Source organism: Vibrio sp. 10N.286.48.F5, from assembly GCF_041469785.1.
Classification (GTDB): Bacteria; Pseudomonadota; Gammaproteobacteria; order Enterobacterales; family Vibrionaceae; genus Vibrio; species Vibrio crassostreae_C.
Genome location: NZ_JBFRLG010000008.1, coordinates 1 through 113935, shown reverse-complemented (window position 1 = coordinate 113935; position 113935 = coordinate 1). Strand labels below are relative to the sequence as shown.

Sequence of the window (113935 nt, the reverse complement as noted above, 5' to 3'; positions counted from 1 at the left end):
GTTTTTGTTTAATCTGTCTTAGCTATCTCAAAGAAAGCTAATACATTAAGCGATAAAAATCTGTGCCAGTGCGTAGCCTAAGCAACATGCGCCTACTACACCGATTAAACCCACCGACATGAATGAATGGTTGAAGTACCACTTACCAATCTTGGTGGTGCCAGAGACATCGAAGTTCACCGTTGCGATATCTGATGGGTAGTTCGGGATGAAGAAGTAGCCGTAAACTGCTGGCATTAAGCCGATCAACAAGGCTGGGTCTAGTCCTAAGCCAAGGCCAACAGGTAGCATCATACGCGCAGTAGCGGCTTGAGAGTTCACCACAACCGATACGATGAATAGCGCTAGTGCGAACGTCCATGGGTAGTTGGTCACCATTTCCACGATGCCAGACTTGAACTGAGGCATTGCGTATTGGAAGTAGGTATCCGACATCCAAGCGATACCGAAGATCGCAATCGCCGCCACCATTCCCGATTTGAATACCACACCGTTTGGCACATCTCGCGGGTCAGTTTTGGTCGCCAGCAAAATGATACCGCCGAAGCAGAGCATCATCATTTGGATGATCACCGACATCTTGATTGGCTTGTCGCCGTCAACGATGGTTCTGATTTCAGGCACCATCGCCACGATAACAATCACCACAATCGACAATAGGAAAATCAAAACCGCATTACGAGCCGAGGTTGGCAGCACTTCATCCAAAGACGTCGCAGTAGTGCTTTCGATACGCTTTTTCCACTCAGGATCTTTTAGACGAGCTTGGTATTCAGGATCGTCGTTCAGTTCTTTGCCGCGTTTCAGGCTGTACAAAGAAAGCAAAAACGTACCAAACAGCGTTGCAGGCACCGTCACCATCAAAATGGAAAGCAGTGTAATAGAGTGTTGAATATCAGAAAGCTGCGCGAGGTAGTACACCACAGCGGCTGAAATTGGTGATGCGGTAATAGCTAGTTGAGACGCGACAGACGCAGCTGCCATTGGACGCTCAGGACGAATCCCGTTCTTCAGTGCGACATCGCCAATGATCGGCATGATAGAGTAAACCGCGTGGCCAGTACCCAATAGGAAAGTCATCGAGTAAGTCACGAACGGAGCTATCAGGGTAACGCGTTTCGGGTTCTTTCTTAGCACCCTTTCCGCCACTTGCAGCATGTATTTCAAGCCACCTGCCGCTTCGAGAATCGAAGCACAAGTAACCACGGCGAGGATGATCAGCATTACGGTGACAGGTGGAGAGGTTGGTGGCATCTTGAAGACAAACACCTCGATAACCAAACCAATACCCGAAACAACACCTAAGCCAATACCGCCATACCGAGATCCGATATAAAGTACGACTAATAAAAATAGAAACTCAAAATACAACATAAGCAACCCTGCTAAAAATATGGACTAATGATATTTTGTCTCTAAGCTCAGCCATTTACTTATTGCTTGGTCACACTATCATTAAAGGCTACCGCAAATTGTTTTTTATAAGATTATGGTCACGCTAACAAGCCTGTAAGTTTATGAAATGTAATAAGAAGCCAGACGCACAAGCTAGATTTGTTATGTGGAATAATCATAATTGTTTCTGTTAGATCTGGATGGCCTATAAAATATCAGGCTCATAACTGAACGATATTATTTCAACCACAACCAATCACATTTAAAGTCATGCAGAAGCATATTGCCGAGCCGATTGGATATATTCTTACTGAACGTTGACTCGCCTATCACTAGACACTATGTCAAAATACCCGCCCTCACGATGACAACACATAAAGAACCACGGATATGAATTTTCAAGCTGCTATTTTTGATATGGATGGACTGCTGCTCGACACCGAGCGACTTTGTATGCAGGTATTTGAAGAAGCATGTCACGCGCAAGGTGTTCCGTTTTTGCAGGATGTTTACCTAGGCATCATTGGCTGTAACGCAAAAACCATCGAACAGATTTTTCGAAACGGTTACGGTGAAGGGCTAGATTACCCAGCGCTGAATAATGAATGGCGCACCCGCTACAGTGCAATTGTTAAAAACCAAGCAATCCCAGTAAAAGATGGCGTGATTGAACTGCTTGAATGGCTAAAATCGAATGACATTCCAATCGCGGTAGCGACCTCCACTCAGCTTGATATCGCAAAGAAGAAGCTCGAGCTGGCTGGCCTAGATTCGTACTTCACCTCACTAAGCACAGGCTGCGAAGTGACTCACGGCAAGCCTCACCCAGAGATCTACTTACTCGCGGCAGAACGCTTAGGTGTTGCACCTGAAACCTGCCTAGCGTTTGAAGACTCAAACAACGGTATTCGTGCATCAATGGCAGCGAACATGATCAGCTTCCAAATTCCAGATTTGGTTGAGCCTTGCGAAGAAGTTAAAGCGCTTGGTCACACGATCAGCCCGTCACTGCATCATGTATTGGCGCAGCTTCAACAAGCCACTGCATAAGCTCTGATTACCGTTAATAGCGCTTTAATCAACACAGAATAACCTTTCTATTAAGCCGACTCACTGAGTCGGTTTTTTTGTGGGTATTCCTTTTATAAAAGATAAAAAATCGCGCTAGAAACTGTTACAGTCGATGTGAAACGATGGAAATCGAGAAGCAATATTGATAATGGAGAAAGAGACGCGTGAAGGAAAAGTTTGAAGACCAACTGCTTGATTTTGCACAACGAGAAATGACACAAGATGCAGCACACGACATTAGCCACATTAAGCGCGTAGCCAAAACCGCTAAGGCTTTGTGTGCTCAAGAACAGGCTAAGCTTGAAGTCGTTTTACCCGCCGCTTACCTTCATGATTGTTTCACCTTTCCTAAGAACCATCCAGACAGAGCCAAAAGCTCGCAAATGGCAGCAGACAAGGCGATCTCTTTCCTCAAATCTATCGACTATCCCGCGTCCTATCTTGATGAGATCCATCATGCGATTGTCACTCACAGTTACAGCGCCAACATCACTCCAGAAACCTTGGAAGCTCAAATCGTCCAAGATGCTGATCGCCTAGACTCTCTCGGTGCGATTGGCATTGCACGCTGTCTGTACGTGGGGCAGAGCTTTAACGCAGAACTCTATAACCACGAAGACCCGTTCGCCAAGCAACGTGACTTGGATGATAAGCATTACAGCGTCGACCACTTCTACGTGAAGCTGTTTAAGCTCGCTGAAACCATGAATACAGAATCCGCTAAGTTAGAAGCCAACAAGCGCACCGACTACATGCGTGGCTTTCTTGAGCAGTTGGGCGCGGAAGTTTAGCGGTTTAGAGTTAGCAGCTTAGAAAAAGAGACTCGCGATAAGGAAGAGACAAGGATATGGAAATAAACCGCTTTAAAGCCTCCGATGCCAATGAGATCGTCACTTGGTTCACATCACTCGAAGACTATGTACTGTGGGGCGGACGAACCTTTGGTTGGCCGTTAGAAGCCGCCTCCATCATTGAACGTTCTCAAGAGCCCCATGTCGAGCTTTACACATTCTCCACATCTAGCACTAACTCGAATGCTAATGACTTGCTCGGTTTTATGGAGTTTCAACGTATGTCAGACAGTGAACTTCGTTTCTGCCGAGTTGCGATTCACCCAAACCAACGAGGCAAAGGGCTTGGGCAATCAATGATAGAAAGTGCATTAGACGCCGCGAAACAAATACCTGATGTCACCACCATCAGCTTAGCGGTATTTCAGCAGAATATCGGAGCAAAACGTTGCTACGACAAAGCTGGCTTTCAAGTGGTCGACAAAGAACCCAAGTTCAAAGAATTCAATGGCAAAACCTGGCCCTTGTATCAGATGGAATTAAAGCTCTGCTAGTTTGTTTTGATCAACAAACTGGTTTTAATTGCTAGATTCAACCCCATATCATTAAGCATTGGCTACACAGATGTAATTTGGAACCTTCAATGACCCAAGAAAAATTCGATACTATTTACCAACGTGCAGCTCACCGCAAAGGCGGAGCGGCCGAACTCGAAAAAATTATTCGTGCGCCCCTTTCACAAGCCGAGCTATCACAAATCACCGACGATCGTTGGCTAGCCGCCTTTACTGAAAAAGTATTCCAGTGTGGTATTTCATGGAATGTAGTGAGGAAGAAATGGCCGCAATTTGAAGAAGTGTTCTTTGAATTCAATATCGAAAAAATGCTGATGCTGCCGAATGAAATGTGGGAACAAAAAGCGCAAGACCCGCGCATTATTCGCCACCTCACTAAGGTGATGACCATCCCTGCCAATGCCACCATGATCCACAATGCTAAGCGTGAGGCGGATTCCTTCTCACAAATGGTTGCCGACTGGCCATCAGAACGTATCACTGAACTTTGGGATTATCTGAAGAAACACGGCAAGCGATTAGGTGGTAACACAGGTGCTTACACCTTGCGCCAAATGGGAAAAGACACGTTTATCTTATCTTCTGACGTTGAAGCGCACCTGCGCAGCACAGATGTGATTGATAGCGGTCGTAACACCAAACGAGCACAAGTCGCGGCAAGTAAGGCTTTCAACGAGTGGCAGCAGCAATCAGGTCGTACCCTGAGCGAAATAAGCCAGATCGTCGCCTACAGCTGTGGCGATAATCGCGTCTAGTTTTAGGGCGAATGACTTAAAGCTCAAGATTGCACACAGTTCCCTGCAAACTAAATGTTATAAGTCATTAACAAATAAGCGTACATCGCACTTTCAGCCAGTGGCATTGTATAGATAAGTGTATACAATGTAAGGTAACACTCACGAATCATGCTCAACCCACCCTACTCGACTAAACAAGGGCCCTTATCTCTATGACAGCTCTCAAAAACTCTGTCTCCAAAGGTATAAATACAAAAGTATCAGGCCAGACTCAAGACGATGTTGTTTACTGCCATATCTTCGACGCGATACTAGAACAAAGGCTGCCACCAGCCACCAAATTAAGCGAAGAAGCCCTCGCAGAAATCTTTGGCGTTAGCCGTACTATTATCCGTCGTGCCTTACTACGACTCTCTTTGGAGCAAGTTGTGGTGATCCGCCCTAACCGAGGAGCTGTGATTGCGGCTCCAACAGTAGACGAAGCCAAACAGATATTTAAAGCACGTGAAGTAATGGAAATTGCTATCACCGAGCTAGCCGTTAAAAACGCGACCAAAGCTCAAATCGAAGAGTGCAGAAAATTGGTCGCGAAAGAGAACAGTGCTTTCGACCAAGGTGATTACGGCTCTGGCTTACGTTTGTCTGGAGAGTTCCACATCAAACTGGCTGAAATGGCCGAAAACGCTCCACTGCTGGCTTTCCAACGCAGTTTAGTATCGCAAACCTCACTGCTGATCGCTCAATACGAAACGGGCAACCACTCAAACTGTTCTTTAGACGAACACTCCGGCTTACTGGATGCAATAGAGTCAGGCAACGAACAACAAGCCGTCGAGTTGATGCAAGAACATCTAAGCCATATTCGTTCTAAACTCAACCTAGACAGCAGCACAGCTTCTAGTGATCTACATGTGGTATTCTCCGATCTGCTTAAGAAGAAATCATAGTCCTTTAAACAACAATTTTTATAAATCGACAGAAGTGAACCAATTGTGTTCACTTCTCTTCTTTATACCTGAATCCCTCTTTTTACCTTATAAAATCAACGCAGCTTTGCCCGGAAATTTTGCTCTCTATTACCTCAACACTTGAGAAAAGTTGAATAGTAACGATACTTCACATCACAAAAACTCCTCTTAATTTGTATACATAGTCAAAATTCAACCTTCACCAAAAAACTTCTAAATAACCAGTCAAGTCCATATAAAACAAGTCACTACAATAGAAACTAAATTGTACACAATCCACCAAAGCGCCATATTGTTGCGTTTTTGTAAATAAATAGTTGACCCTTAGGTCAGGATGGATAATTATTGACCTAGAAGTCAAAAAGAATACACATGGAAATATGTCGATTTACAAGGAGGTCTCTTGATTACTTTTTTGCTCAATCAGGAAATAAGACGTGAAGATAATCTGTCGCCAAATATGACAGTGCTCAACTACCTTCGTACCAAAGTTAATAAAACGGGTACAAAAGAAGGTTGTGGGTCGGGTGACTGTGGTGCATGTACGGTAGTTCTGGGTGAAGTGGTTAATGGACAGCTGCAATACCGCTCGGTGAACTCTTGCCTAACTTTCGTTTCAGCGCTGCATGGCAAGCAACTGATCACAGTAGAAGATCTACAAAACCGAGATCGCTCTTTGCACCCAGTACAGAAGGCGGTGGTAGATTTTCACGGTTCACAGTGTGGTTACTGCACACCGGGCTTCATCATGTCGATGTTTGCACTAGGCAAGAACAAACCCGATGCAAGTAAAGAAGACGTCATGGAATCACTGGCGGGTAACTTATGTCGCTGTACTGGCTACCGACCAATTGTTGATGCTGCGATGTCACTTTCAACAGACCAGCCTTTGATCGACCAATTTGCTGAGCTTGAACGCAACACCATCAAGAAGCTAGAAAGTATTCAAGACACCGAAGCCAACTTACGCCTTGGTCACCTCACCGCTTTTTCCCCGAAAAGCACCGATGAACTGGCCAAGCTTTTTCAAGCGCATCCGAACGCTAAGCTGGTTGCTGGCGGTACGGATTTAGCACTGGAAGTGACGCAATTCCATCGCGAGATTGAAACACTGATCAGCGTGAACCTTGTTGAAGACATGAAGGTATGTGAAGAGACCGACACCGATTTAATCATTGGTGCCAACCTGCCTATCAGTGATTCTTACTCACTACTGAAAAAGCACTACCCAGATTTTGGTGAACTGTTGCATCGCTTTGCTTCACTGCAAGTACGCAACCAAGGCACCATCGGCGGCAATGTAGCCAATGCTTCACCTATCGGTGACACCCCTCCTCTGCTGATTGCCCTGAACGCGAAGATCAAACTTCGTTGCGGTGACGAGTCTCGCACAATGCCGATTGAAGATTACTTCATCAGCTACAAAGTGACAGCGCAGAAAGAGAGTGAGTTCATTGAACAGATCATCATTCCTAAAACAAGCAACGACAGCTTTCGAGCTTACAAACTGTCTAAACGTTTAGACGATGACATCTCTGCGGTGTGTGGTGCGTTTGATATTCAAATCGAAGATGGCAAGGTTTCTTACGCTCGTATCGCCTTCGGTGGTATGGCTGCAACACCTAAGCGCGCGGCGCGTTGTGAAAATACGTTATTAGGTAAACCGTGGACAGACGCTAATATTAAGTTAGCGATGCAGGAACTGTATAACGACTTTGAGCCGCTATCTGATTTCCGTGCCAGCCAAGAATACCGTTCATTGTCGGCGGCCAATATGTTGCGCCGTTACTTCATTGAACGACAGAACAAAAACAACCAAATCGAAACAAGGGTAACGTCTTATGTCTAAATCAAATTCCTCTGGTCACAAGAGCAATGCGATGACCCACGAAGAGATGGTTACCATTGCAAAACAAGACCTAAAAACTGGCGTAGGTAAAAGCGTTAAACACGACAGTGCAGCCAAGCAAGTCACAGGCGAAGCGGTGTACATTGATGATCGCCTAGAGTTCCCGAATCAGCTGCACGTATACGCACGCCTAAGCACGCAAGCGCACGCCAACATCACCAAAATAGACCTATCTCCGTGTTACGAATTCGAAGGCGTGGCGATTGCCATTCAAGCCAAGGACGTACCGGGTGAACTGGATATCGGTGCCATCCTACCGGGTGACCCACTGCTCGCTGATGGCAAAGTAGAATACTACGGCCAACCTGTGATTGCCGTGGCAGCCAACGATTTAGAGACGGCACGCAAAGCCGCACATGCAGCCATTATTGAATACGAAGAGCTACCCGCCATTCTTGATGTAAAAGAAGCGCTAGAGAAAGAGCACTTCGTAACAGAAAGCCACACTCAACAACGTGGTGACTCGAAAGCCGCGCTGGCAAAAGCGAAACATGTGATCTCAGGTGATCTAGAGATCGGCGGCCAAGAGCACTTCTACCTAGAAACTCAAATCAGTAGCGTGATGCCAACCGAAGATGGCGGCATGATCGTCTACACCTCGACCCAAAACCCGACAGAAGTTCAAAAACTGGTTGCGGAAGTGATTGGTGTACCAATGCACAAAGTCGTGATTGATATGCGTCGTATGGGTGGTGGTTTCGGTGGTAAAGAGACTCAAGCAGCCTCTCCAGCGTGTATGGCTGCGGTTATTGCTCACCTTACAGGCCGACCTACAAAAATGCGTTTGCTGCGCAGTGAAGACATGCAGCAAACCGGTAAACGCCACCCGTTCTACAATCAATATACGGTCGGTTTTGACGACAACGGTGTGATTCAAGGTGCCGACATTACCGTTGCAGGTAACTGTGGTTACTCACCAGACTTATCAAGTTCTATTGTCGACCGCGCGATGTTCCACTCAGACAACGCTTATTATCTAGGCGATGCAACTGTGGTCGGTCATCGATGCAAAACCAATACCGCATCGAACACCGCTTACCGTGGCTTTGGTGGCCCGCAAGGCATGATGACCATCGAGCACATCATGGACAAGATTGCGCGTTACCTGAAAAAAGATCCTTTGGAAGTACGTAAGGCGAACTACTACGGCGAAGAAGGCCGTAACGTGACCCATTACTACCAAACCGTTGAAGACAACTTTTTACCTGAGATAACCGAACAGCTTGAACGCAGCAGTGACTATCACGCACGTCGTAAAGAAATCGCTGAGTTCAACAGGCAGAGCCCTATCTTGAAGAAAGGCCTTGCTATCACACCAGTGAAATTCGGCATCTCGTTTACTGCGACTTTCTTGAACCAAGCAGGTGCGCTCATCCATATCTACACCGATGGCAGTATTCATTTGAATCACGGTGGTACGGAAATGGGGCAAGGCTTGAACATCAAAGTGGCACAAATCGTTGCACAGGAGTTCCAAGTCGATGTCGAACGTATCCAGATCACCGCTACAAACACAGACAAAGTTCCGAACACATCACCAACCGCAGCCTCATCGGGCGCCGACCTCAACGGTAAGGCCGCGCAAAACGCCGCAATAACCATTAAGCAGCGCCTGATCGACTTCGCTTCTTCGCACTTCAAAGTGTGGCCTGAAGAAGTGGTGTTTAAAAACGGCATGGTGCAGATCCGCGATGAGATCATGACCTTCAACTCATTTGTTGAACTGGCTTGGTTCAACCAAATCTCGCTATCAAGCACTGGCTTCTATCGCACTCCGAAGATCTATTACGATCACGAGAAGGCGCGTGGTCGTCCGTTCTACTACTACGCCTATGGTGCTTCTTGTTCAGAAGTCATCATCGATACCCTGACTGGCGAGAACAAGATTCTGCGTGTCGATATTCTGCATGACGTAGGCGCTTCATTGAACCCGGCGATTGATATCGGCCAAGTCGAAGGTGGCTTTGTACAAGGTGTCGGTTGGTTAACAACGGAAGAGTTGGTGTGGAACCAGCAAGGCCGCTTGATGACCAATGGCCCTGCAAGTTACAAGATCCCTGCGATTGCTGATATGCCAATTGATTTCAGAACGCACCTTTTAGAAAACCGTAACAACCCAGAAGACACCGTCTTCAACTCGAAAGCCGTGGGTGAACCGCCTTTCATGTTGGGTATGTCGGTATGGAGCGCACTGAAAGACGCCATTAGCTATGTCGCCGTCGATGGCGCGATTCCTAAGCTCAACACACCTGCAACGCCAGAGCGTATTTTGATGGCGATTCAGGAAGTCTCTGAAACAGCCCCGACTTCGGTCGATGCTCAATCAGAAACGGCTTAGAGCTGACAGATATGGCATAGGGCGTAATAAACAGCTTAGGAAGCACAGAAGGGATTTAGGAGGACATATGTTTAAGGATAATTGGATTCACGAACTGGCAAAGCTGGAAGAGAGCTACGAACCATGTGTCATGGTGACAGTGCTTGAAGACAGAGGCTCAGTGCCACGTGATGCGGGCACCAAGATGCTTGTCACTCGTGACCGAATCATCGCTACGATTGGTGGTGGTCACCTTGAACATGTGGCCACTAAAATGGCTCGAGAGATGCTGATTGCCAGTGAAAAGTCGCTCAAAGTGGAACGTTTTAACCTAGGCGCTCGTTTGGGCCAGTGTTGTGGCGGAATGGCAACATTAAGCTTTGAACCGATTGGCACTCAGCAAAACCACCTTGTGCTATTCGGCGCAGGCCATGTTGCCAAAGCGCTGCTGCACATTGTCGCAACCCTGCCCTTCCGTGTGACCTGGATTGATGAACGTGAAGAAGTATTCCCTGAAGCGCTGCCACACGGTGTGAAGAAGCTTGTCTCAGACGATCCGGTTGGCGAAGTGAAACACATGCAACCAAACAGTTATTACCTTGTGATGACGCACAACCACCAGCTCGATTTTGACCTAACCAAAGCCATTATTGACCGTGAAGACAGCCGTTACTTTGGCATGATCGGCTCGCTTACCAAGCGTAAGAAGTTCGACTTCCGCTTAGAGCAACGTGGCTACAGCCAAGAACAAATCGAAACCATGCTTTGCCCGATTGGCATTAGCGCCGTGAATGGCAAACATCCTGCCGAAATTGCGGTATCGGTTGCGGGTGAACTGATCGCACACTATCAAGGCCAAGCGCTTGAACAAAAGCGCCCAACCAAACAATATCGAAATCAGGGTTTGACCGATCAACACAGTCAACCAAGCGACGTAGGCGAACCACCATTGGAAGAGAAGATCGCCTAACACAAGTCGCAAAGCTTCAGTGGCCATAACGTCGCTGAAGTCATTAAAAGGAAGTAAACATGACAACGCAACGCAAAGCTTATCGCGCCAGTATTTTACACAGCGTCGCCGACCCAAAAGACGTCGGCATCGATGAGTCTTACGACTATTTTGAAGACGGTGTTTTAGTGGTTGAGAACGGCCATGTCGTCGACTTGGGCCATGTCGACGAGGTATTGGCTCGCCAACCTAAAACACTCGAAGTCAAAGAATACAAAGACAAGCTGATCACCTCTGGCTTTATTGATACGCACATCCACTACCCTCAAACAGGGATGATCGCGTCTTACGGTGAGCAACTTCTTGATTGGTTAGAGAACTACACCTTCCCAGAAGAAAAGCGCTTCAAAAACCCAGTCTACGCACACAAAGTGGCGAAGCTATTCCTAGACGAACTAGCAAGCAACGGCACAACCACGGCACTCGTGTTCGGCACGGTACACAAAGAGTCGGTTAACGTTTTCTTTGAAGAAGCTGAGAAGCGCAACCTACGTATGATTGCGGGTAAGGTTTTGATGGATCGCAATGCGCCTGATTACCTCACCGACACGCCAGAATCTGGCTACGCCGACTCCAAAGAACTGATTGAGAAATGGCACAACCGCAGCCGTTTGCTTTATGCCGTGACACCTCGTTTCGCGCCAACCAGTACACCAGAACAATTGGCTACCGTTGGTAAATTGCTAGAAGAGTACCCAGATGTGTATATGCACACGCACCTTTCTGAAAACGAGAAAGAGATTGAATGGGTAAAAGAACTGTTCCCAGAGCGCGACAGCTATTTGGATGTGTATGACCACTATGGCCTACTGCACAAACGTTCGGTTTTCGCCCATGGCATTCACTTGTCTGATTGCGAATGTAAGCGCCTAGCCGACACGGAATCTGCCATTGCTTTCTGCCCGACCTCTAACCTGTTCTTAGGCTCAGGTTTATTCCGATTACCAGAAATGGAAGAGCACGGCATTCGTGTTGGTATGGGGACTGATGTCGGCGCAGGCACTAGCTTCTCAATCCTACAAACCATGAGTGAAGCCTATAAGATCATGCAGCTTCAACATAAGAAATTGCACCCAGCTAAGTCGCTATTCTTAGCCACATTAGGTGGTGCACGTTCACTGCATTTAGAAGACAAGATTGGCAACTTGGAAGTAGGAAAAGAAGCCGATTTCGTGGTGTTGGACTTACACGCCACACAATTGATGCGCTTTAGAATGGAACAAGCGACCAAGCTTGAAGAGAAGCTATTTGTATTGATGAGCCTGGGTGACGACAGAACCGTCAGCGAGACTTACATCTACGGCGAGAAAGCCTACGATGTGAATTTCAAAGATTATCAAAAGCTCGTTAGCTAGACTGAAAACCGAGTAACAATCGCTAGACAGCGACAGCCGTCGTTAATTAAAAATCCGTCCAGATTTATCTAGCCTTGAAAGACCAGTTGCTGATGCCACTGGTCTTTTTTGTGCTTCATTCAAAGAAATATAAATTAACCGTTCACAAACAACGATCTTCGGTGACGCCAAGTCATTATATTGATAGGTTAATGTTTATACATATCGACTTCATACTTCACTTTAGCGTCTCTCTAAAACATTCGTTTCTCAGCTAAATGGAAGCACTCAATCTAGAAAGGAATTCTATGTTCGAACAGGTCGTCAGCATTCTGTTTCCCGTTTTTGCTTTAGCCAGTGCTGGCTTTGCGGTCGGTCGTTGGCTCAAGCCCGATTTCAAACCGATCAATCGCATCAACATGGATGTTTGTATTCCTGCTTTGGTTTTTGCATCGCTGACCACCATGCCCCTCGACACCGAACAACTGCCACTCATCACCGCCTCTTTGGTCGCGGTGTTGGTGCCCGCTTTATTGATGATACCAATCTGTAAGATCTTTAAGCTCAACTTCAAAGCTTGGGCGCCGCCACATATGTTCCGCAACAGTGGCAACCTGGCCATTCCCCTGTTCACCTATACCTTTGGTGAGAGTGCATTAGCCCCTGCGGTATTGCTGTTTGTGGTATCGGCATGCGTGCACATTAGTGTCGGTTTAGCGCTACTAAGCGAAGGTAATCCGATCAAACAGATCCTCAAGATGCCGATATTCTTAGCCGCAGCATTAGCGATGACGCTCAACCTATCTGGCATTGCAGTATGGAATCCAATCTACGAAGCCACTTCACTGCTTGGACAAGCTGCTGTCCCAATTATGCTGTTGTCGTTGGGTTCGCAAATGGTGAACTTGAAGCTAAGCGGACTCAAAGTTGGCTTGCTGTGTACGGCTCAATCGCTGTTTACTGGTGCCATCGCCTTCGCCATCATCTACTTCTTTATCCCGCTGCCAACGCTGCACCTACAAATGATGGTGCTGTTCACCATGCTGCCACCTGCCGTGATGAACTACCTGTTCGCTGAACGGTTCAATGTCGAGCCGCCTAAAGTCGCGTCTATGGTGTTGTTCGGCAACTTCCTAAGTGTGGTTACCTTGCCTATCTTGCTGTCGTTCGCGCTGTCTATGTCGAGTTAATTGTTTACGCACTTATCCAGTTTAAGCTCTGCCGTCACTTTAGTAAGGCGCAGAGCAATAGCGAAACAGACTAAGTAAGGACTCACATACCAGAAGAGGCTTTCTAATGGCTGCTTCACCTGCGCTTCTCTGGTTTTTATGTATTGGTTTTTCTGCATCTCATACTGACTCAGCATACCATCCACCCACACGGCATCACTTTCCACCAGCGATACACTAGGCGCAGGAACTGTAAAATCCGATGCGTTGGGTAACAAGGTGAAATCAACGTCTTTGAACGTGATCGCCGTATTCAAATACCACAAACACGCTTCATGGTGCTGAGCGTGATTATCCAAAGATGGTTGACCTGTGCAGGTATCACTTCGCAGCTTATCCAAAGAAAACTGCTGAACCGATTCTAAAATCGCCACCGCTCTGGTTTGTTCGGTTTCAACCCAATCGCCCGCTACTTTCGCACGAATCTCAGACACCGCACCCAGCATCCCGATACCCGCCAAGAACGGCCATAAATAATCCATGAGCTTCCATTTTCGTCGGCTCAAGTTGAACCCACACCAAATCGGAAGATGAAAAAGGAGCGTTAGCCCAAGCGATAGCAAAACGAAATTCAAAGAGCTAGAGAGCATGAGTTCGCTATCAAAGAAGTTCTTCATAATGAGAGACTTGCCTGTATAACAAAGAGAAATTTGATACTAGGTTCGATATTTGAAAAGAGTGTAAGAGGAAAGTAAAAACAGCATTAAGAATTGGCGTTAGTGCTGTTTATTTGAGCGTATAGCTACCGATGGCAAGGCTCAACCACTCATTACTCAGCGAATGCTCAGTTGTTCACGATAGACAAGATGCTAAAGGTTCTCACGCGCCAGACTTGAGATAGATACCGACTTCTCTTAGCTGTGCTTTAATGTCTAGCATTTGGACGTGAGACAATATTAATTGGATCAAATTAAATACTGCCACCGCAAACATCAAACCCGCGACGTAGCCAGACCATGCTTGGTGAGTAACTTGATACAGAGTATTGAACGAAAGAACGAAGAAGATGAGACTGGAAAAACCAATAGCATATTCATTACAGTTGTAGACGTATGAATTCGTCGCGTAGTCGTATTTAATTTTTACCTTTCCACCAGCTCTGCCTAGCTTAAGGTTAAGAACATTTCCGCTCACTTCATATTCCAACCCGTTAATCGAAGCAATATTCTGAACTTTCTCAAGCATGTCTTTTTTGTCCGTATTATTTTGAATACTATCCATGGCCACACTCTATTCCGTCGCCTAAAAACTATTGAACACACCAATTGCTAACAGAAACAATACGATGCTAATCGCCCCGACATAAGAAATTCTGGTTCGCTCTTTGTCGGTTGGAATCAATGGGGGAAAGCGCCCTAGTGTGAATACTTTACAGACTATCCAGCCAGCTCCGTAACCAATGAACTCAATCAAGATCGACTGAAACAGATACCTAAAGAATGAGCTCAATGCCCTAAAATACGCGACTATCAAGTCTTCCATTTTTTGTCCTAAGTAAAGTCAATTTGGACTAAAAATGCCATGGGTAGAGATTCATATCAAGAACCTTATACAGGACTGCGCACGCAATGAATCAGTTTAAACGTAAGTACTTACTATCGACATGCAATGATTCACAGAGTCTTCTTTCTCACCAACAGGCGCAACATAGTGAATTGCAGCTTCGGCATGTTAGACAGCTAACATCGAAGTGTTAGCTGTCACGCATCTGAATACTAGGCTTCAGTCTCGCCTTTTAAGTCCTTTAGAGACTGCAGGTTTTCATTAATTTTGAAGATAACTATCATCAATTCACACCAAATTCTCGCACCTATAGCGCCGCCTAATATCGTAAACGCACCAAGAATAAACTTCTCAAATGTTACGCCTCCATATCCTCCAAACATGGTTGCTAGTCCTGAAACTACAGCGATTAGCAACAACAACCAATATAGGCCAGTAACTAACTTAGGAGTTAACATTGAGTCGAACGAAAAAACTGATTTCATTACTATATTTCCTTATTTTTTATGAAATTTATACTTGGGTATCTAACTAGTTCTTTGTGAATATTCGCAATCAAAAGCTTTGAATTTCAACAAGCTTTCCTTTCAGAACATACACATACCAAACATACAGCCTAAATTTCATGACCAACAACAATTTATATGCAACTAAATATGTCATGTAACGCAAATATCGAACTCACGTCGGTGGGTTCATAAAACTATTAAGGATGCATACTAATAAAGTTTCTAATATGCCTTTGTCCAAAAACAACAAAAAGCCCCGGTTATAGGAACCGGGGAAACAGGGTGGGATGAGTTTGGCGCGTGCCCGTAAACCAAACTCTCCCCAAGCCTTACCTAAGACTCATGCTCTTAGGTAAAGGATTTACATCATTATTGAAGCGTAGCGCCTTGCTCTACCCAAGTGCCGATGAGTGCGCGTTCTTCGTCGGTCATTTGAGTCATGTTGCCGAGCGGCATCACCTTGGTTGTTACGGTTTGAGCAACAATCCTTGGGACGTTGGCTTTAATCTCTTCAGGGGTATCAAACATCACACCGGCTGGCGCAGCAGCAAAAGCGGCGTGGCTCGGGGTTGATGAATGACACACAGAACAGCGCTCTTGAATGACTTTGTTGATGGTTTCAAAGCTTACGCCTGCGCTAGCCGTTTGCATTGCGTGGTCTGCAGGTACAGCTTGAGAACTAGTCGTCGTTGACGCTGTGTCGTTTCCAGCAAGCTCTTCTGTCGCTGATTCAGTCGCGCTGACTTGCACTTCTTGAACCACAGGTGCTTGCACAACCGGAGTCATCTGTTTTTTCGCGTAAGGTGAGGTCACAAACGCAAGCGTGATCATACCCAATGCCGCGACTGGCACTGTCCATGCAAACTTCTGACTACCGTGACGGGTATTGAAGTAGTGGCGCACCAAGATACTGAAAATCGCTAGCCCAGCAAGGATCAGCCAGTTGTATTCCGAGCCATAAGTGCTTGGGAAGTGGTTACTGATCATGATGAACAGCACTGGCAGTGTCATGTAGTTGTTGTGACGAGAACGCAGTAAACCCTTTGCTGGCAATGCCGGATCCGGTTCGCGTTTCTCTTCAATCGCTTTCACCAAATTGCGCTGCGCAGGCATGATGACGCGGAATACGTTACCCACCATGATGGTACCGATAATGGCACCCACGTGGATGTAAGCACCACGACCACTGAACACTTGAGTTAGGCCATATGTCACAGCGACGAGCAGCACAAACAACACAACACCAAGTAACACGGGGGTTTTGCCTAATGGCGAATCACACAGTAGGTCATAGATAAACCAACCGGCAATAAGAGAACCAATACCAATCGCGATTGCCGTTGTTGAATCAAGGCCAGAGCCCGGTGCAATCAGGTAGATTTCTGCGTTGAGGTAGTAAACCACACCCAGTAAACACACACCTGTGATCCATGTGAAGTAAGCTTCCCACTTGAACCAGTGTAGGTGCTCTGGCATTTCCGGTGGCGCGAGTTTGTACTTCTCTAGGTGATAAATACCACCGCCGTGAATCGCCCATAAGTCGCCTGAAAGGCCCGTTTTAGGGTTAACTCGGTTAAGGTTGTTCTCTAACCAAACAAAGTAAAATGATGCGCCTATCCACGCAACACCAACAATCATGTGAATCCAGCGAATCGCTAAATTCAACCACTCTGTAATATGCGGATCCATAATAAACTCCTGTATCACAACGCTTTAGCTAAGCGTTGCTCTTCCTTGTTGTCTTCCGTTGGCATATCTTCCAAATGCAATGCCACTAGGTCGTTCTCAAAATAAACTTCGTCACAGTTATGCCCCTCGCCGCCTCTATCGACGATCAAGAACTGGTCTTGATCGGTGAGGGCGAGAACTGGGTGATGCCACACCCCTTTGTGATAGTTCACTCCTTGACGGCCGTTGCTCAAGAAAGCTCGGCTATTGGCTAATGTTGGATCGTCGCCTTTTGGCGCAACAACAATTAAATAGGGTTGACCAAGTAATGGAATGAATGCCTGAGAGCCAAGTGGATGACGCTCTAACATTTTGATGGTCAGTGGGTAGCTCAGCGGTGTGGCTTGGAAGATGCTGATGATGGCTTCTCCATCTTGGTCTTGCACATCCGTTGTCGCTAGTTTGTGGTAGCGACGTGTTGATCCACTGTTGATCATGAAGAAATCACTATTATCGGACTCGATAACATCGCCAAACTCTGCAAAAGCCTGCTTGGTTAACGGTTCGATGGATAAACGACGTATTCCATTACTCATACTCATTTCCTTACCTATTTCGCTTTCGTACCAAACAGACGCAAACGGCTGATACCACCATCTGGGAATATGTTTGCACGTACGTGGGTAATCGCACCAAGGTCGTTTACCTCAGAAATGAATTCGTGAATTTCGTGCGCTTGCAGCTTTTGTGCTGGCAACAGTTCACGCCAGAATAGGCTTTGTGTTTCTACTTGGTCGTCGGTACCGCCCTTCACATAAGCCGCTTGAATCGAGCAGCTATCTGGGTAGTTACCTTTGAAGTGGGCTGTATCAACAACGATGCGTTCGATGTTACCTGGGTGGCCTAGTGCCACGATAACCCAGTCGTTACCCGGTGTACGACGACGTGCTGTTTCCCAGCCATCACCCATGTTTTCACCACGGCCTGGGCCTAAGATGTTGGCTTTGTTGCCATAGTGCTCATCGCTACATGCGAGTGCTCGGCCACCGTGTTCAACGGCTGCTAAGTCAACTTGTTGCTGAGAATCTATTGCGTCCCAATCGACACTTGGTCGGCCATAAACACGTAAGCGCGCGACACCACCATCTGGATAGATGTTCAAACGTAGGTGCGTAAATACTTGGTCACTTTCGATGGCTTCAAGATGATGATGATCACCTTGTAGTGCCATTGAAGGCAGAATTTCTTGCCACTCTGTTGAGTCAGTTGGCTCACCTTGTGGTGAATAACACGCGTCAATTGATGCCGAAGGTGGGAAGTTACCTGTGAAGAATGAGGTATCAATATCAACGCCAGCAATGGTGCCAGCTAGGCCAAGGCGAACGACACAGTAGTCGTAACCTTCACCACGTTTACGTCTGCTTTCCCAACCGTCCATCCACTTGCCGTTATCGTCGTATAAGTCGTCTTTCCACTCTGCCGCTGCGTGGCTGAGTAGACGGCTTTTATCCGCGAAAAAATCGTCTGTTGCGAAGGTGGCTTCTGCACCGAGTTTTTCGTCTGCAAGGTTTATGTATTGTTCAAATGTTTGGGTCATGTCCGTGTAATCCTATCCAATTAATCAAGTAATAATAAAATGAGAACTCAGTGGCTTATGCTTTATTCAATAAGGCTTTGATAAATCAAGTTCTTAGCGCACTAAGACTGGGCTGAGATAGCTGTTAACTCCGTTAACTTACATATCCCAGAGACGAAACATCGCGATCTTGTTGATCTCTTGAATCGCCGTAGCAAACTCAGTTTCACTATCATTTCCTAATCGCATCTCGAACGACTCAAGAATTTGGTAACGATTGGCTCCCTTCACCGCCATGATAAAAGGGAAATTGAAGCGACTTTTGTAGCTGTTGTTGTAAGAAGTGAATTTTTCAAATTCTTCGGCGCTGCACTGGTCGATGCCCGCCCCCGCTTGTTCTTTGGTCGACGACTCGGTGAGTTCGCCGTTAACTGCTGCTCGACCGGCTAAATCCGGGTGAGCGTTGATCAAAGCCAACTGTTTGCCTTGGTCTGCACTTAACAAAGTCGATGCCATTTTCAGATGAAGATTCTCGATATGATCGTCTTCGGCATTCAAACCTTGGTCATACACCACTTCTGCAACCCATGGGCTGTGCTCGTAAACATCAGCGAAGTGAGCGACAAAGGTATCGCGGTCCATGGTTGTTGGTTGGCATGATCGAAATTCAGTCACGTTAAGCCTCCTTGCTTCACTGCTACTTCTGTTGTTGATGAACGTTGTTCGGTTGATAAGGGTGGTGCTGGTGCCAGTGGTTGGCAATATCGATTCGACGACATAACCACACGCTGTCGTGTTCTTTGACGTAATCTAAGAAGCGTCTTAATGCAGCAATACGACCGGGGCGACCAATCAGACGACAATGCAATCCAACCGACATCATTTTCGGGGCGGTTTCGCCTTCCATATAAAGGGTGTCAAACGTGTCTTTCAGATATTGGAAGAATTGCTCACCAGAGTTAAAACCTTGCGCCGTTGAAAAACGCATGTCGTTTACATCGAGTGTGTAAGGGATCACCAATTGCGGATGACCAGTTTCGGTGTGCCAATAAGGCAGGTCATCATCATAGGCATCGGAGTCGTAAAGAAAGCCGCCTTCTTCTGCCACTAAGCGACGAGTGTTCGGCCCAGTTCGACCTGTGTACCAACCTTGTGGGCGTTGACCCGTCACTTGTTGGATGATCTCAATCGCTTTGGTCATGTGGTCGCGCTCTTCAGACTCATCAATGTATTGATAGTCTATCCAGCGATAACCGTGACTACAGATTTCGTGGCCCGCTTCGACCATGGCTTTGGCAACATCTGGGTGACGCTCAATCGCCATTGCGACCGCAAAGACGGTCAGTGGGATTTCATATTCATCGAACAAGCGAAGAACACGCCATACACCCGCACGGCTACCATATTCATAGATGGATTCCATGCTCATGTGACGTTCGCCTTTGATCGGCTGTGCTGACGGGATCTCTGAAAGAAAAGCTTCAGACTCGTCGTCTCCATGTAACAAACAACGCTCACCACCCTCTTCATAGTTCAATACAAAAGAAACCGCGACGCGCGCATTACCTGGCCATTGAGGGTTTGGAGGGTTAGCTCCGTAACCGATCAAATTTCTTGAATAATCCTTATTCATCCAAGTACTCCTAACATAAGTGGTTGGCTTAGCCGCTCTTTCACTGGTTCATCAAAATGAATCAGTGAATGGATTTTCCAAAAACCGAGCAACCTTACCCCTGTACATTTATTGTATACAATTATTTATCTCAATGTAAAGATTTTGTTACTCAAGTTAATTTTCATCATACAAACCATTTAAAAACAGGATCTTAACGATGAATCTCTCGACCAAAAACCAATAACACACATCTTTAAAGGCAGAAAAAACGACTAAATAGTTAACATTTCTCCAACAATTTGCTTTACTAATTGTATACAGTTCGTACATAGTTAGTGATAACAAAGTGACCAGTTGCATTCTTTGCAGGGTCGAATTACACAGATAAACCACGGAACAGAGGAGCGCCAAAAGCGCTATTAAAGGACTATGGGAAGACTAACAACACACGTATTAGACACTACTCACGGCTTACCGGGTGCAGAGATCAAGGTCGAGCTTTATAAGGTCAACGAAGGCTCAACAGAAAAACTGGCGACGGTACTCACCAACTCCGATGGCCGAACCGATGCGCCGATTCTGGCAGGAAATGATTTCCGACCGGGGAAATACCAATTGGTGTTTTACGTCGCCGATTACTACAGAAGCAAAGGCGTGGAGCTGGATGGCGTACCCTTCCTAGATGATGTGGTTATTCGCTTTGGTCTAGATGATCCAGACGCGCACTACCACGTTCCTCTTCTCGTCTCGCCTTACAGTTTCTCAACCTATCGGGGCAGTTAGTCCCGTGACCTAGAACTTCGAACTAGGCTCAATCACCAAATATTAAACAGATTCACGTGTACACCCCAAAGGTGTGCACCCGCTAAACACGCTCATATAAAAATACTAACAACGTTATTAGTTAGAAGTTGATGACTAAACAACAGATAACTAAAGAAATAACGGCTAGGAAAAAACCTTAAAACTTAATATTGAAATCTCGCTGTATTCAATAAATGGATCACAACATAAAAGGACTTGCTGACATGAGTGAGAGTAAAACAGAAATACTCAACCAAGATGCGAACAACGGAATTTTAGAGAAGTTTTTTAAAATTAAGGCCCACGGAAGTAGCGTAAAAAATGAGTTAGTCGGTGGTGTCACTACCTTCGCAACCATGGCTTACATCATCTTCGTGAACCCACAAATCATGGCCGCTTCAGGCATGGATTCAGGCGCGGTATTCGTCGCGACCTGTATTGGTGCTGCGATCGGTTGTTTGTTAATGGGGCTATTTGCGAATTGGCCTGTCGGACTTGCGCCGGGCATGGGCTTGAACGCCTTCTTCTCGTTCACAGTAGTAAGCGAAATGGGCTACAGCTGGGAAGTGGCACTGGGTGCGGTGTTTATCTCCGGTATCTTGTTCGTCGGGATGAGCTTTTACAAAGTCCGCCAATGGATCATCGAGAGTATTCCAGAGAGCTTGCGCTATTCAATGACTGCAGGTGTTGGTTTGTTCTTAGGTCTAATTGGCTTAAAAACAGCGGGTATCGTCGTCGAAAACCCAGCAACTTTGGTTTCATTGGGTGACTTCACGAAGCCAGAAGCTCTGCTTGCTGCGATTGCATTCTTGATCATTGCGGTTCTGAGTGAGCGTAAAGTGTTTGGCGCGGTGCTTATCGGTATTTTGAGTGTAACGCTAGTCGGCATGATGCTTGGCCTAGTTCACTACGATGGCTTCTTCGCTGCACCACCAAGCTTAGCGCCTACCTTTATGGCAATGGATATCGCCGGTGCACTAAACGTATCGATGATCAGCGTTATCTTGGCTTTCCTTTTTGTAAACATGTTTGATACAGCTGGTACCTTGATGGGCGTAGCTGAGCGTGCAAACCTGACCAACCCTGAAACGGGCAAGATTGAAGGCCTAAGCAAAGCACTGAAAGCCGACAGTATTTCAAGCGTGGCAGGTGCGTGTGTAGGCTGTCCGCCAGTAACCAGTTATGTAGAGAGTGCAGCCGGTGTTGCAGCAGGCGCACGTACAGGTCTTTCAGCAATCGTGGTTGGTGTGTTGTTCTTAGCGGCAATTTTCCTATCACCGCTTGCAGGCATGATCCCCGCTTACGCTACCTCTGGCGCGTTAATTTACGTCGCATTCGTGATGATGAGCAGCATGCAGCACGTCGATTGGAAAGACTTCACTAACGGTGCTCCAGCCGCGATTACCGCACTAATGATGCCACTGACCTTCTCTATCGCGAACGGTATCGCATTGGGTTTCATTACCTACACAGTGCTTAAGTTGGCGACAGGTAAAACCAAAGATGTGTCTATGTCGATGTACTTCCTAGCGGCTATCTTCATCGCCAAGCTAGTGTTCATCGGTTAACCCTAAAGCTCCTGAGCAGTCATTTCTTGATTGCTCACAACGTTGCTTGGCTGGTTCGCAAGCCAAGCAACAACATGATTTTTAAGAAAGCTAATTGCATTGATGACGAGAGAGCAGAAACCCTACCGATTCAGTGCACTTTTTTATGACCCTACGCAGTTTGTAGAAGTCATTATTTGACCGCCAATCGCCTGTAAACGGAAACGCAGGCAGAGGAATATCAAATGAAACTTCTGTACACCCTAAATGAAAGACCGCCTCACGGCTTAACCTTCCTACTCGCATTACAGCACATGCTCGCCTCGATTGGTGGCATCGTCGCTGTTCCCCTTATTGTCGGCGCGTCAATTGGCTTGCCTAACACCGAGATCGTTTCGCTGATCAATGCTGCGCTGCTGGCGTCAGGTATTGTGACCGTCGCTCAATGTCTCGGCTTTGGCCCTGTAGGTATTCGACTGCCCGTGGTGATGGGTTCGAGCTTTGCTTTTTTAGGTGTGGCTATTTCGATCGGTAACGAAGGTGGTGTTGCCGCTATCATGGGCTCGGCGCTTATCGGCTCGTTTGTGGTCATTGGTGCCAGCTTCTATATGGACAAGGTTCGCAAGCTATTCCCGACCGTGGTAAGTGGTGTGGTGGTTACCTTAATCGGCTTAACCATTTTACCGGTTGCCATGAACTGGGTTGGCGATTCTCCTGCCAACACGGAACAATTCGCTACACTACCTAAACTGTTTCTAGCACTGGTCTCTTTGGGGATCGTGATTGGCGTATCGGTTTACTGTAAAGGCGCGGTTGCGGCCTCCGCTATCGTGATTGGCCTAGCAGGCGGTTACATTGTGGCGCTGTCACTCGGCATGGTCGACCTTGAACAAATTAGCTCTGCTGCTTGGGTCGGTGGCCCAGAACCTTTCAAATATGGCTTTACCTTTTCTGCGAGTGCCATCATCAGCATGAGCTTGGTGTACATCGTAGTTATCGCCGAAGCAACCGGTGACTTCATGGCGCTTGGTAACAACTGCCAAACCCAAGTCAGTGGTAAAGATCTAAAACGTGGACTGCTAGGCGATGGCCTTGGTAGCACCTTATCTTCGATTTTAACAGCGATGCCACTAGCATCATTTAGCCAAAACGTCGGCATTGTGGGTATCACTGGTGTAGCAAGTCGCTATGTAGTAGCTGCAACAGGTGGTTTGTTAATTTTAGGTGGTTTATTCCCGAAATTAGCCGCTATTGCCGTCACAATCCCTAAACCCGTTTTAGGCGGCGTGGGCTTTGTAATGTTCGGAATGATTGCTTACGCGGGTATCCGCATGTTGATCAAGGCCGCAGACACCAAGCGAAATGCCTTAGTAATCTGTGTAGGTTTAGCGTCTGGCTTAGCCGTCACCTTCGAACCAAGATTGCTTCAACATTTGCCACACGATTTGGCCAATTTCCTTCACTCTGGCATTACGACTGGCACCATCATGACGGTTGTTCTTAACCTTGTATTGCCTAAATCTTCACGCGCAGAAGAACAAGAAGCGTTAGCCGAAAGCCAAGCGCAAGTTGAGCTAGAAATGAAAGAACAAGCAGAAGAAGAACTACACTCAAACGAGCAATTAGAAATTCAACAAGCAACAACAGAAACTGAAGTTCAAACGGCATCAGATAACCCTGAGCCAAAAACGAACTAGATAAATCGCTAACGAGCGTAAAACCGATTTCCGTAGAATCACGGGCGTAACGATAACAGTGAATGTCTCATCGCCCTTGATTTGAATTTATCTTTCAACAACAAATACCAAATAAAGACCCTCTTCCCTGAAAAGGCTGAGATGGCTAAGGACTACTATGAATGGAAACCATCTGGATTAAGAATCCTCTCGCAATCTACACTGGCTCGCAGGCTGATGCAGAAGGCGGAATCGTCATAAAAGGTAATAAAATCATTGAACTGGTTGGCAAACACAAAGAGCCGACCTTACCCGTAGATTACAGCGTCGACGCCTCTCGTCATGTTGTGACTCCTGGGCTTATCAATGCGCACCACCACTTCTATCAAACCCTAACGCGAGCCTACCCCGGCGCACTCAATAAAGAACTCTTCCATTGGCTACAAAGCCTCTACCCAGTTTGGGCCAACCTCGATTCGGAGATGATGAGCCTCGCAACAGAGCTTGCTCTGGTTGAGCTGATGATGTCGGGCTGTACCACTGCTTCCGATCACCATTACTTGCTACCAGACGGGCTTGAGCACGCTATTGATTTGCAAGTCGAGGCCGCAGAGAAACTGGGCGTTAGAGCGATATTTACCCGAGGTTCCATGAGCCTAGGGGAAGATGAAGGTGGATTACCTCCACGACACACCATTCAAACCGAACAGACCATTATAGATGACAGCCAACGCTTGATTCGCGATTACCACCAGCGTGATGAAGGCGCGATGATTCAAATCGCACTCGCGCCTTGTTCGCCGTTCTCAGTCACTACCGACCTGATGAAAGAGACCGCCAAGATCAGTGAGCGTGAAAACGTGATGATGCACACGCACCTATGCGAAACGCTCGATGAAGAAGACTTCTGTATAGAGAAATTTGGCCTACGCCCTGTGGATTACCTAGAAGATGTGGGGTGGCTGAATGAACGCACTTGGCTTGCTCATGGTATTCACTTCAATCCAGAAGAGATCAAACGTTTGGGTAAAGCGGGCATTGGTATCAGCCATTGCCCGACGTCCAACATGATGCTGGCTTCCGGTATTTGTAAGAACAACGATCTTGAAGCAGCAGGCGTAAAAGTCGGGTTGGGTGTTGATGGTTCCGCCTCAAACGACGGTTCAAATATGATTGCCGAAGTGCGCATGGCAATGTATCTACAACGCCTGCAATATGGTTCCGCCAACGTTTCACACTTTGATGCATTGCGCTGGGCGACATCCGGTTCTGCCGCGGCAATGGGCAGAACCGACATTGGTACACTAGAGGTCGGTAAACAAGCCGACATCGCGATGTTCAAGCTCGATGACATTCGTTTCTCTGGCAGCCACGACCCACTGGCAGCACTACTACTCTGCGGCGCTCAACAAGCGGATAAAGTGATGGTAGCCGGAAAATGGCGAGTTAATGATGGCGCCGTTATTGGCGTAGACATGGAGCAACTAATGCACCGCCACCATGCAGCTGCAATGAAGCTAGGTAAACTGGCGATGAATAATTAAATACTCTCTAACTAGAAAAGCGAAAAAAGGCCGACGTGATGTCGGCCTTGTTCATTCAGTTCGATTTTTAGAAACCGATTTACATCTTAATCCATCAAGCTCTTCGACTTAATCGCCTTCTTAGACAGTTCTTTGGCAAACTCGGTAATGTCGGCTTCAAACTCATCGACGCTTTGGCGGATTTCATCCAGTTGAACGGTTTGCATTACACGGTTTTCCATTACGATTTGGCCGTTCACAATCGTCGTGTCGATGTTGCTTGGGTTCGCTTGGTAAACCAAGGTCGCGTAAGGGTCGTAATTTGGCATCATGTTCGCTGATGTTGTCTCTACAATCACGATGTCTGCCTTCTTACCCGCTTCAAGAGAACCGATTTGATCTTCCATGTGTAGGGCTTTCGCGCCACCTAATGTCGCCATCTCGATAACTTGCTCAGGAATCATGATAGTGCGGTCAGAATGCTTTAAACGTTGCATGTTCGCTGCGTAGCTTAATGTGCGCATGATATCGACTTGGTTAGAGCTCATTGGGCCATCTGTTCCTAAGCCTACTCGCATGTCAGCACGGTACATATCCCATGCTGGTGCGATGCCAGTTGCACCTTTAGCGTTCGCCATTGGGTTGTATGAGATCCCTGCGTCAGCTTGCTTTAGAAGCTTTTGATCGTTCTCCGAAAGATGGATACCGTGAGCAATGACTACGCGCTCGTCCAGCACACCAATTTCATCCATGTATTCGACTGGCGATGTTGCCTTAGTTTCATCTTTGATGCGTTTCTCTTCATTTGGGAATTCAGCAACGTGAATCAGCACCGGCACATCGTATTGAGCAGACAGCTTGTTGATTTCTTGCAGCTTATCTTTGCTCACGGTGTACACCGCATGTGGCGCATAAGCAGGCGTGATTAGCTCATCGTTTTTGTATTGTTCGATAAAGCCTTTGGCGTATTCAATGCCGCCGTAAGGTTCTTTGGCATCGACCACTGGGAACTTAATCACGGTTTCGCCGAGCACAGCGCGTAAGCCGACTTCTTTGGTCGCCTTGGCCATTTCATCCATGTGGTAATACATATCGGCATAAGTGGTTACACCGCTTTGTGCTAGTTCGATAGAGCCAAGCTTGGTTGCGTTGTAAATCAGTTCACGGCTTAGCTTTTCGGCTTCTAGAGGGAAGAAGTAAGCGAACAGACGATTCGAAATACCCTCTTCCCCTAAGCCACGAAACGCGATCATCGGTAAATGGTTGTGCGCGTTCACCATACCCGGCATGACGATTCCATCTTGAGCATCAATCACTTTTTCTGCGCGATATTGAGTCATTAAATCCTCGGTACCGACTGCGATGATCTGGTCGTTTTTCACTACAACAACACCATCTTCAATCACATCCATTTCTGAATTGATGGTGAGAACCTGTCCGTTGGTGATGATCAGATCAGCGTTGTATGTTTGCGTCGCGACCGTTGAACCGCAACCTGCAAGCAGAACTGCGCTGATGGTGCATGCCAAGCTTTTAAGCGTCATTGCTAAACCTTAATGTTGTGCGTGTAATATTGTTAGCGGCTTCATCTATAAGTTTCCAGCTTTTCGCTTTTCAGAAGAGTAAGTGCCGCCAATTTTCGCGATACTATAACCTGTCATTTAAATAAAATGGCATACCTAATCGAACCGAATTCAAGATAAATGAGTTATTGCACAACAGGTCACAAAAGAGGTTCTGTGCTTATAGTCACTCACACACCTAGATAAACGTTCAAACAACATTAGCTTTTCACACCACAGCCTTTAATCACTAACTGTGTGATGAACTCAGCGGCATCTTCATAGTCTTTATGATCGAGCTGGTCTTTCTGCATTACGCTGCAAATCTGCCAACCAAAATCGGCGTAGGTTTGGGTGGCTGCCCAGATGGTAAACATCAGGTGGTGTGCAGGGACGTCATCCATTAAGCCTTGTGCTGACCACGTTGAGAACTTATCAAGAATCATCTGGGATTGCTTATACAGCTCATCACCGATCTCTTTCGGCAGCACTTTCGCGCCCGACATCACTTCATTGGCAAATACTTTAGAGGCATGTGGATGGTCGCGAGAAATAATCAGTTTAGTTTGAATATATTGAGACAAGGCTTCAACAGGATCGCTCAGCTCTTCAATCGGACGAGATGCTTCTAGCAAGGGCTGAGTGACGGTTTCGAGTACAGCATTGTAGAGCTTATCTTTAGAGCTGAAATAATAGAATACGTTAGGTTTGGGAATGTCGGCCGCTTTTGCGATATCAGCCATTTTTGTTGCGGCATAACCATGAGTGGCGAATTGTTCACACGCGACTTCGATGATTAAATCTTGATTCTTTTGTCTGATCCTAGACATATTGCATCCTTTACAGCTCGTTACTAAATTCATAGTAATCAACGTGCTTCATTAGTCCAGAAGATAATCTCAGAACTCAAGGTCACCGCATTGATAACAATAAAATGGCCGCTCTATTTGTTAAGAAGCGACCATTCCATACCGTGTTTTTGAACTGTTCAAGTTAAAGAATCAATATTGCGCGGAAGTCATTCACATTAGTCAGCGTTGGCCCCGTGGTAAGAAGCACATCGACTTGCTTGAAGAAATCGTAGCTGTTGTTGGCATCGAGGTAGTCTTGCGCTTTAAGCGACAAGCTCGAACCTAGTTGCTATGTTTGAGGCGCGATCCATGCTCCCGCATTGTCTTCAACACCATCAATCCCGTCGGTATCAGCAGCCAATGCAAATATGTTGTCTTGGCCTTTAAGCTCGTTATATAGGCTCAACAAGAACTCACAGTTACGCCCACCGCGACCATTGCCTTTAACGGTTACTGTGGTTTCGCCACCGGAAAGTATCACGCAAGGCGTCTCAAATGGGTGCTTGCGATTGGCCACTTGCTTAGCCAACGCAGCGTGCACCTTCGCAACATCTCGCGCTTCTCCCTCTATACAATCACTCAACACATAAGCCGGAATGCCAAAACCTTCAGCTTCTGCAGCAGCGGATTCCAATGCCGACATTGGTGTCGCGATAATATGGTGCTCCGCGTTCTTCCAACAGGCATCATCTGGCTTAATGGTCTCTGACTCTGGATTATTTAGCCATTCAAATGCCGAGCGTGGTGTTTCTATTTGATAACGTTCTAAAATGGCCATCGCATCAAAACGCGTGGTGGTGTCGGGTACGGTTGGGCCCGATGCAATCACACTAATGTCATCGCCCGGCACATCAGAAATCGCCAGTGACACAACCCTTGCAGGATACGCCGCTTTAGCAAGTCGACCGCCTTTTATCGAAGATAGATGTTTGCGAACACAGTTCATCTCATCAATGGCGGCGCCTGATTTAAGCAACGCTTTATTGATTTGTTGCTTCTCTGCCAAGCTGATGTCGCCACCGGGCAGACTTAGCAAAGCAGAACCACCGCCAGACAATAGGCAAATAACCGTATCGTCAGCACTCAAACCACTCACTAATTCCAGCATACGTTGGCTCACTTCTAAGCCCATCGCATCTGGGACTGGGTGCGCCGCTTCAATCACCTCAATGTGTTCGCAAGGGGCGGTGTGCTCATAACGAGTCACCACCAAGCCTTCAAGGTCACGCAGTGCAAGGTCTTGCTGTTTCTTTGCCTGCCAAACCGCTTCCAGCTCGGCGGCCATCGACGCGGCTGCTTTACCTGCTCCTATAACGACAGTTCGCCCAGCTTGGTTAGCAGAGCGATAAAAAATGTCTTTAGGAAGAAAAGGTTCGATGTGATTTTTAGGTAGCGCCTGATTAACAGCACTTGAGAAAAGGGTTTGCAGAAACTGCTTAGCATCAATGTCCATCAGCCACTCCTTAGTTGACGGAGAAAAAAAGAACCCCGATACAAGGCCAAAGGGTGCCTGCTAAGATCAAGTTGGAAAGGAACAACTTCAACCTCTGCCTCGTATCAGGAACGCGTATAAAAGGAGACGAAACTACGCGATTTATAAACAAACTGTTGGGCTACGAATCGATAGCAGCCTTAATTAATTAGCGAATCGAGTGGTCAGAACGTTTCTCAATCGCTTGGATAAGCGCAGAGTGGTCCCAACCTTCACCGCCCATTTCGGCACACTCGCCAAACAGCTCTTGTGCATTTGCCGTGTTCGGTAGCGCAACCCCTAGCTCCTGTGCGCCCGTTAGCGCAAGATTCAGGTCTTTCTGGTGAAGCGAGATTCTAAATCCAGGATCAAATGTACCTTCAACCATGCGCTCGCCATGCACTTCCAAGATCTTAGAGTTAGCAAAGCCACCTAATAGCGCCTGACGTACGCGTGCTGGATCGGCACCGGCTTTCGAAGCAAATACGAGCGCCTCAGACACGGCTTCGATATTCAGAGCAACGATGATTTGATTTGCGACCTTACAGGTTTGACCCGCACCGTTGTCGCCTACTAGCGTAATGTTCTTACCCATGATTTCGAACAGAGGTCGTGCTTTATCAAAGGCTTCTTGCTCACCGCCAACCATGATAGTCAGCGCCGCATTAATCGCGCCTACTTCGCCACCTGATACCGGTGCATCGAGGTATGAAGCACCGCCTTCGTTGATTCGTGCTGCAATCGCTTTGGTTGCGATTGGTGAGATTGAACTCATATCGATAACCAGTTTTCCAGCAGCGCCACCGGCGTTAAGGCCTTGCTCGACGCCATTGTCACCAAACAGGACGTCTTCTACTTGAGGGGTATTCGGCACCATTAAGATAATGATACCTGCTGCTTCAGCCGCTTCCGCGGGTGAATGACAGACCGTTGCACCCGCTGCCACAAGATCGGCAGGTGCTGCATTAAAGTGATCCGACAGAATCAAATCGTGACCTGCTTTTTGAAGGTTACTCGCCATAGGTTTACCCATGATGCCAGTTCCGATAAATGCAATTTTAGACATGTTGTTCTCCTTAACGTTTGAGGGTTACCAGACGCAATTAACGGTACTGGTGTAGCCAACCAAGGCCTTCTGTCGTCGTTGTTTTTGGCTTGTATTCGCAGCCAACCCAGCCTTGATAACCAAGCTCATCAAGATAATTGAGCACGAATGGGTAATTGATTTCTCCAGTCCCCGGTTCGTGTCGACCTGGATTGTCAGCCAATTGCACGTGTGCGATTTGACCAATGTTCTGCTGCATGGTCGGCGTTAGATCGCCTTCCATAATTTGCATATGATAAATATCGTATTGGATAGAAAGGTTATCGCTCCCTACCTCTTTAATGATCGCTTTGGCTTGCTCTGTGGTATTTAGGAAGAAGCCCGGAATATCACGGGTATTGATCGCCTCTATCACTAAGCTAATGCCTTCTGCTGCTAGCGCGTTCGCCGCGTAATGCAGGTTAATCACAAACGCCGATTGCGCATCTTGTTGGGTCACACCTTGCGGAACAATCCCGGCCAAGCAATTCACTTGAGTACAACCGAGCGCTTTTGCGTAAGCGATAGCTTTAGGTACACCCGCTTGAAACTCTTCAACTCGTGCTGGGTCGACCGCGATACCACGGTCGCCAGCGTCCCAATCACCCGCAGGCAAGTTAAATAGCACTTGCTCTAGGTTATTAGCCTCGAGCTTTTGTTTAATCTCATCCGCATCAAAGGCATATGGGAAAAGGTATTCGACACCTTGAAAGCCCGCTTCTGCGGCAGCTTCAAAGCGATCCATAAAATCAACTTCCGTGAATAACATTGACAAGTTTGCTGCAAATTTTGCCATGACTCTGTCCTTATTCTTTATTTGGTGAAACTATGACTGTTTAGTGAAGCAACGGTTATTTGATGGAGCTACGGTTGCTTAGTAAGGCTCCGATTTCTTGGAGACTTTCCGTAGAGCTAAACCTCAGCTCTACGTATACACATGACTTAATGATTACTTGTACGCTAACGCTGTTGGGGCATCGCCGCGGCTTTCGGCAAGTGGCTCAAATTCGTTGATGGCATTGATCTCTACGCCCATCGCAATGTTGGTTACTCGCTCAAGAATCAGCTCAACGACCACTGGCACCTTGTGCTTGTTCATCAGCTCTTTGGCTTGCTCAAACGCTGCCGCAATTTGCTCTGGTTCACGAACTCGAATTGCCTTACAACCTAGGCCTTCAACAACGGCAACATGGTCAACACCGTAGCCTTCAAGCTCTGGTGCATTCTGGTTATCGAACGCCAGTTGTACACAATAGTCGATATCAAATTGGCGCTGTGCTTGGCGAATCAAACCTAGATACGAGTTGTTCACCAACACATGAATGTATGGCAGATTGAATTGCGCGCCGACGGCCAGTTCTTCAATCATGAATTGGAAATCATAGTCACCAGAGATAGCGACAATATCGCGATTTGGATCGGCCGCTCGTACACCCAATGCGGCTGGTGTTGTCCAACCCAATGGGCCAGCTTGACCACAGTTGATCCAGTTACGCGGCTTATAAACATGCAGGAACTGAGCGGCAGCAATTTGCGACAAACCAATGGTGCTCACATAACAAGTGTCACGACCAAATGCCTTGTTCATCTCTTCATAAACACGCATCGGTTTCATTGGCGCTTCATCGAAATTGGTTTTACGCAGCATGGTCGACTGGCGTTCCTGACACTCACTTGCCCAAGCATTTCGGTTCGGCAGTTTGCCAGCGTCACGCCACTCTTGTGCCACTTCAACCATTAGCTCTAGCGCTGCCTTGGCATCAGAGACTATGCCTAAATCAGGACAGAACACACGGCCTATTTGGGTTGGTTCAATGTCTACATGTACGAACTTTCGGCCTTCGGTGTAAACATCCACAGAACCGGTATGACGGTTAGCCCAGCGGTTACCAACACCAAACACAAAATCAGAATTAAGCATGGTTTCATTGCCATAACGGTGAGAAGTTTGTAGCCCTACCATACCCGCCATTAGCTCATGATCATCTGGGATTGAGCCCCATCCCATCAAGGTTGGAATCACTGGTACACCTGTGATTTCAGCAAACTGCTGCAACAGTTCAGATGCGCCTGCGTTGATCACACCACCACCGGATACAATCAAAGGTTTCTCCGATTGAGACATCATGGTTAATGCTTTCTCAACCTGAGCGCGGGTTGCTTGTGGCTTGTAAGGTTCAAGTGGCTCATAAGTATCAATATCGAACTCAATCTCAGCCAGCTGCACATCTAAAGGCAGATCGATCAGCACTGGGCCGGAACGTCCAGAACGCATCAAATGAAAGGCTTTTTGAAATGCGCGTGGCACTTGTGCAGGTTCCAGCACCGTGGTTGCCCACTTAGTGACTGGCTTGGCAATCGATTCGATGTCGACCGCTTGAAAGTCTTCTTTATGAAGGCGAGCACGCGGAGCCTGACCAGTGATACATAGGATAGGGATCGAGTCAGCGGAAGCAGAATAAAGACCCGTGATCATGTCCGTTCCTGCGGGGCCAGAAGTACCAATACACACACCAATATTATCCTGATTAGTACGTGTGTAGCCTTCAGCCATATGTGAGGCACCCTCTACATGTCGAGCTAAGACGTGGTCGATTCCTCCGAGCTTTTTCATAGCCGCATACATAGGGTTAATTGCTGCACCGGGAACACCAAATGCGATGTCTACACCTTCACGTTTAAGCACCTCTACCGCTGCTTCAATCGCTTTCATAATTGCCATTCGAACCTCCAGTTCAGATTGTATACAATTAAACTAACTTTTGTGTACTATGAACCATCCTCGCTATTTATCAACCCCAGAATGAAACAATTTTGTTACATCAACCCATCACATTAAGTACGCACTCATCCTGAAAAGCTTACAATTCATTGCTTTACATAAAATATCTTTACGTAAAAATAAATTACAAAAAGACCTAATGATAAATAAATGTTAAATACCGTTTGCTTGTTTACAATTTCTACAATATAAATATCCTTAAAAAGAGCATTTTGTATACAAAGTTACATCGTATTGTTCAAAGGAGACAACAATGATGAATGACGTAAAAGAGAGAGAAGAAGTACAGTGTATGCAGGTACTCGGGAATATGGACAACTCCGAGTACAAAGAGATCTTGTCTAAAGATGCATTAAAATTCTTAGAAGCTCTCGTCAATAAATTTGGAGATCGCCGTCATGCCCTGCTAAGTGACCGCGACACAAAACAAGCTCAATATGACGAGGGTGAGCTACCCAATTTCAGAAAAGACACCATTTCCATTCGTCAGAATAAAGAGTGGAAGGTAGCAACACCGCCGCCAGAGCTACTCGATCGCCGCGTAGAGATCACCGGCCCTATCGAAAGAAAGATGGTGATCAACGCGCTAAACTCAGGCGCGAAAGTCTTCATGTGTTGCTTTGAGGATGCGTCTTCCCCGACTTGGGCCAATATGGTCGAAGGGCAAATCAACCTAAGAGATGCCAACCTTGGAACCATTAGTTACTTCGATGAGAAAAAGCAGAAGAGTTACCAGTTAAACAACGATCCTGCACTGCTGATTGCCCGCCCACGAGGCATTCACTTGCCAGAGCAGTCCATTCAATTCAACAATCAGCCTATCGGCGGTTGCTTGATGGACTTCGCTTTGTACTTTTTCCATAACTATCAGTCACGTGCAAAACAAGGCTTAGGTGTTTACTACTACATTCCCAAGCTTGAGAGCATGGAAGAAGCACAGTGGTGGGACGATATTTTCAGCTTCACCGAAAACTATTTCCACGTACCCAAAGGCACCATTCGTGCGACCGTGTTGATTGAAACTCTGCCAGCCGTATTCCAAATGGAAGAGATCTTATACGCCATGCGTGATCATATCGTAGCGATGAACTGTGGCCGTTGGGATTACATCTTCAGCTACATCAAAACGCTGAAAAACCATAAAGACCGCATCTTGCCAGACCGCCACGGGATCGGCATGGATCAAGAATTCCTCAACGCCTATAGCCAACTGTTGGTGCGCACTTGTCACGCTCGTGGCGCATTAGCAATGGGTGGGATGTCAGCCTTTATTCCAGCAAAAGACCCGCAAGAAATGGCACGTGTAACCGCCAAGGTTATCGAAGATAAACAAAGAGAATCTCAGAACGGACACGACGGCACATGGGTCGCGCACCCTGCACTGGTTGATTTGGCAATGTCGATCTTTGATAAGCACTTAGATGGCAAAGTAAACCAAATGGATTTTCAAAGCCCGGAGCATGTGATCAATGCAGACTCGTTGCTAAAACCTTGTGAAGGCAGCCGCGACGAAGCCGGCGTGCGCAAGAATATCCGTATTGCGCTGTATTACATCGAAGCTTGGATTCAAGGCTACGGCTGTGTACCTATCTACGGCCTTATGGAAGATGCCGCCACCGCAGAGATCTCAAGAGCCAATATTTGGCAATGGATCCACCACGGCGTCACGCTTGATGACGGCCAAACCTTTACCAAACAATTGTTCCACTCTTGGCTTTACCAGGAGTTAGACACGATAAAACATGAAGTCGGTGACTCGCGCTATGCAGCAGGTCGATTTGAAGAGACAGCTGATCTTTTCTATCAACTTTCTACAGCCAAAGAGTTCGCTGCCTTCCTAACTTTACCCAGCTATGGGCTATTACAAGAGTCCAGTTAGGACTCTTGTACCGAGCTGAATCAGTCAATGATATTCACAACAAGCGTAATGATTGGCTGACTTAGCTTGGTACACGGCCCCTTGAAAAACTAGGAGATAACATGGGAAGTTTGACTCTACAACAAGCGTTAACCATCATTGATGGCACCTTAAAAGCAGGAAACAAGATCCACACAGAACCTTTGACGGTCGCCGTCTTAGACAGCGGTGGCAAGCTGATTTCTCTGCAACGTCAAGACGGCTCTAGCATGATGCGACCAGACATCGCGATTGCTAAAGCGTGGGGAGCACTCGCACTGGGTTGTTCCTCTAGAAAACTCGCCCAAGATGCTGATAATCGACCAGCATTTATCTCCGCCGTAAACGTACTCGCACACGGAAACATGGTGCCAGTGCCAGGGGGCCTACTGATTCGAGATAAGGATAAAACGGTACTTGGTGCGATTGGGGTCAGCGGTGACATCTCAGACATCGACGAAAGTTGCGCCATCAACGGCATTGGTTGTGCAGAACTGTTCAGTGACGAGATGCTGCAAGCTTAACTCGCCAATTCGCTGTACTTGAAGTTCTTAAACAAGCACAAAAAAACCGAAGCGATTAAGCTTCGGTTTTTTATTGAATCTAAAGGAAGATCAGAAAAACTACTCGTACGCGCTCAACCATGTTTTCAGAAGTTGGTTGGTGTTCTTCTTCTGACTCGCAGACAATGATTTAACCAGTTTTTTCTGCATTTCGACATGTTCAGTCATCATTTGGTCAATCAGAATAAGACCATCTTTAGTTAACTGGACACTCACGCTGCGTCTGTCTTCTTTGCTGTGTTCACGACTGATCAGCCCTTTGGCTTCTAGCTTATCAAGGCGATTGGTCATCGCGCCAGATGTCAGCATCATGGATCCAATCAGTTCAGATGGCGTCAGTCGGTAAGGCTTCCCAGAACGTCGCAACGTCGCCAGCACATCAAACTCACCCAGCTTCATGTCGTATTTTTTATGAAGCTCGGCAACTTGCGTCTCCATATACTTGGCAATACGCATAATCCGACCCATCATTGCCATAGGCTCAGTATCTAGTTCGGGCTTTTCCTTTGCCCATTGCTCTACTACGCGGTCGATAGCATCCATTTGCAATCTCGCTCCGTTGTTAGTCTGATTACTTCAAACTAGTTTAACATAAAGATACTTTACAACCACTAGTTCTCAGTATACAGTTCACACAATAGTTATCTTAACGTAAAGATATTTTAAATGAACATATTATTAGCAATGATCCCCGCGTTCTTTTGGGGAACAACCTATGCAGTGACGCAATTTACGCTACAGGAGTGGCCACCATTATTATTGGGTGCTTTGCGTGCGTTACCTGCTGGTTTGTTATTGCTAGCAGTAAAACCAACACTGCCTAAAAAAGGCGAGTGGCAAATCATTTTCACACTGGGCCTTATCAATATCGCGACCTTCTTTGGCTTGATCTTCGTGATGGCGCTAACGCTGCCTTCGGCAATCTCTGGCGTGGGTATGATCTCTGTGCCAGTGTTCGCGATGATCTTCCACTGGGTAGTGAAAAAACAGCGCCCGCATCTGATTCAGGCCCTTTCGGGTATTGGCTTGATCACCTTAGCGTGGATACTGTTTAACCCAAGCCAAATTGCTCTGAACCCAATCGGTTTAGGCGCAATGTTCGCCGCAATAATGTGTATTGTCATCGGCAGCAGCATTACCAAGTCACTGGGTAACCGCATGCACTGGTGGAAGGTATTAACGTGGCAGTTGATTCTGGGTGGTACGATTTTGTCTGTCGCGTCTGGCGTTCATGCATTCATCGACCCGCAGCCTTATGTTAATGCCGTGACTCATTTCGATACTCGTAATGCTATGGGACTCGTGTGGGTGATTGGCCTAAACACAGCGCTGGGTTACGGCATGTATGTGTGGTTGCTACAGCGTATGTCGGTGGTTGATTTCACCTTCGGTGGCATCGCAAACCCAGTAGCTGGCATCGTGACCGGTATGGTGTTGATGGGTGAATCATTCACTGCAGTACAATACTCACTAATGACCGGCATGATAGTGATGTCACTGCTACCACAACTTATCCTTGCGGTAAGACAATCCAAACAAGTCAAGCCTGTTACGCAGTAGACGCAGCCTCTTAAACGTATTGTTCAAAAACGCGCCTCATTGAGGGCGCGTTTTTTGTTGCTACGCTAACAGCAATAACCCAACAGCCATACTCGTTGAGTTGACCATTCCTTAAGTTAAATTAAACCTCACAAAGAACAATGACTTTACTTTAACTATCTAAAGCGAATTTATTTTCTATAAAATAATCATACTAGAGATTTAATTTCCACAAAAAACTCAAATTAGAGATAAAAAGACAAAACTTTTCTCCGACTACCTTTCTATACTGTGCCATGTCATTAAGGCGCTACAAGCCTATGATTTAAAATAATTATTAATGAGTAGTCACCATGAATTCGAAGTCGCTAACTATTTTGCTTTTTGTCTCTGTTTGCTTAATTTGGGGAACCACTTGGTTCGCTATGGAAGTAGCATTGCATTCTATCCCACCTATTTTTGCTACTGCGTTGCGCTTTTTACTTGCAGCACCTCTGCTTGCAGTATTGGCGAAAGTCTTCAACCAACCACTGCTGTTCCCTAAAGGTAAGCGCCAATGGCTGCTTATTGTTGCGTTGATGTATTTCGCGATTCCGTTTACGTTGATGATCTATGGCGAGCAATACATCTCTTCAGGTTTAGCGTCGATCATCTTCGCCAACATGCCTGTGGCTGTGATGTTGATGTCTGGCTTATTCTTAGGTCTACGACTAGCGAAGCACCAGATATTCGGGTTGATCGCTGCTGTTGTGAGCCTATGTGTAATCCTTGGTAATGAAATGCAGATGGGTGGCGATGACTACCTAATTGGCACGGTTTGCTTAGGCCTTGCTGTTGCGATTCACGCAGTGATGTATGTGCTGGTTCAAAAGCACTGCAAAGGTATTGAAGTACTGACCTACAACGCCGTACCAAGCCTAATTGCAGCTCTATTCTTATTTGCTGTATCAGCTATAGGTGAAAACGTGAATATTGAATCTTTCACTTGGGACTCAATCTCTGCTGTGGTTTACCTAGGCTTTGTGGCGAGTGTTGGCGGCATTGTGGCTTACTTTAAATTAGGTCAGGTTTCGACACCTTTCCAAGCGTCTATCTGCTTCCTAATCTTCCCAGTGGTTGCGCTGCTGATCTCTTGCTGCATCAATGGTGAGGTTCTATCTGAACAGTCACTTGTAATGATGATTCCTCTACTTTGCGGCATCTTACTGACCAAAGCACCAAAGGGAATCTTCAAGCTGCGTACCGAATTAAAAACCGTAAGAAACTGATCCTCGTGAAACCTATTTTGCGGATTAGATATACATATCCCACATAAACAAAAAGCTCCAATATCACTATTGGAGCTTTTTGCTTATTTCATAATATCGAGACCAACATTAACGCCAGCTAAACATTCGCACTTCATTACCTTCTTCAGGTGTCTTCGGAATGTTTAAAGACAACGCCAAAGAAACCGCCGCCATCGCAGCACCAATATAGAAAACCGTTGCAGGAGAAGACAACCAAATCACACCAAACACCACTGGAATAACGACCGCTGCAATATGATTGATGGTGAAAGAGACACCAGCAGTTGATGCCATGTCTGCCGGGTCTGCGATTTTCTGGAAGTAAGTTTTGATCGCCAGCGCCAATGCAAAGAACAGGTGATCGATCACGTAAAGTGCCGCCGCCCATTCCGCGCTTTGCACCAAACCATAACCGACAAACACACCAATCAAGCCAACATACTCGAAGATCAACGCTTTACGCTCACCCACCACACCGATAAATCGACCAATGCGCTTCGCAAACAAGAAGTTAAATAGGTAATTAACCAAGAACAACAATGTGACGTCGGCAGCCGAGTAACCAAACTTCTCTACCATCAAGAAGCCTGCAAACACAGTGAAGATTTGTCTTCTCGCACCGCTCATAAACGTTAGCGCGTAGTAGAGCCAGTAACGCTTCCGCAGTACCAACTTCTTATTCTGTGGCGTCTTGGTTTGAAACTCAGGGAAGCCAAAGGTCATCACCAAAACTAAAACAAAACCAATTCCGCCAGTGATGCCATACACCCAAGCAAAGTCGAGTTTGAGTTGCTCTAACATCACCCAAATAGAGCCATAAGTGATTAAAGATGCCAACGCGCCAACGGAGATCATCTTACCTAACATCTCTGGTGCTTCTTCTTTACTCAACCATTGCAGTGACAGAGACTGCTTCAGCGTTTCAAAATAGTGAAAACCCGTCGACATCAAAACCGTAGTCAGCAACAATCCAGTGAGTGAAGGGAATAAACCGGTTATCGCCGTGCCCACGGTCAGCATCGCCAGCGATATCAACATAAAGCGTTGCTCTCGAATGAAGGCTAAAACAAACACCACGGTAAACGCTAAGAAGCCTGGGATCTCACGAACACTTTGCAACAAACCAATATCGGCGCCATCAAAGTTCGCCTTCTCAATCACGAAGTTATTAAGCAGAGCCATCCAGCTCGAAAACGCGATCGGTACAACAATCGAAATCAGTAATAAAAAGTTTTGCGGCGTTTTCCAGCTCGCGGTTCTATCGAACATTGACGGACTCCTGTTCGTCTAATTGAGTGAGCACTCGTAAGGTCAACTGCTCAGTATAAGGGTTAATCTTCCAATGCTCTGGGCTCCAGCCTTTTACGAAACGTTGGAAATCGGCCCACGCCACGTAAAACATTGGTCGCCATGCTGCTTCTACCTCATCAAATGAAAGGTGTGGCTGATAGTACGCCAATGCCTCTTTCAAGTAGTGGAAGTAAGCATCTAGTACTTCTGATTCAAGCTCTGCGCAATCTTGTGGCCTAATCGCGCTGCTCATGAACAAGGCGACGTCTTTCATCGCACAGCCGTAACCCACATATTGGAAATCGACCGCAGCTGCTCGCTCGCTTTCAGAATCAAAACAAAAATTGGCGAGCTTGGCATCGCCATGGACTAAGGTTTGATATGGACACTCTTTGAGTAAACGGTCGATGTGCTTGGCTTGATTCTTCAATGGTAAATCAGCCAAGGCATTGAGCTCATCAGGACGTGTATCTAGATGCCAATAAGTACCGACTTGCCACAATGATGACAACTGCTCTTGATTGATATTGATATGCTTTGCGTGAAAGTTAGCGAGCCATTTAAGGCAAGCATCGCGTTGTTTTTGCTCTTCTCTTGTGTAACTAGATGCCTGATAGTCAGAAGCAGCAAGCACATCAAACTGAGAGATCAACGGGAAGCCAATATCCGCTAAGTCTTGCATCACTATCAGCCACTCATTCTCTTCTAGTTCACATTGCAGCCCAACAGGTACAGGGCAGCGCTCGTCCCATTGTTGGGTGAATGACTGATACCAAGCTGTTTCCACTTGGTAAGAGTGTACCTTTCGTTGGTGAGAGAGTTTGGTATTCCAACCCTTTGGGTGTTCAGCTTTATCTGGCAACGCGACATGTTTAACAATCACACTCTTGAGTTCCGCACTGCTTTCTTGAGAAAAGACTAAGCGAACTAACTCGCCATATCCACCCCATAGGCGTTGAATCACTTGGACATCAAACCCTTCATGACAACCCAGCGAGGTCGCTATTTTTTGATAAAGCTCATTTTGATAAAACTCTTGTTGATAAAGCTCTGGCTGATTTTGACTTGAACCCGCTTCAGGTTGAGCTCGATTATTCGACGATATTGATTGAGACATATTACTCGTTGTTATGCTTTATCGGATAGAAGGTGTGACCACTGTGGCTGCCTATTCATGTAGTGAGCCACATAGCTACAAACCGGCACAATTTTGAAGCCCGCTTGTTCAATTTCAGGCAATACCGACTCCATCATCACCTTACCAAAGCCCTTGCCTTGCAGTTCATCAGGAATGCGTGTCGACGTGATATGTAGTACATCTCCGTCCTTTTGATACTTAACGACCGCGAACTGGTTGGGTTCTAACTCTACCGTGATCTGGTTCACTTCTTGATCCCATTTTACTGCCTGCATTCTCAACTCCTGCAAATAATTGATACGACAAACAATAAAAGTTTGAAGTATGAGTTCCTTGTAATAGACTAGCGCAAGTGCATATAAATAAAACTAAGTACTTACAAACACAGCAAATAATTCAGTGCAATCGGCTTAATATAAAATCAGCAATGATAAAAGGCACTCTATAAATCTATGTGAGTACGTCCACTAAATCTAGCACGTAATAACCCCTTGTTAGCAAGTTACCAATATAACTAACAGACGCATGTTGGCGCATGGAGAACATATAATGAACGCACCCCTGAAGAAGCCTTTGGAGCATAATCAGGCACTTCAAGACCCTCGTAATCGCACCGTTTCCACTATCAATAGCACTGATGCACTGGCCATGATTGAGCACGGCAGTGAGCTGACATTAAATGTCTCGACTCCCGTTGGCACGAAGTTTCTCGCCACCACCAGGTTTATCGGAACGCACAGTGATAACTGTATTGTGGTTGAGGTTCCCGAGGTATCCAATGAAGATCTGAACTTTTTCTTTCAAGAAGGTTTTTGGATGACCGCTCGTGCGTATTCTCTACGAGGTGAAGGCGCGCTTATCCACTTTAGAAGCCAAATTCACCATAAGATTGGTGAACCCTTCCCTATTCTTGTACTTTCAACACCAAGCACGATGCAAGTGACTCAGCTGCGTAAAGAAACACGCTATGAAGTGAATCTGGCTTCAAGAATCATCTTCAACGACCAGCGAGCAAACTGTGAGATAAGAGACTTATCGAAAAGTGGTTGTCGTTTCGTTACCTCACCAACCTCTCGTGCGATTCAGATTGCCGATCGCGTGTCTATTGAGATAACCCCTGAGAACTACAACGGCCCACTGATTCCGCCATTGCGAGGCATCGTCTGCAATCTACAGAAATCGACACACTACGCTCGATACGGTGTCGAATTTGATGATATTGGCCGAGCTAACGCCAAACACTTGTTGGCAAAACTGAAGTTCGATGGCACCAAGCTTTGCTTACGAAATGGGTAACGCCTTTTAACACGCGACTTTCACCGAATACAGCAAGCTGACCAAATACAAATAGCTCACTGGTAAACCAAATCGTAACCAACAAAAAAGCCATCGACTCTAGAATCGATGGCTTTTGCGTTTTAGCTGTTTATCTGTTTGTTTATCTATCTATTTAGCTTAGCTATTAAACTGTGTATCTAGATATTCAAACTATTTGCGCAGTGCGTTCAGTTTAGCTTGGGCGATACCAAATATAGTATCAATTGGATAACTACCCTCATCACTCGCCTCACCTGCGGCTTTGCCTGTGAACAGTTCAATCGCTTCTGTTACATGGTCAATCGCCCAGATATTAAACTCGCCCTTTTCAACCGCTTTCACAATATCGCTACGCAGCATCAGGTTGTGAACATTTGAACGCGGGATGATCACCCCTTGTTCGTTTGAACGCCCTTTGATTTCACACACATCAAAGAAACCTTCAATTTTCTCGTTCACACCACCAATTGGCTGAGACTCACCAAACTGGTTCATCGAGCCTGTAATTGCGATATCTTGACGGTTTGGTTGCTTAGAGAACGCTGATACAACCGCACAGAACTCGGCCATACTCGCACTGTCACCATCGACGCCACCATACGATTGCTCGAAGGTGATGTTAGTGGTGAGCGGGACTTTGGCTGTCTTACCAAATACGGAAGAAAGGTAAGCCGACAAGATCATCACGCCTTTTGAGTGAATACTGCCACCTAGGTCTACGTTTCTTTCAATATCAATCACTTCACCATCACCGTAAGCGGTGGTTGCCGTGATTCGGTTCGGCGCACCAAACATATGATCCGTCGTGCTGAGTACAGACAGAGCATTCACTTGCCCAACCGCTTGACCATCAACATGGATTAGCGTTGTGCCGTTAGTGAAGGTTTCCATCACGCTGTCTTGCAGTCGTCCGACACGCATCTGTTGGTTAGATAACGCTTGGTCAACGTGCGTTGCACGAATCAGGTTCGATTTTGAGCCTCTCGCCACGTAGTTTGATTCACGAAGCAGATTAGCAATGTGAGCAGAGTGCAGAGACAATTTACCTTGGTCCCCCGCCTGACGAGAGCTGTGCTCAATGATGCGAGCGATCGCTTTACGGTCACAATGCAGCATGTTGTTGTCGTGCACGATGCTCGAAATAAAGCGCGCGTAATGCATTTCAGAATCGGGAGTACGCTTCATCTCATCTTCAAAATCGGCCGTTACACGGAACAGTTCACCAAACTCTGCATCGTAGTGTTGCAGCAGTTGGTAAGTTCGGTAATCGCCAAACAGGATGATCTTAACATCCAATGGAATCGGTTCTGGATCAAGCGATACCGCCCCCGTTAAGGTCACCTCTTTTTCTAATGAAGTGAAGCTCAATTGACGTGAACGCAGTGCTCGTTTCAAGCCTTCCCAAACGTACGGCTGCTCAAGTACCTTCACCGCATCCATCAGTAATACGCCACCGTTGGCTCTGTGTAAGCTACCTGCGCGAATCAATGAGAAGTCAGTAAAGACAGTACCCTTGAACGTCGCCGTTTCTACATAGCCAAACAGAGAGTGATAATTTGGATTCTCTTCCACCACGATCGGCAGAGTCTCCTCCTTTTGGCTCACAATCACATTAACCTTGTAGCGACGCGGCATTTTCTTATCCAAAGAGGCCGTTGCAACTTCTGCTTGCTCCGTGCTCTCTTCTAAGAAGATGTCAGCGTTGTCGACAATGTCTTTACGCAGTGCCGTTAGGTACTTTTTGATGTCTGGATATTGGCTGTAATCCTTCTTCAATTGCTTGATGAAGTGCGTGATCACATCTCGCGCCGTATCATCATTCAGCTTTTGAATTTTCTCAGTGTACGTCTCTTCAAGTTCCGTCAGTTCACGAGAGATGGTTCGTAGGCCGACTTCCAATCCATCAATGGTTTTATCGAATTGATCTTGCTCTTCCGGCGAAAGCAGATCAAAGCTCTCTTCGGTATGAAGATCATCGCCATTCATTGCCACAAACTGGTAATCACCCTGAGTGGTGATCGTCAGGTTAATGCCCTTGTCTTTCGCTTCTTGGCTAATGCTTTCTAACGCGGCTTGTTGCTTAGCTGCTAATTGGTTTTTAAGCCTGTCAGCACGGCTAAAGTACATCTCGTTATCAAACGCTAGAGGCATACCTTTCAGCAGTTTACGCATCAATTTTTCAATATCTTGCTTTAAGCTGCTGCCAACGCCACGCGGCAATTTCAGTACCTTAGGTGTACGAATATCTTCAAAGTTCGCGATATAACACCAATCAAAAAGCTCCTGCACTTCTTGAGGGTGACGGTTCAGATAGCGCAAGATCATGGTGCGTTTACCCAGACCATTTCGCCCTATCGCATAAATGTTGTAACCCTTTTCCTTGATTGACATCGCGAACTCAACGGCTTTTTGTGCCCGTTCCTGCCCGACGATTTCGTCAATTGGAGCCAGTTCTTTGGTCGACTTACATGGTAGCTTATCTAAATCCGCTACCTGATACAGCTGTTCTGTATTGAGTCTTTGCATCGCCATCGCCGCCTCCTTAGTCCTTCATTACTTGGGTGTAGATAAAATCAGTGTAGATGTAATTTCCTACAAATTTAGTGACTTACGCTACACAGCTGTTCAACTGAACAAATAACACACAATTTAAGCCATTTTTAGGAATAGCTCGTCATTTAATTCACCAACTTAACATGTGAATGATTTTAATTTGCAATTGATAATAAATATCATTAACATTTTCTGATATTATAAATTGAGGATGTGGATATGGAAATTGAACGATGCTGGATGCACTACCTAAAAGCTGAACAGTTAATGGAACAAGGTCACTGGCCAGAAGCACAACGCCTTTATGGTGATGTTCTAACCTCACTTCCTCATCACATCCAAGATGCAGCATACCAAAGCGATATCAAGCCTTGCCAATTTGCCTGCTTGCTTGCCGGGTTAAGAGACGCGAGCGTCGCTCAATCAGAGATACTCAACCGATTAGGTCAGCACCAACAAGCCTTCGATACCTTGAATCAATCTTACGCTCTGATGCAATTTATCTCTCTGGAGAACACTGAGCTGATTCAACGTACCTTTGGATTATTGGAAAAGCAGAGCGAAGGTTTGCTCAATCACCTGATCGCTTTTTGCAGCGCTCAGCGCAGTTCGTATTGGATGCTCGAACTAGAACAAATTCAACGTGCTCATCACCATTTTGGGCAACTTAAAACCACGTCAGAAGTGAAATCTTCACCTAATGTCTTAAATTGATAAGGATATATCATGTCGGACCGGGCCATTCTTAAAGTCAATAACCTCTCCGTTAGCTTCACAACCAATGATGGAATCATTGATGCGGTAAAAAAGGTTAACTTTACCCTTAATTCTAGCGAAACCTTGGCCATTGTTGGTGAATCAGGTTCAGGTAAATCAGTCTCTTCTAACGCACTGATGCGTTTGCTCCCTGATAACGCCATCATTGATGCTCAATCTGAAATAGAATTTGAGGGGCAATCAATACTTGGCAAGACTGAACGAGAAATGCAGTCGATTCGTGGCGACAGAATCGGCATGATCTTTCAGGAACCGATGACCTCTCTCAACCCATACCTGCGCGTGGGCACACAAGTGGCAGAAGCTATTATGTGGCATCGTAAAGTGTCAAAGTCTCAAGCCAAACAGCGAGTGATTGAGCTGTTTAATCTTGTGCACTTGCCAATGCCAGAAAAGTCGTACACCAAGTACCCTCACGAATTTTCGGGTGGTCAGCTGCAACGCATCATGATCGCAATGGCGCTGATTAATGAACCGGATATCCTGATTGCTGACGAGCCTACAACTGCATTAGATGTAACGGTTCAAGCTGAAGTGCTTGCTCTTATCAAAGAGATCCAAGGCAAGATGGGAATGGCAATTTTGTTCATCACCCATGACTTAGGTGTGGTGAAACACTTTGCAGACCGCGTGCTAGTGATGTGTAAAGGTGAGCTCGTAGAAGAAGGGATGACTCAATCTTTGTTCGATAGTCCTAAACATGATTACACAAGAATGCTGATTAACTCGATTCCGAAAGGCGCTAAGATTCCTGTCCATGAATCAGCCCAAGAATTGTTAAACGCTGAAGACATACGGGTCCAATTCTTGGTTAAATCGCACTTTATCAAAAGTAAGAGTCAGTACTTCGAAGCTGTAAAAGGCATCTCATTGACCCTTAAACAAGGTGAAACGTTAGGCATTGTGGGTGAATCTGGCTCAGGCAAGTCAACACTGGGACGAGCGTTAATCGGTTTACTACCAAGTACCGGACGCATTGTTTATAAAGGCCAAGATGTCAGTTTATTAACCGACAGAGAACGTCATAAGCTCAAGAAAGATGTACAGATGGTGTTCCAAGACCCTTATGGTTCTTTGTCACCACGCATGACAGTTGGAGAAATTATCACCGAAGGCTTAACGGTGCATCAACCTCATCTATCCAAGCAAGAACGTTTAGAAAGAGCGCGCAAAGCATTGATTGAAGTTCGCTTAGAGCCGAATTCAATAAACCGTTATCCACATGAGTTCTCTGGCGGGCAAAGACAACGTATCGCGATTGCTCGCGCACTGATTCTAGAGCCCTCTTTCATTTTGCTGGATGAACCGACTTCAGCACTCGATCGCTCAGTACAACTGACCGTGATTGACCTGCTGAAAGACATTCAAGCCAAGCACAATATCGGCTTCCTGTTCATCAGCCACGATCTCTCGGTAGTGAAAGTACTGTCGGATCGCGTACTGGTGATGCAGAAGGGCGAAGTAATGGAAGAAGGGTCTGCAGAAGAGATTTTCAATGCGCCGAAAAACAACTACACCAAGAAATTAATCGCTGCGTCATTCGACTTAGAAGATAAATCGAAAAAAAATGCCGCATAAAGGGAACTAATCAACATTAACAGCGTCTTATAATTACATTCTGAATAATCTCCTAATGGATTGAAATCTAGAATGGATATAGCAAAACTGGTTTGGCCGCCAAAAGAGAAATGTCGCATGGATGCGACATTTTTCGTTTCTGGCGTATATGAAAAATCAACTCAGTGATTCGCGCCAGTGATTCGAACCAGTGATTATGAAGGTTTGCTAAAATTAACGGACTTTAAACAGAGTTCGCTGGTAGTCGTCATAGTCGAAGAGCGGCTTAGTTCAACTCGTTTTTGGACAAAAGTGTTTTAGTAACATTGTTAACCTAGCAATCAATAAGTTAGCTAAAAAGCCACAAAGATGACTAAGTTCATCAATTGAATTCCTCTACTCTGGAGCACCTATCATTGTGTTGTTAAGTTGACGTTCTATTTTTCTGCACCTACGACGTCTTTTTACTTAACTCATCATCTACCGGGTTATAGAGTTCACCGGCCAACACTTTCTCACGTTCAGTCTTTTTTTATTCTTTGCTTTTATGAAAGCGCTCGAAGTCATAATATTAATGATTTTACTTTTTGGTCAAAAACGAGCTATTGACATTTTTTGCAATAGCTCGCTTGATTTTAAGCGGGGTATTTAAGGCTTTCCCCTCGACTCGCTATAATGTCCTTATACCAATGGAAAGAAGCTTTTTTCTTTCTGTCTAGGTTGTTTTGATGGTCTACATAAATGAAGCCATATTGCTTTTTATAGCCATTCAGCCAACTGAGTAAGTCAATTGCAGACCATGCATAATAACCTTGAATGTTCACACCTTCATCAATGGCTTTTTTTACAGCCACTAAATGGTCATTAATGAAGTTAATTCGAGGAATGTCGCATATCTCTCCCTCAATGATTGGGTCTTCATCACCGAGGCCATTTTCAGTGATGTACATAGTGACATCACCATAATAGTCTTTGAGTAGTCTCAAACCATCAACAAAGCCTTCCGGTGAAATCTCCCAACCCCACTTGGTGTAACGCTTATCTTTCATTGATACGCTGCGGTATTCACCATCAAAGCTTGGGTTGCCAGGAGCACCTGTGGCATTTTCTCGTGAATGCTCAACGTGTTCTGCTTGGCCTAGAATTCTTTCTACTCGTACGGGTTGATAGTAGTTCAAACCAATAAAATCGTTGAGTGGAGCAGCTTGGGTTAATGCGAGTCTTTCTTCCTCAAGTATTTCAGGCATCCAGCCACGCTCTTCAAGAATCTTCAAAACATAGTCAGGGTAGTGACCTTTCAAGATAGTGTCATAGTACCAGTTGATGCCGAATTGATTTGCGTGACGCTCTGCCCATTTGTTGTCGATGCTATCGTCCACTGAAAAAGCAGGAGAGAATACGTGGCTTAAGCCGATATCACCATATTGATTTAGCTCTTTGTATGCGAGTACTGCTTTCGCATGTGCTGAAAATACATTATGAGTGGCTTGAAAGTAGAGCTTAGGCTCATCCTTAATACCTGGTGGATGGGCGCCAGCAAGGTAACCATGACCACAGAAAACAACGGTTTCATTGAAGGTTATGAAGTGTTTAACACGGTCCCCAAATGCTTCAAAACAAACTTTGGCATAGTTAACAAACGCATCAATGGTTGCTTTATTCGTCCAGCCGCCTTGTTTCTCTAGCTCCAATGGTAAATCCCAATGGTAAATCCCAATGGTATAAAGTCACAAATGGTACAATGCCGTAATGTAAGCATTCATCAATAATGTTGTTGTAGAAATCGATGCCTTTTTGATTCACCTCACCAGTACCGTTAGGAATAATTCGAGGCCAAGCGATAGAAAAACGGTATGACTCTAGCCCCATTTCTGCCATGAGTCTAATGTCTTCTTTATAACGGTGGTAGTGATCTACAGCTAATTCACCCGTTGTATTTTCAAAGGTTTTGCCTGAGATTTTAACGAATTCATCCCAGTTACTCGGGCCCTTACCGTCTTTATCGATTGCGCCTTCTATTTGATAAGCGGCAGTGGCTGCGCCAAACAGAAAACTGTTGGAGAATTTCATAGTCTTTTCCTAGTTTAATTGAATGCTTGGAGCGTAGGCTCCAAGCATTCAGACTGGTTATGCAGTGTGTTTAGAGATAAGAGCGTTGTACCAATGGAAGCTTGCCTTTTTAGAACGTTTCATCTCTTTTAGGTCAAACTCTTCACGGTCAACATGAATAAAACCATAACGTTTAGCACAACCTTGGTGAGTACTGACTAGGTCAATTGCAGACCAAGGACTGTAACCGAAGACCTCAACACCATCAGTGATAGCAAGCTGAACTTGGTCAATATGTTGCTGTAGATATTCGATGCGGTAGCTATCATCAATTGAACCGTCAGCTTCGACGGTATCAAAAGCACCTAGACCGTTCTCAGTCACAATAAGAGGTAGAGCATAACGCTCGTAAATTTCACGCATTGTGGTACGGAAACCAACAGGGTCAATCTCCCAACCAAACTCGTTTTTCACTAGGTTCGGGTTCTCAGTACCACGGTAAGCACCGACTTCACCAATCGTGATTTGTTGGTCGCCCGTTGAGTTGATGTCGCTCTCATCACCAGTACTTTCAGCAACGGTTTGCGAGTTGTAGTAGTTAAAGGCGATAAAGTCAGGCTTAGCTTGAGCCATAATGTCCATATCGCCGTCTGCAATCTCTGGTGTTGCATCACGTTCTTTTAAGAATCGCATCGCTGTTGGGTTGTAGCGACCATAAACTGCCATATCTAGGTATAGCCAGTTACGAATTGCCGAGAACGTGTTCGCTGCAAGAACATCTTCTGGTTTTGAAGATGCAGGGTAAATCGTTGAAATATTTGGCGCAGGACCAATTTTAGCTTGAGGAAGCATATCGTGACAAAGTACCATTGCTTTGGCTTGTGCTAGCAACATGTGGTGGTTTTGTTGGTATAGATCTTTCACCGGGTTCTCACCGCTAACACTCTTGGTACCAATGGCATCACCGTGCAAGATCATCATATTTTGTTCATTAATTGTTAGCCAGTACTTAACACGGTCACCGTACAGCTCGAATAGTGTTTTAGAGTACAGTGCAAACGCATCAACAGTGTCACGATTTGACCACCCGCCTTTTTGTTGTAAAGCGTATGGTAAATCAAAGTGATAAATCGTTAGGATAGGCTCAATATTGTGCTTGATCAGTTCGTCGATTAAGTTGCTGTAAAACTCCACGCCTTTCTGGTTAATTTCACCGTCACCATTAGGGAAGATACGCGTCCAAGCCACAGAGAAGCGGTATGCTTTCAAGCCTAGCTCTGCAAATAGTGTTACGTCTTCTTTGTAGTGGTGGTAGTGGTCACTGGTAACTTTAAAATCTGTTGTACCCTCGACAATTGGAGCCATATCGATAACTGATGGTCCTTTACCGTCTTCGTTCCAAGCGCCTTCAACTTGGTAAGCTGAGGTTGACGCGCCCCAAAAGAAATCGGTAGGGAAAGGAGTTAGATTCTTAGGTTTCATGTTTATCTCTTTATTTTAATCTGTTGTTATTTTATTGAATTTTACGGTGTAGGTTGATTAGCTCTTCAATCAACTCACGAGCAAGCATTGCAGTCATAATGTGGTCTTGAGCGTGAACCATGATTAGGTTCACTGGCACTTTTCCTTCACCTTCATCCATTCCAATGAGCTCAGTTTGAACCTTGTGAGCACGCTTTGATGCCTCAGTAGATTGTGTTAGTAATGAGTCAACTTCTGCCCATTCACCTTTCTTTGCATTCTGTAGCGCTTGCATTGCTAGGCTTTTTGACTCGCCAGCATTGATGATCAATTCCATTACGGTTGATTCTAGTTCCATGTGGATATCCTCAATATTTTTGATGAATAGAGTGGTAGTACCCACTCTATTGAGTTGGATGAATGTTACGCGAAGCTTTGTTCACTAGATTTGTTATCTTGAGTAGAATTTGTGTCTTGAGGCTGCTCTTCTGCAAGCAACTGTTTTTCGTAAATTTTGAAGAATGGGTAGTAAACAACCAGATTTACACCAATTAGAATGAACACCAATACAGCATTGTTTAGCTGCCATCCAGCTCCCCAAGCTGCACCTATTGGTGCTGGTGCCGTCCAAGGAACCAGTGAAACCATTTTGCCAATCCAGTCCATACTCGTCGCGAAGTAAGCGATGATAGCGTTGATCATTGGAGCGCCGACAAATGGAATGAACATAATAGGGTTCATAACGATTGGTGAACCAAAGATTACAGGTTCATTGATGTTGAACATTGCAGGAACTACACCAAGACGACCGATTGTTTTAAGGTGAGCAGATTTACTTCTCAGGTAAAGTAGAACTAATGAGAATGTTGCACCAGAGCCGCCTAATACAATAAAGAACGACCAGAATGGTTCAATAAACACTTGAGGCAGTTCCATTCCTGCAGCAAGAGCTTCTTGGTTTACACCTAGGTTGTAAAGCCAGAAGGGTGCCATGATGCCAGAAACGATTGCTGAACCATGAATACCAGCAAACCATAGAGTATGTGCAACAAGTACAGCAAGTAAAATCGCCGGCAATGTGTCAGATGCTGATACCAATGGCTGGAATAGAGCCATAATTGCACCTGGAATTAGCATATCGAAATTGTTTTGAATTAGAAGGTTTAGTGGATAAATCGTAACTATCACGATCATTGTTGGGATCAGCAGGTTAAATGACTGACGAATTTTATCAGGCACCTGCTCCGGCATTTTAATGCCAATATTATGAACTTTTAAGAAACGAGTCAGTTCAGTAACAAAGATCGCAACAATGATTGCAGTAAAGATACCAGTGCCACCAAGGTACGTTGCAGACAGAGCACCATCTTTCATCGGTGCTGCTATCAAAAGAAATGACATCAATGAAAGCATTGCCGTTGGTAGGGCATCTAACTTGTAGCTATTTGCTAGGTTATACGCGATACAAGCAGAGATATAACATGACATAATCCCCATACTCATATTAAAAGGGGTCATGATTTCATCAAAATAGGTGGATGACATTGAAATCCACCATTGACCTAAGGCAAACGCGGTATCTTCCGAAAAAGGAGGAAAAGCAAACACAAGCAAGAAAGAACCCACGATCATGAAGGGCATTGCGCCAATGAAGCCGTCACGAATTGCACACACGTGCTTTTGAGTTGCCAGTCGGCCTGCTATCGGTGTTAAGGTGTTTTCTAGAAAATCGAATAATGCTTTCATCGTGATATCCCTCTTATTGATTTAGCATTGTGATTGCATCGTTAAGGATTTTTTCGCCTTTCATCATGCCGTAATCCATTTGATTCATTACAGAAATTGGTTTGTTAGCAGCATCAGCAATCTCTTTGAAATCATTGAGTTTGTATTTAATTTGTGGACCTAGTAAAACGCAATCGAAGTTTGGAAGGTTCGACTCGAATTCATCTAATCCCACAGCTTCAATATGCGCTTCAATCCCTTTCGCTGCCGCAGATTGCTTCATTTTGTTTACGACCATGCTAGTAGACATACCAGCAGCACAGCACAATAAAATGTTGATCATGATTTAGTTCCTTTTCTTATTAATTTATCACTTAATCTAGTAAGCGTTGTAGAGTACGAGAAAAATGTAACCGGTTACAGAAACCGGTTACAGAAACCGGTTTCACTTGTGTGAGAAATGTCATAAAATATCGTTACTCAATGCTACAATTGATGACGGGCATCACATTAGGTAAGAAATCGGGTTCGAATTTAGGGGTTACTATGTTCTAGTAGACAGTAAGATAACTTTATTTTTTGATAATTGGTCCATATAAACAATAACTTATAATAATATCCAAACGTAACGTGGGTAAGTGATGAAAGGAATAGAATGAGTACCATTGTTGATGTCAGCAAACTTGCTGGAGTCTCCAAAGCAACAGTCTCGCGTGTGATCAACGGCACAGGTCAGGTTAAACAATCGACAAAAGATAGTGTCTTCGCCGCGATGGAACAGTTGGGTTACCGTCCAAACCGGACCGCTCAAGCTTTAGCGACAAATAAAACTGATACAGTGGCATTGGTACTGTCTAACTATGACAGTACTAGGTGGGGTGTACTATTACAGCAAATCTCAATTCAACTTCAATCAGAAGGCAAAACACTAACAGTAATCGATGGTAAGAATGACCCTCAACATGAATATGAAGTAATTAGACAACTAGAAGGGCAATTTGATGCCATTTTGCTTTATAGCCGAACCCTATCTGATGAGCATATACAAACGTTAGAATCACAACTGTCCGTGCCTTTTGTTGTGTTAAACCGTGCCTCTATGGCAGGGAATTACCATTCAGTATCCATTGATCAATCTAGTCTTATCGTGACCGCAATGGAACATTTGATTTCATGCGGTCATAAGAGCATCGCATGCATAACTGGTCCAATAGACAACCCAACAGGAAAAGCTCGTATCGAAGGTTATAAGCGAGCTTTAGAATCATCTAGATTGCCTTATAATCCATCTTTAGTGTTATCCGGTGATTACCATATAAGAAGTGGATATGATCTGTGTACCAACCTCTTGAAGTTAAATGTGAAGTTTACGGCGATTCTCGCATTTAACGATAATATGGCTTTAGGAGCGATTAAAGCTTTGTCAGAAGAAGGGGTTCACGTTCCAAGTCAAGTATCTGTTATTGGTATAGATAATGATCCTTTTGGTGAGTTTTCAACCCCAGAATTAACGACCATAGACTTACCGATTGAACTCATGGCACAGAATGCTGTTAAGTTAGCGCTAAAGCTACGTGATGAAGCTGTTCCATATGAACCGAAAATCTTAAATGGAAATTTAATAAGTCGAAATTCAGTGACCCCATTCCATGCGAATAAGTCTTGGTTAAGTTTCTAAAACCCTGAGGTGTGTGATTCATACAAAGCTCTCCTCGGAAAACAGCCCCAAAACGAACCATTAAAGATGGCTGACTCGTCAGTCCTTTTTCCATTGTTGTAGCAAACTTTGGGGCAAAAGTGTTTTAGCTTACCTGCCCCGTATTGAACAATATGAACGCGCAAATATAAGCGGTGAGATCGATAGCTTTACTCAGCGGTATTCCTGCACCATGGTTCGCATTGACATCAGTACGAATCATCACAGGCGCACCACCTTGATGCTTGTCTTGAAATTAACGATACAAAGATTTGGTCGACTCTCTCACAATTAAATCAATCGGAGGCAACCTTGCTTCATGTCGCTCGCCAGATAACAAGTTCAAGATCGACTGAGCACACACTTCACCAATCTCTTCAATTGGCTGCCTTAATGTTGTTAACGCGGGTGTGAAATACTTCGACGTTGGTAAGTCATCAAACCCAATCACTGACACATCTTCTGGCACTTTATAACCGTGATCGTGTAGCGCCTTAATCGCCCCGTAAGCGGTTTGGTCGTTAGCAGTAAACAAGGCGGAGAAGTGAACCCTAGATTCTAACTCTTGGATTCGTTTTTCTAATGCTTCGATATTAGTATCAGCAGCAAAAGAAGAGAGTGAAGCAAGCGATGCCGCCACTGCGACCGTTATTGGCAAAAGCTTAAATTTTTGCATTGTATTTCCCTATTATTTTTTTGAGTTTTCATCGAACAGGGAAATATTAAGCAATGAAAGAGTTGAAAAGTTGGTCGCTGTTCACACTGATAAATCAGCTTAAATGCCATGAAACTTTTAGAAAATCCATGACGAAAACTACTGATTTCAGATCAACAGGTTATAGTAAAAAATGCGTAAAATATCAGCTTGAAATCGCTTTCATTTCATCAGTAATGGTGGCGGCTATCACGGAAAAGAGTGTCGAAAAGCAAAGAGAACGAGGTGTGAATTTGATTGGTTTTCATATATATGAAAAACCTCAAAATCTAAGGCAGATTTTGAGGCTTTTTGGTCTGAGTTAAATACCCAGTTATCTAAAATCAAGTATTCGCTACAATGAATCTAGAGACTCAATTCCCATATTGAACAGGGTAAATGCGTAGATATCAGCAGTGAGGTCGATAGCTTTACTCAGCGGCATACCTGCCCCATGCCCTGCATTAACATCAATACGAATCATCACAGGCGCGCCACCTTCATGCTTATCTTGCAGCTCTGAAATGAATTTATAAGAGTGAGCTGGCACCACACGGTCGTCGTGATCAGCGGTCGTAACCAGTGTTGCTGGGTAATCGACACCTCGTACGACGTTATGAACCGGGGAGTAACCCAGCAGGTATTCGAACATCTCTTTATTTTGCGCTGACGTGCCGTAATCGTACGCCCAGCCTTCGCCAGACGTGAAGGTGTGGTAACGCAACATGTCCAAAACCCCAACCGCAGGTAAAGCCACTTGGAACAGCTCAGGCCTTTGTGTCATGCAAGCGCCTACCAACAAACCGCCGTTAGAACCGCCGCGAATCGCTAACTTATCGCTGCACGTGTAGTTTTCTTCGATTAAGAACTCCGCAGCAGCAATGAAGTCATCAAATACATTCTGTTTTTGTTGTTGTGTACCCGCTTTGTGCCACGCCTTACCGTATTCGCCACCACCACGTAAGTTCGGCACTGCATATACGCCACCCAGTTCTAGCCAACTGCCAACCGTGCCCGAGAAGGAAGGGGTTAGGCTAACGTTAAAACCACCATAGGCGTACAACATGGTTGGAGTATTACCATCTAACACTAATCCCTTCTTATAAGAGATAAGCATCGGAACCTTGGTGCCATCCTTCGAGGTATAGAAGACTTGTTTAGACTCAAATTGATCCGACTCAAACGGAGACTCAGAGCGTTGGTAGATTTCAGAGCTTCCAGATTCAACATCAAAAGAGAAAATTGTTGGCGGCGTTACATAGTTGGTAAAGGTGTAATGAAGCTGGGTTTGCTCGTTTTTTCCACCTAAGCCGCTGGCCGTTCCGAGACCAGGTAAGTGGATTTCACGAACCAGATTGCCTTGGTAATCCAGCTGCTCAATCTTAGACACCACATCGACCATGTAGTGGGCAAACAAGTAACCACCACCCGTGCTGATATCTAACGGCTGTGGCTTTTCAGGAATGATATCGAGCCATTTCCTATCGCGAGTATCAAAGCTCACCACCTTGCCATTAGGCGCATCGAGATTGGTGTATAAAATGAAGACTTCATCTTGGTTATCGATGAGGTACGTATCGCTATCCACATGATCAATCAGCGTGTTCAGCGATTGTTCTGGTGAATTTAAATCGATATAGAACAGCCTGTTACCCGATGTCGACTCTCGCCCTAGAATGATCAAGTAACGGTCGTCTTCGGTGGTATAGCCTGATACATAGCGGTGCTGCTCAGCGTTGCTCTCACCAAAAACCACTTTGTCGCTAGCTTGTTCTGTACCCAACTCATGGAAGTAAAGTTTGTGCTGTTCGGTACGTGCAGAAAGCTGGCTACCGTCTGGCTTATCGTAACTAGAGTAATAAAAGCCACGATTACCCAACCAAGAAATGCCGGTAAATTTAGCGTCGGTGATTTCGGCTTCAAGCTGCTGTTTAGTCTCGGTATCGATAACAAAGATCTTACGCCAGTCGCTACCACCCTCTGAAATACTGTACGCCACTAGGCTGTAATCTTTCGAAAACGACACCGACCCCAGTGATGTGGTGCCATCTTCCGAGAAGGTATTCGGATCTAGGAATACTTCAATCGACTGACCTTCTTTCTGACGATAAAGAATACTGTGATTCTGCAGTCCATCGTTCTTGTAGAAGTAGGTGTAATCTCCTCGTACAAACGGCTGCGAGCTCTTTTTGTAGTCTTGCGCTTTTGCTAATCGCTCTCGCAGTTCTGCGCGATACGGGATTTGAGCAAGGTAATCGAACGTGACTTCATTTTGGCTCGCCACCCACTGCGCGGTTTCGTCGCTTCTGTCGTCTTCTAACCAGCGATAAGGGTCTTCAACTATGTGATCAAAATAGTCATCGCTGACGATCTGTTTGTTGGTGACTGGATATTGATACTCTTTTAAATAGCTCATCGTGATCCTTATTAAAAATAATGTGAAATCGTCAGGTAACGCGTTCTGATGTGTTCAATCAATAACTTAATCTTGTTCGGTGGCTGGCGCGTAAAGGGGTACACCGCATAAATACCGAGCTTCTTGCCGACTAAATCAGGGAAGATATCCACCAGCTGGCCGTTACGAATGTCGTGATAAACCAGACAGCGCGGCACATACGCGACCCCATGACCGCCCAACGCCGCCTTTCTTAATGCGGTCGCATTATCGGTAGAAAAAGAGCCCGAGACGCGCACTATGTATTTATCATTATCAGTAAAGCCATCTTTACTATGCAGAAATTGCCACTCACTGGCACCCGTTGTTTGATAAGCGTATTGCAGACAATTGTGCTCAACCAAATCCTTGGGCTGCATCGGCTTACCATTCTTGGCGATATAAGACGGAGAAGCACATACCACCCATTGAGAGTCCAAGATATGACGGGCAATTAAGCTGGAGTCTTCCAAGTAGCCGGTTCGAATCACTAAGTCGAGGCCATCATCAACCAGATCCACAAAGCGATTGTTAAGAGACATATCGACCGTTAAACCTGGGTGCATATTACAAAACTCGGCAACAGCGTCTGCGAGAATCAAATCTCCGGAGATAGTAGGCACTGACATTTTGATATGACCACTAACATTTTCACCAAAGCCTGAAACTGCGTCCATAGCCTCTTGAGCCGCCTGCTTCACATTTTTGGCTCCGTGTAACATTGCCTTACCCGCCTCGGTAAGCGTCAATTTACGCGTGGTTCGATATAATAGCTGCACGCCAATCTCTTCTTCCAAACGCGCAATTCTCTTACTAACTACCGAATTTGTAAGGTTATTTTGCTCTGCCACCTTACTAAAACTGCCCAGCTCTACTACCTGTGAAAACAGGATCAAATCGTCTGCTCGCATTTGATTATGCCAATTTCGGAATTAATTATTTTCATTATTTCCCTATATCAATAAAAAATAAAGGGGTAAATTCACGCCAAATTAACAAAACAATTACAAAAACAGCTTTTGCAATCACATCGGTTACAAATAAAGCGACTCTAATTACAACAATTGAATCCTCGAGATTCAGATTACACCTACAAAACTAATGACGTGTTATTCACTTCAAACATGAACGTTTGAAAACAAGTACGAGGAAGTACCCATGAGTGAAACTCTACTAGCATTATTGGCCTTTTCGCCAATAGTTGTTGCAGCGATTCTGCTGGTTGGCCTTAACTGGCCTGCAAAAAAAGCGATGCCAGTGGCATTTGCATTAACCGTTGCTATCGCCCTATTCGCATGGGATATGTCTAGCACTCGCGTGCTGGCTTCAGTATTCCAAGGCTTCGGCATTACCGTGTCGGTTCTCTGGATTGTGTTTGGCGCCATCTTCTTATTAAACACTTTGAAACACACCGGAGCTATCACCACCATCCGCAACGGATTTACTGACATATCAGCAGACCGTCGTGTACAAGCGATCATCATTGCTTGGTGTTTTGGTTCATTCATTGAGGGCGCATCTGGCTTCGGCACACCCGCTGCAATCGCCGCTCCCTTACTCGTTGCAATCGGCTTCCCAGCATTAGCTGCGGTACTGATGGGCATGATGATTCAATCTACGCCGGTATCGTTTGGCGCGGTTGGTACACCTATCATTGTTGGCGTAAACAAAGGTTTGGATACGCACAACATCGGTGAAAGCCTGATTGCCAATGGTTCAACATGGGATGCTTACCTACAACAGATCACATCAAGTGTTGCGATCATCCACGCCTGCGTTGGTGTGATGATTCCTGTATTGATGGCGATGATGCTGACTCGCTTCTTCGGTAAGAACAAAAGCTGGACTGAAGGTCTTGATATCCTGCCGTTCGCACTGTTCGCAGGTGCCGCTTTCACCATTCCTTACGCACTAACGGGTGTTTTCCTAGGTGCTGAGTTCCCATCACTGATTGGTGGTTTGGTTGGCCTTGCGATTGTTGTAACAGCAGCAAAACGCGGCTTCCTAGTACCTAAATCAAAATGGGATTTTGAGAGCGAAGACAAGTGGCCTGCAGAATGGCTAGGTTCTCTGAAAATCGACCTTGACGACAACAATCAAGGCCATAAGAAGATGAGCATGGCGATGGCATGGGCACCATACGTGCTGCTAGCGGTGACCTTGGTTGCGAGCCGCGTGAGCCCTGAATTCAAAGGCCTACTGAAGAGCGTTAGCCTATCGTTCAGCAACATCCTTGGTGAAACCGGTGTGAGCACTGCGATTCAGCCTCTGTATCTACCGGGCGGTATCTTGGTCTTCGTCGCGCTGGTTGCTGTTCTCATGCAATCTCGCAGCGCAACGCCACTGGCTAAAGCCTTCGGTGAATCGAGCAAGACTCTGATTGGCGCAGGCTTTGTGTTGGTGTTCACCATCCCAATGGTTCGTATCTTCATTAACTCTGGTGTGAACGGCGCAGATTTAGCAAGTATGCCCGTAACCACGGCAAACTTCGCAGCTGACCTCGTTGGTAGCGCATTCCCAGCATTGAGTGCAACGGTTGGTGCGTTAGGTGCCTTCATTGCAGGTTCGAACACAGTTTCAAACATGATGTTCAGCCAGTTCCAATTCGAAGTAGCGCAGACTCTGACTATCTCTAGTGCGGTGGTTGTTGCTCTACAAGCCGTTGGTGCAGCAGCAGGTAACATGATTGCGATTCACAACGTGGTAGCGGCATCAGCAACTGTTGGCTTGCTAGGACGCGAAGGTGCAACCCTACGTAAGACAATCATTCCAACGTTCTACTACTTGGTGATGACAGGCATCATCGGCCTAGTGGTTATCTACGGATTCAAAATGACCGACGCACTTATGTAAACCATAAGTCGTTCAAAAGCACTTGGCGTTAATACTCAATTCCCCGACAGCGACACCGTCTAATAAGACAGTTGATGAGTTCCGGGATGGATACTAGAGCACATCAACACCCATGGGTATTAACGCCATTTTCCCGAATTAAAGCAGCCCAAACCAAGCTCTCAAAGAAGAGCAACATCCCAAGAATTTAGGACTGAAATTATGATCATATCCGCATCGACTGATTACCGCGCCGCAGCAAAAGCGAAATTACCACCGTTTCTTTTCCACTACATTGATGGTGGCTCTTACGGAGAACATACCCTACGTCGCAACACGGCTGACCTAGCTGAGATTGCGCTAAAACAACGCGTACTCAACGACATGTCGGACCTAAATTTGGAAACCGAACTATTTGGCGAGAAGCTAGCGATGCCAATCGCACTGGCGCCTGTTGGTTTAACGGGTATGTACGCAAGACGCGGTGAAGTACAAGCAGCAAAAGCCGCCGACAACAAAGGCATCCCTTTTACCATGTCGACCGTGTCGGTATGTCCGATTGAAGAAGTTGCACCTAAGATTGAACGCCCAATGTGGTTCCAACTTTACGTGTTAAAAGACCGTGGCTTCATGAAGAACGTATTGGAGCGTGCAAAAGCGGCTGGCGTAACTACTCTGGTATTTACTGTAGACATGCCGGTACCTGGCGCTCGCTACCGTGACATGCACTCAGGAATGAGTGGCCCAAATGCAGCAATACGCCGCGTATTCCAATCTATGCGTCATCCTAGCTGGGCAGTTGATGTCGGCTTACTGGGTAAACCACACGACCTAGGCAACATCTCTACTTATCGTGGTTCTCCTACCAAGCTGGAAGACTACATCGGTTGGTTAGGTGATAACTTCGACCCGTCGATTTCATGGAAAGATCTAGAGTGGATTCGTGATTTCTGGGACGGTCCAATGGTCATCAAGGGCATTCTTGATGAAGAAGATGCAAAGGATGCGGTGAGATTTGGCGCAGACGGCATTGTGGTTTCAAACCACGGCGGCCGCCAGCTTGACGGCGTTCTATCAAGTTCCAAAGCGCTGCCTTCGATTGCTGATGCAGTTAAAGGCGACACCAAAATTCTGGTCGACTCTGGCATTCGTACTGGCTTGGATGTGGTTCGAATGATGGCATTGGGCGCAGACTGCACCTTGCTTGGCCGTTCTTTCGTTTACGCATTAGCAGCGCAAGGACAAGCCGGCGTTGAGAATCTACTCGACCTTTACGACAAAGAGATGCGCGTTGCGATGACATTAACAGGCGCGAGGACAATCAAAGACTTAACTCGTGAATCTTTGGTGGGGTTAGATTAAATCTCCACGATTCAGACTCATGCTTTGGTCTACTTAGGCTGAAGTTCAATCGGTGTCACAGCAATTCCACTACCGTTGTGACACCGTTTAAAAACAAATCAGTGCCAAATAAGAAGCACAAGGAAGCAAAGATGGAGACAAACACATCCCATGAGCGAGTAATAGACGCACAAGCTTATCAGCAGCTTGAAGCGATACTGGCTCAAAAAATAGAAACAGAACGCATTGTCACGCAAGAGGCAAAGCGATTGGCTTACGGCACCGATGCGAGTTTCTATCGCTTGGTGCCGAAAATGGTTCTAAGGCTCAAGAACTTAGACGAAGTCATATTCACCATTCAAAGCTGTCGCGAACTCGGTATTCATTTTACCTTTCGCGCCGCGGGCACCAGCCTTTCAGGGCAAGCGGTTTCAGACTCGGTACTCATCACACTGACCGACGACTGGCGTGGCCATGAAATTGTCGACAACGGCAATCAAATCATTCTTCAGCCCGGTGTAATTGGCGCAGATGCCAACAAATACCTCGCCCCTTTCCAACGTAAAATCGGCCCAGACCCAGCCTCTATCAACACCTGTAAAATTGGCGGTATTGCCGCGAACAACGCCAGCGGTATGTGTTGTGGTACTGCGCAAAACTCCTATCGCACCGTCGAGAGCATGAAAATCGTATTGAGTGATGGTTCCCTGCTTGATACGGCAGATAACGCCAGCGTTGAAGCTTTCAAGCAATCACACAAAACGTTGTTTGAAGGCATTATTGATTTACACAGACAGACTAGCTCAAATCAAGAACTGGCAGACAGAATCCGCCACAAGTACCGCCTCAAAAACACCACTGGCTACGCTCTGAATGCCTTGGTCGATTACCACGATCCAATTGAGATCATCAAACACCTGATGATTGGCTCAGAAGGCACGCTAGGCTTCATCGCAGAGATCACCTACAACACCGTTATCGAACACCCGAACAAAGCTTCGGCTCTGTTGGTGTTTGCTGACATCGAACAAGCAAGTAAAGCCGTTACTACGCTATCAAAAACACCAGTTGCTGCCGTTGAATTGATGGATGGCAGAGCACTGCGTTCAGTGGCTGATAAACCGGGTATGCCCGCCTTTATGCCTAGCTTGGATTTAGAAGCCGCGGCTATTTTGGTTGAATCACACGCCAGCTCCCAGCAGGACTTAGATTTACAATGTAAATCAATTTTGGATGCATTGACTGAATACACAATTGTTGAATCAGTCCCTTTCACGTCCGATCCGAAGACAGTCGCGACTCTGTGGGGCATCCGAAAAGGCATGTTCCCAGCAGTTGGAGCCGTTCGTGAAGTTGGCACAACCGTTATCATCGAAGACGTGGCTTTCCCTGTAGAAAACCTCGCTAACGGTATTCGAGAGCTACAAGAGCTGTTCGACAAATACGACTACAGCGAAGCGATCATTTTTGGTCACGCCCTCGAAGGCAACCTGCACTTTGTATTTACTCAAGGCTTCGACAGTCAAACAGAAATCGATCGCTACGGCGGTTTCATGGACGATGTTGCCGAGCTGGTTGCGGTGAAATACCAAGGTTCTCTAAAAGCAGAGCATGGTACTGGTCGTAACATGGCGCCTTATGTGGAATTGGAATGGGGCAAAGACGGCTATGCCTTGATGCAACAGATCAAAGCGCTGTTTGACCCAGAAAGGCTGCTCAACCCCGGCGTTATCATCAACGACAATCCAAATTCCCACATCACCGACCTAAAACCAATGCCTGCTGCCGACGACCTTGTTGACCGCTGTATTGAGTGTGGATTCTGTGAGCCTGTTTGCCCGTCTCGCACACTGACCTTGTCACCTCGCCAACGTATTGTGTTGTACCGAGAACTGCAACGCCGCCGAGAAGCAGGTGAAGAGATAGAAGCCAGTGAACTAGAGAAAACCTTCGAATACCAAGGCATTGATACCTGCGCGGCAACAGGCCTGTGTGCCGAACGTTGTCCAGTGGGAATCAACACCGGTGATTTGATTAAAAAGCTTCGTGTTGCCAAGTATGAGAAGTTCACACCAATCGCTAAGTGGACAGCGGATCATTTCTCGACCACCACTAAGCTGACCAAGGCTGGCCTCAAAACCAACCAAGTAGCGAGCAAAGTATTAGGCGCAAATACTGTCGGCAAGCTAACTAACGGCTTGCGCTCTATCACCAAAGGCGCGACGCCGGTTTGGATGCCTGAGATGCCGCAATCCAATAGTCACACGCTAGTCTCATCACCAGTGACGGCAGAAAACTCAAGCAATCATAAGAAAGTGGTTTACCTCCCTTCGTGTGCCAGTCGAACCATGGGGCAACAAAGTGATGCGGGCGACCAACGTCCTCTTACTGAAGTGACCATGTCTTTGCTCAACAAGGCAGGATTCGAGGTAATTCTACCGAAGAAGCTAGATGACCAATGCTGTGGTATGCCTTACGACAGCAAAGGAATGACCGACTTAGCACAGTCGAAGGCTCAGCAGTTGGAAGAAGTGCTATGGCAAGCCAGTCGTCAGGGTGAATACCCAATATTGATGGATACCAGCCCATGTGCTAAACGCAGTATTGAACAGTTCACCAAGCCATTAGAGGTGTTAGAGCCAACAGGGTTTGTGAATCAATATTTGCTTGAACATCTGACGCTTGAGCCGCTACAAGAAACCGTGATGCTGCATGTCACGTGTAGCTCTCGTCGAACGGGCTTAGAAGGCGCGATGTTAAACCTTGCTAAAGCGTGTACCGAAGAGGTGATTGTTCCAGAGCATATTCAATGTTGTGGTTGGGCAGGTGACAAAGGCTTCACTACACCAGAGCTGAATGAGGCGGCGGTACACCCACTCAAGGAACAAGTGCCGAGCAACTGCACTCGTGGCTTTAGTAACAGCCGAACCTGTGAGATCGGTTTATCACACCACAGTGGCATTCCGTATCAATCAATCTTGTACTTGGTGGACGAAGTGGCGCAGTAGATCCACTCATACTGCGAGCAACGTGCTCTAGCTTAAAACGAAAAATGGCAGCCCAATCAGGCTGCCATTTGTTTATTCGATTTAAAACGTATTACCGAGCTAGATATTGCTGAGCTAGCGGCTACTGAGCTAAGCGCACCAACTCTTCTGGCGAGTAGTGTTCTGCTTCTGCGCCTTTGGCGATTAAGTCGATCACTTGGAACTCGTTCATGTCACCAAACTCTTTGGTTAAGTAATCACGGAACGCTTTCTCGTTCGGCCATTTGCCTCGCACGATATAGCCATCTTCCTTATCGAAATCTTCCGTCTCAAAGAAAGAAAAGTCGGTCATACCAATATTGTGGCAATACAAAACGAGATACATGTTGAATCCTTTACACTTAACTAGGGCCTGTTTAACTTTCGAGCCGATCAAAAAGCGTCTCTAAAAAGCAGGGCTAAGGTTACAACATAAATGCTAAATCGAATACCCAATCGGATCGTCAATTTAGAAACCTCAGCGACCGGATCTTTACGTTAGTCATCAAACATCAAGTTAATGGCTGCACCCAACAAGATCAGCCCAACAATTGGCCCCATGACTGCTAATGGCGCGCGCTCAATGTATGGAAGGTTCTCTGCGATCATCAAACCCCATTCAGGTGTTGGTGGCTTTGCCCCTAATCCGATGAAGCTCAGCGAGGTCAGACTTAGAGTGATAACCGGTAGCCTCAACATCGCGTGTCTTAACAACGGTGGCAACACATACGGAAGCAAGTAGAAACGGAAGATTCTAAGCTTACTGGTGCCCCATAGTGGCGCGAGGTGTGTATAAGGTTGAGCCTTGGCTTCTACGATCAAGCTTGAGCAGTGTGCAGCTAGCGGCGCCCACGACACCAATACAATCGCGATTAATGCGCTGTTCGGATTCATCCCCGTTAAGCCTGCAACAAGCAAGCCTGCAATGATGTATGGGATACCCTTAGTGATCTCGATAAGGCCTTGGCTAAAGCGGGTGTTGAAACCCATGATGATGCCCGTCACCAAGCTCAAGAACGTTGCCAATATGCCGGCTTGGAAGGTCGCAATCATACCAGAACCAATTCTCGCCAGTAGGTCTCGACCAATGCCATCTGCGCCCAAAGGTGCTTGCCAACTCGGTGATGCCAAGCGTGCGAATTGGCTAGTGTATGGGTCTCGGAATGCAGCCCATACAACGATAGCAATTAGGAAAGAGAAGATCGCAAAAGCAGTGACACGCTTTGCGCGGTTCTGGGTAAAACGAAACGAAGAGTGGCTACTGATGAGCTTGCCGCTTTTCAGGCTGTGGCCAAGAATCAATTGCTGAACAAACAAGCTCATGCTGCTCACGGCAATTGAAAATAGCAGCAACACCAATAAGCCGCCTTGCAGCGTTGGTAAGTCTTGCGCCTTGGCTGCACCAAGAATCATGCGCCCGATACCAGGGATCGAGAAGATAAGCTCAACCGCGACTGCGCCACCAGTTAAGCCAATCACGATCATCGCGATTTGCGGGATCAGACTGCTCAGCGCTCTTTTCAGCGCAAAGCGAATAATTTGATTGGAATGAACGTTGGCACTGAGCCAAGTGATCACCCAAGGTTCATTGAGAACGCGTTGTAAACTGTCTCTGAGTAGGCGACTAAACAGGCCACTGGCAGGCAATGCAAGCGCTAAGCTCGGTAGCCAGATGTCTTGCCAACCTTGCCAACCATACGGCGGCAGCCAACCTAACCAGATAGAGAACACCAGTATTAATACCGAGGCCACTACGTACTCTGGCAACGATATTAATACCGTACTTAAACTGCTGTAGCTCTGCCCCAGCTTGCCCTTCTTCCAACTGCGTAAGGTGGCAAGCAGGCCTGCACCACACAGTACGAAAGTCATCACCAGTGCGCTAGACATCAAAAACAGAGATGTAGACGCTGTTTTTTGAATACCTAGTGCAACCGAAGAACCATCAATCCATGATTCACCTAGATCACCTGAAAAAGCACTTCCTACCCAGTCGAGCAGGCGCTCAATGGCTGAACGGTCAAGCTGAAGATCAGCGCGTACCGCCGCTAAAGCTTCAGGCGTAAGCAGGTGTTGTTGCCCCGCCCTAGCCCGCAGAATAGATTGGCTTGGATCGATGCCTGCAATGTCAGGCATCAAACCAACAAGAATCACCACCACAATCAGTGAGGCGATTCTTGATAGCCAAGGCGTCAAGATAAATAGAGTTCGACGCAGAGTCTCAGCAGATAACATTTATTTAGTTAGCCTGTGTTGCCGGGTTAACTTGTGTCGCTTTTTTGACCTGTGTAGTTTGGTCAACCAAGCGACGTTCACTTGGGTCACGAACGACATTGCTTACACGCTCACTTTCACCTTGAATCACACGTTCGTGAAGCAGCGGGATAGCCGCGAAATCGTTAAGGATTTTTTGCTCAGCTTCGATGATCGCTTGCTGACGCAGTGCACCTAATGGTTGCAGATCAGCGTGAGTCAGAGCTTGGTCTACCTCTTGAGAACAGAACTGGCCAAGGTTGAATGAACCCTTACAACCAAAGTCACTCATCATGTAAGCCACTGGGTCACCAGAATCTAGAACCGTTGCACGAGAAAGGATGAACGCATCGAACTTGCCTGATAACGCATCGTTCTCGATCTGAGCGTACTCACGGATATCCAGCTCAACGTTAAAGCCAGCCGCTTCAAGTTGCTGTTTAAGTAGTGCAGCCACTTCTGGAAGCTCAGCACGGTCGGTAAAGGTACCGATAACAATGCTTTCACCGTTTGCTTTTAGAGTCTTTTCGATTGCCTGACCTTCAGGTCGAATTGGTTCAGCCCAAGCAAGAGCAGGACCTAATAGACCTTGTGCAATATCCGCGTGGTTTTCATAAACGGTATTCACGATTTGCTCACGGTCTACCGCAGCAGCCGCTACCTTACGCAAGTTAATATCGCTGAATACGCCTGACTTGTTGTTTAGGTAAAGCGTATTGGTACGAGGCATTGCCACTTCATAAAGTAGGTTCAGATCAATGGTCGCGATTTGTGAAACGGGCACTGCTTCAACGATGTCTGCCGTGCCTGTTCTTAGAGCCGCAGCGCGCGCAAAACCGTTCGGAACGTATTCTGCAATCACAGATTCAACCTGTGCTTTTTGACCCCAGTAGCCATCAAAACGTTTCAGTTTCGCACTGGTTGTACCGTTAATTTCAGTCAACTCAAACGGGCCCGTACCAGCACCCATTGGGCTAACACGGCCATCTTCTTGGTAAGCACTTGCTGCAAGAATCGCTAATTGAGGGCTTGATAAACGGCTTGGTAAAAGAGGGTCATCAAAGCTGGTCTTGATCTCTACGCGGTAGTTGTCCATCGCTTTCACTTCGAGATCGACACCATCTAGAATGCGTGGTTTAGGTGCAGCCTCAAGCGCTTTCTGCAAAGAGTTCACTACGGATTCTGCGGTTAATGTAGAGCCATCGTGGAATTTAACGCCTTGGCGAATCGTGAACTGCCAAGTCAGAGGATCAAGATGTTTCCAATCAGTCGCTAGCATCGGTTCTGCTTCTGAGGTTGGGCTCAGGTTCACTAACGTTTCAGCCGTGCTCCAACGTGATAGTTTGAACGCATCATCAGAAAGTGGCGATAGGCCCGTTCTTGGTGGCTGCATCATCGCAACACGAATTTCAGATTTGACCGCCGCATCGCTCGACTCTGGTTGAGAGTCAAAACAGCCCGTCAAAGGCAGAGCCAACGCAAGCGCGCAAGCCAGTTTGATTGAATTAAAACGCATAGTTATTTTTCTCTGTAAGCAGTGTTGTGTTAATAAGCAGTATTTCGTTAATAAGCAGTATTTCGCAATAAATAAGGTTGTGTTTAACAAGTAGATTTCGAAAGTGGCTGAGATTCGATCAGCAACTGAGTCGCAGGGTGAGCAGGTGTGCTCGTCACTTGAGGTGTCGGTCCATGCTCCACCATCTCGCCATGGTCAAGAACCAGAATTTCTTCACAAAGCGCCTTTGCCGCACCGAGATCATGCGTCACCAAAACGATTCGCATGTCGCGCTTATTTTTCAGTGAGTTAAGTAAATTCAGCAACCTTTGACGGTTCACAGGGTCAAGGCTGGCAGTCGGCTCATCGGCCACCAACACTGCGGGTCTAACGACAAGAGCCCGAGCGATAGCCACACGTTGAGCTTGGCCAGTAGAAAGCTGACTAGGTTTCAATGAGAGCAAACTGGCAGGTAAGCCCACGTCCAATAGCGTCTCTTCAATAATGCTTTCATGATTACCAGAAACATCTAAGTTGCTTAGCGGTTCGGCTAAGACCTGTCGAACGGTATAGTAAGGATTGAGGCTTGTGTGCGGTTCTTGTGGCACTAACTGGATCAAGCGACACACCGTTGCTTGCGTTTTGCTATTGCGAATCGGCAGCGAATGGCCAAATAGGCTGATCCGACCAACAGTCGATGACTTTAGGCCAAATAACAGCTCAATCAGTGTCGATTTTCCGGCACCAGAACGGCCAACAATGGCTAAGCTTTTGTCTTCAACATTGAGGTCGATGTTCTGTAGCGCTTGGAACGCCTTACCACCCAGCCAACTTGGCACTGAGTAATAATGAACTCCGACATTCTCGAACTTAATCTCGATCGGTGTTTGTGTTTCTGAATCTATCACTGGCATTAACGGCGAGACTTCTGAATTTAGTGGTAAGGTCGGGCTCATTCGATTAAGTCTCTCAATGAACAACAGAAAGCGTGAGAGCTTGATTCAAGCGCATGTTTTGGTGCGCCGTAAGCCACCACTCCACCATCATCGATGACCAACAACTTGTCACACGCTAATGCGCTGTGCAGGTCATGAGTAATCAACAAGCCACCGATTTGTCGCTGTTTAACATTGTCTCGAATCAACTTAAGTATCTCTTGCTCTGTCACCGGATCTAACGCGCTGGTTGGTTCATCGGCGATGATGAGATCGGCGTTACTCAGCAAGCCAATCGCAATACAAATCCGTTGACGTTGCCCTCCCGAAATTTGGCTCGGATATAACGGCAAGATGGTTTCAGGGTTAGGAAATCCAAGCTGCACTAACAATTCAGTGAGTTTGATCTTGTCTTGTGATTTAAGCTTAGTGCGCGTCCCCGTCAATGCCAAACTGAGTTGACCTTCAATGGAAACCAGAGGATTTAATGCTTGAAGCGCATCTTGAAAGATAACTGCGGGGCGCTGTGCTGCGGTTCTTTGCAACATAGGCAAGCCACACACGGCATCGCCAGAAAGAGAAATATGACCTTCAACCTCAACCGTATCTGGCAGAAAACCCGCAATCGCGCGTGAAAGCATCGACTTACCAATGCCTGATGGACCCATGATCGCCAACAGCTCACCTCGATATACATCGAAATGAATATCTTGAAAAAGTGTTCTCGAAGAGGTTTTGATCGTTAATTGGTCAACAGACAGAAGTGAGGCGTTCACGCAGATACTCACAGACAGATGTTATAACATAACAACATTATCATTTAGCTGAGGCGATGAAAAGCGGACATTGAACTGTATCGCGTTTTACTTACAATTTTATTGACCATTTATAGTGAGTCATTACATACAAAAAAGCGCTCACCAAATTTATCGTATAAAAATAGTAAAGCGCTTTCATAAAATATTAATAATGTATTAAAGATGGCAAGTAGACAGCTTAGTTAATGGCACCCTGTACTGCATCTTTGACTGGGTAACACTTCTGCTTAACTTGTGCGATGAACGGATACAGGAACGCAATACGCCCAAGATAGAACAGAGTAAACGCAAGCCACAAACCATGATTGCCCCAAATATCGATGGTGAATGCCTGTACTGCTAAGAATACCAACAAAGTAGCTATGCTAGAGTCCCTAACTGGACGCGTGGTACCCGTTCCGGTAAAGATGCCGTAAACCGTTAAGCCAAAGCCAGACACCAGCGGGAACACAATCAACCACGGAGCCATCTCTTGATATAGAGCGACAAGCGTTGGGATATCGGTAAACAAGAAGACAATGCTGTCTTTGAATACCAAGGTGAGGAAGGTCAGTACGGCAATAAAGCTCGCCGTCCATTGGAAGTTAAGTCTTAATACACGATCCAACATTGAAGGGTTTTTCTGACCTACCGCTTTACCCGCGAACACACTCGATGCATTGGCAATGCCGTCAAACATGTAACTGACAATGAAGGTCACCTGCATCAAGATCGCGTTGGCAGCCAGAACATCGGCACCCAGTTTAGAACCAGTACGCGCCATCATGTTGAAGAAAACTAAAATACAGATGGTACGAAGTAAGAGATCGGTATTTGAAGAGATGATTGTCGATAGGTCTTTCTTAGTCATCTTCGAACCTTGTAGGAACTCAGAGATCGAGATATGGCTGGTCTTAATCACCAGTGTCATACCAATAGCGAAAGTAGTGACTTGTGCAATCAAACTTGCGTAGGCCACACCCGCAACACCCAAGTCGAAATAAAGTACAAACACCGCATCCAATACAATATTCAACACGTTACCAAACACTTGTGTGTAAAGAACTTCTTTGGCTTTCGCCTGCCCCATTAACCAACCAATAATGGTGTAGTTGAGCAGTACAAAAGGTGCACCATAAATCAAAATACTGAAGTAGATATGCGCGTGCTCGGCTACATTGGCTTCAGGCTCTATCACCCACATTGCGCCTTGCCAGATGAGTGGTTGTATCAAGATAAAGATCAAACCCACTAAACCAGACAGCACAAACGGACGCATCAAGCTACCCGCCAAATCAGTGCGGTTTCCCTTACCCAGTGCCATCGCACTTTGGCCCGTGGTACTGACACGGAAAAAACCAAACAACCAATACATGGTGTTCATAATGATGGTGCCGATCGCTACGCCACCAATCAATTCAGCAATACCAAGTTGGCCAATAACAGCGGTATCCACAGCACCTAACAGAGGTTGTGTCACCGTTGAGATGATGAAAGGGAAAGCGATTTTCAGATAATCTTTGTGGGTAATGGTCATATTCTATCGAGTGATATTAAGAACTATTTGCAATTAGAACGAAATGCTATCGTTTAATCCGTACGTTGTCATCATTTACTTAGAGTAGATTATCAACAAAGCATCTTTATCTTAGGCCAACTGCATAAAATCGTTAGCTGCTATTGGTTGTGCTAATTTGTCTCAACAAAAGATCAAAGTCTGGTTCAACAAAACAGCACAACCATCGATTAGTAAAAGCTCACGGGAAGGTAGAAATCGAGTTCGAACACTTCATCGGTGTTGAGAAAATGATTCTGATGATAATGCACATACGCGGGAGTCGAGCGCTGTTTGAAACCAGATGTGGGTAGCCACTTTTCTAACACCATACTGATCTGTGGTAGCAGTTCTCCATAGCGGCCATTTAGTCGAAACACAGCGTGTAAGCCGCCCGGAATCACCATCTGATTAACTACGCTACGATACTTAATCGGCTCATCAATCGCGATACACGCGACATAACGACACTGATCCATTTCAACCCAAGCAGGGTTTGAGTGATGCAAACCAAATTGGCTCGAAAAATCACGCTGTTCGGAATTCGCCCACGCTTTCAATATCAACCACGCATTGCGAATAGAGCGGTTATAACCCGTATGTCGAACATAGGCCGCCATGCGTTCAGGCACTTCAACGATCTTGGGTTCGGGCAATACTCGCTGCGCCACATTCAAATAGCCCGCCGCCACTTCGGGATCTTTCAAATAGGGTTTTTCTGCTACTTGTAAATCGTGTTTACGCCACTCGCCCGGAGACATATTAAAGGTCGCTTTAAATGCTCGACTAAACGAAGACACCGAGCTAAAGCCACATTTATGGGTGATCTCGACCACTGACGAGCTGGTATCAAACATCAATTGGTTGGCTGCATACTCCATTCGAGTGCGTCGGATATATTGATGCAACGACTCCCCGACCACGCTTTTAAAGGTGCGATGAAAGTGCTGTTCTGAATAGGCCGCTATCTCAGATAACTCTTTGGCAGACAAAGGCTGACTGATGTCTTGGTGAATATGGAACAGGACATCATTGATTCGCGATATGTGTTGACGTGACATCGTTTAAATAGCATAAATGGACATGTTTAAGAGCATAAACGGACACGCTAGTTTTTACAATTGCCGTGTAATATCAAGCGATAGAATAAAAACGATAAACGACGAGACACAACACATGGAAATCGCACAGTCATTACAACAGATTCAATCTTCATACATTCGAGAGATCCTCGCAGCCGCAAGTGATCCAAATGTCATCTCATTGGCCGGCGGTTTACCGGACGAGAAAACATTCCCAATCGATTTAATGAAGCCAACGCTAGAAAACCTAGCGAACATGCCTGAAGTTTTCCAATACGGCTCTACTGCCGGTTACGGCCCGTTGCTTGACCACCTAACACAAAGCTACCAATTGCCAGAGTCACACACGGTAATGATTTGTACTGGCTCTCAGCAAGGTTTGGATTTGATTGCGCGTGCGTATGTCGATCCAGGTGATGTGGTTGTGATGGAAGCGCCAAGCTACTTAGGTGCGATGCAGGTGTTTGGCCTAGTTCAAGCAAACATTGCGACCGTGTCTCAAACCGAATTTGGGCCGAATCTAGATGAATTGGAAACATGCTTTGCACAGCAAGCGCCAAAAATGTTCTACGCGGTGCCTGATTTTCACAACCCAACCGGTGTGTGCTGGGCAACAGAAACTCGTCAAAAAGTGGCTGAGCTGTGTATCAAATACAACGTGGCATTCATTGAAGATGCGCCATACCGTGAGCTGCGTTTCACAGGTACAGAACTGCCGTTGGTTTCTTCGTTCTGCCCTGATAACTCTATCGTTCTTCGTTCATTCTCTAAGATTGCATCGCCAGGTCTACGTATTGGCGCGGTAACAGGTAAACGCAGCTACCTTGAACCACTGATCAAAGTGAAGCAAGGCGCTGACTTACACTCAAGTGTACCCATGCAAGCACTGCTTGTTGGTCTTCTAAAACATGAAGACTTTGGCGTACACATGGAGAACATTCGCACCCTGTACAAGTCTCGTTATGAAGTGCTGTTCTCAGAGCTAGAGAAACAACTGCCTGCAGATTGCGTGTTAAAAGCCGTCGATGGCGGGATGTTCATTTGGGTTGAGATCCCAGAGCGCGACACCTTCGAATTGGCTAAAACTCTATTATCGAATGGTGTGGCGGTTGTACCAAGCCCAGTATTTTATCCAAAGGCTGATGAAGCAAAAGCTGCACTGCGCTTAAACTTCACTAACGCTAAACCAGAAGAGCTGACTGAAGCGGTGAAACGCTTAGCGGAAGTACTTAACCAAGCGTAATCGCTGATTAAGTAAGACAGATTCAACACCAAGCCCTGCTGTATTTGTACAGCAGGGCTTTTTCGTTCCTCAATCCATAAATCCACAATAAAAAAGGCGTTATATAGCCCTACGTTTGGTTGGTTTTTGTCCCGCACCGCCTTGGTTATACTGCGCCTGATTTTAATAAGCCAACAAGACAGAACTAAGTTGAAATACTCAGTTCTGATCAAAACAGGCAACCGCTCTGGATTTACGTTCCAGCTCGCAGAAAGGAAAAACCATGTCTCAATATGTTGTATGTGCTCTGTATAAATTCGTAGCACTTGATGATTACCAAGAAATTCGCCAGCCACTAACCGACGTGTTAGAAGCCAACCAAATCCGCGGTACTTTGTTACTTGCGAGTGAAGGCATCAACGGTACCGTTGCAGGTAAGCGCGAATCTATCGACGCCCTTCTTCAATGGTTCAAACAAGATTCTCGCTTGGCTGATGTTGTTTACAAAGAGTCGTTCAACGAAGAACAACCATTCAACCGCACCAAGGTTAAGCTTAAGAAAGAGATCGTAACCATGGGCGTTGAGGGCATCGACCCACGCCACGTTGTCGGCACTTACGTGAAACCAAACGAATGGAACGCATTGATCTCTGATCCTGATGTGATTCTGGTTGATACTCGTAACGACTACGAAGTGGACATCGGCACCTTCAAAAATGCTGTAAACCCAAACACAGAAACCTTCCGTGAATTCCCTCAATACGTTGAAGACAACCTTGATCCTAAGAAGCACAAGAAAGTTGCGATGTTCTGTACTGGCGGTATTCGTTGCGAAAAATCAACAGCCTACATGAAAGAGCAAGGCTTTGATGAGGTTTACCACCTTGAAGGCGGCATTCTTAAGTACCTAGAGGAAGTACCAGAAGAAGAGAGCATGTGGGAAGGCGACTGCTACGTATTTGATGGTCGTGTTGCAGTAAACCACCAGCTAGAAAAGAGCGGTTACGATGTGTGTAACGCGTGTCGCCTGCCAATCACTGACGAAGACAAAGCCTCTAAACACTTCGAGAAAGGCGTAAGCTGCCCTAAGTGTATTGATAAGCACAGCGACGAGCAGAAAGCCCGTTTCCGTGAACGTGAAAAGCAAGTTCAACTGTCGAATGCTCGTGGCGAAACCCACGTAGGCGGCGAAGCTGCTCACCTTATCGAGCAACGCAAAAAAGAGAAGCTTGCACACAAAGAGCAGCAACGCTCTGGTAAGAAAGCAAAGTAAACTTTCTGCTTTAAACTCTTATAGTTCTAAACATATAACTATAAATAGTTAGCTATATACATACAAAAGGGCGCAATTTCGAGGATAATCCCACGAGTTTGCGCCCTTTTTTGATCGCTTTACGGCTTTGTGTTTTGAACCACATTTCTTTCGAAAAATTACTTCTATACTGTTAATAATTCGACTAGAGAGGAAGTGCCAATGCTCAATGAAAACCATGCCTTTATCTTAGATTTCCCAGATCTTAAATTAGACATTGTTCAGCTCAACCACGACGACGAAAAATTCAAAGCAGACATGCAGAAATACCACCAACTCGACTACGACATCCGCCAACTAGAAATCTCTGGCAGCCCAATCGAAGACGACAGCATGCACAACCTCAAAGTAGAACGCATGGCATTAAAAGACTCGCTACATAAGCAACTTACTCGACATCACGCGCTTAAGATCGTATAGAAAAATCAATCCAAGACTTTATTCTTAGCCATGCATCACGCATGGCTTTTTGGTTTCATCACTTCGCAAATCTAAGCTAATTCGGCTTCTTCAATTATGTTACTGTTTGCTTATTCAAAGGCGTTTGATAAGGAAGCGGTAAAAGTGGCAATGAAAGAAGAGAACATACAACTCCAACTCGCTTCAAATTCTGAATTCGATGAACTGTTTGCGTGTGTTAAACAAGGTATCTTCATACACGTAGATAGCGTTTTCGGCTGGGATGACGACTTTCAACGTCAACGACTTTTAAACGAATACCATCCATCTTGGTTTCATTGGGTATATCGCGAAAATAAAAGAGTGGGGCTCGCCTGCTTTAAACCTTATGACAACGCATACCATATTCATTTGCTGATCATTTTCCCCCAGTACCAAGGTCGTTCGCTTGGCAAGCAAGTCATGACTCTCATACATAAAAAAGCTATGGCAGAGCAACTTAGTCAAGTCACTCTATCGAGTTTTAAAAGTAATGCTCGTGCTATTAACTTTTATCAATCGCTTGGCTATCACGTTGTTGATGAAGGAGATGATGATTTTGTGGGGATGGAGCTCAATCTATACCACAAACACCATCTCTAATTAAACGCCCTAGCCACTCGCCCATTACTGCTCAGTACATAATGACCAATATAAGCTGGGATAAATACCGATTGCCCTTTGGTGAGTGTTAGGTGTTCACCTTTCTGACTCATTAACGTTAAATCATCATCTATCGCCATTAAAATTTCAGCACCGCTTGTGATGACTTCTTCTTGCTTTGGGCGATGAAAAATATTGAAATCAAAGTCACTAACTGGGATATCATAGCGATCACATTGACCTAACTTTGAAGGTGCTAACAACAAGCGTTCGAACGGGATTGGTGTAAACTCTGTGCAGGCAACCAACTCAGCGACATCAATGTGTTTTGGCGTTAATCCAGCTCGCAGCACATTGTCTGAATTGGCCATAATCTCGAGCCCAGTCCCCTTGATGTATGCGTGCGGAGTGTTTGCATTCAAATACATCGCTTCACCCGGCCGTAGTGTGATCAAGTTAAGCAGCAGAACGCAAAACAAACCGATATCATTCGGGTACTGGTGGCTAAGCTCAGTAACCAAAGCAAACTCAGATTGACCTTGGTGAGCGGCTGCGTAAGCCAGAAGTTGCTCTAATGCTCGGTGTTTACGTTGGTCGTCCAGAGTTAATAAATCACGGAAAAACGCCTCTAAACCTAGAGAATCAAGGTGGTTGCCAAACTCTTCAACTAAACCAGCCAGCTCGCTCGAATTCAACTTTCTGAACAACCCTAATATTTCATCGAATTCTCGAAAGCCATTCATTGCTTGATATTCAGTGATCGCGTAAACCAATTCAGGTTTGTGGTTAGAGTCTTTGTAATTACGATGTCCTGCAGTCAGAGGGATTCCTGCTTGCTCCTCTCTTGCAAAGCCAACCTCTGCTTGGCGCTTGTTTGGGTGAACCTGAACAGACAACGCTTTTTCTGCTGCCAAGATCTTAAACAAGAACGGCAGCTCACCAAACTCCTGCGCAATATCGCTTGATAGATAGGCCGGTTTATTCTTGTTAATCAGCTCAGAGAGAGGCACCAAGTGCTGGTCAAGCTTAACCATTGAGCAACCTTTTGGATGCGCTCCCATCCAAACTTCCGCTTGCGGCTCTTGTGACTCATTCTGAAAGCCAAACAGTTCACGTATCGAAGAAATGCTCCCCCATGCATAATTTTGGATGGTGTTTTCCATTGGGAAAAATGAGTGTTCTGAGAGGTGGCTGAGTGACATGGCGTTTTCCGTAGTGAGCCCTTTGAACACAATTCAGAGAGCTGATTTCTAATAACGTAAATAATTAGAAAGACTACAGAGCTCGGCTAGAACCCACATGAGATGAGGTCTTAGACGCAATAGGAAAAATTCTTAGAAACAGGTGAGACCGATGAAAAGCGTGAAAATAGTCACATTTGAATATCACGAGTAGAAAGCGCTGAGAATAAGATAGCGGCTTGTATCGCACTGATTACAGCAGCGATACAAGCATCTGAATACAAACACTAGTGACTATCTTGTTATCGTTCCTTAAAAACCAGAGCGAGCTTCTGCACTTTTCTGAGGCGATTGAGCTTGTAGGAAAGGCAGTAACAGCAAGCCAATAACGGCCGCACAAGTAGAGATGGTAATGAAGAACCCACTCCAGCCGTAAGCTTCTAGAACGAGCGCTAATGGGTAACCAGAAAGTGCTGCTCCCATATAAGCAAACAAGCCAACAAAACCTGTCGCCGCCCCGGCAGAGTCTTTATGTGAACATTCCGCCGCCGCCATGCCAATAAGCATTTGAGGGCCAAAAACAAAAAAGCCAACGCAGAATAGCCCAGCCGCTTGAAACACAAAGTTGGTTAAAGGCATAAGCCATAAAGCCGAAACCGAAAGGAAGATGCCAATTGCAAACAGGATGTTCATCGGGCCACGGTTACCACCAAACAGCCTATCCGATCCCCACCCAGCAACAAGTGAACCAACGAAACCACCAATCTCAAACAGAGACAACGCAGCGTTGGCGTTGATCAAACTGTAATTGTGTTCTTCGGTGAGATATAAGTTGCCCCAGTCGTTAACTGCCGTTCTTACGATGTAAACCAACACATAGCTAAAGGCGAGCAACCAAATGTACTTATTGCTGAACACATAGGTTTTCAGGATCTCTCGATAGCTTAACCCTTGCCCATGGCTCTCTTGCGCTAATTCCAGGTGATCATTACGCCACTTCCCTACCGTCGGAAGTCCCATGGTGGTGGGCTTGTCACGTAAGCGCCAGCAGACAATAAGACCGATAAATACACCAATCACACCCGGCCAGATAAACCCAGCTCGCCAACTGAACTGTAGCGTTAGATAACCCACAAGAATAGGGATAAGCGCTCCACCCACGTTGTGCGCTGTATTCCAAATTGCCCAACGAAAGCCTCTTTCGGAGCGAGAATACCAAGTCGTCAATAACTTGGAACACGATGGCCAGCCCCAACCTTGGAACCATGCATTCAGTACCCACAGCGAGATGAAAGCTGCTAACGAACTCGAAAAGCCAAACGCGATGTTTATCAGACCAGTCGCGATTAGGCCAAGCCCCATGAAATAACGAGGGTTCGACCGATCCGATATCGTACCTGAGATAAATTTCGATAAGCCATAAGAAAGATAAAAGAGCGTGCCAATTAAGCCGATATCGCCTTTGTCCAAACCAAGATCGGTGATCATTGCAGGCGCGGCGTAATTAAAGGTTTTACGAGTGAAGTAAAAACCCGCATAGCCGACATACATACCTATCATGATGTGAAGACGCCAGTAGCGATAACTCTGATTAACTTCATCATCGGTTAAAGCATCACTCTTTGACGTTGTTGAGCGCAGAAATCCAAACATATTCGTTCTCACACTTTAGGTAATGTAACGCTGATATTGGTACCCGAAGATGAGCCATTAGCGTTGATTGTCATCTTGCCGCCGAGCGCCTGAACACGCTCTTGCATACCACGAACACCCATTCCTTTGAGAAGATCTTGCGCTGTAAAACCAATGCCATTATCTGTGATCTGAAGGTAAGCCTGGTCACCTAAAATCAGTTCAATTCTGATCTCGCTCGCGTTGGCGTATTTAGAGGCATTATTTAGAGACTCTTGGCACAGCCTGAAGATAGTGACCTTAAGCGTGTCACTCAAACACGAGTAATCTCCTTGCCAATTTAACTGGATATCAACGCCGTGATCCGAGAACTCCATCTCTCGAATAAGCTGTTCCACGGAATCTTTTAAGTCCAGATCGTCCAACATCTTAGGTCTTAGTTTTGTAAGTAGACGTTTGGTGGTGTCATAAACATTCAAAGATAATGATTCAATGATACCCGCACAGCGAACGCTCATCTCAGCCGCGTCGACGCGTTTAATAATGCTTGCCTGAGTACGAATTGCCGTGATGTTTTGGCCGATTTCATCATGCAACTCACGCGCAATATCACGACGAACTGACTCTTCAGCGGTAACTAACTGACGTGAAAGGTTTTGATTTCTGGAAAGCTCACTGCGTAATTTCGAATTGAGATCTTTCTGCTTTTGAACCGCTAAACCAAGCAATATACCAGTGATGGTTTGAGCAGATAGAGACAAGAGCAAATCGGTAATTTCGAGTTTGGACGTTCCACTATGAGCAGCAATCAGCGCGACACTATTTAGCATTGTTGCAAGCAGAGCGCCTTGCCATCCGTAACGAACGGCCAGCAAGATAATAGGGATCGCCATACAGAATGGGGCAAAGCGCCTTAGCTCATCAGGCAAACTGGTTTGTATCAAAATACTGGCGACCAACAAGACGCTATATAAAGCGATGTGACGGATTTTGAACTCTACAACATTATGGATTAAGTAAGAGCCCAGTGGTGACCACTTGTTTTGGAATAGATAGTTCCAGACTAGATAACACATCGGCACCAGCATCAGTCCGCCAGTAATACTCACCAACCACACCATGTAAACAGCCGGAACATGAGAACCCACAACGGCAACATTAATGAATGCTGTGACCATGATTAAGCTCGCCATCACTAACAAGTGACGATTCTGGTCACCAGAATAATAACGCTTGGCAATTAGCGTGACAGGAATACTCAATCCACTGGCGATGAGTATCGTCAGCCATTGAGGTTCATCAAGTAGCAGAGCTAAAGCGATCGCAAGCCCCCACTCGGCAATATAGATAGCAGGCCAATAGTGAGTGCGAGTGTGCAGCGTCATTCCCAATCGAAGTGAAAACGGGAAAAGCAGAATGGCTAACTCAGGGTCATTAATAAAATAGAAGGCAATAACCCACAAACAGAACCATGCACAACCAGCCATAAAAACCCCACACAGGGAGGTGGCTAGGTAAGAACGCATTAATACTGGTCTTGTGTAAACAGTTTCGCTAACTCGACGTTGTTCTTAACATTGAGTTTGTCCATCGCATTGGCTCGATGTACATGCACCGTTTTATGGCTAACCCCTAGCTCTACGGCGATAGATTTTACATCGAGCCCTGTTGCCAATAACTGGCACACTTCGCTTTCTCTGCGGGTGAGCTGATTTAAAGTGGCTTTGTTCTTCATGGGTGTCGCAAGCTTTATGGCGATATCGGGCGTGAGATAACAGCCACCATTTGCGCTCGTGTGTACGGCTTGAATTAACTCATCAGGGCTACAGCGCTTGCTGAGATAACCTTTGGCTCCTAACTCTAATGACTTCTCAACCATCGCCGGAGAGTCATGAACGCTCAACATGATGCTGGCAATGCCAGATGGAATCTCTTCCAATAAGCTCAGGCCACTTTCATCTTGCATTGAGATATCCAAGATCACGACATCAGGGTGACAGCTTGGCAATCCTAGGCGCGCTTCTGCCGCAGAGTTAAATTCACCCACGACCGTAATATCAGTTTCAAGACTGAGTAATTGAGCAAAGCCCGAACGAACAATGACGTGGTCATCAACAAGCGCAACATTAATCATGATATTAACCAAAATTAAGAGTAAGAAAGAAAAATAGCCCCAACAGGAGCTATCTAAAATTAAGTTTATTAATAGAGATGATACTGAATCGAACTAACGATTGGTATGATCTCACGTGCTTTAAACCAATAAAGCACGTGAGACTCGCTACGCGTTTTGAGACGCTAAGTGTATTTTCTTAGCGTGGCGAATCTTCTTCTCTTCCGCAACCGCAACGAATAGCAGTAACACGATACAAATGGCAGCTGACGTATCAAGCGCTGCGAACGTGCCTTTCCAACCCGTTAAGCCAAAAATAGGTGTGCCGTCTGCAATCATACCTAGGCCAAGTTTGGCAAAGCTGTCACCAATTAAGTAAGCAAATGTACCTTTCACGCCATCCGCAACGCTGATTGCTTTCTTAGGCACGAAACCTACTGCAGCAACACCAATCAGCAACTGAGGACCAAATACTAGGAAACCAAGCACAAACAGTGATGCTAGGTACATGAACTCACTGGTTGCATGCTGGTAGAACTCTAGCGAAACGATAATCAGGCCAAGCGATACACAAGCAACCAAAGCACGGCGTCCGTTCGCAAGGTCTGACAGATAACCCCACATTAACGTACCGACCAGTGCACCAACCTCAAACAGAGTGAAGCCTGAAATCGCGGTTTCTTTTGATAGACCTAGCTCTTGATACGCATAAACGGTAGACCATTGATCGATACCGATACGAACAATGTATAAGAAGATATTCGCGAAGCAGAGCAACCAGATCACTTTGTTTTTCAGGATGTATTCAACAAAGATCTCTTTCTTAGTCATTTGATTTTCTTCAGCAGCCGTATCTTCTTCGCTGACTTCTTCATCAAACAACTCTTCAACCGTACCTAGACCATAGGCTTCTGGAGAGTCATTACCAAAGCGCATACCAATAAAGCCAACCACAATCGCAATGATTGATGGGAACACGAACATACCGATCACGTTGCCATCAAAAAGGTAGTTAGCACCGAACAGAGCAACACCAGCGGCACCTGCGCCACCCACGTTGTGCGACATATTCCAAAGGCCTAAATAAGAACCACGCTTGTTACGAGGCGTCCATTTAGTGATGGTCGAGTAGCTTGAAGGACCGCCGGTACTTTGGAAGAAACCACTCAACGCATAGAAGGCAACCATCAAGAATAAGCTAGCACTGCCACCGCCCATACTGAAGCTGAAGCCCAACATAGCGATACCAGAAAGGACAAGCATGAATGGCAGGAACTGCTTGGTGTTTTTACCATCGGCATAATAGGAAACGACGGTTTTACCGATACCGTAAGTGATAGAGAAACCCAGACCGATAAGACCTAGATCCGTCATCGATAATCCATAAGTAGAAATCATGTCGTTTTGCGCGACATTGAAGTTCTTACGGATCAAATACATGGTTAGATAACCAATGAACACGACGAGGTAAGATTGTAGGAATGGTTTAAACCACATTTTTCTTCTAGTTTCGACCGGAAGATCCAGCGTCGGTTTTCGAACCTGATCTAGGAACTTTAACATTGTGAACTCTCTTATTTTTTGTGAGGTCTGCACGGCATAATTGCGGCCATACATTGTTTGTTAGTTGACCGTGAAATAATAAGGAGTCTAAAAATCGACCGCATGAGAGAGGGTCTTAGAATAACTAGGAAAAATTCTTAGTTCAGAATTGGGAGTCAAGAAAGCGTGAACAGCATCACTTTGTTTACGGTCTGTTATGGATTGATATTACGATAACAAAAGTCACTCATTTCAAGGCTGATGAACTTTGTAAACGAACAGACACAAGCGAAACACTTCGCATAAAAAAGCGCCAGTGTCGATTCATCACCATCAAACTCCATGACATGATCAATACTGGCTCAACATTCATTCCTATTAAAATAGATTCGATAGGCTTGTTACGTTTTGCGCGAATCGAACTACAGTCGTTTACCGCTGCCGTCTTCCCACATTACTTCGCACTCTTCTGTGATAGCGGCTTTCAACAGTTCAACCAACGGAAAAGCTCGGCTACCGATATTGACAGGCGCTTCAACAACTTCTTCTTCATTATCGTCATCAGCATTCTCTTGCTCGATTGGTTTGCTCTGCTCTGCGGCTATCGCAGTACGTAAATTATCCAGAGCTTGAGGAACGTCTGGAGCATCAATGGCTCCTGGAATAGCGCCACTATGTCCAAGCATCTTAATGAACTGAAGACCTACCTCACCAAACATCGTGACGCTAGCATGAGCCTTGCAACTAAAGGTAATTAACATAATGAGCCTCTATCAAATTTAGGTATCTATAAACATTTAGCTATATACAAACTATGTTGAGTAAATCATTGGAAAGCAAGTAGATAATAACTAAATCGCTTTTGCCAAATCGAACCTTGATTATCCTCACGCTCGGACAAGCTTGCGCCGTCAGTGATACACATCACTATTTATTATTGGTTGATTACTTTTTAATATAAAACCTTGATAACAATCACACTAAATAGCCCTCTAAATCTCCGCGTAGCTTATTATCTAATCTACTATTAACTCCATTATCAAAATCTTTGGCACAAATCACATGAAAAGGCTGGTCGGCAGACACCTAGAAGAAATGGCGGACATACGGTCCACCCGCAAGCAAAAAATTGTCCACTCCTTTTCACTGACTGCCGCTGCGTTATTCATTTTCTACACTTGGGCTTACTTCCAAGGCCAACATTACACACTGTCGGTTTTCGAATTGTGTTTTGCACTGATCGCTATCTCCAATGCATTTTACGTAAGAAAAGTCATTAACCCTGAATATTCAGAATTGATTCTGAGTGGTGTTCTTCTGGTACAAGGGGTTATCCTATTCTTGTACAGTCACGCTATTCCCGACCGGATACTTTGGCTCTACCCTATTCTGGCAGCCGTCATTTTCATTAACGATTTCAGAATTGGCATTATCTTCAGCACCTCATTTTGCATATTTATCAGCACCTTGATTACAGCAATGCCCAACAATTTTTCTTTACCATTTAACAGCACACATCGGTTTATTCTTAGCCTGTTTACCATGAGCTTGGTGTGTCACACATCCGCCTATTACTACACAAAAGCCGTCAGTTATATTCAACGCCTGTATAAAGAAGGCATTGAAGATCTCGCTTACAGAGATCAGTTAACCGGCTTGGCAAACCGTTGGAGCTTTGAACGCTGGGCGACAGAAAAACTAGCCACCGTGGATAGTGAGCGATCACTTACGGCATTGGTCTTTTTGGATATAGATGACTTTAAAGGCATTAACGACAGCTACGGGCACGATGTGGGAGACAGTGTCTTACAGCATTTTGCCAATCGCTTGAGCAACAACATTCGAACCAGAGACAGAAAAAGCCATGAATACGATTATTCCATCGCGCGCTTTGCTGGAGACGAGTTTGTTCTGATGCTCTACGATGTGCCAACTCGTAAAGATCTAGACGGCATTCTAGATAGGATCTGCGGGCTGTTCGAAAGCGGCTGCCAAACAAACGAGAGAATCAAGGAATTGACGTTAAGTGTTGGGGTTGCTTTGTATCCGCAAGATGCCCAAGAATTACATGAGCTGACGAGATGTGCTGATAAAGCGATGTATGTTGCCAAGCATTCAGGAAAAAACCGATATGCTTATTATCACGACAACCCAGTATCGACCCTGATAGAAGAACTACCAACGAGCCTTGTTAGCTCAGCACCGGATTCATCTGAACTTGAAGATTGCTTTGAAGCGAAGATCGAAGGGAACAATGTTACGCTATTAAAAACGCGCCAACGCTAGCCATTCCTATAACGGAGCGGCGCTGCTAACCTGCAAGGTACATAAGCCAAAGACTCACTAACCCGATCATAATAATCCATATGACTTGACGTGTTCGGTTTGGGTTATTCCCTTTAGGTCGCCTCACCACGGTTTTAAAAGCGGCTTGCTTAGCTGACTGAATAAACGGCGCTTCTATCTCACGTTTTTTCACGCGGCGTTTAACTGCGCTGTTTGCAACCTCTGTAAAGCGCTGGCTTTGCTCCGTTGTAAAGTCGTTATCAAAACCTATCCGACCATGCCTTTCGCCATGTTTTTGCTGAACTGCCATAGCGGCCTCCTTGGCGATATACTCTCTATTGAGTATAGACATAATTTCATATTGTTACCTGTTCAAGATTTTCGAATAAGTCACTCAACGCTGTGCCATCTTCTTTTTAAATCAAATTACATAAACTACAGTTATTCAAGTTTATGAGGGTTTCAAAATGACGAATGTAAGAGCAGTAGATCATGTGATTACAGCACATGCCACCTCAGATGGTGATGGCGTCAAAATCCAACGACTCGCAGGTTTTAATAACGCACGTTTCTCTCCATTTTTAATGATTGATGAACTGAAGTCGGATGAAAGCAAAGACTATGTTGGCGGCTTTCCTCCACATCCTCACCGTGGGATAGAAACGCTCACTTACATGCTCCAAGGTCACTTCCAACACAAAGACCATATGGGGAATGTTGGAGAGCTACGCAGCGGTGGCGCTCAATGGATGGCCGCAGGCCGTGGTGTCATTCACAGCGAAATGCCAATGATGGAAGAAGGTGCGCTGCATGGTTTTCAGATTTGGATAAACCAACCTGCGACACACAAAATGCAGCCAGCTCAGTATCACGATTTCCAAAGTGAAAGCATCGCGGAGCATCAAAGTGAACAAAGTGGTTTGTTAAGAGTGATTGCCGGAGGGTTTGAACTGCACAACCAAACTGACAAGGATTCAGAGGCTTTACGAGCGCAGGGTCCATTACAGAAAACAGGTGTGCCATTAAGCGTTGCGGATTGGCGCTCTCATTCTGGGCAAAAAGTCACGTTAGGGACTAATGTTAATCACAATGCCATAACTTATGTGTACCGAGGCAGTATTAAGATCGGCGACAAAGTGATCAACCAAAGTCAACTTGCCCTGCTCACCAAAGCTGAATTGTTGTCTTTAGAAAGCCTAGAAGATTCAGGTGTACTGATTTTTTCTGGTCAGCCGATTAATGAACCTGTCGTGCACTATGGTCCGTTTGTCATGAACTCGATGGAAGAGATTGAACATACAATTCAAGACTACAACAACGGTGTGTTTGAGACTTACTGATGTCTTGGCTTTGAGCTTTGAGCTTTGAGCTTTGAAGATTGAAGATTGAAGAGATTTTGCAACGAACAACGATTTGGTCATCCATTTGATGACTACAAAAACAAGTGACACTATCCACTGCCGGTTACTATCACTTATTTAACCACGCTCCTAGAGCGTGGTTTTTTTCTATTAAATCAGAGACAAACGATGCCTGATTGAACAAATTTAGACCTGATTACAAGTACTCACATAGGTAAGCAGTCGCTTCTTTTACCTGTAGGTCGAATGAAGAGTCACCCGCTACGTCAAAAGACTCACCAGATTGGTATGTCGTCCAGTCATCATCACCAACACGCTTTACAATCAAAGCACCTTTAACAACGGTCATCTTTTCTGGAGCCGCAGTACCGAACGTGTACTCACCAGCCGCCATTACACCAACACTCACATCAGCACCAGACTGGTTAAACGCTAACGACTTAACGCCACCTTCAAAGTATGTGTTTTCTTTAATCATTGTACTTCCTTGTTATCTTCAAATTGCAATTATTGAGCTCACCGAGTAAGCCTATGCGTAAATTTAGGTGATAATTGTTTTAACCAATTCGAGACTTTCCTACAAGAAATAAATACGCATAGCTTAAGCATTTCTGGAGTTCGCTTTCATTGATAGCGTAAATACTGAGGAGCAAGGCTAAAAACCACTAACGCAACCACATTTATTAGAACATTCGATCCTGCTTCTAACTCTTAGAACAATTTTTGCAAACTAAGGTTTTAATTAATAGAATCTAAAACAATATCAGTCGAAAAATGAAGAGATAATGGCAAAAAAGCCGACTAAAAGCAGAGATCTATTTGCCAACTCGTTACTCTACGGCTTCCTATTAGCTGGCTTTATGGTTGCCCTCACCGCCGGCTATTTTGCTTACCAAGCCCACCAGCAATCTGTCAGCCCAAGCAACGTCTATGGCACATGGATAGAGATTGCGGCGCCACCTTACAACACCGACATCCTGACACTTTCAGAAAACGGTGTGATGATGAATCATCGTCTTATCACTACCTCATTCGATTTTGACGGGAAGATCGTCACGATCAACACTGGCTCTGGAACCACCGTTTACACCATCAGTGGTACTTACGATTCGCCTCGCTTAAAGCGATTAGAGCCAAGCGTACCATCTCAGCAATTTATTAAAGAAGGCTACGAAGATACTGCGACTGGTGATACCCATAGTGTCATGCAACAACGACGCGCTTCCTTAGCTGAGCAATTCAAAAGATAACCCTCTTATCCATACTGCCATAAGCATTCGTCTTCAAGTTTACCCGTCGATCGACCCCGCTCGCTCAACATACTTCACTTTGTGATTCAGCTTCAATCCACAGTATTTTCTTATAGTTTGTCGCACCTTTTCATAACTTCATGTCGTGAATTTTCACTTGTGAGATTTTCCTACTGAAGGATGTTTTATTTTATAAAACATGGACTCAGCCTCTCATTCATTAAGCAACAGAATTGTAACAAGATACAATTTTTTAGTTGTCCATCGAAAACGGATTTATTTTCAGTTATGAAATTAAAACTCCCTCAAATACTGACTGGGAAGCTCCTTCAAAACTGATTGGAGCCGTTTATGGGGCCATTGGGTTCTCGTAATCTTCAAGGAATGAGAGAAATAGTATGATTCGTATAAATACCTGTGCTGCAAGCATTGCTCTAGCGCTATCTGGTACAGCATTAGCTGCTCCAACAGCACCTAGCATCGACATGTACGGTTCCAACAACCTGCAATTTTCTAAAATTGAACTCGCGATGGAAACCACCTCTGGCTACAACCAGATGGTGAAATATCACGACCAAGCGAAGGTCGACGTTAAGTTCAACCAATGGAGCGGAACGTCAGGAAACACGTACAACATCTACTTTGATGGCGTTAAAGTGGCCACCGGCCCAATCACTGGCAGCCAAACCACAGCTTCATTCGAATATGGCCAAGGCGGCTTATTTGAGATGGAAATCGAAGCGTGTGATGAAACAGGTTGTAGCAAGAGCGCACCTGCTCAAATCACGATCGCTGATACCGATGGCTCACACTTAGCGCCACTTGCGATGAATGTGGATCCGAACAACAAGTCATACAACACAGATCCAAATACGGTAGTCGGTACTTACTTTGTAGAGTGGGGTATTTACGGCCGTGATTACACCGTTGATAACCTACCCGCTGACAACTTAACCCATATCCTTTATGGCTTCATCCCAATTTGTGGTCCGAACGAATCAGTTAAATCAGTAGGCGGTAACAGCTACAACGCACTCATGACAGCTTGTCAGGGTGTTAACGATTACGAAGTGGTGATTCATGACCCTTGGGCGGCTTTCCAGAAAAGCTTCCCTCAAGCGGGACACGAATACAGCTCACCGATCAAGGGTAACTACGCAATGATGATGGCGCTCAAACAGCGTAATCCTGATTTGAAGATCATCCCATCGATTGGTGGCTGGACGCTGTCTGACCCGTTCTTTGATTTCACAACTAAAGCCAACCGTGACACCTTTGTAGCGTCTGTTAAGAAATTCCTTAACACATGGAAATTCTACGACGGTGTGGATATCGATTGGGAATTCCCTGGTGGTGGCGGTGCTGCTCCAGACCTTGGTGATCCTGTAAATGACGGCCCAGCTTACATTGCACTGATGGCAGAACTTCGCGTGATGCTAGATGAGCTAGAAGCGGAAAACGGTCGTACTTACGAGCTCACTTCTGCGATCGGTGTTGGTCACGATAAGATTGAAGACGTGAACTACGGCGATGCTATCCAATACATGGATTACATCTTCGCAATGACTTACGACTTCTACGGCGGTTGGAACAACGTGTTAGGTCACCAAACAGCACTAAACTGCGGTAACTTCATGCGTCCTGGTCAATGTGATGGCACAGGCCTTGATGAAAATGGCGAACAATACACAGGCCCAGCTTACACCACAGACAACGGCATCCAACTGTTGCTTGAGCAAGGTGTTCCAGCGAACAAGCTTGTGGTTGGTACAGCGATGTACGGTCGTGGTTGGGAAGGCGTATTACCATCATCACTCACCGATCCGAGCGACCCTATGACAGGCGTTGGTAACGGCAAACTGAAAGGCAGCTCTGCGCAAGGCGTATGGGAAGATGGCGTTATTGATTACAAAGGCATTAAAGCAAACATGCTTGGCGCGAATAACCAAGGCATCAACGGCTTCGAATATGGCTATGACGAAATGGCAGAAGCGCCTTACGTTTGGAACCGCACTTCAGGTCAGCTAATCACATTTGATGATGATCGCTCTGTAAAAGCAAAAGGCGCGTACGTTCGTAGCCTTGGCCTTGCGGGTCTATTCTCTTGGGAAATTGATGCAGATAACGGCGACATCCTCAACGCAATGCATGAAGGCCTAGCGGGCGGAACAACAGATCCTGTAAACCGTAAACCAACCGCAGCAGCGGGCGCAGACCAATCGGTTGAAGGCCCAGCTTCTGTTTCTCTAGACGGTAGCGCTTCAAAAGACAGCGACGGCACGATTGCGAGCTACGCTTGGTCACAAGTAAGCGGTACGGCAGTAACGCTGGCCAACTCGAATGCAGCAGTTGCAAGCTTCGATGTGGTTGAAGTTGCTCAACAAGAAGTACTCACGTTCAGCCTAACGGTAACTGACAACGAAGGTGCTACTGCAACTGACACAGTGGTTGTAACAGTAAGCCCTAAAGACACAGGTCCAGTAAACACAGCTCCGGTCGCGGTTGTTTCGGCTCCGGCTGAAGTAAGTGCGGGTGATGTTGTCGTGGTTGATGCTTCGGCTTCGAGCGATGCTGACCAAGACACATTGATCTTCACATGGGATGTACCTGCTGGTATTGATGCAACGATTCAAGGTTCTTCAGTGAGCTTTGTCGCGGCGGAATACACGCAAGATACAACGCTGAACTTCTCTGTAACGGTCAGCGATGGCACTGATACATCGGTTGCGGCTACTTCAGTGAAAGTTCTAAAGAAAACCACAGGCGGCGGTACGTGTACTAACGCTTGGGATTCAGGCGCGGTTTACACTGGTGGCGACCAAGTGACTCAAGGCGGTAAGATTTGGGAAGCGAAATGGTGGACAACCGGTGAAGATCCAACAACGACAGGCCAATGGGGCGTGTGGAAAGAGATTGGTCCTGCAAGCTGTTAACTAAAAATAGGGTTGAGCTAAACACCAACTAAGCATCAACTAAATCCCTAAAACAAAGGCCAACCAGATAATGTCTGGTTGGCCTTTTTAGTGTTTGTTTTCTTAACCTGCGTTCTACTGGCTTGATTAGTTAAAGTTAACCAATCAAGTTATCAAAGCTCTCAAATACTTGTGGGCACTTCATTACTCGCCCGTGGCCCTGTCCTTGAGTCGCAATTAAAGTAACGCGACCCATTTCATTAGCAGCACGCTGAGACACATCAAACTTAGTAAACTTGTCTTGCTCATCATGAACGATGATCGTCTGAGACTCACGAAGCGCTAGCTTTCCATAGGGATCAACAGACTGAATCGGGTAGTTAAACTGCTCTTCGACTTCTCCAACTACCGCCTCGAACAGTTTCATTGAGTAGCCAGAACGCGCAACGCTGCCAAATAGGTTTTCTAGATAATCCAGTACAGGTGCAATCAGCAATAATGGCTTGTTTTCCAATTTAACGTGCTTACATTCCAACGCAGAAGCCGTGCCCATACTGTGACCGACCAAACCTGCTACCTCACCCACCGAATCGAGAATCGCTTCAAGGCCGTTCACAAACGCAGGAATATGACCATGTACACCATCACTGCCACCATGAGCAGGGTGATCATAAGCCAGAGCCGTAAAACCTTTAGCGGCGATATGTTCCATCAGAGGGAAAAACTGACTCGCGGTGCCAGACCAACCATGAGTCAGCACCCAAACAGGCCCCGTACCCAAAGAATAGGTTTTTAAAACGCCATCACGACCTTTGATTTCACTCTTGATAAGCCCTTGGGGATCAGCATTTTTCTGCTCAGTACGCATTGGCGTGAGCAGCAACTTACGTGCGGTTTTCTTCGCATGACTCGGCGCTAGGATGTAATGAAGATTGGTTGTTGCGCCAATTAAGCTGCGCTTGAAGCTGAATTTGTTCGATGTATTAAAGTAGATTTTGTCACTCATGACCGGTCCTTGTATCGCCATCATCATTGGCGGATCGAGCTCGGCCCTGAAAATCGAACGACCGTGCTATTTGTTAGTATAAAAAATGACGATAGCGCTGTTTATGATTGCTTGCCGCCACTTCTGTTAAAATCTTTTGCAAACCTTAGTTAAGCAAAGTCACATGATTTGCGAGTTAACCTGCTGTATGTATTAAACCGCTCTCCAACTGGCTACCAAGCGCTCGACACCACTCCAAAAATGGGTGTGGCTCGCTTGTTGGCCTCGTAACGAGTAGAACAAGTTCGCACTCAAATAAAGACCGTATAACTCGAAGGTTGCCTGTTTCGGGTCTAAATCGGCTCTGAACTGTTTGCTCTCAACCGCTTTTGCTACCTGAATCGTCAAGTAATCAATCCACACTGAAATGGTTTTCTGCAGTGCTTTCTGAATCACAGACCTTTCACTGCCCGCATCTTTCCATGCATCAATAAACATGCAACTGCCTTGGAATGAATGGTTCCAGCCCAACCAATTGTCGAGCAGCTGTTTCAATTTCGCTTCAATATCACCATCTCCCAGCTCTCTTGCGGGAATGATGACTCTTTCGGTGAATATGGCGTTGGAATACTCGAGTACAGAGAGTTGCAGGTTTTCTTTAGAGTTGAAGTGTGCAAACAAGCCACTCTTAGACATGCCACACTGCTTGGCTAACTCGCCAATCGTCAAACTCTCAAGCCCATTCTCACTTGCAAGCGCGAATGCATGGCTCAAAATATACTCTTTGGTTATCTTTCCCTTACTCATTATTCACCAATAATAAATCTGATACATTATTTTTAGCACGTTCGTTCTTTTTTTCAAGATTTTTTACTTAACCCTAGGTATTCATTTTGTCTTATCAAAGAACTGTGGAAAAATGCGACAGTATTCAAAGGAAATTGAAATCGACTAACAAAGGAAAAACAATGAACACACTTTGGGAACAGTTTGCGTTTTCGGCGTCAGTAACAGGCCCTATCTGTTTAATGCTGTTTCTTGGTGTGATGCTCAAACGAATCGGCTTAATCAATGACAATTTCATTGATGTCGCATCTAAGGTGGTATTTCAAGTCACCCTGCCCGCGATGCTATTTCTGAGTATTGTTCAATCGAATCACAACTTTTCAGCCAGTAGCGCGTTAGTTGCGTTTGGCGTCATCGCTAACTTTGTCTTTTTCTTGTTCACGATTTTCTCAACCAAATTAGTATTTAAAGGTTCGAAAGATCAAGGTGTGATTGTCCAAGGTGGATTCCGCGCCAATACCGCGATCATCGGCCTCGCCTATGTGGCTAATATCTATGGCAACCAAGGCGTGGCATTGGCGGCTATCTATGTCGCATCTCTAACCGTGTTGTATAACATTCAAGCCGTGATTGCACTGACACCCAAAGGCGAAGACACTGGTGCGAAAGCGATTAAAGTGATCGCTAAGTCGATTACCAAGAACCCATTGATCATCGCTATTTTCTTAGCGGTCGTCTTCTATGCGCTTTCGATTCCTATCCCAAAAATGGTCACTGATGCTGGTCAGTACTTTGCCAACATGACGTTACCTTTGGCACTGCTGTGTACCGGTGGGTCGCTGGACATCAGCTCGCTCAAACAAGAAAAGTTATCGACGTGGTTCGCCTCTAGCTACAAGTTAATTGCCTCACCGTTACTGATTACACTGGCGGCTGGGTACTTAGGATTTGAAGGGCTCGATCTCGGGCTTATCTTCTTGATGAGCGCAGCACCAACAGCAGCGGCAAGCTACGTTATGGCTCGTGCGATGGGAGGAAACTCAACACTGGCGGCTAACATCATCGCGCTTACTACTGTTGTTTCTCTTATCACTTGTACTCTCGGTATTTTTGTACTTACTGCAATGGATTTAATATAGCTGCGACAGGCTTCAAAAAACCGACACTAGCCTTGAAACAAAGGTCATAAGCCTTGATTTAGGACTAACTGGTTGGGCATAAAGACTGCTAGATTTCGTAAAAATTTTACTAAGAGATCTGATATGTCTTCCGTTCAACATACGCCTTCACAACACATCGCCAGTATTGAGTTGGGTCGAGTGATTGCTATCTTGGCGATCATTGGTTTACACGGTCAAATGGCACTCACTTATTGGCAAATAGATGAAGTGCCTTGGATCGGTTATGTACTCAACCAAACCGCTCGTTTTGCGGTACCTCTGTTTTTCCTAATTTCCGGTTATCTTATTCAGCCCAAGCTGACTGCCTCCCCGTGGCAAACCGTCATTAATTACTCTAAACCACTGCTTAAGGTTTGGTTAGCATGGAGCATCATTTGCTTAGTGATGCCATTCAACCTCGCGAAGGTAGAAGAGTTTGGTTACCTAGGTGAGCGCCAAGGCTATTGGGGTTTCTTAATGAACACGCCACTTAACTCTTTCTTAGAGGGTGGATTGGTTCATTTATGGTTTATTCCCGCTCTCGTATGTGCAGTTTTGATCATTGCTTTGATAGTCGAAATGAAACTCGACAAACTGCTATTACCAGCGGCCATTGTACTTTACGTTTATGGTGTTTTAGCGGGCAGCTACGCAACGCTAACCGGGTTAGAAGCACCTTTCTTCACGCGTAATGGCCCGTTCTTTAGCACGTTAATGGTGACCTTAGGTTTCCTTATTCGTCAGAATCAATGGAAGGTGTCATCAACTAAAGCGTTGGGGTTATTAGCGTTAGGCATGTTGATTCACTTTGCTGAGGCGGCATGGCTCACCACGTTCGACGTCGGATTCAACATGAATGATTTCTTGTTTGGCACGGCGCTATGGGGGATGGGCGTGTTCATGTGGCTTTTGGCTAATCCAAACATGGGTAACTACGCTTGGGTGCGTGCCATTTCAAATCGCATGCTGGGTATCTACGTCAGTCATCTACTGATCATTATCGTGTTGTTCAATGTCTGTGGAGTTTTAGGCATTACGGAACTGGCAAAAGACGTTACGGTATTTTTTGGCACCGTATTGTTGAGCTTCGGGTTGGTTGTTGGAATCGAAAAAACACCACTGCGACGCGTGCTGCTTCGTTAGTGTTTGTGCCTAACATCATCAGCTAAATCAGTTTTAAAGAGTCACAAAAAGTAAAGGCAAGATAACGGATTATCTTGCCTTTATTTCATCATGTCAGTAATGAGACTGTGTCACTCGTTGAAGTGTTATCGGAACGCCATTGCGCCCTTGCCAACACCTTCATAAGCGACGATTTGTAGTGATTGGTTCTCTGCTAGGCTCGGTTCAACTTGATCCGCGATATAGCCAGCAAGTAATTCCACCGTGGTATCTGTCGGTAAAATTTCCGTCTCACTCTTAGCAATCGCTAGCTCAAATTCGCCTTGTGGCGCGGTGTAGCGGAAGCCATAGTGACTTTCATCATTAACACTGTTCGCGTTTTCACTCAGGTTAAGTGATGAAACTGAAACTTGGTCTTCTTTAGAACCTAAATAAATGTCTTCCCAACGCTGAGCAAATGCTTGTTCACGTTGCCCGTCACGCTGACCATCGACCACGATTTCTACTGGAGAACGGTGACCATGCGCGATGCGCTGGCAGTTACCATCATGCTTTTTCAAACCGTGAGTATAGTGGTAGAACGCACCATTAATGTTTTCATGGCGAAGGGTAATCTCTAACCCTGTGACGTTACTTGGAAGGTTGTCGCGAAGAATATCATAAACATGAGCGGTCACACTCTCGATGGTGATCGCTTCAGCGTCAATCAGACAGTAAGCTTCATCAGGGCAGTGCAGGTGCAGGCTCTTGTCACCGCGCAACACATCTACCTTAGAGTAACCGGCTTTGCTTGCTTGATGCACGATTGCAGAGTTTTTCATTGGCAGCAGTAAGCGGTGGTCAACATGTTGATCAACCAACTGTTTGATCTGCTTTTTGACCTTACTAAAATCCAGCACCATGCTCATTTCATTAAGTTCACCAGACATAGTGACATCCAAAATCCAACTATCTCCTACGACCCCTCTGTGTTCACAGATGTATGAAGAATCGATAACGGTAAGGTCTCTTACAAATAGGTTCAAGTTGAACTCCTTAATACTTTAATGAGATACGGGAGGCTGAATAATGCTCAGCAGGCACTTCGTCTCATTGATGTCTGATAAAATAGGACGGGCAGGATGTTACAACGAGCTAATAAAGTCCACCTTTTTACACCGTCATTCGAGAAATGAACAAACTACGCTCAATTTCCGCTAAAACATAGGCCAGCCTGATGCCAATAGCCATATTGCAGGTAGGGATGGCCAGCGCTTTACGACACATTTTGCTTTAGCCATAAACGTGGCGACATTCCCGCGACATGCTGAAAAGCACGCGAGAATCCAGAATAACTGTTGTACCCCACTTCGTCCGCCACCCAATTGATGGGCTTGTTTTGTAACAGCAAAGACTGAGCCACAGACACACGCCACTTTTGGACATAATCACCCGGAGTTTCGCCCACCTCGCGCTTGAATGCTTCAATAAACTGAGTGCGAGACATCGCGGCCAGTGACGCCATTTCGGCAAATAAACAATGCAAGGCTGCGACAAATGCCTGTGTTCCGTGTGATCGCTAGACAAGCTCAACTCCCCCGCGCTCAATACATGAAGGTGGCCCTCTTTACCTTGTTGCGCGTTAAATGACGATACTCCACACAGGTTTCCAGAATAGAAAACGCCAGTGCGTATCGAGAAGTGTTCCATTAGTTGTGAAAGCAGATCCATGCATCCTCCGAACGATTCGCTTAGTTTTTAGTTCTTTTGTCCCTCTATAGACCGGACGAGTGGGCTAAATTATTTCAAACAAGATAACCAACACTGACAAGGAACTTGATATGTCACACATGAAATCGACCAGTCAAAAAATCACTCTAATGGCCGCGTTACTAGGCACCAGCTTTTCGTTAATGGCAGCAGACCTTGATATGAGTGTCGACAGCAATAACCTCGCAATTAAAGGCTATGATCCTGTCGCTTACTTTGCCAATGAAGGTCCAGTAAAAGGCACATCTGAGTTCACAGCGACCTATAAGAATGCGATCTATAACTTTGCGAGCAGTGAAAACAGAGATGAATTTCGAGCCAATCCAGAAGCCTATGCCCCTCAATATGGCGGTTACTGCGCGTTTGGAGTAGCCATGGGTAAGAAGTTTGAAACCGACCCTCTCGCTTGGAAGGTGGAAGATGGAAAGTTGTATCTGAACTTAGACAAATCGGTTCAGAAACGCTGGCTGGAGAATACACAAGAGTTCATCCAAGACGCCAACAGCAACTGGACAACCATCAAAACCGTAGAAGCCTATAAGCTCTAGCCTACAGCGCTTATCCATTGCCCAAGAATAAAACGGAAGCGACCGAACGCTTCCGTTTTCATTGGGATTTTCCCCAAAGAGGCCAACCCAAAGCGATTGGCAACACCTACTAAGTCCATTTCTATTCTATACTCCTAGCAGATAAGCTTTTCTTTTTATGGAAGAATAATGACATTACCTAAGATTTTGGTACTCGGCCTCTGCGCCCTATCGACACTGACTTATGCCAACCCATGGCAGTTCGTCAAAAGTGAAGATGGCATCATGATTGATAAAAGGCCACACAGCGAAGGCTTGGTCGAAATACGAGCACAGATGCAAACGCCCACCACTTACTCCGGTTTTTTACTGTTATTGGAAGACAGCGAGAACGTGCCAAACTGGATAGACAATGTGTCGCAAAGCCGTGTCTTGATGCAGATATCTGAGGCAGAAAACATCGTCTATACCCAATTCAAAGCGCCTTGGCCTGCTAGAGATCGCGATATGGTGACCTACTCAAAGTACAGCATCGAGGATGGGCAGTTTGTCTTGTCGATAAAGGATGCGTCTAACTATTTGGCGAAAGAATCGGGGTATATTCGAATTTACGATGTGGACGCACTTTGGACGCTGCAACCGCTCACTAATGGCAATACTTACATCACCTACACCGCATATGCGAACGCAGGTGGCAACTTGCCCAATTGGTTGATGAATAAGTTATCGATAGGCAGTGCGCTGAGCACGTTTAAGGGGCTGAAAGAACAGCTACCAAAATACCAAGGCCAGCAGCACCCCAACCTGCCAAGTGAGTCTCGTTAGCGGTACAAGTAAATAGGTAAATAAGGTTAAAGACTAAGGTCTTCTTGCTAGGTCGCGAGCTAAGATAAGCGCTAAACCAAACACCTGAAGAAACAGGGCGATGTTCTTATAGAAAGCCATTTTCTCATCAAGCTTTTGGATCAACTCAACCAAAGTTAGATTATCCAAATAGTAGTCATCAATTCGTGATCGTTGCGATTCTTGGGCATTGTTTATCAGCATCATAAGCTTAGGTAAATTAGCCAACGAGATGGCCGGCACCTCGTCACTCACCCAACTCCGAAGTTGTCCGCGAAGCGCTTCATCAAGAACTGTGGCAGGTTGAGCGATTTCTGGGGATAGCTTATCAAGGTGAATCAGAATCGCTTCACGCTTACGCTCTAAGGTTTCGATCGTATTCCAGGACAGTTGTATAGAGTACACATTACCGTATTTACGATCGTTGTATTCCGATTTCTCCGCTTCAATTTTGTCCAACACCAAGCTCGACATGACAATCGCCATGATGTTGAGTATTAGCCCTGCAAGGACAATCGCCCAAGCAGGAGGAAGGCGCAATGCCATAATGCTCCCTAGAACATTTTATCAAAAGGTAGGTAAGCTAAGTTTAGGACAATCAAAGAGATCATGCAGATAAGCGTTAACACCATACCCACTTTTCTGCCTTTGAAATTCTTCGCTAAGATCCCTTTAGCGTGAATCACTCGCCCCAGAATAAACGCCACACCAATGACATGAATAAGCCACACACCAGCCCCATTCATCTCTAGCAACCCCATCAAAATCACCGTGATTGGGATGTAATCCATCGCGTTACTTTGTGCCGAACGTGCTATCTGTAACGACTCAACACCGCCATCGGCATGAGCAACAAGATTGATTCGTCTTTGCTTAATAACTTCAATCGCCAACCAAATCATTACTACCGTCAGCAGAGCTGCGTAAAGTGCTGTAACCATCATATTTCCCTATTTTTTTGTCTTAACTCAGTGTTCTTTTCTATCTTTTCGACATTAACCGCCAAGATAAAATGAAAATCGCACCCGAGTACTTGTAAGAGATCTCTCACACCGAACGTAAGAGATCACAATCAAGCTTCGCAGAAAATTCCTAAAATACAAACCCAAGCCCTTGTTTTGTATGAATCCACGCATATTTCTTTCGATCAGTGGGTACATTTATTTCTTAGGGTGGATTGTGAGCAAAGCCTCTGCAGTGTTTAATACACATGTCGACAGGGAGTTGGCAGGAACAGGAAAAAGCCTAACGGATTAGGTATCTTCAGGATGAAGATTTGATGGCTTAGGATGAGTTATCAGCAAGGAAGTTATGCTCTAGGATAGAGTCGCTTATCAGGATGATGAGTTTGCAAGGACACCGCTAGGACAGCGATGAATTGGATAGGTTAAAGGATTTAGCCACGTCAAGGAACGATGCAGGGAGCACCAGTTACCTATTGAAAGATAAGTAACGCGCAGTAGCAGGATGGCTACGAAAAGAATAGACCCCGTTTGGTGAAAGCCAAACGGGGTTTCCTTTTTTGTAACGTCTGAAAGCTGTTCGCAGCTAACCGTTCAAAGTCACGTTACAAAATAATGTTCATCAAGAACATTGCACCAAACGCATTCAATACCGAAATCGCGATCATCACCGGGATGTAGCGACCTTCAGTACCAATTGGTCCCATAATACGTCCCATGTATTGCACCAACAAACTTGAAGATAAATATCACAGCAACCGCTAGGCCAATTGACGAAGTTACCGCCAAAGAACCATCCATAACTGGAAGGGTGAACAGTACTGTACCTGAAGAGAAGAAGTTAACGATCGCCCCGCGCCAGCATCAGTACTTTGAAGCGACGCAATCAATGCTAAGCCTGAGTTGCCAGGAGTATCCATCAAAGCTAATACTTTCGCCACCGTCTTTCTTTTTCACTATAATCTATTGAATTATTAAGATATCTATCACACTGCACATGGTTATTTAGGTCTACTCTTTTACCCGTGTTAATAACTTATTAACTTCGGAGCGTAATCCATGTTAGGTATCCAGCTTTCTGCTGTTCTCTCTTTGTTACTCTTTTCTTCGGTAGCAGGTGCTGCCACTTCTCAGTTGGGAGAACCACTCAAGCTCACCAACTCATTCGCTGGCTACCTATCCCTGACCATTTTCGTTGTCGCCTACATCGTGGTGATGATGGAAGAGTACCTAAAGCTCCGAAAATCTAAGCCAGTGTTACTTGCAGCAGGACTGATCTGGATAATCATTGGTTTTATCTACCAAGAACACAACCTTGTTGAAGTCGCTAAGCAAGCACTCGAACACAACTTACTGGAATACGCTGAGCTGTTACTTTTCCTACTCGTCGCCATGACCTACATCAGCGCCATGGAAGAGAGAAGACTGTTTGATGCGCTGCAAGCGTGGATGGTGGGCAAAGGCTTTAATTTCCGCTCTCTGTTCTGGCTAACCGGTATTCTGGCCTTCTTTATCTCACCGATCGCCGACAACCTCACCACAGCTCTATTGATGTGCGCCGTGGTTCTGAAAGTCGCAGGATCTAACCCTAAATTCGTTAACCTAGCCTGTGTGAATATCGTGATAGCCGCTAACGCTGGCGGCGCGTTCAGCCCATTCGGTGACATCACAACGTTGATGGTGTGGCAGGCTGGTTATGTGAGCTTCAGTGAATTCATTCCCTTATTTATTCCTTCAGTGATGAATTACCTCGTCCCTGCAATGATCATGTCTTACTTTGTTCCCACAACCCAACCCGACACGGTGCATCAGCACGTTGAATTAAAACGCGGTGCAAGACGCATCGTGTTGTTGTTCATCATGACCATCGGCACTGCGGTTGCTTTCCATGCCGTACTCCACTTCCCTCCAGTAATGGGCATGATGATGGGGCTGGCGTATCTACAGTTCTTTGGTTATTTCTTGCGTAAGACCTTACCAAATTCACTGGCGAAGAAAAAAGCGGTGGCGATTGCCAACAATGATGGGGGGGCATTGAAGCGACTCGGTTCAGTCGTGCCCTTTGATGTATTTCGAAGAGTGTCCCATGCCGAATGGGACACTCTGCTGTTCTTCTACGGCGTGGTAATGTGTGTAGGTGGCTTGAGTCTACTGGGATACTTGGAGCTTGCCTCTGGCGTGATGTATAGCCAATGGGATCCAATTTGGGCCAACATCATGGTGGGGATCTTATCTGCGATTGTCGATAACATTCCGGTGATGTTTGCCGTGTTATCGATGGAACCTCAAATGTCGATGGGTAACTGGCTACTGATCACCTTAACCGCAGGCGTTGGCGGCAGCTTGTTATCTATTGGTAGTGCGGCAGGTGTGGCGTTAATGGGCGCGGCGCATGGCAAATACACCTTCTTTGGCCACTTGAAATGGATGCCAGTGATCATGATTGGCTATGCCGTCAGTATCGCTGCACACCTATGGCTTAATGGCGATCTTTTCTAGTTCGAACTGTCTTTCACAGGCTTATCTACAAGTGTCCAGACGTTACTCAATTGTATCGCTGGACATTGGTTGCAAGTTAGCATCTCGCCCTGTTGTTGAATGCGCATCACTAGTCTAGAGTCAGTTCGACTGCTTCCAGAATTGAACTCAATGGTGATCAAGTCATCATCAACACGATAGGTTCGAGTAACGGAATTATCCGTTGTTTGATAAGTCACTTGCCCGGATTCAAAAAGTAGATAACTGTCATTATCTGCGTTCTCATACATACCTTTGAACAGAGCAAGTTGTGGTACTTCGAAGGGTCGACTGGTGTCGGTTAAACAGCCCGTCAGCAATAGTGCGCTACTGCAGCAGAGTATAAGTGAATGATGGCTATTCATTTGGGCATCCTTGCCTAGAGAACATGGTTAAAGGATATGCAACCAAATCGATATTTCCCAGAAAGCGTTGATTTTAATGCAAAGTCATATTTTAAGAACCACTCGCCTTCACCATTAAGTAGTACGAGATATTCAGCCAGCATCTCGACAGGCTCATGGCTAAATCGCTTGCTAGTCTTGCTCTCTTCCCTCTATCACCAATAAGTGCTGTTTACGTTCTACGCCACCTGCATAACCCGTCAGTTTGCCGTTTTTACCAATCACACGGTGACACGGCACAATCACTGAAACCGGATTTTTGCCATTCGCCAAACCCACAGCACGAACGGCTTTCGGATTGCCTATCGCATCGGCCAGTTGTGCATAGCTCCAAGTCTCTCCATAAGGAATGGTCGTCAGCGCCTGCCAAACCGACTGCTGAAATGGCGTGCCCTTGGCTGCAATCGGCACAGAAAACTGAATAGCTTCGCCCGAGAAATAGCGATTAAGCTGCTCGATAGCCAATGCAAAGATCGGAAAGCTATCATCTTGAACACCCAACGGTTCCGGCTTGGTGGTATGTGTCTCGAACCAAAGGCCGAGCAAGCCTTCATCGTTCGCCTGTAACGTCACGGTTCCCAATGGGCTCTCATAGTAAGTAAAACGGTTGTCCATGATATCTCCTAGCTTAGTATTCCGATTAAGACTGATTCCAACAGTGGAACGTGGCGTAACTACCCCAAGGCGAAACACTCTCTGTATTAATCGTAGAGCGATGCTCAATGAACTTCTTCACCACCAAATCGCTAATCAACAGGTGGTTAGGCTCACTTAGCCCTCTGAGCAGCGCGTACTGAATCGTCCAAGGCCCAATGCCCTTTAGGTCAATCCACTTAGAAGGGTGTTCGGCTTCGTTGTCGACCATGTATTCGGCAAAACGCTTTAAAGTTTCCTTACGACTTCCCGGCATTCTTAAAAAGCTCACATCAGCATCAGCTATTTGTTTAGGTGTTGGGAAATACGCTTTCTCAGATGCATAAGCAATTTGTTGTAATTCAGAGCACTCTTGGGAATTAGCCAACTCTTGTAAAACAGAAGCTTGATGCGTACCAGAAATCTCTCGCACCAGTAAGTTGAGTTGGCCGATCGCTGCTGTTACTGAGACTTGCTGCCCTAGAATCGCTCTTACACCAGCCTCCCAAGCACTCCAAACGCCAGGAATACGGATACCACTCTTGGCAACCAAGTTAGGATCAATGGTCATAAAAAAAGCCTCAACCTTGGCAATATCGACATCAAGGTCGAACATACGTCGAATGTTAGCAATCAAACTTCTTAATTGGCTTATATCGTCCAACTCAAATTCAATATCTAAGCGGTTTTCTTTTACTAAGGTGGCCTTGAACCAGCCTTTAGAACCATTCACATTTACCGTGCGCTTATAATAATCTTCGCCAACGCCTTCTAAGCCCTCAATCATTCTTCGTCGATAAAACCTCAACAAGTGGTTCCAATCTAAGGGTCCATGAAAACCAAGCTGAATATGATTACTCTGAGTGTCACTTGGCTTCGCTCGCCTAATTTGGCTTGGCGAAAGCTGCAGCTCTTTTTGAAAGGCATCATTAAAACGGCGCGTACTATTGAAGCCACTAGCAAAGCCGACATCAGTAATGCTCATGCTACTGGTGTGCAGCAACTGCTTGGCAAACATCAATTGACTGTACAGACTATATTGCTTGGGTGACACGCCGATGTAATTGTCGAATAAGGTTCGTAAATAACGATCTGAAATACCTAACCGCGTTGCAAGGTCGACGATAGATCCTGAATTCAGAGCGCCATTATCAATCAACTGCATCGCACGTAAGAAAGTGGTTTCGACGCCCTTCCAAGCCGGCGAAAAAGGTGCGCTGTCTGGTCGACAACGTAAACAAGGACGATATCCCGCTTTCAATGCTTGAGCTTGATGGGAAAAATATTCGACATTTTCTTCTTTGGGTGGTGTGGCTGGGCAAATCGGGCGACAAAAAATTCCTGTCGTTTTCACCGCTGTAAAAAACATCCCATCAAAGCGAGCATCTCGTGCATATCGAGCCAAATGGCACTGCTCACTGGTTAAGCTGCTGTTGTGATTGATCTTTTTCGACATGCCGTACTCTTCCCACTTACCATAGCGTTTGATCCGATACCTAAAAGTTTACCGTGAACCACCATTGTCGCTAGCCACTTTCGGAAGCGAAGGTCAGATAAATCACAAAAAAGGGTTTTAATTTTATTCAATTCGACTAAATTTAACCTAGAGAGGACATTCTTCTCACAACGTCAACGATCGGTACTTAGCACGCCAAGATGCAGAGACCTATCGAATATAAAAAGGAAAAGGCTATGGTTCTACACACATGTCGTATTGTTTTATCAAATCAACAGGTTCTCACCAGTCAATCAGTCGAGCAGTCTCTAAGCTTTCTTGAAGACAAAGCGGACAACGGGATTTCTATGATCGAGATTGACGCAACGGATGGCAATCAAATCCATTCGTACATGTCACACTCTCTTGAAGAGTCTATTGAGAATCTTATGAACCTATAGGGCTTTTAATAAAGGCTACACATACCAGGCTTAAACGATATTTATGGAATTAGAAACGATCTCTAGTTCCGAAAAGAAGTACATTTCTGGTTTAAAACAAAAATGGCTCCCAACTATACAATTAGTTGGGAGCCATTTTTTATTGAATCTAATCAGCAAAGCCACTGCTTACCGCGAATGCCGTTACTCAGGTGCTTGTTCAGCGGCTTGCTGCAATGTGTAAGCCGTCGATGGGTCAATCTCATTAACCAACTTCTCAACCTGCATGATCGCATCAACCGAGGTACTGCTTTTACGGTAGCTCAGATAAATTGGGAGATACCAGTCTTCAACCCCTTTCACCTTGTGCAGCTGACCCGAATCGATAAAAGGTTCGACTAGAGACACCGGAAGATACGCACTGCCGCCTTTCTCTAAAATGAAATCGAGGGCGATACGGGCTGTAGAGGTACGTAGGTACGGTGCTGGCACTTTAGGGTGACGTTCTGCGTGTTCAGAACCAAAACGCGTTCCCCAATCCACATAAACATACTTATGTTGAAATACAGATTCCAGATCATCTTGCTGCGTTGATACCAACACCAAAACCAAGTCAGCGACTTTTTTACAGTTCAGCTCTTCTGCTTTGATCTGATCGAACGCGAAAGCCATATCTAAGGTTCGTTCTAACAAATTACGGTTCAGTTGCTCGCGCCCCATCACCTCTGCCATAAAGCCGTAACCACCAAAAGAGTCGGTTACCACACTTAAACAGTTTTGCAGATACGCATCCCAAATATTCGGCGTGCCGCCCAGCGTTAACTGCAAGGCTTTACCACTCTCTAACGACAGCTCAAATTTGGCTTGTTGTAGGGTGGACACCATCACTTCGGCATAACCAATCAAACGTTCACCGGAAGATGTGAGTTTGATGTTATTGCGGTCACGAATGAAGAGCTGAGTATCAAAATAGCCTTCAAGCTGTTTGATCCGCGCACTCACCGCCGCTTGTGTTAAATACAAGTTTTCAGCTGCACGCCCAAAATGGCGCACCCTTGCAACCTCAAGAAAGGTTCTAAATACTTTCACATCCATCAAATACATCTCTGTAATAAATCTGCTAACTAGCCGATCTAGGATTGTTTATCGTAAAGGCAAAAACATTTTGTTTCCTATTTTAGCCTTTTAACAATATTTTCGCGTGAGCAATAAACACTAATTTCTATCTAACCACATTACTGAGGCTGATATGTCTGAGACCGAATTCCGACACGGAAAAAAACGTTTTTATGACACCATTAAATTCCCGAGAGGGTTCGCTAAGTCGGGTGATTTTACTCTTTCAGAAGAGGAAATCCTAACCTTGTTTGGTGACACTATGCTTGCACTTGAAACTGGTGAACTAGCACCAATCAATGCAGAAGAAAAACACTTCATTAAAGTGTTGTCTCACCCTCATAAGGCAAAGTCCAAGTTAGAGCGTGTTTGGTTGAAGTACATTCAACTGGCTCGTGGACGCCGTCGCTTTCACACCCTAAACGGCTGCAAACGCGGCGACGTATCTAGGGAAGAATACGAAAGTGAGTTAGTGTTAGAAGATTAGTAAAATCGCTCAAAGTGATACCTCATCACTTTGGGCTTTTTTTTGCCTTCAAACACACATCTTCTTTGTAATTGGTAAGTTTAGCCAACCTATCCATTTTTACCAATATTTATATACAATTCATAGCGATAGCGTGACTAAAACACAGCTCTCGTTCAATCTTATGGGTATTCATCCCACTGAGATTCATCGTTCTTCATCCTGCCCTGTCTTTTATCACGATAGCGCTCCATTGCCATCATTATTTTTCTAGTTTCAACTATACGCTCAACGCTTGTTTATACTCGAAACACGTTAATGCACCAAAATTCGTCAATGGTTCGAGCGATGCCATTATTGCAATAATCGTATCAAGGCATAGAAACACACCAACCCTTTCAGGTGCTGAATTAGATCAACATTGCTGTATATGACAAACGTATTAATCTTGTTTAACGCCACCAAATATCCATACAATAATTGTGCAATTTTGAGAGTTCCAGTCACAGTTACGACGAAAAAAGCAAAAACTTGACCTAAAACAATAGCGGAACTGGATAACTTATTTTATAATGCGAATTAATGTTTCAGAACACTATAAAATTTTATTTCTAGGGGCAAAATCAATGAGACTTATTCCATTAAGCAACAAAGCTAAAGTAGGTAAATGGGCTGCTCGTCATATCGCAGATTCAATCAACAAGTTCGCTCCAACGGCTGAGCGTCCATTTGTACTAGGTCTTCCTACTGGTAGCACACCTCTAACTACTTACGCTGAGCTAATTGAACTTTACAAAGCTGGCGAAGTTAGCTTCAAGCACGTTGTAACATTCAACATGGATGAGTACGTTGGCATCGACCCTAACCACCCAGAGTCTTACCGCACATTCATGCACGAGAACTTCTTCAACCACGTTGATATCCAAGCAGAAAACATCAACCTGCTAGACGGCAAAGCTGAAGATATCGATGCTCACTGTGCAGCATACGAAGAGAAAATCCGTTCATACGGCAAAATCAACCTGTTCATGGGCGGCGTAGGCATCGACGGTCACATCGCATTCAACGAACCAGGTTCTTCTCTATCTTCACGCACTCGTATCAAAACGTTGACTGAAGACACTCGTATCGCGAACTCTCGTTTCTTCGATGGCGACATCAACCAAGTTCCTAAATACGCACTAACTATCGGTGTTGCGACTCTTCTAGATGCAGAAGAAGTGATGATCCTTTCTCTAGGCCACAACAAAGCTCAAGCGCTTCAAATGGCTATCGAAGGTTCTGTAAACCACATGTGGACTGTTACAGCTCTACAGATGCACCGTAAAGCTATCATCGTTGCTGATGAGCCAGCTCAACAAGAGCTAAAAGTTAAGACTCTACGCTACTTCCAAGAGCTAGAAGCTGAGAACATCCAAGACCTATAATTCCTATAGTCTTGAATAGCAGGGCGTTTTTATAAAGAGAGCGTCTTGAATAGAAAAAGCCACTGAATGTGGCTTTTTTTGTGCCTGCTGCTTTTGTATTTAATGGGAAGATATTTCGGATATTTTTTAGAAGCACAAAAACAAAAAAGCGATTTCTCAAACAAGAGAAACCGCAATGACGGTATATTCTAAGATGGATAAAACGAATTAAAGCTAGATAAGCTAAATAAACACTTTAGGTGTAAGCTCAAGCGAAAGCTTCAAGCTATGAACTCAATAGCAAAAACTAAGAACTCAGCGCGTTATCTCGGCACAAGGTGTTAATGATGTCTGTAATAGCCAAAACGATCGTGGATTTCACTTTCTGGTTATGTCGACCCAAGAACATTTCTAACATTGGACCAGACATGGTTTTCACCATCTCAGGGTCGTATTCAATAGGCATAATACGCTGAATAGCATGTACTTTGTTTAGCTCAAAGATGATATCCACTTCAGTAAAACTGGTGTCATCACCCTGTATTTTCGCCCATTCTTTTAAGGTCACGAAAATCTCTAAGTCGTCATAAAGCTCTTTACTGATCACGCCAAGCCCCAGAAGCAACTTTCCGCGTATCATTATTTCCCCTAGCGGCCCGCCACTATTGAGAAGAGGTTCTACAACGAACTTAATCGCAGTATCGTCTTTCTTGAAAATATTTTTTAAAACCGAATCTACCGTATCATCCAATGCATCATAAGCGGCCATCAGGCAAGCGCCAGCACTCTCAGCCTCGGAAAGTGCTTCGAGTAATTCTGTTTCATGATTAGTTTGTATTGGCATAACGGCTCGGCAATAAGAAAGTGCCACAGGAGTGGCACTTTGGTGGTTTATCATTTCAATGCTAGATAAGCTTGTTCCGCTAGTTTAACAACTTCTGAGTCACTATTCAGCTCAGAATAATATGCTAATGTCTCTGCAAAGCCTTTTTCTGCAAACATTGCTTGAAGTTCAACCGCTTGTGGGTCGTCTTCGTTCTTGTAATGGAACGCAGCAGCGATTGCTTTTACTAGGTGAGCATTCGGTAGGCCGTACTCTAATGTACCGTTTAGAGGCTTAACTAGGCGGTCTTGCGGGCTCAGTTTACGAATTGGCTGACGACCAACGCGGTCTACTTCATCACGTAAGAACGGGTTAGCAAAACGACCTAGAATCTTTTGGATGTAGGCAGCGTGTGCTTCTGGATCAAAGCCGTAACGCTTAATCAGAACCGCACCACTCTCTTCCATCGTCGCTGTTACTTCAGCGCGGATTACGTCATCTTCGATAGAGTCTTTAATAGTCTCATGACCTGCAAGCACACCAAGGTATGCCGTTACCAAGTGACCTGTGTTTAGCGTGAACAGTTTACGCTCAACGAAAGCCATTAGGTTATCAGTGCATTCCATTCCTGGGATGTTTGGAATCTCACCTTTGAATTGTGTTTGATCTACGATCCACTCGCTGAACGTTTCAACCGTTACCGCTAGAGGATCTGTTTCGCCCGCTTCTGCCGGTGGAACAATACGGTCAACCGCAGAATCAACAAAGCCAATGTGCTCTTCAGTGAACGCTTTCATTTCATCAGAAAGGTGCTCTAACACGGCTGCTTTTAATTGGCTAGTACCGCGAACCATGTTCTCTGCCGCGATGATGTTCATTGGTGCAGTGTTGTTTGCTGCTGCACGCTTTTCAATGCCTTGAGCGATAGACTTAGAGATGATTTTAAGAACCGTAGGGCCCACTGCAGTCGTCACAAGATCAGACTCAGCAATGCAATCTACTACTGCGCTTGTCGCTGAGTTTACTGCTGTCACGTTCTTAACAACTTCGACAACACACTCTTCGCCAACAATCTTAACTGGGTATTCTTGGCGTTCAATTAACGCATTTACAACCGTTTCATTTACGTCAGCAAACGTAACCTTCATACCAGCATCAGAAAGAAGCTTACCAATGAAACCACGACCGATATTACCTGCACCAAAATGTAACGCTTTCATAATTTTGACCTTATAAATATTTGAATCTAGATAGCTAACTGCTCAACAACATGCCTTGACGATGTGCCCTAGGCATTAAGCAGTAAGCTATTCAGACTGAATCTTGTTAGAAAGATTAAGACCGAAAATGAGGCCAGTAGGGGGATACCGGCCTCCTTCACTCAGGAGCTTGACTAGAGCTTTTTAGTTTCCGTTGAGAATACGTAGAACATCAGCAGGGTTTGTTGTGTTCTGTAGGCATTCCACAGCTTCTTCATCATCGAGTGAATTGGTAATCGCCATCAGCACCATGTTGTGCTCATCGCCTTGTGCGGCAATACCGATAACCATCTTCGCGATATCATCTTCATCTTCGCCCCACTGAATACCTTCAGGGTACTGACAGAAAACGATGCCGGTTTTTTGTACGTACTGTTTCGCTTCGATTGTGCCGTGTGGTACTGCGATAGACTCACCTAGGTAAGTAGACACAAGCTCTTCACGAGCAAACATGCCGTCTACGTATTCCGGTGATACGTTGCCAAGTTTTACTAATTGTTCGCCAGCAAACTTGATTGCGTCTTCTTTTTGAGTCGCTTTAAGGCCAAGGAAGATGCTGTCGTCTGTCAGTGCAAGCTTGTTGCCTTCTTGTGCTGGAGCTGCTGCAGGAGCCGGAGCTTCTACTTTCGCTTCACCACTTTGAGCGTCGACAAGTTCAGCAACTAGTTGGTCGTATACGCCGCCGTCTAGGAAGTTGCTTAGAGACATATGCATCGCACCTGGCACAGTGCTACGAGCACGGTCTGTTAGGTCTTTATGCGTAATAACGATTTGCGAATCAGCCGGTAGGTTGTTGATTGCGTAGTTGGTTACTTCAATGTCTAGGCCAGCTGTTGCTACTTTCTTACGTAGTAGACCTGCACCCATTGCACTTGAACCCATACCCGCATCACACGCTACATAAACTGCTTTTACATCCGCTAGGTTTACGTTTGCTTCTGCTGCTGCACCTTTAGAAGACGCTTTCATGTCTTTCATTTGTGCAGAAGCTTTCTCTAGTGAATCTTCCTCATCATCTTGCGCTGATGTTTTAAGAAGGATTGACGCTACAACAAACGATACTGCCGTTGCTGCGATAACAGATAGAATCACGCCGATGTAAGAGCCTTTTGGCGTCATCAGTAAGACTGCGAAGATAGAACCTGGAGATGCTGGAGAGATAAGGCCAGAATCGAACATTACGTTAGTGAATACACCCGCCATACCACCTGCGATTACCGCCAGAATTAGACGTGGGTTCATTAGAACGTAAGGGAAGTAAATTTCGTGGATACCCCCTAGGAAGTGGATGATAGATGCACCAGCAGCAGATTGCTTCGCGCTACCTTTACCAAACACCATGTAAGCAAGTAGAAGACCAAAACCAGGACCTGGGTTTGCTTCGATTAGGAAGAAGATAGAGCGACCCATCTCTTCAGATTGCTGGATACCTAGTGGAGAGAAGATACCGTGGTTGATTGCGTTATTTAGGAATAGGATTTTCGCAGGTTCAACAAAGATAGATGCTAGAGGTAGTGCACCCGCTTCTACCATTGCGTTTACGCCAGCCGCAAGTCCGCCAGACAGAATCTTAACCGCAGGACCAATCACGATGAACGCGATGATCGCACAGATCATGCCGATGATACCCGCAGAGAAGTTGTTCACTAGCATTTCGAAACCACTCTTCACTTTACCGTGAACAGCTTCATCGAATTTCTTAATTGCGATACCACCTAGTGGACCTACAATCATTGCACCCATGAACATTGGGATATCAGTACCAACGATAACACCCATTGTTGTGATAGCGCCCACTACCGCACCGCGGTCACCACCAACCATTTTACCACCGGTGTAACCAATCAATAGTGGCAGTAGGTATGTAATCATAGGACCAACCATTGATGCTAACGTTTCGTTAGGCCACCAACCCGTTGGGATGAATAGTGCAGTAATGAAACCCCACGCAATAAATGCGCCGATGTTTGGCATTACCATATTGGATAAGAAACGACCAAAGTTTTGAACCTTAATCTTTGCTTCTGGTGATAACATAGGTAGAACCCCGTAATGTATTGGTTGGTCAAATGACCGAAAGTGTGTACTCAAAAGTCGATTAAAATGTATCACAACATTTCCAAAATGCACCTTAGCCCAACTTTCGTGATAGCCATCACACACGAAAAACACTTTCGGGTTAACAAGCACACCTTAGATCACAAAAACACCATGAATTTAAATTACAAAGCCAAATTAATGAGAATAGATATCATCAACACACAATCTAGATCACATTTTATTTTGTAATACTTAAAAATAAATAGTGATTAAAATCACATTTAATAAAATATAGCATCTAAGATCTATATAACCCGTATAAAAGAACATCGTGTCACGTATATAAAATATGCACCCAGATGAGCAAAATCGCGATACCTGTAATTTAATTACAGGTTGAGCTACATTTTGCTAAACATACAAAACGAGACCTAACGCTCTACTAAAAACATAGACCACTGAACTGCAGTTAGCATTGATAGATGTGATATGGTATTTACCAACGCTATCGCATCATATATATCTCCAACACCCATCAGCTGATCACTCCGCTATTTGAGAAAAGACTATGTCAGACAAAATTTCCACATCCGCACTCGCTAAACAAAAAGGCATAGAAGCTAAAGCTTTATTTAGCGATCTAAAAACAGCGGGCTATATAGTGCGTTCACAAGAGCGTTGGATTCTCACAGAACGGGGAGAAAGCTTTGGTGGGGAATATGTCGAACACAAGAAGTTTGGTGTCTTTATTGTCTGGCCAGAGAAACTGCTTATCGATTTGGACTCATTCTCAGGAAAAACACTCACCGCCACCCAGCTTGGCAGTGCCTTTCAACTCAGCGCAAAGAAAATCAACTTACTGCTCAACGAGCTTGGTTGGATAACAAAAGAAGAAGACGGTTGGCATGTCACCTCTACAGGCTTAAAAGCCGGAGGTGAACAAAGAGAAGACAAAGCGACTCAAAACTTATTCGTGGTATGGCACGACTCATTGGTTCGCAATAAACGTTTAAAGCAGTCTGTTGTTGAATTCCTAGGGCATGATGCTGAAAGCCACTCGACCGATGTGTCATTCTCCAGTTTTCGTCAGAAATTTGAGGCGAAGCACCGAAGCTTAGACGGGCATTATGTTCGATCAAAGGGAGAGCTGATCATTGATAACTGGCTTTATATGGCAGGAGTGGTCCATGCGTACGAGCGTCCGCTTCCGATATCAAAAGAAGTGATCAGCGATTTTTATCTACCAAGTGGCAAAGTATACATCCAGTTCTGGGGAACTGATTCTGCGCCAATCGCCGAAAATAAACGTGAAGCGACGAGAAAAATCTATGAAGAGCATGGTTTTGGTTTAATCGAAATCACGCCAGAAGATATCCCCAACCTAGACAGCGTACTTCCGCCATTATTGCGCCAATATGGTATCAAAGCGTACTAAGCTACTGAATCTAGAGATTTCACCTCCATTAAGATCACACTTATTGAATCATTATGGACATTAATAACCATAGTGATTTGATATGTTCGCTATTTTTCCCGAGTCATTCTTCTATTATCTTACACCCATCGACTTGAGCTACCGCAGATACTCGATTTATTGGGGCATGTTCGATAACTATTTAGACGTTCAATCTATTGAGATTCGTTTAAATTGGTTATCCGTTTATTGTTGACGTAACTGAACATAAAACCCTACAACATTTATTATTGATAGATATTAGGATTCAACATGACTCATCCAATCATTACTGATCTAAACACTCGTTACACAGCTAAAAAATACGATGCAGAAAAGCGCATCTCTGCGGAAGACATGGAAGTAATCAAAGAAGCACTTCGCTTGTCAGCTTCTTCTATCAACTCTCAGCCTTGGAAATTCATCATCATTGAGAGTGACGCAGCAAAACAACGCTTCCACAATACTTTCGAAAACATGTTCCAGTTTAACCAACCACATGCGAAAGAAGCGTCACACACGATCCTGTTTGCTCACGATCCTAAGTACACTAAAGAGAAATTCGCGAAGCGTGCTGATACAGAAGTAAGCTCTGGTCACTTACCAGCTGAAATGTACGAGCAATTCTTAGGTGCTTACGCATTCGCAGAAATGAACACAGACGAAACAGGTTTCAACGGTAACTGGACTAAGTCTCAAGTTTACATCGCACTAGGTAACACACTGCACACACTAGCTCGTCTAGGTATCGCTTCAACACCTATGGAAGGTGTAGATGCAGCTATGATCAGCGAAGAGTTTGCTGACGAACTAGAAGGTCACGTTGTTGATGTAGCTCTAGCTATCGGCTACCACAAAGACGGCGAAGACTACAACTACGGCAAACCAAAAGCGCGCCTAACTCTTGATGAAGTCGTTACAACACTTTAGGGCGTGTTGACCTTTCGTGGTTAAATTTTGTTCGGATGGGGACGCCTAGTCAAAAGCGTTTTAATCGCGGTGAGGGAGAAGTAGCCTAGTCATTCTAAGCAAACCTCCCTCAACAAAGAGTAAAACGCTTTTTGCGGGGGCGCCCAGCTCGAAAGATCAACACGCCCTAGTTATTGATGTGACAGAGCCCTAACCGCAGGGGTATCATACCAATTAAAGTAAAAAT

The 113935-nt window shown here is 45.5% G+C and carries 101 protein-coding genes and 4 pseudogenes; 44 read left to right on the top strand and 61 right to left on the bottom strand.

The genetic code is table 11. The annotated features are described in order from the left end of the window. Nucleotides 1-45: 45 nt before the first annotated feature. The gene (locus AB4185_RS08335; protein WP_010432780.1) at nucleotides 46-1374 is read right to left on the bottom strand and encodes an anaerobic C4-dicarboxylate transporter; all 1329 of its coding nucleotides are present in this window, start codon (nucleotides 1372-1374) and stop codon (nucleotides 46-48) included. A 411-nt stretch (nucleotides 1375-1785) separates the two neighbouring features. Here AB4185_RS08335 and AB4185_RS08330 point away from each other — a divergent pair, with 411 nt between their 5' ends. The 10 genes from AB4185_RS08330 (at nucleotide 1786) to AB4185_RS08285 (ending at nucleotide 13296) form a co-directional block, all read left to right on the top strand. Next, complete coding sequence (locus tag AB4185_RS08330) at nucleotides 1786-2445, top strand: HAD family phosphatase (RefSeq protein WP_017064987.1); 660 nt, start codon at nucleotides 1786-1788, stop codon at nucleotides 2443-2445. A 185-nt stretch (nucleotides 2446-2630) separates the two neighbouring features. Beyond that, the gene (locus tag AB4185_RS08325; protein WP_372135324.1) at nucleotides 2631-3257 is read left to right on the top strand and encodes an HD domain-containing protein; all 627 of its coding nucleotides are present in this window, start codon (nucleotides 2631-2633) and stop codon (nucleotides 3255-3257) included. Between the two features lie 56 nt (nucleotides 3258-3313). Continuing rightward, nucleotides 3314-3811: a GNAT family N-acetyltransferase gene (locus AB4185_RS08320; protein WP_372135323.1), complete on the top strand. Its 498-nt coding sequence runs from the start codon at nucleotides 3314-3316 to the stop codon at nucleotides 3809-3811. Between the two features lie 89 nt (nucleotides 3812-3900). Then, nucleotides 3901-4587, top strand: coding sequence for a DNA-3-methyladenine glycosylase I (locus AB4185_RS08315; RefSeq protein ID WP_372135322.1), 687 nt, complete (start codon nucleotides 3901-3903; stop codon nucleotides 4585-4587). A 194-nt stretch (nucleotides 4588-4781) separates the two neighbouring features. Continuing rightward, complete coding sequence (locus tag AB4185_RS08310) at nucleotides 4782-5516, top strand: GntR family transcriptional regulator (protein WP_065106896.1); 735 nt, start codon at nucleotides 4782-4784, stop codon at nucleotides 5514-5516. Nucleotides 5517-5940: 424 nt separating this feature from the next. Further along, nucleotides 5941-7386, top strand: a complete 1446-nt coding sequence (gene xdhA, locus AB4185_RS08305) for a xanthine dehydrogenase small subunit (protein ID WP_032544988.1) — start codon at nucleotides 5941-5943, stop codon at nucleotides 7384-7386. Continuing rightward, nucleotides 7379-9784, top strand: a complete 2406-nt coding sequence (gene xdhB, locus AB4185_RS08300; RefSeq protein ID WP_372135321.1) for a xanthine dehydrogenase molybdopterin binding subunit — start codon at nucleotides 7379-7381, stop codon at nucleotides 9782-9784. Before xdhA ends, xdhB begins: the two co-directional genes overlap by 8 nt. Before the next feature lie 67 nt (nucleotides 9785-9851). Then, on the top strand, nucleotides 9852-10733 hold the full coding sequence (gene xdhC, locus AB4185_RS08295) for a xanthine dehydrogenase accessory protein XdhC (RefSeq protein WP_372100804.1): 882 nt from the start codon (nucleotides 9852-9854) through the stop codon (nucleotides 10731-10733). Nucleotides 10734-10792: 59 nt separating this feature from the next. Next, the gene (guaD, locus tag AB4185_RS08290) at nucleotides 10793-12127 is read left to right on the top strand and encodes a guanine deaminase (RefSeq protein ID WP_108180033.1); all 1335 of its coding nucleotides are present in this window, start codon (nucleotides 10793-10795) and stop codon (nucleotides 12125-12127) included. 287 nt (nucleotides 12128-12414) lie between these two features. Beyond that, on the top strand, nucleotides 12415-13296 hold the full coding sequence (locus AB4185_RS08285) for an AEC family transporter (RefSeq protein ID WP_004732869.1): 882 nt from the start codon (nucleotides 12415-12417) through the stop codon (nucleotides 13294-13296). Here AB4185_RS08285 and AB4185_RS08280 read toward each other — a convergent pair. From AB4185_RS08280 to puuE, 10 genes and pseudogenes are all read right to left on the bottom strand, one after another. Then, complete coding sequence (locus tag AB4185_RS08280) at nucleotides 13293-13817, bottom strand: hypothetical protein (protein ID WP_102320850.1); 525 nt, start codon at nucleotides 13815-13817, stop codon at nucleotides 13293-13295. The two genes, AB4185_RS08285 and AB4185_RS08280, sit on opposite strands and share 4 nt — an antisense overlap. Nucleotides 13818-14154: 337 nt before the next feature. Further along, nucleotides 14155-14556 (bottom strand): hypothetical protein, encoded by a 402-nt coding sequence (locus AB4185_RS08275; protein ID WP_017067014.1) that lies wholly within the window; start codon nucleotides 14554-14556, stop codon nucleotides 14155-14157. A 21-nt stretch (nucleotides 14557-14577) separates the two neighbouring features. Then, nucleotides 14578-14817, bottom strand: a complete 240-nt coding sequence (locus AB4185_RS08270; RefSeq protein WP_372135320.1) for a hypothetical protein — start codon at nucleotides 14815-14817, stop codon at nucleotides 14578-14580. 96 nt (nucleotides 14818-14913) lie between these two features. Next, nucleotides 14914-15003, bottom strand: a pseudogene (locus AB4185_RS08265) (AraC family transcriptional regulator); the annotation flags it as partial. A gap of 47 nt (nucleotides 15004-15050) precedes the next feature. Beyond that, nucleotides 15051-15323 (bottom strand): DUF4282 domain-containing protein, encoded by a 273-nt coding sequence (locus AB4185_RS08260; protein ID WP_017064999.1) that lies wholly within the window; start codon nucleotides 15321-15323, stop codon nucleotides 15051-15053. 393 nt (nucleotides 15324-15716) lie between these two features. Further along, nucleotides 15717-17036, bottom strand: coding sequence for a urate hydroxylase PuuD (locus AB4185_RS08255; protein WP_372135319.1), 1320 nt, complete (start codon nucleotides 17034-17036; stop codon nucleotides 15717-15719). A gap of 14 nt (nucleotides 17037-17050) precedes the next feature. Then, nucleotides 17051-17611 carry an ureidoglycolate lyase gene (locus tag AB4185_RS08250; RefSeq protein ID WP_017061598.1) on the bottom strand — a complete coding sequence of 187 codons (561 nt, stop codon included), beginning with the start codon at nucleotides 17609-17611 and terminating at the stop codon, nucleotides 17051-17053. 14 nt (nucleotides 17612-17625) lie between these two features. Continuing rightward, a complete protein-coding gene (gene alc / locus AB4185_RS08245) occupies nucleotides 17626-18612 on the bottom strand; it encodes an allantoicase (RefSeq protein ID WP_372116716.1) in 987 nt (328 codons plus the stop codon). Between the two features lie 138 nt (nucleotides 18613-18750). Next, nucleotides 18751-19266, bottom strand: a complete 516-nt coding sequence (gene uraD / locus AB4185_RS08240) for a 2-oxo-4-hydroxy-4-carboxy-5-ureidoimidazoline decarboxylase (RefSeq protein WP_048613965.1) — start codon at nucleotides 19264-19266, stop codon at nucleotides 18751-18753. A 22-nt stretch (nucleotides 19267-19288) separates the two neighbouring features. Continuing rightward, the gene (gene puuE / locus AB4185_RS08235; protein WP_048611817.1) at nucleotides 19289-20224 is read right to left on the bottom strand and encodes an allantoinase PuuE; all 936 of its coding nucleotides are present in this window, start codon (nucleotides 20222-20224) and stop codon (nucleotides 19289-19291) included. A 411-nt stretch (nucleotides 20225-20635) separates the two neighbouring features. Here puuE and uraH point away from each other — a divergent pair, with 411 nt between their 5' ends. The 4 genes from uraH (at nucleotide 20636) to AB4185_RS08215 (ending at nucleotide 25777) form a co-directional block, all read left to right on the top strand. Next, nucleotides 20636-20989 carry a hydroxyisourate hydrolase gene (gene uraH, locus AB4185_RS08230; protein ID WP_048611819.1) on the top strand — a complete coding sequence of 118 codons (354 nt, stop codon included), beginning with the start codon at nucleotides 20636-20638 and terminating at the stop codon, nucleotides 20987-20989. A 245-nt stretch (nucleotides 20990-21234) separates the two neighbouring features. Further along, entirely contained in the window at nucleotides 21235-22578 is a 1344-nt protein-coding gene (locus AB4185_RS08225; protein ID WP_372135318.1) for an NCS2 family permease, read from the top strand. Nucleotides 22579-22802: 224 nt separating this feature from the next. Further along, nucleotides 22803-24254 (top strand): nucleobase:cation symporter-2 family protein, encoded by a 1452-nt coding sequence (locus AB4185_RS08220; protein ID WP_372135317.1) that lies wholly within the window; start codon nucleotides 22803-22805, stop codon nucleotides 24252-24254. A 161-nt stretch (nucleotides 24255-24415) separates the two neighbouring features. Next, complete coding sequence (locus AB4185_RS08215) at nucleotides 24416-25777, top strand: 8-oxoguanine deaminase (RefSeq protein WP_017067339.1); 1362 nt, start codon at nucleotides 24416-24418, stop codon at nucleotides 25775-25777. Nucleotides 25778-25863: 86 nt separating this feature from the next. Here AB4185_RS08215 and AB4185_RS08210 read toward each other — a convergent pair whose 3' ends face one another. From AB4185_RS08210 to gcl, 6 genes and pseudogenes are all read right to left on the bottom strand, one after another. Then, nucleotides 25864-27300, bottom strand: coding sequence for an amidohydrolase (locus AB4185_RS08210; RefSeq protein ID WP_372135316.1), 1437 nt, complete (start codon nucleotides 27298-27300; stop codon nucleotides 25864-25866). 239 nt (nucleotides 27301-27539) lie between these two features. Next, complete coding sequence (locus tag AB4185_RS08205; protein WP_372135315.1) at nucleotides 27540-28148, bottom strand: TetR/AcrR family transcriptional regulator; 609 nt, start codon at nucleotides 28146-28148, stop codon at nucleotides 27540-27542. A 163-nt stretch (nucleotides 28149-28311) separates the two neighbouring features. Continuing rightward, a pseudogene (locus AB4185_RS08200) lies at nucleotides 28312-29622 on the bottom strand (glycerate kinase). Nucleotides 29623-29809: 187 nt separating this feature from the next. Then, on the bottom strand, nucleotides 29810-30706 hold the full coding sequence (locus AB4185_RS08195) for a 2-hydroxy-3-oxopropionate reductase (protein WP_372135314.1): 897 nt from the start codon (nucleotides 30704-30706) through the stop codon (nucleotides 29810-29812). Nucleotides 30707-30743: 37 nt separating this feature from the next. After that, nucleotides 30744-31520, bottom strand: a complete 777-nt coding sequence (gene hyi, locus AB4185_RS08190; RefSeq protein ID WP_065584811.1) for a hydroxypyruvate isomerase — start codon at nucleotides 31518-31520, stop codon at nucleotides 30744-30746. Between the two features lie 153 nt (nucleotides 31521-31673). Continuing rightward, on the bottom strand, nucleotides 31674-33446 hold the full coding sequence (gcl, locus tag AB4185_RS08185) for a glyoxylate carboligase (protein ID WP_372135313.1): 1773 nt from the start codon (nucleotides 33444-33446) through the stop codon (nucleotides 31674-31676). Between the two features lie 313 nt (nucleotides 33447-33759). On the opposite strand from gcl, the gene aceB reads away from it, so the two are divergent. Both aceB and AB4185_RS08175 read left to right on the top strand, forming a co-directional pair. After that, complete coding sequence (gene aceB / locus AB4185_RS08180) at nucleotides 33760-35385, top strand: malate synthase A (RefSeq protein WP_372135312.1); 1626 nt, start codon at nucleotides 33760-33762, stop codon at nucleotides 35383-35385. 101 nt (nucleotides 35386-35486) lie between these two features. Next, nucleotides 35487-35927 carry a heme-binding protein gene (locus AB4185_RS08175; RefSeq protein ID WP_008220964.1) on the top strand — a complete coding sequence of 147 codons (441 nt, stop codon included), beginning with the start codon at nucleotides 35487-35489 and terminating at the stop codon, nucleotides 35925-35927. A 99-nt stretch (nucleotides 35928-36026) separates the two neighbouring features. On the opposite strand, the gene AB4185_RS08170 is transcribed toward AB4185_RS08175, so the two are convergent. Then, complete coding sequence (locus AB4185_RS08170; RefSeq protein WP_017061583.1) at nucleotides 36027-36509, bottom strand: MarR family winged helix-turn-helix transcriptional regulator; 483 nt, start codon at nucleotides 36507-36509, stop codon at nucleotides 36027-36029. Between the two features lie 123 nt (nucleotides 36510-36632). On the opposite strand from AB4185_RS08170, the gene AB4185_RS08165 reads away from it, so the two are divergent. Together AB4185_RS08165 and AB4185_RS08160 are read left to right on the top strand one after the other, a co-directional pair. Further along, complete coding sequence (locus AB4185_RS08165; protein ID WP_017071977.1) at nucleotides 36633-37526, top strand: DMT family transporter; 894 nt, start codon at nucleotides 36633-36635, stop codon at nucleotides 37524-37526. Nucleotides 37527-37858: 332 nt separating this feature from the next. After that, nucleotides 37859-38773: a DMT family transporter gene (locus tag AB4185_RS08160; protein WP_372135311.1), complete on the top strand. Its 915-nt coding sequence runs from the start codon at nucleotides 37859-37861 to the stop codon at nucleotides 38771-38773. 108 nt (nucleotides 38774-38881) lie between these two features. On the opposite strand, the gene AB4185_RS08155 is transcribed toward AB4185_RS08160, so the two are convergent. The 3 genes from AB4185_RS08155 to AB4185_RS08145 are packed head-to-tail and all read right to left on the bottom strand — an operon-like array spanning nucleotide 38882 to nucleotide 41497. Further along, nucleotides 38882-40063 (bottom strand): MFS transporter, encoded by a 1182-nt coding sequence (locus tag AB4185_RS08155; protein ID WP_372135310.1) that lies wholly within the window; start codon nucleotides 40061-40063, stop codon nucleotides 38882-38884. Further along, nucleotides 40053-41201 (bottom strand): phosphotransferase, encoded by a 1149-nt coding sequence (locus tag AB4185_RS08150; RefSeq protein ID WP_372135309.1) that lies wholly within the window; start codon nucleotides 41199-41201, stop codon nucleotides 40053-40055. Before AB4185_RS08150 ends, AB4185_RS08155 begins: the two co-directional genes overlap by 11 nt. Before the next feature lie 11 nt (nucleotides 41202-41212). Then, nucleotides 41213-41497 (bottom strand): GNAT family N-acetyltransferase, encoded by a 285-nt coding sequence (locus tag AB4185_RS08145; protein WP_265119679.1) that lies wholly within the window; start codon nucleotides 41495-41497, stop codon nucleotides 41213-41215. Nucleotides 41498-41771: 274 nt separating this feature from the next. Between AB4185_RS08145 and AB4185_RS08140 the strand changes: the two genes are divergently transcribed. Further along, entirely contained in the window at nucleotides 41772-42518 is a 747-nt protein-coding gene (locus tag AB4185_RS08140) for a flagellar brake protein (protein WP_017067648.1), read from the top strand. Between the two features lie 192 nt (nucleotides 42519-42710). Here AB4185_RS08140 and AB4185_RS08135 read toward each other — a convergent pair whose 3' ends face one another. Further along, the gene (locus AB4185_RS08135; RefSeq protein WP_017061577.1) at nucleotides 42711-45071 is read right to left on the bottom strand and encodes a Lon protease family protein; all 2361 of its coding nucleotides are present in this window, start codon (nucleotides 45069-45071) and stop codon (nucleotides 42711-42713) included. A gap of 240 nt (nucleotides 45072-45311) precedes the next feature. Between AB4185_RS08135 and AB4185_RS08130 the strand changes: the two genes are divergently transcribed. Together AB4185_RS08130 and AB4185_RS08125 are read left to right on the top strand one after the other, a co-directional pair. Beyond that, entirely contained in the window at nucleotides 45312-45806 is a 495-nt protein-coding gene (locus AB4185_RS08130) for a hypothetical protein (RefSeq protein ID WP_102320288.1), read from the top strand. Between the two features lie 12 nt (nucleotides 45807-45818). Next, nucleotides 45819-47447, top strand: a complete 1629-nt coding sequence (locus tag AB4185_RS08125; RefSeq protein WP_372135308.1) for an ABC transporter ATP-binding protein — start codon at nucleotides 45819-45821, stop codon at nucleotides 47445-47447. Nucleotides 47448-48061: 614 nt separating this feature from the next. Here the strand turns inward: AB4185_RS08125 and AB4185_RS08120 are convergent. From AB4185_RS08120 to AB4185_RS08095, 6 genes are all read right to left on the bottom strand, one after another. Continuing rightward, complete coding sequence (locus tag AB4185_RS08120; protein ID WP_372135307.1) at nucleotides 48062-49117, bottom strand: glycoside hydrolase family 1 protein; 1056 nt, start codon at nucleotides 49115-49117, stop codon at nucleotides 48062-48064. Next, nucleotides 49083-49496: a glycoside hydrolase family 1 protein gene (locus tag AB4185_RS08115; protein ID WP_372135306.1), complete on the bottom strand. Its 414-nt coding sequence runs from the start codon at nucleotides 49494-49496 to the stop codon at nucleotides 49083-49085. The genes AB4185_RS08120 and AB4185_RS08115 overlap by 35 nt, the downstream gene beginning before the upstream one ends. A 57-nt stretch (nucleotides 49497-49553) precedes the next feature. Next, nucleotides 49554-50957, bottom strand: coding sequence for a glycoside hydrolase family 1 protein (locus AB4185_RS08110; RefSeq protein ID WP_102428152.1), 1404 nt, complete (start codon nucleotides 50955-50957; stop codon nucleotides 49554-49556). A 31-nt stretch (nucleotides 50958-50988) separates the two neighbouring features. Next, nucleotides 50989-51294, bottom strand: coding sequence for a PTS lactose/cellobiose transporter subunit IIA (locus AB4185_RS08105; protein ID WP_102332273.1), 306 nt, complete (start codon nucleotides 51292-51294; stop codon nucleotides 50989-50991). Between the two features lie 65 nt (nucleotides 51295-51359). Further along, nucleotides 51360-52682: a PTS sugar transporter subunit IIC gene (locus AB4185_RS08100; RefSeq protein WP_102332274.1), complete on the bottom strand. Its 1323-nt coding sequence runs from the start codon at nucleotides 52680-52682 to the stop codon at nucleotides 51360-51362. Nucleotides 52683-52695: 13 nt separating this feature from the next. After that, entirely contained in the window at nucleotides 52696-53004 is a 309-nt protein-coding gene (locus AB4185_RS08095; RefSeq protein WP_102332275.1) for a PTS sugar transporter subunit IIB, read from the bottom strand. Between the two features lie 312 nt (nucleotides 53005-53316). Between AB4185_RS08095 and AB4185_RS08090 the strand changes: the two genes are divergently transcribed. Continuing rightward, nucleotides 53317-54339: a LacI family DNA-binding transcriptional regulator gene (locus tag AB4185_RS08090; protein ID WP_102332276.1), complete on the top strand. Its 1023-nt coding sequence runs from the start codon at nucleotides 53317-53319 to the stop codon at nucleotides 54337-54339. Nucleotides 54340-54613: 274 nt separating this feature from the next. On the opposite strand, the gene AB4185_RS08085 is transcribed toward AB4185_RS08090, so the two are convergent. Then, nucleotides 54614-55033 (bottom strand): substrate-binding domain-containing protein, encoded by a 420-nt coding sequence (locus AB4185_RS08085; RefSeq protein ID WP_017067281.1) that lies wholly within the window; start codon nucleotides 55031-55033, stop codon nucleotides 54614-54616. Nucleotides 55034-55086: 53 nt separating this feature from the next. Here AB4185_RS08085 and AB4185_RS08080 point away from each other — a divergent pair, with 53 nt between their 5' ends. Then, complete coding sequence (locus AB4185_RS08080) at nucleotides 55087-55377, top strand: hypothetical protein (protein ID WP_076648574.1); 291 nt, start codon at nucleotides 55087-55089, stop codon at nucleotides 55375-55377. A 29-nt stretch (nucleotides 55378-55406) separates the two neighbouring features. Here AB4185_RS08080 and AB4185_RS08075 read toward each other — a convergent pair whose 3' ends face one another. Both AB4185_RS08075 and AB4185_RS08070 read right to left on the bottom strand, forming a co-directional pair. Next, complete coding sequence (locus tag AB4185_RS08075; protein WP_372135305.1) at nucleotides 55407-57467, bottom strand: prolyl oligopeptidase family protein; 2061 nt, start codon at nucleotides 57465-57467, stop codon at nucleotides 55407-55409. Between the two features lie 11 nt (nucleotides 57468-57478). Continuing rightward, nucleotides 57479-58396: a LysR family transcriptional regulator gene (locus AB4185_RS08070; RefSeq protein ID WP_017081288.1), complete on the bottom strand. Its 918-nt coding sequence runs from the start codon at nucleotides 58394-58396 to the stop codon at nucleotides 57479-57481. Nucleotides 58397-58643: 247 nt separating this feature from the next. Between AB4185_RS08070 and AB4185_RS08065 the strand changes: the two genes are divergently transcribed. From AB4185_RS08065 to AB4185_RS08055, 3 genes are all read left to right on the top strand, one after another. Beyond that, nucleotides 58644-60338 carry an L-lactate permease gene (locus AB4185_RS08065; RefSeq protein WP_017071915.1) on the top strand — a complete coding sequence of 565 codons (1695 nt, stop codon included), beginning with the start codon at nucleotides 58644-58646 and terminating at the stop codon, nucleotides 60336-60338. A gap of 201 nt (nucleotides 60339-60539) precedes the next feature. Continuing rightward, nucleotides 60540-61679, top strand: coding sequence for an FMN-dependent L-lactate dehydrogenase LldD (gene lldD / locus AB4185_RS08060; RefSeq protein WP_372135304.1), 1140 nt, complete (start codon nucleotides 60540-60542; stop codon nucleotides 61677-61679). Between the two features lie 131 nt (nucleotides 61680-61810). Further along, a complete protein-coding gene (locus AB4185_RS08055; RefSeq protein WP_372135303.1) occupies nucleotides 61811-64666 on the top strand; it encodes an FAD-binding and (Fe-S)-binding domain-containing protein in 2856 nt (951 codons plus the stop codon). A gap of 121 nt (nucleotides 64667-64787) precedes the next feature. Here the strand turns inward: AB4185_RS08055 and AB4185_RS08050 are convergent, their stop codons facing one another. The 7 genes from AB4185_RS08050 to AB4185_RS08020 all read right to left on the bottom strand — a co-directional run bounded on the left by AB4185_RS08050 (nucleotide 64788) and on the right by AB4185_RS08020 (nucleotide 72780). Beyond that, nucleotides 64788-65030: a hypothetical protein gene (locus AB4185_RS08050; RefSeq protein ID WP_017061558.1), complete on the bottom strand. Its 243-nt coding sequence runs from the start codon at nucleotides 65028-65030 to the stop codon at nucleotides 64788-64790. Nucleotides 65031-65182: 152 nt separating this feature from the next. Next, entirely contained in the window at nucleotides 65183-66919 is a 1737-nt protein-coding gene (locus AB4185_RS08045) for an ABC transporter permease subunit (RefSeq protein WP_372089681.1), read from the bottom strand. 4 nt (nucleotides 66920-66923) lie between these two features. Then, nucleotides 66924-68453 carry an ABC transporter substrate-binding protein gene (locus AB4185_RS08040; protein WP_372135302.1) on the bottom strand — a complete coding sequence of 510 codons (1530 nt, stop codon included), beginning with the start codon at nucleotides 68451-68453 and terminating at the stop codon, nucleotides 66924-66926. Between the two features lie 83 nt (nucleotides 68454-68536). Continuing rightward, entirely contained in the window at nucleotides 68537-69388 is an 852-nt protein-coding gene (locus AB4185_RS08035; RefSeq protein WP_372135301.1) for an ABC transporter ATP-binding protein, read from the bottom strand. Then, nucleotides 69385-70143 (bottom strand): ATP-binding cassette domain-containing protein, encoded by a 759-nt coding sequence (locus AB4185_RS08030; RefSeq protein ID WP_102548156.1) that lies wholly within the window; start codon nucleotides 70141-70143, stop codon nucleotides 69385-69387. Before AB4185_RS08030 ends, AB4185_RS08035 begins: the two co-directional genes overlap by 4 nt. Nucleotides 70144-70363: 220 nt before the next feature. Then, nucleotides 70364-71701, bottom strand: coding sequence for an MATE family efflux transporter (locus AB4185_RS08025; protein WP_372135300.1), 1338 nt, complete (start codon nucleotides 71699-71701; stop codon nucleotides 70364-70366). 209 nt (nucleotides 71702-71910) lie between these two features. Continuing rightward, on the bottom strand, nucleotides 71911-72780 hold the full coding sequence (locus AB4185_RS08020) for a GyrI-like domain-containing protein (protein WP_372135299.1): 870 nt from the start codon (nucleotides 72778-72780) through the stop codon (nucleotides 71911-71913). Between the two features lie 115 nt (nucleotides 72781-72895). On the opposite strand from AB4185_RS08020, the gene AB4185_RS08015 reads away from it, so the two are divergent. From AB4185_RS08015 to AB4185_RS08000, 4 genes are all read left to right on the top strand, one after another. Then, nucleotides 72896-74044 carry a PLP-dependent aminotransferase family protein gene (locus AB4185_RS08015; protein WP_372135298.1) on the top strand — a complete coding sequence of 383 codons (1149 nt, stop codon included), beginning with the start codon at nucleotides 72896-72898 and terminating at the stop codon, nucleotides 74042-74044. A gap of 262 nt (nucleotides 74045-74306) precedes the next feature. Next, the gene (locus AB4185_RS08010; protein WP_017065056.1) at nucleotides 74307-75296 is read left to right on the top strand and encodes a rhodanese-related sulfurtransferase; all 990 of its coding nucleotides are present in this window, start codon (nucleotides 74307-74309) and stop codon (nucleotides 75294-75296) included. A 201-nt stretch (nucleotides 75297-75497) separates the two neighbouring features. Further along, on the top strand, nucleotides 75498-75755 hold the full coding sequence (locus AB4185_RS08005; protein ID WP_372135297.1) for a YdcH family protein: 258 nt from the start codon (nucleotides 75498-75500) through the stop codon (nucleotides 75753-75755). Nucleotides 75756-75851: 96 nt separating this feature from the next. Next, nucleotides 75852-76376, top strand: a complete 525-nt coding sequence (locus AB4185_RS08000) for an N-acetyltransferase (RefSeq protein WP_065583568.1) — start codon at nucleotides 75852-75854, stop codon at nucleotides 76374-76376. Here AB4185_RS08000 and manA read toward each other — a convergent pair. The 6 genes from manA to AB4185_RS07970 all read right to left on the bottom strand — a co-directional run bounded on the left by manA (nucleotide 76373) and on the right by AB4185_RS07970 (nucleotide 83605). Beyond that, nucleotides 76373-77578 carry a mannose-6-phosphate isomerase, class I gene (gene manA / locus AB4185_RS07995; RefSeq protein ID WP_371721724.1) on the bottom strand — a complete coding sequence of 402 codons (1206 nt, stop codon included), beginning with the start codon at nucleotides 77576-77578 and terminating at the stop codon, nucleotides 76373-76375. The two genes, AB4185_RS08000 and manA, sit on opposite strands and share 4 nt — an antisense overlap. A gap of 291 nt (nucleotides 77579-77869) precedes the next feature. Next, entirely contained in the window at nucleotides 77870-79210 is a 1341-nt protein-coding gene (locus AB4185_RS07990) for an MFS transporter (protein ID WP_372135296.1), read from the bottom strand. 8 nt (nucleotides 79211-79218) lie between these two features. Further along, the gene (gene uhpB, locus AB4185_RS07985; protein WP_372135295.1) at nucleotides 79219-80715 is read right to left on the bottom strand and encodes a signal transduction histidine-protein kinase/phosphatase UhpB; all 1497 of its coding nucleotides are present in this window, start codon (nucleotides 80713-80715) and stop codon (nucleotides 79219-79221) included. After that, a complete protein-coding gene (gene uhpA, locus AB4185_RS07980) occupies nucleotides 80715-81323 on the bottom strand; it encodes a transcriptional regulator UhpA (RefSeq protein ID WP_372106727.1) in 609 nt (202 codons plus the stop codon). The genes uhpB and uhpA overlap by 1 nt, the downstream gene beginning before the upstream one ends. 147 nt (nucleotides 81324-81470) lie before the next feature. After that, a complete protein-coding gene (uhpT, locus tag AB4185_RS07975; protein WP_017061544.1) occupies nucleotides 81471-82865 on the bottom strand; it encodes a hexose-6-phosphate:phosphate antiporter in 1395 nt (464 codons plus the stop codon). A 401-nt stretch (nucleotides 82866-83266) separates the two neighbouring features. Next, complete coding sequence (locus tag AB4185_RS07970) at nucleotides 83267-83605, bottom strand: DUF1840 domain-containing protein (protein WP_065583564.1); 339 nt, start codon at nucleotides 83603-83605, stop codon at nucleotides 83267-83269. Between the two features lie 334 nt (nucleotides 83606-83939). Between AB4185_RS07970 and AB4185_RS07965 the strand changes: the two genes are divergently transcribed. Beyond that, nucleotides 83940-85130: a GGDEF domain-containing protein gene (locus AB4185_RS07965; protein ID WP_372135325.1), complete on the top strand. Its 1191-nt coding sequence runs from the start codon at nucleotides 83940-83942 to the stop codon at nucleotides 85128-85130. A gap of 25 nt (nucleotides 85131-85155) precedes the next feature. Here the strand turns inward: AB4185_RS07965 and AB4185_RS07960 are convergent, their stop codons facing one another. After that, nucleotides 85156-85440 carry a hypothetical protein gene (locus tag AB4185_RS07960; protein WP_017061541.1) on the bottom strand — a complete coding sequence of 95 codons (285 nt, stop codon included), beginning with the start codon at nucleotides 85438-85440 and terminating at the stop codon, nucleotides 85156-85158. A gap of 157 nt (nucleotides 85441-85597) precedes the next feature. Here AB4185_RS07960 and AB4185_RS07955 point away from each other — a divergent pair, with 157 nt between their 5' ends. Next, nucleotides 85598-86470 (top strand): pirin family protein, encoded by an 873-nt coding sequence (locus AB4185_RS07955; protein WP_372135294.1) that lies wholly within the window; start codon nucleotides 85598-85600, stop codon nucleotides 86468-86470. Nucleotides 86471-86687: 217 nt separating this feature from the next. Here AB4185_RS07955 and AB4185_RS07950 read toward each other — a convergent pair whose 3' ends face one another. Continuing rightward, nucleotides 86688-86969, bottom strand: a complete 282-nt coding sequence (locus AB4185_RS07950) for a pyrimidine/purine nucleoside phosphorylase (protein WP_017057600.1) — start codon at nucleotides 86967-86969, stop codon at nucleotides 86688-86690. A 307-nt stretch (nucleotides 86970-87276) separates the two neighbouring features. On the opposite strand from AB4185_RS07950, the gene AB4185_RS07945 reads away from it, so the two are divergent. Continuing rightward, on the top strand, nucleotides 87277-87741 hold the full coding sequence (locus AB4185_RS07945; protein ID WP_017065063.1) for a DUF2850 domain-containing protein: 465 nt from the start codon (nucleotides 87277-87279) through the stop codon (nucleotides 87739-87741). 398 nt (nucleotides 87742-88139) lie between these two features. Beyond that, nucleotides 88140-90674, top strand: coding sequence for a glycosyl hydrolase family 18 protein (locus tag AB4185_RS07940; RefSeq protein WP_372135292.1), 2535 nt, complete (start codon nucleotides 88140-88142; stop codon nucleotides 90672-90674). Nucleotides 90675-90810: 136 nt separating this feature from the next. Here AB4185_RS07940 and AB4185_RS07935 read toward each other — a convergent pair whose 3' ends face one another. Both AB4185_RS07935 and AB4185_RS07930 read right to left on the bottom strand, forming a co-directional pair. Then, nucleotides 90811-91659, bottom strand: coding sequence for an alpha/beta hydrolase (locus AB4185_RS07935; RefSeq protein WP_017065066.1), 849 nt, complete (start codon nucleotides 91657-91659; stop codon nucleotides 90811-90813). A 192-nt stretch (nucleotides 91660-91851) separates the two neighbouring features. Continuing rightward, the gene (locus tag AB4185_RS07930) at nucleotides 91852-92445 is read right to left on the bottom strand and encodes a TetR/AcrR family transcriptional regulator (protein ID WP_029235279.1); all 594 of its coding nucleotides are present in this window, start codon (nucleotides 92443-92445) and stop codon (nucleotides 91852-91854) included. A 161-nt stretch (nucleotides 92446-92606) separates the two neighbouring features. On the opposite strand from AB4185_RS07930, the gene AB4185_RS07925 reads away from it, so the two are divergent. Together AB4185_RS07925 and AB4185_RS07920 are read left to right on the top strand one after the other, a co-directional pair. Then, a complete protein-coding gene (locus AB4185_RS07925; RefSeq protein WP_048610304.1) occupies nucleotides 92607-93563 on the top strand; it encodes an AEC family transporter in 957 nt (318 codons plus the stop codon). Between the two features lie 123 nt (nucleotides 93564-93686). Then, a complete protein-coding gene (locus AB4185_RS07920; RefSeq protein ID WP_050620180.1) occupies nucleotides 93687-94727 on the top strand; it encodes an acyltransferase in 1041 nt (346 codons plus the stop codon). Nucleotides 94728-94852: 125 nt separating this feature from the next. Here the strand turns inward: AB4185_RS07920 and AB4185_RS07915 are convergent, their stop codons facing one another. Both AB4185_RS07915 and AB4185_RS07910 read right to left on the bottom strand, forming a co-directional pair. Further along, nucleotides 94853-95731 carry a 6-carboxytetrahydropterin synthase gene (locus AB4185_RS07915; protein ID WP_108110853.1) on the bottom strand — a complete coding sequence of 293 codons (879 nt, stop codon included), beginning with the start codon at nucleotides 95729-95731 and terminating at the stop codon, nucleotides 94853-94855. A gap of 230 nt (nucleotides 95732-95961) precedes the next feature. Next, nucleotides 95962-96416: pseudogene (locus AB4185_RS07910) on the bottom strand (helix-turn-helix domain-containing protein). Nucleotides 96417-96526: 110 nt separating this feature from the next. Between AB4185_RS07910 and AB4185_RS07905 the strand changes: the two are divergent. Next, nucleotides 96527-97003: a YHS domain-containing (seleno)protein gene (locus tag AB4185_RS07905; protein ID WP_017067245.1), complete on the top strand. Its 477-nt coding sequence runs from the start codon at nucleotides 96527-96529 to the stop codon at nucleotides 97001-97003. Here AB4185_RS07905 and AB4185_RS07900 read toward each other — a convergent pair. Beyond that, the gene (locus AB4185_RS07900; RefSeq protein ID WP_017061529.1) at nucleotides 97000-97122 is read right to left on the bottom strand and encodes a hypothetical protein; all 123 of its coding nucleotides are present in this window, start codon (nucleotides 97120-97122) and stop codon (nucleotides 97000-97002) included. The genes AB4185_RS07905 and AB4185_RS07900 overlap by 4 nt on opposite strands. A 49-nt stretch (nucleotides 97123-97171) precedes the next feature. On the opposite strand from AB4185_RS07900, the gene AB4185_RS07895 reads away from it, so the two are divergent. Beyond that, on the top strand, nucleotides 97172-97807 hold the full coding sequence (locus AB4185_RS07895; protein ID WP_372135290.1) for an START domain-containing protein: 636 nt from the start codon (nucleotides 97172-97174) through the stop codon (nucleotides 97805-97807). Nucleotides 97808-97840: 33 nt separating this feature from the next. Here AB4185_RS07895 and AB4185_RS07890 read toward each other — a convergent pair whose 3' ends face one another. From AB4185_RS07890 to AB4185_RS07880, 3 genes and pseudogenes are all read right to left on the bottom strand, one after another. After that, entirely contained in the window at nucleotides 97841-98371 is a 531-nt protein-coding gene (locus AB4185_RS07890) for a DNA mismatch repair protein (RefSeq protein WP_372057720.1), read from the bottom strand. 8 nt (nucleotides 98372-98379) lie between these two features. After that, nucleotides 98380-98766: an MAPEG family protein gene (locus AB4185_RS07885; protein ID WP_004732742.1), complete on the bottom strand. Its 387-nt coding sequence runs from the start codon at nucleotides 98764-98766 to the stop codon at nucleotides 98380-98382. Nucleotides 98767-99510: 744 nt separating this feature from the next. Continuing rightward, nucleotides 99511-99737 (bottom strand): annotated as a pseudogene (locus tag AB4185_RS07880) (YjiH family protein); the annotation flags it as partial. A gap of 109 nt (nucleotides 99738-99846) precedes the next feature. Between AB4185_RS07880 and nhaD the strand changes: the two are divergent. Further along, complete coding sequence (nhaD, locus tag AB4185_RS07875) at nucleotides 99847-101286, top strand: sodium:proton antiporter NhaD (RefSeq protein WP_017061523.1); 1440 nt, start codon at nucleotides 99847-99849, stop codon at nucleotides 101284-101286. On the opposite strand, the gene AB4185_RS07870 is transcribed toward nhaD, so the two are convergent. From AB4185_RS07870 to AB4185_RS07860, 3 genes are all read right to left on the bottom strand, one after another. Further along, a complete protein-coding gene (locus AB4185_RS07870; RefSeq protein ID WP_372135288.1) occupies nucleotides 101283-101669 on the bottom strand; it encodes a hypothetical protein in 387 nt (128 codons plus the stop codon). The genes nhaD and AB4185_RS07870 overlap by 4 nt on opposite strands. Before the next feature lie 171 nt (nucleotides 101670-101840). Then, nucleotides 101841-102323, bottom strand: a complete 483-nt coding sequence (locus AB4185_RS07865; protein ID WP_017061521.1) for a methylated-DNA--[protein]-cysteine S-methyltransferase — start codon at nucleotides 102321-102323, stop codon at nucleotides 101841-101843. 25 nt (nucleotides 102324-102348) lie between these two features. Beyond that, nucleotides 102349-103797, bottom strand: a complete 1449-nt coding sequence (locus AB4185_RS07860) for a DNA-3-methyladenine glycosylase 2 family protein (protein WP_065585205.1) — start codon at nucleotides 103795-103797, stop codon at nucleotides 102349-102351. Nucleotides 103798-104033: 236 nt separating this feature from the next. Between AB4185_RS07860 and AB4185_RS07855 the strand changes: the two genes are divergently transcribed. Continuing rightward, nucleotides 104034-104237, top strand: a complete 204-nt coding sequence (locus AB4185_RS07855; RefSeq protein WP_017061519.1) for a hypothetical protein — start codon at nucleotides 104034-104036, stop codon at nucleotides 104235-104237. A 183-nt stretch (nucleotides 104238-104420) separates the two neighbouring features. Here AB4185_RS07855 and AB4185_RS07850 read toward each other — a convergent pair whose 3' ends face one another. After that, on the bottom strand, nucleotides 104421-105311 hold the full coding sequence (locus AB4185_RS07850; protein WP_017061518.1) for a LysR family transcriptional regulator: 891 nt from the start codon (nucleotides 105309-105311) through the stop codon (nucleotides 104421-104423). Nucleotides 105312-105465: 154 nt separating this feature from the next. Here AB4185_RS07850 and AB4185_RS07845 point away from each other — a divergent pair, with 154 nt between their 5' ends. Both AB4185_RS07845 and nagB read left to right on the top strand, forming a co-directional pair. After that, nucleotides 105466-105819: a DUF413 domain-containing protein gene (locus tag AB4185_RS07845; RefSeq protein WP_017061517.1), complete on the top strand. Its 354-nt coding sequence runs from the start codon at nucleotides 105466-105468 to the stop codon at nucleotides 105817-105819. A 605-nt stretch (nucleotides 105820-106424) separates the two neighbouring features. Beyond that, nucleotides 106425-107225 (top strand): glucosamine-6-phosphate deaminase, encoded by an 801-nt coding sequence (gene nagB, locus AB4185_RS07840; RefSeq protein WP_017057618.1) that lies wholly within the window; start codon nucleotides 106425-106427, stop codon nucleotides 107223-107225. Between the two features lie 286 nt (nucleotides 107226-107511). On the opposite strand, the gene AB4185_RS07835 is transcribed toward nagB, so the two are convergent. From AB4185_RS07835 to AB4185_RS07825, 3 genes are all read right to left on the bottom strand, one after another. After that, the gene (locus tag AB4185_RS07835; RefSeq protein ID WP_022571110.1) at nucleotides 107512-108048 is read right to left on the bottom strand and encodes an MltR family transcriptional regulator; all 537 of its coding nucleotides are present in this window, start codon (nucleotides 108046-108048) and stop codon (nucleotides 107512-107514) included. Nucleotides 108049-108098: 50 nt separating this feature from the next. Continuing rightward, nucleotides 108099-109247 (bottom strand): mannitol-1-phosphate 5-dehydrogenase, encoded by a 1149-nt coding sequence (locus AB4185_RS07830; protein ID WP_372057717.1) that lies wholly within the window; start codon nucleotides 109245-109247, stop codon nucleotides 108099-108101. Between the two features lie 183 nt (nucleotides 109248-109430). Then, complete coding sequence (locus AB4185_RS07825) at nucleotides 109431-111323, bottom strand: PTS mannitol transporter subunit IICBA (RefSeq protein WP_017066361.1); 1893 nt, start codon at nucleotides 111321-111323, stop codon at nucleotides 109431-109433. A gap of 571 nt (nucleotides 111324-111894) precedes the next feature. Here AB4185_RS07825 and AB4185_RS07820 point away from each other — a divergent pair. Together AB4185_RS07820 and AB4185_RS07815 are read left to right on the top strand one after the other, a co-directional pair. Then, nucleotides 111895-112761: a hypothetical protein gene (locus AB4185_RS07820; protein ID WP_017070219.1), complete on the top strand. Its 867-nt coding sequence runs from the start codon at nucleotides 111895-111897 to the stop codon at nucleotides 112759-112761. Nucleotides 112762-113052: 291 nt separating this feature from the next. Beyond that, entirely contained in the window at nucleotides 113053-113709 is a 657-nt protein-coding gene (locus AB4185_RS07815) for an NAD(P)H-dependent oxidoreductase (protein WP_102428129.1), read from the top strand. Nucleotides 113710-113935 lie beyond the last annotated feature (226 nt).

Excerpts from the sequence above, each read along its gene's own strand:
- AB4185_RS07955 (WP_372135294.1), top strand. The coding sequence starts at position 85,598 with ATGACGAATGTAAGAGCAGTAGATCATGTGATTACAGCACATGCCACC.
- xdhB (WP_372135321.1), top strand. The coding sequence starts at position 7,379 with ATGTCTAAATCAAATTCCTCTGGTCACAAGAGCAATGCGATGACCCAC.
- AB4185_RS08260 (WP_017064999.1), bottom strand. The coding sequence starts at position 15,323 with ATGAAATCAGTTTTTTCGTTCGACTCAATGTTAACTCCTAAGTTAGTT.
- uraH (WP_048611819.1), top strand. The coding sequence starts at position 20,636 with ATGGGAAGACTAACAACACACGTATTAGACACTACTCACGGCTTACCG.
- AB4185_RS07895 (WP_372135290.1), top strand. The coding sequence starts at position 97,172 with ATGACATTACCTAAGATTTTGGTACTCGGCCTCTGCGCCCTATCGACA.
- AB4185_RS08035 (WP_372135301.1), bottom strand. The coding sequence starts at position 69,388 with ATGAGCCCGACCTTACCACTAAATTCAGAAGTCTCGCCGTTAATGCCA.
- nagB (WP_017057618.1), top strand. The coding sequence starts at position 106,425 with ATGAGACTTATTCCATTAAGCAACAAAGCTAAAGTAGGTAAATGGGCT.
- AB4185_RS08070 (WP_017081288.1), bottom strand. The coding sequence starts at position 58,396 with ATGCGAGCAGACGATTTGATCCTGTTTTCACAGGTAGTAGAGCTGGGC.
- AB4185_RS07925 (WP_048610304.1), top strand. The coding sequence starts at position 92,607 with ATGAACACACTTTGGGAACAGTTTGCGTTTTCGGCGTCAGTAACAGGC.
- aceB (WP_372135312.1), top strand. The coding sequence starts at position 33,760 with ATGATGAATGACGTAAAAGAGAGAGAAGAAGTACAGTGTATGCAGGTA.
- AB4185_RS08105 (WP_102332273.1), bottom strand. The coding sequence starts at position 51,294 with ATGGAACTAGAATCAACCGTAATGGAATTGATCATCAATGCTGGCGAG.
- AB4185_RS07905 (WP_017067245.1), top strand. The coding sequence starts at position 96,527 with ATGTCACACATGAAATCGACCAGTCAAAAAATCACTCTAATGGCCGCG.
- AB4185_RS08310 (WP_065106896.1), top strand. The coding sequence starts at position 4,782 with ATGACAGCTCTCAAAAACTCTGTCTCCAAAGGTATAAATACAAAAGTA.
- AB4185_RS07945 (WP_017065063.1), top strand. The coding sequence starts at position 87,277 with ATGGCAAAAAAGCCGACTAAAAGCAGAGATCTATTTGCCAACTCGTTA.
- AB4185_RS08005 (WP_372135297.1), top strand. The coding sequence starts at position 75,498 with ATGCTCAATGAAAACCATGCCTTTATCTTAGATTTCCCAGATCTTAAA.
- uhpB (WP_372135295.1), bottom strand. The coding sequence starts at position 80,715 with ATGCGTTCTTACCTAGCCACCTCCCTGTGTGGGGTTTTTATGGCTGGT.
- AB4185_RS08315 (WP_372135322.1), top strand. The coding sequence starts at position 3,901 with ATGACCCAAGAAAAATTCGATACTATTTACCAACGTGCAGCTCACCGC.
- AB4185_RS07920 (WP_050620180.1), top strand. The coding sequence starts at position 93,687 with ATGTCTTCCGTTCAACATACGCCTTCACAACACATCGCCAGTATTGAG.
- AB4185_RS08250 (WP_017061598.1), bottom strand. The coding sequence starts at position 17,611 with ATGAGTAATGGAATACGTCGTTTATCCATCGAACCGTTAACCAAGCAG.
- hyi (WP_065584811.1), bottom strand. The coding sequence starts at position 31,520 with ATGGCAAAATTTGCAGCAAACTTGTCAATGTTATTCACGGAAGTTGAT.
- AB4185_RS07900 (WP_017061529.1), bottom strand. The coding sequence starts at position 97,122 with ATGGACTTAGTAGGTGTTGCCAATCGCTTTGGGTTGGCCTCTTTGGGG.
- AB4185_RS08285 (WP_004732869.1), top strand. The coding sequence starts at position 12,415 with ATGTTCGAACAGGTCGTCAGCATTCTGTTTCCCGTTTTTGCTTTAGCC.
- AB4185_RS07950 (WP_017057600.1), bottom strand. The coding sequence starts at position 86,969 with ATGATTAAAGAAAACACATACTTTGAAGGTGGCGTTAAGTCGTTAGCG.
- puuE (WP_048611817.1), bottom strand. The coding sequence starts at position 20,224 with ATGAATAAGGATTATTCAAGAAATTTGATCGGTTACGGAGCTAACCCT.
- AB4185_RS08205 (WP_372135315.1), bottom strand. The coding sequence starts at position 28,148 with ATGTCTAGGATCAGACAAAAGAATCAAGATTTAATCATCGAAGTCGCG.
- AB4185_RS08000 (WP_065583568.1), top strand. The coding sequence starts at position 75,852 with ATGTTACTGTTTGCTTATTCAAAGGCGTTTGATAAGGAAGCGGTAAAA.
- AB4185_RS07935 (WP_017065066.1), bottom strand. The coding sequence starts at position 91,659 with ATGAGTGACAAAATCTACTTTAATACATCGAACAAATTCAGCTTCAAG.
- AB4185_RS07855 (WP_017061519.1), top strand. The coding sequence starts at position 104,034 with ATGGTTCTACACACATGTCGTATTGTTTTATCAAATCAACAGGTTCTC.
- AB4185_RS08275 (WP_017067014.1), bottom strand. The coding sequence starts at position 14,556 with ATGGATAGTATTCAAAATAATACGGACAAAAAAGACATGCTTGAGAAA.
- AB4185_RS08065 (WP_017071915.1), top strand. The coding sequence starts at position 58,644 with ATGAGTGAAACTCTACTAGCATTATTGGCCTTTTCGCCAATAGTTGTT.
- uhpA (WP_372106727.1), bottom strand. The coding sequence starts at position 81,323 with ATGATTAATGTTGCGCTTGTTGATGACCACGTCATTGTTCGTTCGGGC.
- AB4185_RS07960 (WP_017061541.1), bottom strand. The coding sequence starts at position 85,440 with ATGGCAGTTCAGCAAAAACATGGCGAAAGGCATGGTCGGATAGGTTTT.
- nhaD (WP_017061523.1), top strand. The coding sequence starts at position 99,847 with ATGTTAGGTATCCAGCTTTCTGCTGTTCTCTCTTTGTTACTCTTTTCT.
- AB4185_RS08140 (WP_017067648.1), top strand. The coding sequence starts at position 41,772 with ATGAACGCACCCCTGAAGAAGCCTTTGGAGCATAATCAGGCACTTCAA.
- AB4185_RS07990 (WP_372135296.1), bottom strand. The coding sequence starts at position 79,210 with ATGTTTGGATTTCTGCGCTCAACAACGTCAAAGAGTGATGCTTTAACC.
- AB4185_RS08015 (WP_372135298.1), top strand. The coding sequence starts at position 72,896 with ATGGAAATCGCACAGTCATTACAACAGATTCAATCTTCATACATTCGA.
- AB4185_RS08025 (WP_372135300.1), bottom strand. The coding sequence starts at position 71,701 with ATGACCATTACCCACAAAGATTATCTGAAAATCGCTTTCCCTTTCATC.
- AB4185_RS08050 (WP_017061558.1), bottom strand. The coding sequence starts at position 65,030 with ATGTATCTCGTTTTGTATTGCCACAATATTGGTATGACCGACTTTTCT.
- AB4185_RS08085 (WP_017067281.1), bottom strand. The coding sequence starts at position 55,033 with ATGCAAAAATTTAAGCTTTTGCCAATAACGGTCGCAGTGGCGGCATCG.
- AB4185_RS08335 (WP_010432780.1), bottom strand. The coding sequence starts at position 1,374 with ATGTTGTATTTTGAGTTTCTATTTTTATTAGTCGTACTTTATATCGGA.
- AB4185_RS08160 (WP_372135311.1), top strand. The coding sequence starts at position 37,859 with ATGAATTCGAAGTCGCTAACTATTTTGCTTTTTGTCTCTGTTTGCTTA.
- AB4185_RS08220 (WP_372135317.1), top strand. The coding sequence starts at position 22,803 with ATGAAACTTCTGTACACCCTAAATGAAAGACCGCCTCACGGCTTAACC.
- AB4185_RS08280 (WP_102320850.1), bottom strand. The coding sequence starts at position 13,817 with ATGGATTATTTATGGCCGTTCTTGGCGGGTATCGGGATGCTGGGTGCG.
- AB4185_RS07930 (WP_029235279.1), bottom strand. The coding sequence starts at position 92,445 with ATGAGTAAGGGAAAGATAACCAAAGAGTATATTTTGAGCCATGCATTC.
- AB4185_RS08090 (WP_102332276.1), top strand. The coding sequence starts at position 53,317 with ATGAGTACCATTGTTGATGTCAGCAAACTTGCTGGAGTCTCCAAAGCA.
- AB4185_RS08255 (WP_372135319.1), bottom strand. The coding sequence starts at position 17,036 with ATGGATCCGCATATTACAGAGTGGTTGAATTTAGCGATTCGCTGGATT.
- AB4185_RS07965 (WP_372135325.1), top strand. The coding sequence starts at position 83,940 with ATGGCGGACATACGGTCCACCCGCAAGCAAAAAATTGTCCACTCCTTT.
- uhpT (WP_017061544.1), bottom strand. The coding sequence starts at position 82,865 with ATGTTAAAGTTCCTAGATCAGGTTCGAAAACCGACGCTGGATCTTCCG.
- AB4185_RS07870 (WP_372135288.1), bottom strand. The coding sequence starts at position 101,669 with ATGAATAGCCATCATTCACTTATACTCTGCTGCAGTAGCGCACTATTG.
- AB4185_RS08320 (WP_372135323.1), top strand. The coding sequence starts at position 3,314 with ATGGAAATAAACCGCTTTAAAGCCTCCGATGCCAATGAGATCGTCACT.
- AB4185_RS07890 (WP_372057720.1), bottom strand. The coding sequence starts at position 98,371 with ATGGCATTGCGCCTTCCTCCTGCTTGGGCGATTGTCCTTGCAGGGCTA.
- AB4185_RS07940 (WP_372135292.1), top strand. The coding sequence starts at position 88,140 with ATGATTCGTATAAATACCTGTGCTGCAAGCATTGCTCTAGCGCTATCT.
- AB4185_RS08080 (WP_076648574.1), top strand. The coding sequence starts at position 55,087 with ATGAAAGAGTTGAAAAGTTGGTCGCTGTTCACACTGATAAATCAGCTT.
- AB4185_RS08155 (WP_372135310.1), bottom strand. The coding sequence starts at position 40,063 with ATGTTCGATAGAACCGCGAGCTGGAAAACGCCGCAAAACTTTTTATTA.
- AB4185_RS08130 (WP_102320288.1), top strand. The coding sequence starts at position 45,312 with ATGGAAATTGAACGATGCTGGATGCACTACCTAAAAGCTGAACAGTTA.
- AB4185_RS08045 (WP_372089681.1), bottom strand. The coding sequence starts at position 66,919 with ATGTTATCTGCTGAGACTCTGCGTCGAACTCTATTTATCTTGACGCCT.
- AB4185_RS08135 (WP_017061577.1), bottom strand. The coding sequence starts at position 45,071 with ATGGCGATGCAAAGACTCAATACAGAACAGCTGTATCAGGTAGCGGAT.
- lldD (WP_372135304.1), top strand. The coding sequence starts at position 60,540 with ATGATCATATCCGCATCGACTGATTACCGCGCCGCAGCAAAAGCGAAA.
- AB4185_RS08095 (WP_102332275.1), bottom strand. The coding sequence starts at position 53,004 with ATGATCAACATTTTATTGTGCTGTGCTGCTGGTATGTCTACTAGCATG.
- AB4185_RS07815 (WP_102428129.1), top strand. The coding sequence starts at position 113,053 with ATGACTCATCCAATCATTACTGATCTAAACACTCGTTACACAGCTAAA.
- AB4185_RS08115 (WP_372135306.1), bottom strand. The coding sequence starts at position 49,496 with ATGAAATTCTCCAACAGTTTTCTGTTTGGCGCAGCCACTGCCGCTTAT.
- AB4185_RS08145 (WP_265119679.1), bottom strand. The coding sequence starts at position 41,497 with ATGCAGGCAGTAAAATGGGATCAAGAAGTGAACCAGATCACGGTAGAG.
- AB4185_RS08125 (WP_372135308.1), top strand. The coding sequence starts at position 45,819 with ATGTCGGACCGGGCCATTCTTAAAGTCAATAACCTCTCCGTTAGCTTC.
- AB4185_RS08055 (WP_372135303.1), top strand. The coding sequence starts at position 61,811 with ATGGAGACAAACACATCCCATGAGCGAGTAATAGACGCACAAGCTTAT.
- AB4185_RS08020 (WP_372135299.1), bottom strand. The coding sequence starts at position 72,780 with ATGTCACGTCAACACATATCGCGAATCAATGATGTCCTGTTCCATATT.
- AB4185_RS07835 (WP_022571110.1), bottom strand. The coding sequence starts at position 108,048 with ATGCCAATACAAACTAATCATGAAACAGAATTACTCGAAGCACTTTCC.
- AB4185_RS07970 (WP_065583564.1), bottom strand. The coding sequence starts at position 83,605 with ATGTTAATTACCTTTAGTTGCAAGGCTCATGCTAGCGTCACGATGTTT.
- AB4185_RS08215 (WP_017067339.1), top strand. The coding sequence starts at position 24,416 with ATGGAAACCATCTGGATTAAGAATCCTCTCGCAATCTACACTGGCTCG.
- AB4185_RS07850 (WP_017061518.1), bottom strand. The coding sequence starts at position 105,311 with ATGGATGTGAAAGTATTTAGAACCTTTCTTGAGGTTGCAAGGGTGCGC.
- AB4185_RS08270 (WP_372135320.1), bottom strand. The coding sequence starts at position 14,817 with ATGGAAGACTTGATAGTCGCGTATTTTAGGGCATTGAGCTCATTCTTT.
- AB4185_RS07845 (WP_017061517.1), top strand. The coding sequence starts at position 105,466 with ATGTCTGAGACCGAATTCCGACACGGAAAAAAACGTTTTTATGACACC.
- AB4185_RS08075 (WP_372135305.1), bottom strand. The coding sequence starts at position 57,467 with ATGAGCTATTTAAAAGAGTATCAATATCCAGTCACCAACAAACAGATC.
- AB4185_RS07865 (WP_017061521.1), bottom strand. The coding sequence starts at position 102,323 with ATGGACAACCGTTTTACTTACTATGAGAGCCCATTGGGAACCGTGACG.
- gcl (WP_372135313.1), bottom strand. The coding sequence starts at position 33,446 with ATGGCAATTATGAAAGCGATTGAAGCAGCGGTAGAGGTGCTTAAACGT.
- AB4185_RS08225 (WP_372135318.1), top strand. The coding sequence starts at position 21,235 with ATGAGTGAGAGTAAAACAGAAATACTCAACCAAGATGCGAACAACGGA.
- alc (WP_372116716.1), bottom strand. The coding sequence starts at position 18,612 with ATGACCCAAACATTTGAACAATACATAAACCTTGCAGACGAAAAACTC.
- AB4185_RS08110 (WP_102428152.1), bottom strand. The coding sequence starts at position 50,957 with ATGAAACCTAAGAATCTAACTCCTTTCCCTACCGATTTCTTTTGGGGC.
- AB4185_RS07860 (WP_065585205.1), bottom strand. The coding sequence starts at position 103,797 with ATGTCGAAAAAGATCAATCACAACAGCAGCTTAACCAGTGAGCAGTGC.
- AB4185_RS08100 (WP_102332274.1), bottom strand. The coding sequence starts at position 52,682 with ATGAAAGCATTATTCGATTTTCTAGAAAACACCTTAACACCGATAGCA.
- AB4185_RS08165 (WP_017071977.1), top strand. The coding sequence starts at position 36,633 with ATGAACATATTATTAGCAATGATCCCCGCGTTCTTTTGGGGAACAACC.
- AB4185_RS08040 (WP_372135302.1), bottom strand. The coding sequence starts at position 68,453 with ATGCGTTTTAATTCAATCAAACTGGCTTGCGCGCTTGCGTTGGCTCTG.
- AB4185_RS08330 (WP_017064987.1), top strand. The coding sequence starts at position 1,786 with ATGAATTTTCAAGCTGCTATTTTTGATATGGATGGACTGCTGCTCGAC.
- AB4185_RS07825 (WP_017066361.1), bottom strand. The coding sequence starts at position 111,323 with ATGTTATCACCAGAAGCAAAGATTAAGGTTCAAAACTTTGGTCGTTTC.
- AB4185_RS07820 (WP_017070219.1), top strand. The coding sequence starts at position 111,895 with ATGTCAGACAAAATTTCCACATCCGCACTCGCTAAACAAAAAGGCATA.
- guaD (WP_108180033.1), top strand. The coding sequence starts at position 10,793 with ATGACAACGCAACGCAAAGCTTATCGCGCCAGTATTTTACACAGCGTC.
- AB4185_RS08210 (WP_372135316.1), bottom strand. The coding sequence starts at position 27,300 with ATGACGCTTAAAAGCTTGGCATGCACCATCAGCGCAGTTCTGCTTGCA.
- xdhC (WP_372100804.1), top strand. The coding sequence starts at position 9,852 with ATGTTTAAGGATAATTGGATTCACGAACTGGCAAAGCTGGAAGAGAGC.
- AB4185_RS07830 (WP_372057717.1), bottom strand. The coding sequence starts at position 109,247 with ATGAAAGCGTTACATTTTGGTGCAGGTAATATCGGTCGTGGTTTCATT.
- AB4185_RS08150 (WP_372135309.1), bottom strand. The coding sequence starts at position 41,201 with ATGTCTCAATCAATATCGTCGAATAATCGAGCTCAACCTGAAGCGGGT.
- AB4185_RS07885 (WP_004732742.1), bottom strand. The coding sequence starts at position 98,766 with ATGGTTACAGCACTTTACGCAGCTCTGCTGACGGTAGTAATGATTTGG.
- AB4185_RS08170 (WP_017061583.1), bottom strand. The coding sequence starts at position 36,509 with ATGGATGCTATCGACCGCGTAGTAGAGCAATGGGCAAAGGAAAAGCCC.
- AB4185_RS08195 (WP_372135314.1), bottom strand. The coding sequence starts at position 30,706 with ATGTCTAAAATTGCATTTATCGGAACTGGCATCATGGGTAAACCTATG.
- manA (WP_371721724.1), bottom strand. The coding sequence starts at position 77,578 with ATGTCACTCAGCCACCTCTCAGAACACTCATTTTTCCCAATGGAAAAC.
- AB4185_RS08175 (WP_008220964.1), top strand. The coding sequence starts at position 35,487 with ATGGGAAGTTTGACTCTACAACAAGCGTTAACCATCATTGATGGCACC.
- AB4185_RS08010 (WP_017065056.1), top strand. The coding sequence starts at position 74,307 with ATGTCTCAATATGTTGTATGTGCTCTGTATAAATTCGTAGCACTTGAT.